The organism is Streptomyces sp. NPDC029014 (assembly GCF_055564695.1).
Map to the genome: position 1 here is coordinate 26,943 of NZ_JBVHVT010000002.1, position 110,146 is coordinate 137,088.

At 75.0% G+C, this 110,146-nt stretch carries 101 protein-coding genes and 2 pseudogenes (1 of these 103 running past the window's edge); 50 read left to right on the forward strand and 53 right to left on the reverse strand.

Annotated elements, in window-relative coordinates:
• The first annotated feature begins 318 nt into the window (after nt 1-318).
• A complete protein-coding gene (locus ACZ4VL_RS01655; protein ID WP_468194295.1) occupies nt 319-1,353 on the forward strand; it encodes an NUDIX domain-containing protein in 1,035 nt (344 codons plus the stop codon).
• 367 nt (nt 1,354-1,720) lie between these two features.
• Here ACZ4VL_RS01655 and ACZ4VL_RS01660 read toward each other — a convergent pair whose 3' ends face one another.
• A complete protein-coding gene (locus ACZ4VL_RS01660; RefSeq protein ID WP_468194298.1) occupies nt 1,721-2,425 on the reverse strand; it encodes an MBL fold metallo-hydrolase in 705 nt (234 codons plus the stop codon).
• Nucleotides 2,426-2,533: 108 nt separating this feature from the next.
• Nucleotides 2,534-3,898, reverse strand: coding sequence for a M20/M25/M40 family metallo-hydrolase (locus ACZ4VL_RS01665; RefSeq protein ID WP_468194300.1), 1,365 nt, complete (start codon nt 3,896-3,898; stop codon nt 2,534-2,536).
• A gap of 266 nt (nt 3,899-4,164) precedes the next feature.
• Between ACZ4VL_RS01665 and ACZ4VL_RS01670 the strand changes: the two genes are divergently transcribed.
• Nucleotides 4,165-5,385 (forward strand): geranylgeranyl reductase family protein, encoded by a 1,221-nt coding sequence (locus ACZ4VL_RS01670; protein ID WP_468194741.1) that lies wholly within the window; start codon nt 4,165-4,167, stop codon nt 5,383-5,385.
• A gap of 258 nt (nt 5,386-5,643) precedes the next feature.
• Here ACZ4VL_RS01670 and ACZ4VL_RS01675 read toward each other — a convergent pair whose 3' ends face one another.
• Nucleotides 5,644-6,105, reverse strand: coding sequence for a nitroreductase/quinone reductase family protein (locus tag ACZ4VL_RS01675; RefSeq protein WP_468194302.1), 462 nt, complete (start codon nt 6,103-6,105; stop codon nt 5,644-5,646).
• Nucleotides 6,106-6,237: 132 nt separating this feature from the next.
• On the opposite strand from ACZ4VL_RS01675, the gene ACZ4VL_RS01680 reads away from it, so the two are divergent.
• Nucleotides 6,238-6,924: a TetR/AcrR family transcriptional regulator gene (locus ACZ4VL_RS01680; protein ID WP_468194305.1), complete on the forward strand. Its 687-nt coding sequence runs from the start codon at nt 6,238-6,240 to the stop codon at nt 6,922-6,924.
• A 21-nt stretch (nt 6,925-6,945) separates the two neighbouring features.
• On the opposite strand, the gene ACZ4VL_RS01685 is transcribed toward ACZ4VL_RS01680, so the two are convergent.
• Complete coding sequence (locus ACZ4VL_RS01685; protein ID WP_468194308.1) at nt 6,946-7,209, reverse strand: DUF6332 family protein; 264 nt, start codon at nt 7,207-7,209, stop codon at nt 6,946-6,948.
• A gap of 82 nt (nt 7,210-7,291) precedes the next feature.
• Complete coding sequence (locus tag ACZ4VL_RS01690) at nt 7,292-8,032, reverse strand: maleylpyruvate isomerase family mycothiol-dependent enzyme (RefSeq protein WP_468194311.1); 741 nt, start codon at nt 8,030-8,032, stop codon at nt 7,292-7,294.
• 37 nt (nt 8,033-8,069) lie between these two features.
• On the opposite strand from ACZ4VL_RS01690, the gene ACZ4VL_RS01695 reads away from it, so the two are divergent.
• Nucleotides 8,070-8,744, forward strand: a complete 675-nt coding sequence (locus ACZ4VL_RS01695; protein WP_468194314.1) for an alpha-ketoglutarate-dependent dioxygenase AlkB family protein — start codon at nt 8,070-8,072, stop codon at nt 8,742-8,744.
• Nucleotides 8,745-8,842: 98 nt separating this feature from the next.
• Nucleotides 8,843-10,114: an ROK family protein gene (locus ACZ4VL_RS01700; RefSeq protein ID WP_468194317.1), complete on the forward strand. Its 1,272-nt coding sequence runs from the start codon at nt 8,843-8,845 to the stop codon at nt 10,112-10,114.
• Between the two features lie 106 nt (nt 10,115-10,220).
• Here ACZ4VL_RS01700 and ACZ4VL_RS01705 read toward each other — a convergent pair whose 3' ends face one another.
• The gene (locus ACZ4VL_RS01705) at nt 10,221-10,346 is read right to left on the reverse strand and encodes a hypothetical protein (RefSeq protein ID WP_468194320.1); all 126 of its coding nucleotides are present in this window, start codon (nt 10,344-10,346) and stop codon (nt 10,221-10,223) included.
• Here ACZ4VL_RS01705 and ACZ4VL_RS01710 point away from each other — a divergent pair.
• Nucleotides 10,345-10,875, forward strand: coding sequence for an alcohol dehydrogenase catalytic domain-containing protein (locus ACZ4VL_RS01710; RefSeq protein ID WP_468194323.1), 531 nt, complete (start codon nt 10,345-10,347; stop codon nt 10,873-10,875). The genes ACZ4VL_RS01705 and ACZ4VL_RS01710 overlap by 2 nt on opposite strands.
• Nucleotides 10,854-11,057 carry a hypothetical protein gene (locus ACZ4VL_RS01715; RefSeq protein WP_468194326.1) on the forward strand — a complete coding sequence of 68 codons (204 nt, stop codon included), beginning with the start codon at nt 10,854-10,856 and terminating at the stop codon, nt 11,055-11,057. The genes ACZ4VL_RS01710 and ACZ4VL_RS01715 overlap by 22 nt, the downstream gene beginning before the upstream one ends.
• A gap of 316 nt (nt 11,058-11,373) precedes the next feature.
• Here the strand turns inward: ACZ4VL_RS01715 and ACZ4VL_RS01720 are convergent, their stop codons facing one another.
• Nucleotides 11,374-11,979: an ATP-binding protein gene (locus tag ACZ4VL_RS01720; protein ID WP_468194329.1), complete on the reverse strand. Its 606-nt coding sequence runs from the start codon at nt 11,977-11,979 to the stop codon at nt 11,374-11,376.
• A gap of 197 nt (nt 11,980-12,176) precedes the next feature.
• Between ACZ4VL_RS01720 and cds1 the strand changes: the two genes are divergently transcribed.
• The gene (cds1, locus tag ACZ4VL_RS01725) at nt 12,177-13,313 is read left to right on the forward strand and encodes an L-cysteine desulfhydrase Cds1 (protein WP_468194331.1); all 1,137 of its coding nucleotides are present in this window, start codon (nt 12,177-12,179) and stop codon (nt 13,311-13,313) included.
• A gap of 66 nt (nt 13,314-13,379) precedes the next feature.
• Here the strand turns inward: cds1 and ACZ4VL_RS01730 are convergent, their stop codons facing one another.
• The gene (locus ACZ4VL_RS01730; RefSeq protein ID WP_468194334.1) at nt 13,380-13,877 is read right to left on the reverse strand and encodes an SRPBCC family protein; all 498 of its coding nucleotides are present in this window, start codon (nt 13,875-13,877) and stop codon (nt 13,380-13,382) included.
• 296 nt (nt 13,878-14,173) lie between these two features.
• Here ACZ4VL_RS01730 and ACZ4VL_RS01735 point away from each other — a divergent pair, with 296 nt between their 5' ends.
• Nucleotides 14,174-16,765 (forward strand): hypothetical protein, encoded by a 2,592-nt coding sequence (locus tag ACZ4VL_RS01735; RefSeq protein ID WP_468194337.1) that lies wholly within the window; start codon nt 14,174-14,176, stop codon nt 16,763-16,765.
• On the opposite strand, the gene ACZ4VL_RS01740 is transcribed toward ACZ4VL_RS01735, so the two are convergent.
• The 5 genes from ACZ4VL_RS01740 to ACZ4VL_RS01760 form a co-directional block, all read right to left on the reverse strand.
• The gene (locus ACZ4VL_RS01740) at nt 16,716-19,196 is read right to left on the reverse strand and encodes a right-handed parallel beta-helix repeat-containing protein (protein WP_468194339.1); all 2,481 of its coding nucleotides are present in this window, start codon (nt 19,194-19,196) and stop codon (nt 16,716-16,718) included. The two genes, ACZ4VL_RS01735 and ACZ4VL_RS01740, sit on opposite strands and share 50 nt — an antisense overlap.
• Nucleotides 19,197-19,352: 156 nt before the next feature.
• A complete protein-coding gene (locus tag ACZ4VL_RS01745; RefSeq protein WP_468194341.1) occupies nt 19,353-19,967 on the reverse strand; it encodes an Rv1733c family protein in 615 nt (204 codons plus the stop codon).
• 130 nt (nt 19,968-20,097) lie between these two features.
• Complete coding sequence (locus ACZ4VL_RS01750; protein WP_468194343.1) at nt 20,098-20,922, reverse strand: MOSC domain-containing protein; 825 nt, start codon at nt 20,920-20,922, stop codon at nt 20,098-20,100.
• 163 nt (nt 20,923-21,085) lie between these two features.
• A complete protein-coding gene (locus tag ACZ4VL_RS01755) occupies nt 21,086-21,622 on the reverse strand; it encodes a DUF6643 family protein (RefSeq protein ID WP_468194346.1) in 537 nt (178 codons plus the stop codon).
• 246 nt (nt 21,623-21,868) lie between these two features.
• Nucleotides 21,869-23,038, reverse strand: a complete 1,170-nt coding sequence (locus ACZ4VL_RS01760) for a glycosyltransferase (RefSeq protein ID WP_468194349.1) — start codon at nt 23,036-23,038, stop codon at nt 21,869-21,871.
• Nucleotides 23,039-23,339: 301 nt separating this feature from the next.
• Here ACZ4VL_RS01760 and ACZ4VL_RS01765 point away from each other — a divergent pair, with 301 nt between their 5' ends.
• Nucleotides 23,340-24,134 carry a glutamate racemase gene (locus ACZ4VL_RS01765; RefSeq protein ID WP_468194351.1) on the forward strand — a complete coding sequence of 265 codons (795 nt, stop codon included), beginning with the start codon at nt 23,340-23,342 and terminating at the stop codon, nt 24,132-24,134.
• Between the two features lie 74 nt (nt 24,135-24,208).
• Here ACZ4VL_RS01765 and ACZ4VL_RS01770 read toward each other — a convergent pair whose 3' ends face one another.
• Together ACZ4VL_RS01770 and ACZ4VL_RS01775 are read right to left on the reverse strand one after the other, a co-directional pair.
• Nucleotides 24,209-25,153, reverse strand: coding sequence for an ADP-ribosylglycohydrolase family protein (locus ACZ4VL_RS01770; protein WP_468194744.1), 945 nt, complete (start codon nt 25,151-25,153; stop codon nt 24,209-24,211).
• Nucleotides 25,154-25,238: 85 nt separating this feature from the next.
• Nucleotides 25,239-25,844, reverse strand: a complete 606-nt coding sequence (locus ACZ4VL_RS01775) for a TetR/AcrR family transcriptional regulator (protein WP_468194354.1) — start codon at nt 25,842-25,844, stop codon at nt 25,239-25,241.
• 142 nt (nt 25,845-25,986) lie between these two features.
• On the opposite strand from ACZ4VL_RS01775, the gene ACZ4VL_RS01780 reads away from it, so the two are divergent.
• The 4 genes and pseudogenes from ACZ4VL_RS01780 to ACZ4VL_RS01795 all read left to right on the forward strand — a co-directional run.
• Nucleotides 25,987-27,033: an FAD-dependent oxidoreductase gene (locus ACZ4VL_RS01780; RefSeq protein ID WP_468194747.1), complete on the forward strand. Its 1,047-nt coding sequence runs from the start codon at nt 25,987-25,989 to the stop codon at nt 27,031-27,033.
• A 173-nt stretch (nt 27,034-27,206) separates the two neighbouring features.
• Complete coding sequence (locus ACZ4VL_RS01785; RefSeq protein ID WP_468194356.1) at nt 27,207-27,722, forward strand: hypothetical protein; 516 nt, start codon at nt 27,207-27,209, stop codon at nt 27,720-27,722.
• An 85-nt stretch (nt 27,723-27,807) separates the two neighbouring features.
• On the forward strand, nt 27,808-29,424 hold the full coding sequence (gene lnt, locus ACZ4VL_RS01790) for an apolipoprotein N-acyltransferase (RefSeq protein ID WP_468194359.1): 1,617 nt from the start codon (nt 27,808-27,810) through the stop codon (nt 29,422-29,424).
• Nucleotides 29,425-29,459: 35 nt separating this feature from the next.
• Nucleotides 29,460-29,924, forward strand: a pseudogene (locus ACZ4VL_RS01795) (NUDIX hydrolase); the annotation flags it as partial.
• Nucleotides 29,925-30,068: 144 nt separating this feature from the next.
• Here ACZ4VL_RS01795 and ACZ4VL_RS01800 read toward each other — a convergent pair.
• Nucleotides 30,069-30,833 carry a trypsin-like serine peptidase gene (locus ACZ4VL_RS01800; RefSeq protein ID WP_468194361.1) on the reverse strand — a complete coding sequence of 255 codons (765 nt, stop codon included), beginning with the start codon at nt 30,831-30,833 and terminating at the stop codon, nt 30,069-30,071.
• Nucleotides 30,834-30,973: 140 nt separating this feature from the next.
• Entirely contained in the window at nt 30,974-32,491 is a 1,518-nt protein-coding gene (locus ACZ4VL_RS01805; RefSeq protein ID WP_468194364.1) for a glycosyltransferase family 39 protein, read from the reverse strand.
• Nucleotides 32,492-32,656: 165 nt separating this feature from the next.
• Between ACZ4VL_RS01805 and ACZ4VL_RS01810 the strand changes: the two genes are divergently transcribed.
• Both ACZ4VL_RS01810 and ACZ4VL_RS01815 read left to right on the forward strand, forming a co-directional pair.
• A complete protein-coding gene (locus ACZ4VL_RS01810) occupies nt 32,657-33,946 on the forward strand; it encodes an ATP-binding protein (RefSeq protein WP_468194366.1) in 1,290 nt (429 codons plus the stop codon).
• A 64-nt stretch (nt 33,947-34,010) separates the two neighbouring features.
• Complete coding sequence (locus ACZ4VL_RS01815) at nt 34,011-34,346, forward strand: DUF6191 domain-containing protein (protein ID WP_468194369.1); 336 nt, start codon at nt 34,011-34,013, stop codon at nt 34,344-34,346.
• Here the strand turns inward: ACZ4VL_RS01815 and ACZ4VL_RS01820 are convergent.
• The 5 genes from ACZ4VL_RS01820 to ACZ4VL_RS01840 all read right to left on the reverse strand — a co-directional run bounded on the left by ACZ4VL_RS01820 (nt 34,324) and on the right by ACZ4VL_RS01840 (nt 39,470).
• Nucleotides 34,324-34,896 carry a hypothetical protein gene (locus ACZ4VL_RS01820; protein WP_468194372.1) on the reverse strand — a complete coding sequence of 191 codons (573 nt, stop codon included), beginning with the start codon at nt 34,894-34,896 and terminating at the stop codon, nt 34,324-34,326. The two genes, ACZ4VL_RS01815 and ACZ4VL_RS01820, sit on opposite strands and share 23 nt — an antisense overlap.
• Nucleotides 34,893-36,563 (reverse strand): serine/threonine-protein kinase, encoded by a 1,671-nt coding sequence (locus tag ACZ4VL_RS01825; RefSeq protein ID WP_468194374.1) that lies wholly within the window; start codon nt 36,561-36,563, stop codon nt 34,893-34,895. Before ACZ4VL_RS01825 ends, ACZ4VL_RS01820 begins: the two co-directional genes overlap by 4 nt.
• A gap of 112 nt (nt 36,564-36,675) precedes the next feature.
• Nucleotides 36,676-37,932 carry a Tm-1-like ATP-binding domain-containing protein gene (locus ACZ4VL_RS01830; RefSeq protein WP_468194377.1) on the reverse strand — a complete coding sequence of 419 codons (1,257 nt, stop codon included), beginning with the start codon at nt 37,930-37,932 and terminating at the stop codon, nt 36,676-36,678.
• 48 nt (nt 37,933-37,980) lie between these two features.
• Nucleotides 37,981-38,472: an NUDIX hydrolase gene (locus ACZ4VL_RS01835; protein WP_468194380.1), complete on the reverse strand. Its 492-nt coding sequence runs from the start codon at nt 38,470-38,472 to the stop codon at nt 37,981-37,983.
• A 53-nt stretch (nt 38,473-38,525) separates the two neighbouring features.
• Nucleotides 38,526-39,470, reverse strand: coding sequence for a cation diffusion facilitator family transporter (locus ACZ4VL_RS01840; RefSeq protein ID WP_468194384.1), 945 nt, complete (start codon nt 39,468-39,470; stop codon nt 38,526-38,528).
• 18 nt (nt 39,471-39,488) lie between these two features.
• Between ACZ4VL_RS01840 and ACZ4VL_RS01845 the strand changes: the two genes are divergently transcribed.
• The 3 genes from ACZ4VL_RS01845 to ACZ4VL_RS01855 all read left to right on the forward strand — a co-directional run bounded on the left by ACZ4VL_RS01845 (nt 39,489) and on the right by ACZ4VL_RS01855 (nt 42,902).
• Nucleotides 39,489-39,614 carry a hypothetical protein gene (locus ACZ4VL_RS01845; RefSeq protein ID WP_468194386.1) on the forward strand — a complete coding sequence of 42 codons (126 nt, stop codon included), beginning with the start codon at nt 39,489-39,491 and terminating at the stop codon, nt 39,612-39,614.
• A gap of 118 nt (nt 39,615-39,732) precedes the next feature.
• Nucleotides 39,733-42,174, forward strand: coding sequence for an ABC transporter ATP-binding protein/permease (locus tag ACZ4VL_RS01850; RefSeq protein WP_468194389.1), 2,442 nt, complete (start codon nt 39,733-39,735; stop codon nt 42,172-42,174).
• A gap of 14 nt (nt 42,175-42,188) precedes the next feature.
• Nucleotides 42,189-42,902 (forward strand): hypothetical protein, encoded by a 714-nt coding sequence (locus tag ACZ4VL_RS01855; protein WP_468194392.1) that lies wholly within the window; start codon nt 42,189-42,191, stop codon nt 42,900-42,902.
• A 120-nt stretch (nt 42,903-43,022) separates the two neighbouring features.
• On the opposite strand, the gene ACZ4VL_RS01860 is transcribed toward ACZ4VL_RS01855, so the two are convergent.
• Nucleotides 43,023-44,315 carry a streptophobe family protein gene (locus tag ACZ4VL_RS01860; RefSeq protein ID WP_468194394.1) on the reverse strand — a complete coding sequence of 431 codons (1,293 nt, stop codon included), beginning with the start codon at nt 44,313-44,315 and terminating at the stop codon, nt 43,023-43,025.
• 456 nt (nt 44,316-44,771) lie between these two features.
• Between ACZ4VL_RS01860 and ACZ4VL_RS01865 the strand changes: the two genes are divergently transcribed.
• Nucleotides 44,772-45,944, forward strand: coding sequence for a DUF6777 domain-containing protein (locus ACZ4VL_RS01865; RefSeq protein WP_468194396.1), 1,173 nt, complete (start codon nt 44,772-44,774; stop codon nt 45,942-45,944).
• Nucleotides 45,945-46,041: 97 nt separating this feature from the next.
• Here ACZ4VL_RS01865 and ACZ4VL_RS01870 read toward each other — a convergent pair whose 3' ends face one another.
• Nucleotides 46,042-46,584, reverse strand: coding sequence for an SRPBCC family protein (locus ACZ4VL_RS01870; protein ID WP_468194399.1), 543 nt, complete (start codon nt 46,582-46,584; stop codon nt 46,042-46,044).
• Nucleotides 46,585-46,647: 63 nt separating this feature from the next.
• On the opposite strand from ACZ4VL_RS01870, the gene ACZ4VL_RS01875 reads away from it, so the two are divergent.
• From ACZ4VL_RS01875 to ACZ4VL_RS01885, 3 genes are all read left to right on the forward strand, one after another.
• On the forward strand, nt 46,648-48,777 hold the full coding sequence (locus ACZ4VL_RS01875) for a SpoIIE family protein phosphatase (RefSeq protein WP_468194401.1): 2,130 nt from the start codon (nt 46,648-46,650) through the stop codon (nt 48,775-48,777).
• 486 nt (nt 48,778-49,263) lie between these two features.
• The gene (locus tag ACZ4VL_RS01880) at nt 49,264-53,037 is read left to right on the forward strand and encodes a phosphodiester glycosidase family protein (protein ID WP_468194403.1); all 3,774 of its coding nucleotides are present in this window, start codon (nt 49,264-49,266) and stop codon (nt 53,035-53,037) included.
• 34 nt (nt 53,038-53,071) lie between these two features.
• Entirely contained in the window at nt 53,072-53,611 is a 540-nt protein-coding gene (locus ACZ4VL_RS01885) for an FBP domain-containing protein (RefSeq protein ID WP_468194406.1), read from the forward strand.
• A gap of 59 nt (nt 53,612-53,670) precedes the next feature.
• On the opposite strand, the gene ACZ4VL_RS01890 is transcribed toward ACZ4VL_RS01885, so the two are convergent.
• From ACZ4VL_RS01890 to ACZ4VL_RS01900, 3 genes are all read right to left on the reverse strand, one after another.
• On the reverse strand, nt 53,671-55,755 hold the full coding sequence (locus ACZ4VL_RS01890; RefSeq protein ID WP_468194409.1) for an ABC transporter permease: 2,085 nt from the start codon (nt 55,753-55,755) through the stop codon (nt 53,671-53,673).
• A 310-nt stretch (nt 55,756-56,065) separates the two neighbouring features.
• Nucleotides 56,066-56,887, reverse strand: coding sequence for a molybdate ABC transporter substrate-binding protein (gene modA, locus ACZ4VL_RS01895; protein ID WP_468194412.1), 822 nt, complete (start codon nt 56,885-56,887; stop codon nt 56,066-56,068).
• A gap of 181 nt (nt 56,888-57,068) precedes the next feature.
• Nucleotides 57,069-57,464, reverse strand: coding sequence for a TOBE domain-containing protein (locus tag ACZ4VL_RS01900; RefSeq protein WP_468194414.1), 396 nt, complete (start codon nt 57,462-57,464; stop codon nt 57,069-57,071).
• Between the two features lie 134 nt (nt 57,465-57,598).
• On the opposite strand from ACZ4VL_RS01900, the gene ACZ4VL_RS01905 reads away from it, so the two are divergent.
• Nucleotides 57,599-57,982 carry an RNA-binding S4 domain-containing protein gene (locus ACZ4VL_RS01905; RefSeq protein ID WP_385834860.1) on the forward strand — a complete coding sequence of 128 codons (384 nt, stop codon included), beginning with the start codon at nt 57,599-57,601 and terminating at the stop codon, nt 57,980-57,982.
• A gap of 177 nt (nt 57,983-58,159) precedes the next feature.
• Here the strand turns inward: ACZ4VL_RS01905 and ACZ4VL_RS01910 are convergent, their stop codons facing one another.
• The 3 genes from ACZ4VL_RS01910 to dhaK all read right to left on the reverse strand — a co-directional run bounded on the left by ACZ4VL_RS01910 (nt 58,160) and on the right by dhaK (nt 60,254).
• On the reverse strand, nt 58,160-58,564 hold the full coding sequence (locus ACZ4VL_RS01910) for a PTS-dependent dihydroxyacetone kinase phosphotransferase subunit DhaM (RefSeq protein WP_468194418.1): 405 nt from the start codon (nt 58,562-58,564) through the stop codon (nt 58,160-58,162).
• Nucleotides 58,561-59,157: a dihydroxyacetone kinase subunit DhaL gene (gene dhaL / locus ACZ4VL_RS01915; protein WP_468194421.1), complete on the reverse strand. Its 597-nt coding sequence runs from the start codon at nt 59,155-59,157 to the stop codon at nt 58,561-58,563. The genes ACZ4VL_RS01910 and dhaL overlap by 4 nt, the downstream gene beginning before the upstream one ends.
• A gap of 98 nt (nt 59,158-59,255) precedes the next feature.
• The gene (dhaK, locus tag ACZ4VL_RS01920) at nt 59,256-60,254 is read right to left on the reverse strand and encodes a dihydroxyacetone kinase subunit DhaK (protein ID WP_468194424.1); all 999 of its coding nucleotides are present in this window, start codon (nt 60,252-60,254) and stop codon (nt 59,256-59,258) included.
• Nucleotides 60,255-60,417: 163 nt separating this feature from the next.
• Between dhaK and ACZ4VL_RS01925 the strand changes: the two genes are divergently transcribed.
• Nucleotides 60,418-61,062 carry an alpha-ketoglutarate-dependent dioxygenase AlkB gene (locus ACZ4VL_RS01925; protein ID WP_468194427.1) on the forward strand — a complete coding sequence of 215 codons (645 nt, stop codon included), beginning with the start codon at nt 60,418-60,420 and terminating at the stop codon, nt 61,060-61,062.
• Nucleotides 61,063-61,103: 41 nt separating this feature from the next.
• Here the strand turns inward: ACZ4VL_RS01925 and ACZ4VL_RS01930 are convergent, their stop codons facing one another.
• From ACZ4VL_RS01930 to ACZ4VL_RS01940, 3 genes are all read right to left on the reverse strand, one after another.
• Nucleotides 61,104-62,354 (reverse strand): SUKH-4 family immunity protein, encoded by a 1,251-nt coding sequence (locus ACZ4VL_RS01930; RefSeq protein WP_468194430.1) that lies wholly within the window; start codon nt 62,352-62,354, stop codon nt 61,104-61,106.
• 117 nt (nt 62,355-62,471) lie between these two features.
• On the reverse strand, nt 62,472-62,771 hold the full coding sequence (locus tag ACZ4VL_RS01935) for a YkvA family protein (RefSeq protein ID WP_468194432.1): 300 nt from the start codon (nt 62,769-62,771) through the stop codon (nt 62,472-62,474).
• 55 nt (nt 62,772-62,826) lie between these two features.
• Nucleotides 62,827-63,288: a MarR family winged helix-turn-helix transcriptional regulator gene (locus ACZ4VL_RS01940; protein ID WP_468194435.1), complete on the reverse strand. Its 462-nt coding sequence runs from the start codon at nt 63,286-63,288 to the stop codon at nt 62,827-62,829.
• Nucleotides 63,289-63,409: 121 nt separating this feature from the next.
• Here ACZ4VL_RS01940 and ACZ4VL_RS01945 point away from each other — a divergent pair, with 121 nt between their 5' ends.
• Both ACZ4VL_RS01945 and ACZ4VL_RS01950 read left to right on the forward strand, forming a co-directional pair.
• The gene (locus tag ACZ4VL_RS01945; RefSeq protein WP_468194437.1) at nt 63,410-63,967 is read left to right on the forward strand and encodes a DoxX family protein; all 558 of its coding nucleotides are present in this window, start codon (nt 63,410-63,412) and stop codon (nt 63,965-63,967) included.
• 132 nt (nt 63,968-64,099) lie between these two features.
• The gene (locus tag ACZ4VL_RS01950) at nt 64,100-65,911 is read left to right on the forward strand and encodes a glycoside hydrolase family 15 protein (RefSeq protein ID WP_468194440.1); all 1,812 of its coding nucleotides are present in this window, start codon (nt 64,100-64,102) and stop codon (nt 65,909-65,911) included.
• Nucleotides 65,912-66,008: 97 nt separating this feature from the next.
• On the opposite strand, the gene ACZ4VL_RS01955 is transcribed toward ACZ4VL_RS01950, so the two are convergent.
• A complete protein-coding gene (locus ACZ4VL_RS01955) occupies nt 66,009-68,219 on the reverse strand; it encodes a SpoIIE family protein phosphatase (RefSeq protein WP_468194442.1) in 2,211 nt (736 codons plus the stop codon).
• A gap of 571 nt (nt 68,220-68,790) precedes the next feature.
• On the opposite strand from ACZ4VL_RS01955, the gene ACZ4VL_RS01960 reads away from it, so the two are divergent.
• Nucleotides 68,791-69,516 carry a class I SAM-dependent methyltransferase gene (locus ACZ4VL_RS01960; RefSeq protein WP_468194445.1) on the forward strand — a complete coding sequence of 242 codons (726 nt, stop codon included), beginning with the start codon at nt 68,791-68,793 and terminating at the stop codon, nt 69,514-69,516.
• A gap of 127 nt (nt 69,517-69,643) precedes the next feature.
• Here the strand turns inward: ACZ4VL_RS01960 and ACZ4VL_RS01965 are convergent, their stop codons facing one another.
• Nucleotides 69,644-70,555: an alpha/beta hydrolase fold domain-containing protein gene (locus tag ACZ4VL_RS01965; RefSeq protein ID WP_468194449.1), complete on the reverse strand. Its 912-nt coding sequence runs from the start codon at nt 70,553-70,555 to the stop codon at nt 69,644-69,646.
• 226 nt (nt 70,556-70,781) lie between these two features.
• On the opposite strand from ACZ4VL_RS01965, the gene tdh reads away from it, so the two are divergent.
• The 3 genes from tdh to ACZ4VL_RS01980 all read left to right on the forward strand — a co-directional run bounded on the left by tdh (nt 70,782) and on the right by ACZ4VL_RS01980 (nt 74,302).
• Nucleotides 70,782-71,810 carry an L-threonine 3-dehydrogenase gene (gene tdh, locus ACZ4VL_RS01970; protein ID WP_468194750.1) on the forward strand — a complete coding sequence of 343 codons (1,029 nt, stop codon included), beginning with the start codon at nt 70,782-70,784 and terminating at the stop codon, nt 71,808-71,810.
• 356 nt (nt 71,811-72,166) lie between these two features.
• A complete protein-coding gene (locus ACZ4VL_RS01975; protein ID WP_468194452.1) occupies nt 72,167-73,375 on the forward strand; it encodes a glycine C-acetyltransferase in 1,209 nt (402 codons plus the stop codon).
• A gap of 12 nt (nt 73,376-73,387) precedes the next feature.
• The gene (locus ACZ4VL_RS01980) at nt 73,388-74,302 is read left to right on the forward strand and encodes a LysR family transcriptional regulator (RefSeq protein WP_404232966.1); all 915 of its coding nucleotides are present in this window, start codon (nt 73,388-73,390) and stop codon (nt 74,300-74,302) included.
• Nucleotides 74,303-75,185: 883 nt separating this feature from the next.
• On the opposite strand, the gene ACZ4VL_RS01985 is transcribed toward ACZ4VL_RS01980, so the two are convergent.
• Both ACZ4VL_RS01985 and ACZ4VL_RS01990 read right to left on the reverse strand, forming a co-directional pair.
• A complete protein-coding gene (locus tag ACZ4VL_RS01985) occupies nt 75,186-75,755 on the reverse strand; it encodes a GNAT family N-acetyltransferase (RefSeq protein ID WP_468194456.1) in 570 nt (189 codons plus the stop codon).
• 853 nt (nt 75,756-76,608) lie between these two features.
• Entirely contained in the window at nt 76,609-77,400 is a 792-nt protein-coding gene (locus ACZ4VL_RS01990; RefSeq protein ID WP_468194459.1) for a DeoR/GlpR family DNA-binding transcription regulator, read from the reverse strand.
• Nucleotides 77,401-77,545: 145 nt separating this feature from the next.
• On the opposite strand from ACZ4VL_RS01990, the gene ACZ4VL_RS01995 reads away from it, so the two are divergent.
• Both ACZ4VL_RS01995 and ACZ4VL_RS02000 read left to right on the forward strand, forming a co-directional pair.
• Nucleotides 77,546-78,457, forward strand: a complete 912-nt coding sequence (locus tag ACZ4VL_RS01995) for an SIS domain-containing protein (protein ID WP_468194462.1) — start codon at nt 77,546-77,548, stop codon at nt 78,455-78,457.
• Entirely contained in the window at nt 78,454-79,308 is an 855-nt protein-coding gene (locus ACZ4VL_RS02000) for a class II fructose-bisphosphate aldolase (RefSeq protein ID WP_468194465.1), read from the forward strand. Before ACZ4VL_RS01995 ends, ACZ4VL_RS02000 begins: the two co-directional genes overlap by 4 nt.
• A gap of 26 nt (nt 79,309-79,334) precedes the next feature.
• Here ACZ4VL_RS02000 and ACZ4VL_RS02005 read toward each other — a convergent pair whose 3' ends face one another.
• Entirely contained in the window at nt 79,335-80,156 is an 822-nt protein-coding gene (locus tag ACZ4VL_RS02005; RefSeq protein ID WP_468194467.1) for a hypothetical protein, read from the reverse strand.
• A 243-nt stretch (nt 80,157-80,399) separates the two neighbouring features.
• On the opposite strand from ACZ4VL_RS02005, the gene ACZ4VL_RS02010 reads away from it, so the two are divergent.
• Complete coding sequence (locus tag ACZ4VL_RS02010; RefSeq protein WP_468194470.1) at nt 80,400-81,590, forward strand: acyl-CoA dehydrogenase family protein; 1,191 nt, start codon at nt 80,400-80,402, stop codon at nt 81,588-81,590.
• Between the two features lie 51 nt (nt 81,591-81,641).
• Here the strand turns inward: ACZ4VL_RS02010 and ACZ4VL_RS02015 are convergent, their stop codons facing one another.
• The 6 genes from ACZ4VL_RS02015 to ACZ4VL_RS02040 form a co-directional block, all read right to left on the reverse strand.
• Nucleotides 81,642-82,433: an ABC transporter permease gene (locus ACZ4VL_RS02015; RefSeq protein ID WP_468194473.1), complete on the reverse strand. Its 792-nt coding sequence runs from the start codon at nt 82,431-82,433 to the stop codon at nt 81,642-81,644.
• Nucleotides 82,430-83,443 (reverse strand): ATP-binding cassette domain-containing protein, encoded by a 1,014-nt coding sequence (locus ACZ4VL_RS02020; protein ID WP_468194476.1) that lies wholly within the window; start codon nt 83,441-83,443, stop codon nt 82,430-82,432. The genes ACZ4VL_RS02015 and ACZ4VL_RS02020 overlap by 4 nt, the downstream gene beginning before the upstream one ends.
• A 145-nt stretch (nt 83,444-83,588) precedes the next feature.
• Nucleotides 83,589-84,425 (reverse strand): DUF4097 family beta strand repeat-containing protein, encoded by an 837-nt coding sequence (locus ACZ4VL_RS02025; RefSeq protein ID WP_468194478.1) that lies wholly within the window; start codon nt 84,423-84,425, stop codon nt 83,589-83,591.
• Between the two features lie 85 nt (nt 84,426-84,510).
• Nucleotides 84,511-85,071, reverse strand: a complete 561-nt coding sequence (locus ACZ4VL_RS02030) for a hypothetical protein (protein WP_468194480.1) — start codon at nt 85,069-85,071, stop codon at nt 84,511-84,513.
• A gap of 145 nt (nt 85,072-85,216) precedes the next feature.
• Nucleotides 85,217-85,870 carry a CBS domain-containing protein gene (locus ACZ4VL_RS02035; RefSeq protein WP_468194482.1) on the reverse strand — a complete coding sequence of 218 codons (654 nt, stop codon included), beginning with the start codon at nt 85,868-85,870 and terminating at the stop codon, nt 85,217-85,219.
• Complete coding sequence (locus ACZ4VL_RS02040) at nt 85,867-86,124, reverse strand: hypothetical protein (RefSeq protein ID WP_468194486.1); 258 nt, start codon at nt 86,122-86,124, stop codon at nt 85,867-85,869. Before ACZ4VL_RS02040 ends, ACZ4VL_RS02035 begins: the two co-directional genes overlap by 4 nt.
• A gap of 184 nt (nt 86,125-86,308) precedes the next feature.
• On the opposite strand from ACZ4VL_RS02040, the gene ACZ4VL_RS02045 reads away from it, so the two are divergent.
• The 5 genes and pseudogenes from ACZ4VL_RS02045 to ACZ4VL_RS02065 all read left to right on the forward strand — a co-directional run bounded on the left by ACZ4VL_RS02045 (nt 86,309) and on the right by ACZ4VL_RS02065 (nt 89,919).
• On the forward strand, nt 86,309-87,385 hold the full coding sequence (locus tag ACZ4VL_RS02045) for a zinc-dependent alcohol dehydrogenase family protein (RefSeq protein WP_468194488.1): 1,077 nt from the start codon (nt 86,309-86,311) through the stop codon (nt 87,383-87,385).
• Nucleotides 87,382-88,074: a helix-turn-helix domain-containing protein gene (locus ACZ4VL_RS02050; protein ID WP_468194490.1), complete on the forward strand. Its 693-nt coding sequence runs from the start codon at nt 87,382-87,384 to the stop codon at nt 88,072-88,074. The genes ACZ4VL_RS02045 and ACZ4VL_RS02050 overlap by 4 nt, the downstream gene beginning before the upstream one ends.
• A complete protein-coding gene (locus ACZ4VL_RS02055; protein WP_468194492.1) occupies nt 88,074-88,832 on the forward strand; it encodes an HAD family hydrolase in 759 nt (252 codons plus the stop codon). The genes ACZ4VL_RS02050 and ACZ4VL_RS02055 overlap by 1 nt, the downstream gene beginning before the upstream one ends.
• Nucleotides 88,829-89,275 (forward strand): annotated as a pseudogene (locus tag ACZ4VL_RS02060) (glycoside hydrolase family 65 protein); the annotation flags it as partial. The gene ACZ4VL_RS02055 and the pseudogene ACZ4VL_RS02060, both read left to right, overlap by 4 nt.
• Nucleotides 89,276-89,469: 194 nt before the next feature.
• Nucleotides 89,470-89,919, forward strand: coding sequence for a universal stress protein (locus ACZ4VL_RS02065; protein ID WP_468194500.1), 450 nt, complete (start codon nt 89,470-89,472; stop codon nt 89,917-89,919).
• Nucleotides 89,920-89,985: 66 nt separating this feature from the next.
• On the opposite strand, the gene ACZ4VL_RS02070 is transcribed toward ACZ4VL_RS02065, so the two are convergent.
• From ACZ4VL_RS02070 to ACZ4VL_RS02080, 3 genes are all read right to left on the reverse strand, one after another.
• Complete coding sequence (locus ACZ4VL_RS02070; RefSeq protein WP_468194503.1) at nt 89,986-90,873, reverse strand: universal stress protein; 888 nt, start codon at nt 90,871-90,873, stop codon at nt 89,986-89,988.
• Nucleotides 90,874-90,906: 33 nt separating this feature from the next.
• Nucleotides 90,907-91,572 carry a CBS domain-containing protein gene (locus tag ACZ4VL_RS02075; RefSeq protein WP_468194506.1) on the reverse strand — a complete coding sequence of 222 codons (666 nt, stop codon included), beginning with the start codon at nt 91,570-91,572 and terminating at the stop codon, nt 90,907-90,909.
• 144 nt (nt 91,573-91,716) lie between these two features.
• Nucleotides 91,717-92,370, reverse strand: a complete 654-nt coding sequence (locus ACZ4VL_RS02080) for a CBS domain-containing protein (protein WP_468194509.1) — start codon at nt 92,368-92,370, stop codon at nt 91,717-91,719.
• A 245-nt stretch (nt 92,371-92,615) separates the two neighbouring features.
• Here ACZ4VL_RS02080 and ACZ4VL_RS02085 point away from each other — a divergent pair, with 245 nt between their 5' ends.
• From ACZ4VL_RS02085 to ACZ4VL_RS02095, 3 genes are all read left to right on the forward strand, one after another.
• Entirely contained in the window at nt 92,616-92,879 is a 264-nt protein-coding gene (locus tag ACZ4VL_RS02085; protein WP_468194512.1) for an SHOCT domain-containing protein, read from the forward strand.
• Between the two features lie 149 nt (nt 92,880-93,028).
• Nucleotides 93,029-94,726, forward strand: a complete 1,698-nt coding sequence (locus tag ACZ4VL_RS02090; protein ID WP_468194514.1) for a SulP family inorganic anion transporter — start codon at nt 93,029-93,031, stop codon at nt 94,724-94,726.
• A 178-nt stretch (nt 94,727-94,904) separates the two neighbouring features.
• Nucleotides 94,905-95,516, forward strand: a complete 612-nt coding sequence (locus ACZ4VL_RS02095; RefSeq protein ID WP_468194517.1) for an Rv1733c family protein — start codon at nt 94,905-94,907, stop codon at nt 95,514-95,516.
• A gap of 47 nt (nt 95,517-95,563) precedes the next feature.
• On the opposite strand, the gene ACZ4VL_RS02100 is transcribed toward ACZ4VL_RS02095, so the two are convergent.
• A complete protein-coding gene (locus tag ACZ4VL_RS02100) occupies nt 95,564-96,076 on the reverse strand; it encodes a CBS domain-containing protein (protein WP_468194519.1) in 513 nt (170 codons plus the stop codon).
• Nucleotides 96,077-96,300: 224 nt separating this feature from the next.
• Between ACZ4VL_RS02100 and ACZ4VL_RS02105 the strand changes: the two genes are divergently transcribed.
• Together ACZ4VL_RS02105 and ACZ4VL_RS02110 are read left to right on the forward strand one after the other, a co-directional pair.
• Nucleotides 96,301-96,594, forward strand: a complete 294-nt coding sequence (locus ACZ4VL_RS02105) for a hypothetical protein (protein ID WP_468194522.1) — start codon at nt 96,301-96,303, stop codon at nt 96,592-96,594.
• A 182-nt stretch (nt 96,595-96,776) separates the two neighbouring features.
• The gene (locus tag ACZ4VL_RS02110) at nt 96,777-97,673 is read left to right on the forward strand and encodes a universal stress protein (protein ID WP_468194524.1); all 897 of its coding nucleotides are present in this window, start codon (nt 96,777-96,779) and stop codon (nt 97,671-97,673) included.
• 43 nt (nt 97,674-97,716) lie between these two features.
• Here ACZ4VL_RS02110 and ACZ4VL_RS02115 read toward each other — a convergent pair whose 3' ends face one another.
• Nucleotides 97,717-98,421 (reverse strand): response regulator transcription factor, encoded by a 705-nt coding sequence (locus ACZ4VL_RS02115; RefSeq protein WP_361090203.1) that lies wholly within the window; start codon nt 98,419-98,421, stop codon nt 97,717-97,719.
• 271 nt (nt 98,422-98,692) lie between these two features.
• On the opposite strand from ACZ4VL_RS02115, the gene ACZ4VL_RS02120 reads away from it, so the two are divergent.
• Entirely contained in the window at nt 98,693-99,013 is a 321-nt protein-coding gene (locus ACZ4VL_RS02120) for an STAS domain-containing protein (RefSeq protein ID WP_361090206.1), read from the forward strand.
• A 116-nt stretch (nt 99,014-99,129) separates the two neighbouring features.
• Nucleotides 99,130-99,654, forward strand: a complete 525-nt coding sequence (locus ACZ4VL_RS02125) for a pyridoxamine 5'-phosphate oxidase family protein (RefSeq protein WP_468194529.1) — start codon at nt 99,130-99,132, stop codon at nt 99,652-99,654.
• Here ACZ4VL_RS02125 and ACZ4VL_RS02130 read toward each other — a convergent pair whose 3' ends face one another.
• From ACZ4VL_RS02130 to ACZ4VL_RS02140, 3 genes are all read right to left on the reverse strand, one after another.
• Nucleotides 99,655-101,361 (reverse strand): GAF domain-containing sensor histidine kinase, encoded by a 1,707-nt coding sequence (locus tag ACZ4VL_RS02130; RefSeq protein WP_468194532.1) that lies wholly within the window; start codon nt 101,359-101,361, stop codon nt 99,655-99,657. It abuts the gene before it with no gap.
• A gap of 135 nt (nt 101,362-101,496) precedes the next feature.
• Nucleotides 101,497-102,543: an Acg family FMN-binding oxidoreductase gene (locus ACZ4VL_RS02135; protein ID WP_468194534.1), complete on the reverse strand. Its 1,047-nt coding sequence runs from the start codon at nt 102,541-102,543 to the stop codon at nt 101,497-101,499.
• 283 nt (nt 102,544-102,826) lie between these two features.
• Nucleotides 102,827-103,468, reverse strand: coding sequence for a CBS domain-containing protein (locus tag ACZ4VL_RS02140; protein WP_468194537.1), 642 nt, complete (start codon nt 103,466-103,468; stop codon nt 102,827-102,829).
• A gap of 217 nt (nt 103,469-103,685) precedes the next feature.
• Here ACZ4VL_RS02140 and ACZ4VL_RS02145 point away from each other — a divergent pair, with 217 nt between their 5' ends.
• The gene (locus ACZ4VL_RS02145) at nt 103,686-105,467 is read left to right on the forward strand and encodes a sensor histidine kinase (protein WP_468194540.1); all 1,782 of its coding nucleotides are present in this window, start codon (nt 103,686-103,688) and stop codon (nt 105,465-105,467) included.
• Between the two features lie 66 nt (nt 105,468-105,533).
• On the opposite strand, the gene ACZ4VL_RS02150 is transcribed toward ACZ4VL_RS02145, so the two are convergent.
• Nucleotides 105,534-106,220: a response regulator gene (locus ACZ4VL_RS02150; RefSeq protein WP_468194543.1), complete on the reverse strand. Its 687-nt coding sequence runs from the start codon at nt 106,218-106,220 to the stop codon at nt 105,534-105,536.
• Between the two features lie 190 nt (nt 106,221-106,410).
• On the opposite strand from ACZ4VL_RS02150, the gene ACZ4VL_RS02155 reads away from it, so the two are divergent.
• The 3 genes in view from ACZ4VL_RS02155 to ACZ4VL_RS02165 are tightly spaced (at most 33 nt apart) and all read left to right on the forward strand, a layout consistent with a single transcriptional unit that may run on beyond the window.
• Nucleotides 106,411-107,295, forward strand: a complete 885-nt coding sequence (locus ACZ4VL_RS02155; protein ID WP_468194546.1) for an oxygenase MpaB family protein — start codon at nt 106,411-106,413, stop codon at nt 107,293-107,295.
• 33 nt (nt 107,296-107,328) lie between these two features.
• Complete coding sequence (locus tag ACZ4VL_RS02160) at nt 107,329-109,506, forward strand: serine/threonine-protein kinase (RefSeq protein ID WP_468194548.1); 2,178 nt, start codon at nt 107,329-107,331, stop codon at nt 109,504-109,506.
• Nucleotides 109,503-110,146, forward strand: partial view of a phytoene desaturase family protein gene (locus ACZ4VL_RS02165; RefSeq protein WP_468194551.1) — the start only. Its footprint extends 1,015 nt past the window's final position; only the first 644 of its 1,659 coding nucleotides appear in the window; the start codon lies at nt 109,503-109,505; its stop codon lies off the right edge, out of view. Before ACZ4VL_RS02160 ends, ACZ4VL_RS02165 begins: the two co-directional genes overlap by 4 nt.

Here is a 110,146-nt window from a genome sequence, read left to right on the forward strand (position 1 = left end):
GTGTGGGTTGGGTGGGTGCCGGTTGGTGGTGGGTGCGGTCGGGTGGGTGCCGCTTGGGTGGGTGCCGGTTGGTGGTGGGTGCGGTCGGGTGGGTGTGGGTTGGGTGGGTGCCGGTTGGTGGTGGGTGCGGTCGGGTGGGTGCCGCTTGGGTGGGTGCCGGTTGGTGGTGGGTGCGGTCGGGTGGGTGCCGGTGGGGTGGGTGTCGGTGGGGGTGTGCCAGCCGAGGATATGCACTGCGTCGGTGCGCGGGTTTCCGTGGCAGGGTGGTCGGGGCAAGCCACAGAGGGCTTCGGACGAGCCGTGGGGAGAGGGATAGACGTGATTGTCTGGATCAACGGCACATTCGGCGCCGGGAAGACCAGCACGGCCCGTGAACTGACCGGCATCCTGGCGGACAGCACCCTGTACGACCCGGAGCTCGTCGGCGACGCGTTGCGCAGGCTGCTGCCGCGCAAACGGCTCGCGGAGGTGAGTGACTACCAGGACCTGCCGAGTTGGCGGCGCCTGGTGGTGGACACGGCCGCCGCGATGCTCGCCGAGATGGGCGGGGTGCTCGTCGTACCGATGACGCTGCTGCGCCAGGAGTACCGGGACGAGATCTTCGGCGGGCTGGCGGCGCGGCGGATCCCGGTGCGGCATGTGCTGCTGGCGCCTGCGGAAACGATCCTGCGGGGGCGGATCGCGAACCGGCGGGAGGTGGGAACGCCTGAAGCCGATCTGCGGGTGAAGGAATGGTGTTACGACCACATACCGGTCTATCGGCAGGCGCTGGGCTGGCTCACGACCGATGCGCACGTCATCGACAACGGCGGGCTGACCGCACGGGAGACGGCGGAGCGGATCGCCGAGGCCGTACGGACGGACGCGGCCGGGATCTGCGACATCGTGCAGACTCCGGAGCCGACGCGGGAGACGGTGGCCGCCGGGGTGCTGCTGTTCGACGCGGACGACCGGGTGTTGCTGGTCGACCCGACGTACAAGGCGGGTTGGGAGTTCCCGGGCGGCGTCGTCGAGGCGGGAGAGGCGCCGGCGCGGGCGGGGGTGCGCGAGGTCGCCGAGGAAGTCGGCCTTGAGCTGGGTGGTGTACCCGAGTTGCTGGTCATCGACTGGGAACCGCCTGTGCGACCTGCGTACGGGGGCCTGCGGCTGCTCTTCGACGGGGGCCGGCTGGATGCGGAGGCCGTGGCCCGACTGAGGCTCCCGGGGCCTGAGTTGCGGGCCTGGCGGTTCGTGACCGAGGCGGAGGCCGCGGACCTGCTCCCGCCGGTGCGGTACGAGCGGCTGCGGGCGGCGCTGCGGGCCCGGGAGCGGGGCCGGGCCCTGTACTTGGAGGCGGGGCGGGCCGTGGGGTAGGCGGTGTCCCGCTGGTCCGGGGTGCCGGAGCCGCGGGGGGTTTCCCGGCCGCCCATTGTCCTTCCGGGGCGGGCCGGTCCCTCAAGGGCGCTCCTGCGTCGCGTCGCTTCGCGATGGCCTTCGGCCCCCTTGACCGACCGGCCCGCCCCGGAATGCCAAAGAGCTGCCGGGAAGCCCCGGAGGAACGGGCCGGAGGGTGGCGTTCGGGTGCGGCTCCCGTCCGAGACGCGGCGGGCGGGCTGCGGCCGGCAGGGGCGTTGAGCAGCCGGGGCCATCCAGGCCCCGGCGGGGTTCCCTCGGCGGCGCATCGGATCGCTACGTGCTTCTCGTGCATCGGCGGCCGACTGCCGTCCGGGGCGGCGCGCGGTCAGGGCAGGGCGGGTGAGGAGGTCGCGGCGGTGCGGAGGACGGACGCCGTGTCCTCGGTCAGGGGGTCTCCGTGGCCGAAGCAGGCGATCGAGGGGGACAGTGCTGCGAGGCGGCGGAAGGTTGCCCGGGCCTGTTCGCGGTCCACGTTGAAAACGCCGAGCATGACCTGGCCCACGCCGGCGACGCAGTCGCCCGTGAACAGTACGCCGTGGCGGGGGAGGTGGATGCCGATGCTGCCCGGGGTGTGGCCCGGGGAGTGGACGACCACTGCTCCGTCACCGAACGGGAGGACGTCGCCGTCCTGTACCTCGATGTCGACCCGCGTCGGTGGTGCTTCGGGGACCGTCAGACCGTGCTCGTACAGCGGGATCTCCCAGTCGAGGAGCACCGGGTCCGGTACGGGCTGTTCGCCCCGGATGACCGGTGCCTCCAGGTGGTGGGCCAGCACGCGTGCGCCCCAGCGGCCGGCGAGTTCGTCCGCCGCGCCGATGTGGTCGCGGTGGCAGTGTGTCAGGACGATCCGGTCCAGTTGGTTCGGGTCGTGGCCGAGGGAGCGGATCGCCTGCTCGATCGCCGGCGCTGATCCGCTGTGGCCTGCGTCGATGAGGGTGAGGGAACGGTCGCCGTCCCGCCAGAGGTAGGCCTGGCCGATCGGGAAGCGGAGCATGTGGAGTCGTTCGGGCAGTATCTCGACAAGATCCATGCTTCGAACGTACGACCGTCGTGGGTGGGGTGGAACGGCTTTCACCCGGAGCGGAGTTCGCTCGTGGCGCAGGGCGGCCCGGCCCGGAAGCCGGACCGCCCGGGTGGGTCAGGCGCGCTTGGAGGCGGCGTAGTTGACCAGGAAGTGGGCCTCGGCGACGGAGAGGCGCTCCAGCTCCTCGGGGGAGACGCTCTCGTTGACCGCGTGGATCTGGGCCTCCGGCTCGCTCAGGCCGATCAGCAGCATCTCCGCCTGGGGGTAGAGCGTCGTCAGCGTGTTGCACAGGGGGATCGAGCCGCCCATGCCGCTGACCTGCATTTCCTGACCCGGGTAGGCGATCTCCATCGCGGCGGCCATGGAGGCGTAGGCCGGGCTGGTCGTGTCCGCCTGGAAGGGCTGGCCCTGGCCCACCACCTCGATCTCCAGGCGGGCGTTCCACGGGGTGTGCGCCCTCAGGTGCGCCTCCAGGAGCTTGATGGCCTCGGCGGTGTCCACGCCCGGCGGCACGCGCAGGCTGATCACGGCGGCCGCGCTCGCGTGCACCGACGGGGTGGCACCCACCACCGGCGGGCAGTCGATGCCGAGTACCGTGACGGCCGGGCGGGCCCACAGGCGGTCCGCGACGGTGCCCTCGCCGATCAGCTCCACCCCGTCGAGGACCTTCGCGTCGGCCCGGAAGTCCGCCTCCGGGTACTGCAGGCCCTCCCACACCGCGTCCGACGCGAGGCCGTCCACGGTCGTGGAACCGTCCGCGGCGCGCAGCGAGTCCAGCAGGCGGATCAGGGCGGCCAGGGCGTCCGGGGCCACGCCGCCGAAAATGCCCGAGTGCAGGTTGCCGCCCAGCGTGTCGATCTTCACCTTGACGAGGCACATGCCGCGCAGGGTCGCCGTCACCGTCGGAAGGCCCAGGCGGAAGTTGCCCGCGTCGCCGATGACGATGGTGTCGGCGACCAGCAGCTCCGGGTTCGCCTCCGCGTACTGCTGGAGGCCGCCGGTGCCCTGCTCCTCCGAGCCCTCGGCGATCACCTTCACGCTGACGGGGACGCCGCCGTTGGCCTTCAGCGCGCGCAGCGCCAGCAGGTGCATGATGAAGCCGCCCTTGCAGTCCGCGGTGCCGCGGCCGTACCAGCGCCCGTCCCGCTCGGTCAGCTCGAAGGCCGGGGAGATCCAGGCGTCCTCGTCCAGCGGGGGCTGCACGTCGTAGTGCGCGTAGAGGAGGACCGTGGGCGCACCCTCGGGGCCGGGCAGGAAGCCGTACACCGACTGCGTGCCGTCGGGGGTGTCGAGGAGGGCCACGTCCTGGAAGCCCTCGGCGCGCAGGGCGTCGGCCACCCAGTTCGCCGCGCCCTCGCTCTCGCTCCGGGGGAACTGGGCCCAGTCCGCCACCGACTGGAAGGCCACCAGCTCCGTCAGCTCCTGCTTGGCGCGGGGCATCAGCGAGGCAATGGTCTCGGCGATCGGATTCTGGGACATGGGCACGCTCCTCCTGGGTGCGACGTTGTGTCACGTGTACGCCTACCGGCATCCGCCTGGTGGGCGTGTGCCGGATCCGGTCCCCCGGGTACGGCGGCCGGGCGCGGCGCAGGTCAGTCCGATCCTCGCACAGCAGGGCGGGCCGGACACGCACCGTAGGATTTCCCCGGCATCGGAGCAACCATGATCAGGAGCAGCAGCACATCGTGAGCAGCGACGACGACGTACGCGACGCAGCAGGGCAGGCCGCTGAGGGGGCGGGGGACATGGTGGCCGGGGGGACCGGCGAGGTGTGGGACGTGGTCGTGGTCGGCGCCGGCCCGGCCGGCGCTTCGGCGGCCCGTGCGGCGGCGAGCGCGGGGCGGCGGGTCCTGCTGCTGGAGAAGGCGGAGCTGCCCCGGTACAAGACGTGCGGCGGCGGCATCATCGGGCCGTCGCGCGACGCGCTTCCGCCCGGCTTCCAGCTGCCGCTGCAGGACCGGATCCACGCGGTCACCTTCTCCCTGAACGGCAGGCTGACCCGCACCCGCCGGTCCAAGCACATGCTGTTCGGGCTGATCAACCGGCCGGAGTTCGACGCCGGGCTGGTGGCGGAGGCGGAGAAGGCGGGCGCGACGGTGCGTACGGGCACCGCCGTCGCCCGCGTCGAGCAGCACGGGGCGGCGGTGCCGGACCGGCGCACGGTCGCCGTGGTGCTCGCGGACGGCGAGACGGTCCTGGCCCGGGCGGTCGTCGGCGCCGACGGCAGCGCCAGCCGGATCGGCGCGCACGTCGGGGTCGAGATGGACCAGGTCGACCTCGGTCTGGAGGCGGAGATCCCCGTCCCGCCGACGGTGGCCGAGGACTGGAAGGGGCGCGTCCTGATCGACTGGGGGCCGCTGCCCGGCAGTTACGGCTGGGTCTTCCCCAAGGGCGACACCCTCACGGTCGGGGTCATCTCGGCGAAGGGCGAAGGCGCCGCCACCAAGCGGTACCTGGAGGACTTCATCGCCCGCCTGGGACTCGCCGGCTTCGAGCCGTCCGTGTCCTCCGGGCACCTGACGCGCTGCCGCACGCCGGACTCGCCGCTGTCGCGGGGCCGGGTGCTGGTGGCGGGCGACGCGGCCGGGCTCCTCGAGCCGTGGACCCGCGAGGGCATCTCGTACGCGCTGCGGTCCGGCCGGCTCGCCGGGGAATGGGCGGTGAAGATCGCCGAGGCGCAGGACGCGGTGGACGCGCGGCGGCAGGCCCTGAACTACGCCTTCGCCATCAAGGCCGGGCTGGGCGTGGAGATGGCCGTCGGCAAGCGGATGCTGACCGCCTTCGAGGCGAAGCCGGGGCTGCTGCACGCGGCGATCACGGGCTTCCGCCCGGCGTGGCGCGCGTTCGCCCGGATCACGCGGGGCGCGACGACGCTGCCCGGCCTGGTCCGCACGTACCCGCTGGCCCGCAGGGCCCTCCACGCCCTCGACAACCGCACCTCCCGCCCGACACGACCGTCCCGCTGACCCCGCTGACCCCGCTGACCCCGCTGACCCCGCTGGTTGGCGCTGGCCGCCAGCCCGGCGCGGCTTCGGGCGGCCTCTGTGGTACCGCCCGGTCGGGTTCGGCTGGGCGGCCCACTGCGGGCCGGGCCGTTGCCGGCTGCAGACGGCACTCGTCGTTCCACCTGACCGTCGCCGTACGGTCAGGGCGGTGCGGTCGAGCTCATGGGGCATGACGGCGCCGGGTGGCGGGAGCGGGCTTCGCCCGTCGGTGCCGGCGGGTCAGGGGGACAGGGTGAGGCGGAAGACGGGGTGGTCGGCCGAGGCCGTTCGGAGGGTGGCCTCGGGGGAGTCCGCGGTGACGCCGTCGAAGAACGCGTTGACCTCCCAGCCCCACCGCTTCAGGTAGGCGCGCAGGATGCGGGCCTTTTCCGCCGGGTCGGTGAGTTCCGTGGCCGTGAACGTGCGGACCTTGCGGCCCACGCGCAGCTCACCGCCGCCCGCCACCCGCATGTTGCGGACCCACTGGGAGTGGCCGCGCGCCGACACCAGGTACTGCTCGCCCTCGTACGCGTGCGGGTTGACCGGGATGCGCTGCATCCGGCCGGAGGTGCGGCCGCGGACCGAGAGCTCGACGGTGCCCGCCAGGCTGATGCCGACGCGGGCGAGCTTGCCCATCAGGGAGTTGAAGCGGGCGGCGACGGGGCCCGCCTGGACGTAGTACGGGGTGTTCGGGGCGGGCATGGCGGCCTCCGGGAGAGCTCGTGAGAGAGCGGCGCTCTCGTTTGGGAGCAGTGTGCATGGATCGGTGCGCTGAAGCAAGAGCAGTGCTCTCGATTTGGTGCGGTGATCTCGCCCTGTGGCAGACTGGCCGCCATGACTACCGTGCGCGGGGCCCGGGAGCGGGCCCGTATCGAGGTCACCGCGGCCATCAAGGACGAGGCGCGCCGCATGCTCGCGGCCGAGGGCGCCGCCAAGCTGTCCCTGCGGGCCGTCGCCCGCGAGCTGGGCATGGTCTCCTCGGCCCTCTACCGCTACTTCCCGAGCCGCGACGACCTGCTCACCGCGCTCATCGTCGACGCGTACGACAGCGTGGGCGCGGCGGTCGAAGGTGCTGACGACGCCGGCGAGCCGCCCCGCGCGCGGTGGCTCGCCGCCTGCCGGGCGTTCCGCGGGTGGGCGCTCCGGCACCCGCACGAGTACGCCCTCATCTACGGCTCGCCGGTACCCGGGTACAGCGCTCCCATGGACACCGTCGGCCCGGCCGCCCGGGTCGGCAACGTCTTCATCGGCATTGCGCGCGCCGCGTACGAGGGCCGCGGGCTCTCTCTTCCGCCGCTGCCCGACGAGCTTCGGCCGGAGGCCGTGCGGATGACCGCGGACTTCGCGCAGGGTCTGCCGCCGGAGGTCACCGCCGCCCTGGTCGCCGCGTGGGCACAGGTGGCCGGGCTGGTGTCCTTCGAGGTGTTCGGCCAGTTCAACCGGGTCGTCGAGGACCGCGACGCCTTCTACGGGCATGCGGTCGACCAGCTCGCCCAGGGGATCGGGTTGCCCGCTGCGTGAGCGCGGCGGCCCGTGGGCGGGTCAGCGGCCGTCGTTCTCCGGGCGGCGGGCGAACCGCCACAGCAGGTGGGTGACGCGGAGTACGAACACCACCGCGGCCAGCAGCCCGCCCGCCACCGTCAGGACGCCCTCGACGGCGGGGGAGAGGTCGAAGGCCAGGGCGGGCCCGTACACCGCGCCGAACACCAGGGCGGCGGCGAAGCACGCGCTGACGAAGGCGTAGCCGATCTCGATGGTGACCGCGTCGCGGTCCGCCTGCGTGCGCCGCCCGCTGTGCTGATCCATACGTGCAGTGTCGTGTGGGGTGCGCACCGTCACAAGGGCGTCTTTGCGTCGCCGCGCCCGCGGCCGGCCCGTGGGCGGCGGGTCAGATGCCCGCCGTCTCGATCCAGAGGCGGGCCAGCGAGTCGTCGCCCGTCACACCGGGGCCGGTCAGCGGGAGGCGGTTCCACAGGGCCGCGTACAGCCAGGCCGCTTCTCCCGCGACCTCGCAGTCCGCCGGGCCCACGTCGCCGAGGACCGCACGGGGCGGTTCCTGCGACAGGTGCACGCTCCACACCGCGCCCGTGTCGGCGGCCCGGACCCGCATGACCCGCGGCCGGTCGGTCCGCACCCGGCTGCGCGGCCGCGCGTGGAAGCCGGTCAGCAGCTCGTGCACCCCGTCCTCCGCGAACTCCGGCGAGAGCGGGGCGAAGGCCGTGCCGAGCGCCGCCTCCGCGTCCATGCGGTGCACGGTCGTCTCGTGCGCCTGCCGCCGCGCCCAGAACGCGAGCGGCGACGGCGGGGCCGTCGGCAGGAACGTCCAGCACTGCACGTCGGCCGGCGCCGCGGTCAGCGTCCGGACCAGCTCCGTGTGCCCCTCCCGGAACCAGGCCAGCAGCTCGGCGCCGACCAGCTCGGGCCCGTCCGGGATCGGGGTCGGCTCCACGACCGCGTCCTGGACGAACGAGGCCGCCCACCGGTGCACCGCGCCCGTGTGCCGCAGCAGATCGGTGACGCGCCAGGTGGGGCAGGTGGGGACGACGGTGTCCAGGCCGGCCCGCTCGGCCGTCTCGGCGAGCAACTCGCCTTCCCGCTCCAGGGCCTCGACGTATTCGATGATCTTCATGCGGGCAGTGTCCCAGCAGAGCCGGGACAATGGGGCCATGAACGGGGAACTCTTCCCGCGCGAGCGGGCCGAGATCGCCCCCGGCGCGGTGCACGTGCCCGACTGGCTCGCTCCGGAGCGCCAGCGCGAGCTATTCGCCGCCTGCCGGGTGTGGGCGCGCCCGCCCGCCGGGCTGCGCACGGTCCGCACGCCGGGTGGCGGGACGATGACCGCCCGCCAGGTGTGCCTCGGCCTGCACTGGTATCCGTACGGGTACGCCCGCACCGCCGTCGACGGCGACGGCGCCCCGGTCAAGCCGATGCCCGTCTGGCTGGCCGAGCTGGGGCGGGAGGCGGTGGCCGCCGCGTACGGCGCCGGCTACGGCGGGCTACCGCCGGGCGCCGCCTACGACATCGCGTTGATCAACTTCTACGGCGGGGACGCGCGCATGGGCATGCACCGCGACGCCGAGGAGAAGTCCCCGGCGCCCGTCGTCTCCCTCAGCCTCGGCGACACCTGCGTCTTCCGTTTCGGCACCACGGAGTCGCGGGGCCGGCCCTACCAGGACGTCCGGCTGTGCAGCGGGGACCTGTTCGTCTTCGGCGGCCCGGCCAGGCAGGCCTACCACGGGGTGCCGAAGGTGCTGCCCGGGACCTCCCCGCCGTGGCTGGGACTGACCGGCCGGTTGAACATCACGCTGCGGGTCGGCGGGCTGGAGCCGCCCCCCGACTGACGGGTGGCGCACGGGGCGCCGGTCGGCCCGTGGCCGAGACCGAGCGGTGATCGACCGCGGGCGCCGCGCAGCCGGCGGATCATGCGAGGATCGCTGTCATGAACGGCAACGGGGCCCCGCGGCGGGTGGGAGATGCGACGACGGCGTCCACGGCATCCGCGGCATCGGCGAAGACCAAGCTGGAGCGGGGCCGCGGAGCCCTCGGCCCGGCGCTGGAGCTCGTCCACACGGGCCGGGCCCCGACCCGCGCGGTCCTGACGGCCGAGCTCGGCGTCACCCGCGCCACCGCCGGGGCCGTCGCCGCCGAGCTGGAGGCGCTCGGGCTGATCCGCGTCGACTCCAGCCCCGGCCGGGCGGGCGGCGCCCAGGGCCGCCCCTCGCACCGGCTCGCCATCGACGAGAACGGCCCCGTGGCCCTGGCCGCACAGGTGCACCCGGACGGCTTCCGCGCCGCCCTCGTCGGGCTCGGCGGCCGGATCGTGGCCACCGCACCCGGCAAGATCACGGTCTCGGAGGACCCCGCGCAGGTGCTGGGCGCGGTCGTGGAGGCCGGCGCCGCACTGCTCGCCGGGACCGGGCGACGCTGCATCGGCGCCGGACTCGCGGTCCCGTCCGCCGTCGCCGAGCCGGATGGTACGGCGCTCAACCCGCTGCACCTGGCCTGGCCGGCCGGTTCCCCGGTACGGGCCATCTTCGAGCAGTGCGTGAAGGCGGCCGGCATCGACGGCCCGGCCCTGGCCGGCAACGACGTCAACCTCGCCGCGCTCGCCGAGCACCGGCACGGCGCGGGCCGCAGCGCCCAGCACCTGCTGTGCGTGGCGACCGGGCACCGCGGCGTGGGCGGGGCGCTCGTCCTGGACGGCCGTCTGCACAGCGGGAGTTCGGGCCTGGCGCTGGAAGTCGGCCACCTCACCGTCAACCCGGAGGGGCGTGCCTGCCACTGCGGCGGCCGCGGCTGCCTGGACGTGGAGGCGGACCCGCTGGCGTTCCTGACGGCGGCCGGCCGCACGCCGGGGCCGGAGGTGTCCCTGCTGCAGCAGGCCCGCGACCTGCTGCGCGAGGAGTACGCGCAGCCCGCGGTGCGGGCGGCCGCGGAGGAGCTCATCGACCGGCTCGGCCTGGGCCTCGCGGGCCTGGTGAACATCCTGAACCCGGACCGGATCATCCTGGGCGGGCTGCACCGCGAGCTGCTCCACGCCGACCCGGAGCGGCTGCGGGCCGTGGTCGCCGACCGGAGCCTGTGGGGGCGCAGCGGGGGAGTGCCGATCCTGCCGTGCACGCTGGACCACAACAGCCTGGTGGGGGCGGCGGAGCTGGCCTGGCAGCCGGTGCTGGACGACCCGCTGGGGGCGTTGGGGGCCGCCGCTTAGGAGCTGTCCGGGCGATCGTGTGCGGGGCTCCCGGCACCGGGGCCGGACACTTGCTCCTCTCCGGCCGTCGTGGAATCGCCAGAGCTCGGGAGCCGCTCAGGCCGGTTCAGTCGGTGTCCGGTCGCTGCTCCGCCGCGGTGTCGTAGGCGGCGCGGGCCTCGGCGATGGCGGACCGGTGGCGCTCAGCCCAGCCCACCGGTCCGGTCAGCGAGGCGTGGAGTTCTCGGGCCATGGGCGTGAGGCGGTACTCGACCTCTCTCGTCGTCGATCCGTCCGCACCCGCCGCCGTCCGCCTCGTCGAGGTCCCCGACCCCGTGCCCGGACCGGGCCAGGTCCTCGTGGACGTCTCCCACGTCTCCTTGAACCACGGCGACCTCAACGACGCTCGCTCCGGTCGGGTGCCCGCGGGTGCGGTGCTCGGTTCGGACGCCGCCGGGGTGGTGGTTCAGGCTGCCGCCGACGGAACCGGCCCGGCGGTGGGCACCCGGGTGGTGGCCCTGACCTCGGGGGCGTTCGCCGAGCGTGTCGCGATCGATGTGGGTGCGCTCGCCGAGGTGCCGGGGGGCTTGGAGCCGGCGAAGGCGGTCGCCCTGCCGGTCGCCGGAGTGGCCGCACTGCGCTCGCTGCGGGCCGCCGGGCTCGGGCCGGACAAGAGGGTGTTGTCACCGGCGCCTCCGGCGGGGTCGGCCGGTTCGCCGTCCAGTTGGCGGCGCGGGCCGGTGCCCACGTGCTCGCGCCCGTGGGCTCGACCAGGTCGCTGACGTCCTTCGTCATCGAAGGCGATGCCGGCCCGGACCTGACCGTCCTCACCGAGCTGACCGCTGAGGGGGCCCTCACGGTCGAGATCGGCTGGCAGGGATCCTGGGACCGCTTTGCCGAGGCCGCCGTGGCCCTCCGCGGGCGCCGTGTCTCCGGAAAAGCAGTCCTGCAGGTCACGCAGTGATCGGCGTCGCGACCCCTTTGGACACCACCACCAGAGCCGGAGGCGGAACGGTGCGGGCGCCGGCCGCGTGCTGAGGCGCCCGCACGACGTGATCCCGCCACAGACCACGACGGCCGTTTGATCGGCCGGACACGTCCTGGTCGGGGTCGTGCTCCTCGGCGGAGGCGGGGCCCGGCGGGGCGGGGGCGGAGGCTGCTGCCTCGCCCCGGGGCCCCTGTGCCCCTGTACCCCCTTTGCCGGCCGGTGCCGCCCGTCGCCGCCGTTCGCTCCGGTCGTCGCTGTCGGGTGCCGGGTCAGGGGGTCGGGTGGCGGGGCCTCAGCCGGGCCTGATCGAGGCGGTGGCGGCCACCGACACGCCCACCGGCTCGGGGTCGGGGTCCGCGGCGAGGGACATGGCCGGGGCGGGCTCCCGTACCGGAGTGGAACGGCTGCGCACGGGGCGCGGGCGGGCCGGCGCCGCGGGGGCGGCGCGGAGCGAGAACCACACCACCTTGCCCGAGCTGTCCTCCTGGGGCCGGGCCCCCCAGGCCTCGCTGACCGCCTCGACGAGGGCGAGGCCGCGCCCGCAGGTCTCCAGGGAGTCCAGCAGGCCGGGGCCGGGCGTGGGGCTGGGGCTGGGGCCGGGGACGGGCGGGGCGTCCCCGAACGCCGTCCGGCGGACCGGGAGGCGTGGATCGCTGTCGTACACCGAGACCGTGAGCCGCCCCAGCCGCAGCTCGATCTCGACCGTGCATCTCTTGTCCGGCTGCGCGTGCCGGTGGACGTTGCTGAGCAGCTCCGTCACCCCGAGCGCAGCCCGGTCTATGAGCGGATCCAGCTGCCAGTGGCGCAGTTGCGCGGAAACGATCCTCCGGATCTGGCCGATCCGGGACGGCAAGGCCTGCAGTTCGACGACGCAGTGCCTGCGTGAATGACTGATCACGGCTGCGACTCCCCGACATGAGTGTTACGGGTGCTGCACCCTCGGTAATGCCACACCAGGGTCACCCACGGTGCCCGCGGATGCAACCGAACGCGATCGAAAGCGATCCGCATAGATACCCAAAGTGACTGTTTGTGCAGGTGAGAGAGGTACATTGCGAAAGCAGGGGGCCAGGAACGCACGAAGGAGCAAGGCGCATGAGCACCACCCGTACCTCCGGTACGACGGCTACGACGATTGACGTCGACCGCAGCGACGCGGAGTACCGCGCCTGGCTGAAAGAAGCCGTCCGCAAGGTGCAGGCAGACGCGAACCGCTCCGCCGACACCCACCTGCTGCGCTTCCCGCTGCCCGAGGAATGGGGCATCGACCTCTACCTCAAGGACGAGTCCACGCACCCGACGGGCTCCCTCAAGCACCGCCTCGCGCGCTCGCTGTTCCTGTACGCCCTCTGCAACGGCTGGATCCGCCCCGGCCGCCCCGTCATCGAGGCCTCGTCCGGCTCGACGGCCGTCTCCGAGGCGTACTTCGCCAAGTTGATCGGCGTCCCGTTCATCGCGGTCATGCCGCGCACGACCAGCCGGGAGAAGTGCCGGCTGATCGAATTCCACGGCGGCGAATGCCACTTCGTGGACGACCCGATGAAGATGTACGAGGAGTCGGCGGACCTCGCGGCCCGCACCGGCGGCCACTACATGGACCAGTTCACGTACGCGGAGCGGGCCACGGACTGGCGGGGCAACAACAACATCGCGGAGTCGATCTACCAGCAGCTGCGCCTGGAGCGGTACCCGGAGCCCGCGTGGATCGTGGCGACCGCCGGCACCGGCGGCACCTCGGCCACCATCGCCCGCTACGTGCGCTACATGCAGTACGACACCAGCGTCTGCGTCCCGGACCCGGAGAACTCCTGCTTCTTCGACGGCTGGACCACCGGCGACCCGCACGCGAGCAGCGATTGCGGCTCGCGCATCGAGGGCATCGGGCGGCCGCGGATGGAGCCGAGCTTCGTACCGGGCGCCGTCGACCGGATGATGAAGGTGCCGGACGCGGCGAGCATCGCCGCCTGCCGCGCCCTGGAGCAGGCCATCGGGCGCAAGGCGGGCGGTTCCACCGGCACGGGCGTGTGGAGCGCCCTGAAGATCATCGCGGAGATGGTGGCCGAGGGGCGCACGGGCAGCGTCGTCACCCTGTTCTGCGACCCGGGCGACCGCTACCTGGACAAGTACTACTCGGACGAATGGGTCGCCGGGCAGGGCCTGGACCTCGCCCCGTACGCCGAGACCATCGAGACGATGCTGGCGACGGGCGTCTGGCGCGAGCCCGGCGCCTGAGGCCCCTGCGGGCAGGGCGCCGGGCCGGTCGGGGGTGCCGCGGGCGGTCGGGGTGCCCCCGGGCGGTCAGGGCGCCCAGCGCCGCGCCGCCAGGCGGGCGTCCAGGGCGCGGACCGCACCGCGAAACGAGCGGCCCAGCCCCGGACGGGCCCCGGCGAGCAGCAGCCGGAACGCGGCCGGGCCGTCCGCGGCGAACGTCCACCGGACCCGGGTGCCCGGGCCCGGTCCGGCGGGGGCGAGCCGCCACTCCTCCAACAGGGCCCGGACGCCGGGGGCGTTGGTCTCGTCGACCCGGTAGGCGTAGCGCAGCTGCCCGGCGTCCGCCGCCATGATCGTCTCCTGGAGGCGGACGCCGCCCCGCAGCCGGACCTCCCGACCGGCGCCGCCGCGCGTCGGCCGGGCAAGGGTCACCGCCCCGAACCAGCCCGGCCAGCCCTCGACGTCCTCGGCCAGCGCCCGGTAGACCGCCTCGGGCGGCGCCGCGGCGATCAGGGCCTCGAAGGCGAGGCGTACCGGGGCGGTCTCGGTGAAGTCCAGCCCCACCGGGCGGAGTCGGCGAGCCATGGGGATACCTCCTGGGGTGCCGGGCGGTGGTGCGGTGTGGTGAGGCGCGGTGAGGCGTGCGGTGCGGTCGGGCGTGGAAGAGCGCGTGCGGCCGAAGGGTAGTTGATAAACCGTCAGATTTCTTGCGTACGCCCGTACGCCCGTACGCCCGTACGCCCGTACGCCCGTACGCCCGTGCGGACGGCTGCGGTGCGCCCGTGCGCGCATCGCCCGTACAGGGGCTATGCGTGCGCTGCGGTGCGCGGGATGCTGGATGCAGGACCTGCGCTGATCCCGCCCCGCGAGCGGAGGCCGCCGTGCCGGACGTCCCCCAGCCCCCGCATCCCCCACACTCCCCACATCCCCCGCACCCCCTCGCCCTCGAACTCCTCACCCCGCCGCGGCCCCCGGCCCTCGAACTCCGCGTCCACGGAGTCCACGGCGCATCCCCCGAGGAACTGCTCGACGACCCCCGCACCGTCAGGGTCACCGGTGACGCGACCGCCGCCGTGTTCCGCCGTGCCGCCGACGCCGATGCCGAGTCGCACCCCGAGCGGTACGCCGGCCGGCCCGTCGTCGAGGCCTACTGCTGGTCCCGACTCACCTCCGGCAACAGCTCGCGCGCCCTGTGGCTGCTCCTGCTGCCCTTCATGGTGGTCAACCTCGCCCACTGGGCCCGGCCTGCCGCGCCGGCCGCTCCCGACGGCACGCCGCCGCGGGCGGTCCGCGCGTACGGGCTGCTCGTCCGGCTCCTCGCCCTCAGCCTCACCCTGCTGCTGATCGCGGCTGCCTGCGAGGTCGCCCTCGACCTCCTCGCCTGGCAGTGCCCGGGCACGGCCTCCTGCACCGCCTCCCGTTCCTGGCTGCGGTTCGCGGAGCCCGGCGGCTGGTGGGGCCAGCCCGGGCGGAGGCTCGCCCTCGGCGCTCTCGTCCCGGCCGCGCTGACCGGGCTGCTGTGGTTCCTGTCGAACCGGACGTGGAGCGCCTACGAGTCCCAGACCCCGCCCCAGGAGGCGGCCGGAGCAGCCGTCCCCGCGCCCGCTCCCGCCCCGGCTCCCGGCTCCGCCTCCGAGTCCGCCGCCCTCGCTGCCGGTTCGGCCACCGCGGTCGAGGGGCCCGGCGACGCGCCCGCCCTCGGCCGGCCCGGATTCTGGTTCGGGCGGCGGATCGTGGCCCGGCTGCGGGCCGCGCACACCGCCGCCGGGCTGCTCACCGTCGCCGCCGCCGTCGCCGCGCCCGCCGCCCGCTACGACCGCCGCGCCGGCACCCCCGCCCTCGAAGCCCTCGGCTGGGCCCTGGAGGTGCTGCTCGCCGCCGGGGCGGCCGCGGTCGCCTGGGTCGTCTGCCGGCGCGGCCGCAGCGAGGTCCGGGCCGACCACCGCCTCGACCGGGCCGCCGTCACCCTGCTGCCAGGCGCCGCCCTCGCCCTGCTCGCCGCCGTGCTGCTCCACGCCTCCTGGTCCCGCCCGGGCTGGACCTCCTCCGGCCGGTTGCCCGGCGACTTCGCGTTCGGGTTGCTGACGCTCGCCCAGGGTGTGCTGGTCCTCGCCCTCGCCACCGTCGCCGCCCGCCTGCACCGGCGCGCCCCCGACGGGGCGACCGCGCTGCGCGGCCTCGGCGGGCCCGCCGTCGCCACGCTCGGCTGCGCGCTCGGCGGCGTGATGTCCGGCGGGGTCGCCCAGTGGGTCGCCGGCCGCCTCGACGGCGGCGCCGGCCCGCCCGTACCGCCCGTGCTGCTGTCCTGGCAGGCCGCCGTCCTGCCGCCGCTGCTCCTCGTACTGGCGCTGCTCGCCGCCGTGTTCGCGGTGCGCGGCGCCCTCCACCGGCGCCGCCTCGCCGCCCGGATCGCCGCCGAATACCCGGGCGAGACCCCGGACGCCGACCGCAGCCGCCGCATCGCCGGAGCCCGGGCCGCCGCCGCGCTCACCGACTCCGCACCCTGGTTCCTCGCCGCCGTCTCCGGGGTCACCCTGCTGCTCGGGGCGGCCGCCCTGGCCGGGGCCTGGCTGAGCGGGGCGGTCCCCGGCGAAGCCGCCCGCGGAGGCCACCCGCTCCTCGAAGCCGCCGCCCGCGCCGCACAGGACGCCGGCTCCTGGCTGGTCGGCTTCGGTTTCCTGCTCTTCGTGACCTGGGGCCGCCGCGCCTACCGGGACCAGGCCGCCCGCCGCACCATCGGCGTGCTGTGGGACGTCGGCACCTTCTGGCCGCGGGCCGCCCACCCGTTCGCCCCGCCCTGCTACGCCGAGCGCGCCGTACCCGACCTGACCTGGCGGATGACGGCCTGGACCGGCCGCACGGGCGGCCGGCTGGTGATCTCCGGGCACTCCCAGGGCAGCGTGCTCGCGGCGGCCGCCGTCTGGCAGCTGCCGCCGTACGCGCGCCGCCGCATCGCCCTCCTCACGTACGGGTCGCCGCTGCGCCGGCTCTACGGGCGCTGGTTCCCGGCCTACTTCGGGCCCGGCCCCCTCACGGCCCTGCACCGGCAGGTCGACTGTTGGCGCAACCTGTGGCGGGCCACCGACCCGATCGGCGGCCCGGTCGCCGCGGACCCCGCCGGGGACGTGGACCGCGGCCCGCTCGCCGACCCGCTCGCCTACGGGCGCAGCGCACTCCACCCGCTGCCCGCGCCCGTCCTGGGCCACTACGACTACCCGTCCGACCCTGCCTTCGCGGCCGAACGCGACGCCCTCCTCACCCGCCTGGCCGGCCCATCCCGCCCGGACCTGCGCAAGGCCCCCGACCCCGACCCCGACCGGCCGGCCGTTCCGGGGCAGCCCACCTCCCGGGACGGTGCGACCGCCCCGGACCGGCCCGCCGTCCCGCCCGAGCGGTCGGCGTCCGGTGTGCCGGGGCCGAGGGTCAGCAGGGAGCCGGCAGCGCCGGAAGATCCTCCGGAAACAGCAGCGTGAGCTCGTCCGTCCCCGCGTCCGCCAGCTGCGCCACCCGGCCCGCGTGCCGCTCGACCATCGCCTCGAACGTCTGCCGGGCGGTACGGCCGTTGCCGAACGCCGGGCCCTTCGGCAGCTCCGTGAAGTACGCCAGCAGTGCCTCGGCCGTGCCCTCGCCGAGCCGGTACTCGTGCTCCTCCGCCTGCTGCTCCACGATCCGCAGCAGCTCCCCGGGCCCGTAGTCGCCGAAGGTGATGGTCCGCGAGAAGCGGGAGGCCACGCCCGGGTTGACGGTCAGGAAGCGGTCCATCTCCTCCGTGTACCCGGCGACGATCACCACGACGGCGTCGCGGTGGTCCTCCATCAGCTTGACCAGTGTGTCGATCGCCTCGCGCCCGAAGTCCCGGCCCGAGTCCTCGGGGGCCAGCGCGTACGCCTCGTCGATGAACAGCACCCCGCCGCGGGCCCGTTCGAACGCCTCCTGGGTGCGGATCGCCGTCGACCCGATGTGTTCGCCGACCAGGTCCACGCGCGACACCTCGACCAGGTGGCCGCGCTCCAGGACGCCGAGCGAGGCGAGGATCTCCCCGTAGAGCCGGGCCACCGTGGTCTTGCCGGTGCCGGGGGAACCGGTGAAGACCAGGTGGCGGCGGACCGAGGCGGCCTTCAGACCGGCCTGCTGCCGGCGCCGCCCCACCTCGATCATGTCGGTGAGCGCGCGCACCTCGCGCTTGACGCTCTCCAACCCGACCAGCGCCTCAAGTCGTTCCAGCACCTCACCGGAGCCGCGCGGCGCCGGCGCGCGGCGGTCGGCCGCCCCGCCCGCCGCCCGGGCCCCGGACGCTGCCGCCGCCGCTGCTGCCGTGACCGGTGCGGCCTGGCCGGCCGGCACGGACCCGGCCGTCCGCTGCCCGGTGAGCGTACGGACGCCAGGGCGCTCCCCGGCGGGCGCGCCGCCGGGGGCCGGCCGGACGGCGTGCCGGGGCGCAGGCTCGTCCGAGGTGCAGCCCTCGGCGACCGGGCCGTCCTCGGCGAACTCGTAGCCGCCGCGCGCACAGCGCTCGGTGTGGCAGCGGGTCAGGGTGGCCCGGCACCCGTCGAGGACGTGGAAGCCGAAGCCCGAGCTGCCGGTCACCCGGCAGGAGTCGAAGCTTCCGCGGCCGCCTGCCGACACGTAGAACCCGGCCTCGGCCGGCGAGGTGACCGTGCAGCCCCGGACCGTGGGGTCGGCCCCCTTGGTGACGATCACCCCGGTCTGGGCGGTGTCGATCGTGCAGTCGGTCAGGCTGCCGCCGCTGCCGTGGTCGCGGAACCAGGCACCGGTGCCCGCCTCCCGGATCCGGCAGTCCTCGACCTGCGCGGTCGCGCCGTCGCTCACCGACACGGCCGTGTTGCGGACCTGGAACAGGTCGCTGTCGACCACGTCCGCCCGCGACCCCCGGTCCAGGACGAACACCGCGTCGGGCACGTCGTGCACCCGGCACCCGTTCAGCGAGACGCCGGCCCCGTCGCTGATCCACACCGCGGGGTAGTCGCCCGTGCTGTCGTGGATCTCGCAGGCCTCGGCCTCGACCCGGGTGCCCGGATCCCACACGGACAGCCCGTTGCGGCCGAAGCGGCGCACGGTGGTGCGGGCGAGGGTGAGGACCGAACGGGCCCGCAGGTCCACGGCGTTCTCCGGAACGTCGTGGATGTCGCACCCGGAGAGGTCGAGGACGGCGTCCGTGTCGAGGGTGACCCCGTCGGCCGTGGTGCGGTGCACCGTGCAGTCGGTGAGGCGGGCCGCCGCACGGGCGGCGATCTGCACGCCCGTCCCCTTGATCTCGTACACCTCGCAGCCGAGCGCCTCCAACCCCGAGCCCTCACCGGTGACGGCGATGCCCGCGCCCGAGGCGTGGTGGATCCGGCACCGCTCCAGGCGCGGATGCCCGCCGCCGCGGACGGAGACCCCCGCCTGCCCGGCGGAGACGACCTCGCACTCCTCGAACACCCCGCCGCCGCCGTCCAGTACGGCGATCCCGACACCCGTCGGGTTCTCCACCGTGCACCGCCGCACCAGTGGCCGGGCGCCGCCGCGCACCTCGATCCCGGCGGCCGAACGCGTGCTCACCCGCAGCCCGGCCAGCTCCGGGGAGCCCGCCTCGACGAGCAGGGCGGGAGCCGCCCGGTCCTGGCCCTCCACGTGCAGGTCCTGGAGCACGGCCGAGGCCCGCAGGGTGAGTGCCACCCCGTCCGCCGGGGCGATCCGCACGGACCCCGGCGCGCCCTCGGGCCCGCGCAGCGTCACGGCGTGCTGGACCAGCAGGTTCTCCCGGTAGGTGCCGGGGGCGAGGGTCAGCACGTCCCCGTCGCCCGCGGCGGCGAGCGCGGCGGCCAGCGTCGGATACTCATCGGAGCGGCGCCGCCACCGTGAAGACCCGCCGTGCGTCAGCTGGACCGTGCCCTGTGCCATGGTGCTGTCGTGCCCCCGCCCTCGTTCTCGTCCTCGCCCTGCCGAACCGGCAGAACCGGCGAAACCGGCTGAACCCGCCGGATCCGCCCGCAGCGGCTGACGGCAACCGCTCCGGGGGCTCCACCGTAGCGCGCGGAAAGCCGTCGGGAGGCCAGGTCAGCTGCCTGCACCCGCCCGTCCCCAGTCCGGTCCCACCGCCGCCCAGGCCCGGTCCAGCAGCACGTACCTGCGGTGCACGAGCCGGCGTACGACGAGCCTGCGGGCGGTTTCCGCCAGCGCCGCGGCGCCCACCGCGACGGCGAGGCCCAGAACCGCCGCGTGTGCGCTGGCGGAGCCGGGGTCGAGCGGCCGGGTCACGAGCCGGCCGCGCAGATCGGTCCATATCCGGAACCGGTCGCCGGCCCTCGGCGGTTCCTCGGCCGCCGGAACCGTCCCCTGGTGGCTGCTGCCGTCCGGCGCCGTCCAGGCCGCCACGATCTGCGTACGCTGCGGGGCCTGCCGCTGCGGCTCCGGCTGGCCGCCCGCGCCCTCCGGCGGTTCGGCCGCGGCCGGTCGGACCACCACCGCCGGGACGAGGTACCGCTCCTGCCGCTGTTCGCGCGCGGCCCGCTGCAGCGCGCCGTCCACCCGCAGGCCCGTCACACAGCCGACGGCCGGTGCCACCAGCAGGACGCACACCACGGCGGCGAACGCCACCCACGCCTCGAAGAGATCCGTCGGCCGGCGCAGCGGATTGCGCCGCCAGCGCCACACACCCATTGCTGCCCACACGGTCCGGCACCCCCTTGCCTCCGTCTGACTCAGGCACGTTCCGGATGATCCAACGGCCGTCCCTCGACGGTTGGTTCCTGGGATCCGCCAGAGCCCCCCGAAGGTGTCATTCCAGGGGGCGTTCCAGGGGTCATTCCAGGACGCGGACCTCGTCGCCGACGCGCACGGTGCCCGTCCGCACCGGCACCAGCAGCCGCCCGAACGCCAGCGACTTGCCGATCCGCCGGTGCCGGGCCAGCGTCTTCAGCGGCTCCTTGCCGCGCTCCGCCGTCCGCTGGTCGGTCGTGGTCACGATGCACCGCCCGCACTCCCGCGCCCCGCGGAAGACGGCGTCGCCGATCGCGATGCGCCGCCACCCGTCCTCCGCCCAGGCCTCGGCCCCGGCAACCACCACATTGGGTCGGAACCGGTCCATCGGCAGCGGACCCTCCTCGGGATGGTCCCCCTGCGCGATCAGCGAGTTGAGCGCGTCCAGCGACGCCAGCGTGGTGAGCAGCACCGGGTAGCCGTCGGCGAGGCTCACGGTCTCGCCGGGCAGTGCGTAGTCGGGGTCCACCGGACGCCGTACGGCCGGGTCGTCCATGTGCACCAGGTGAACCGGAATCCCGAGGTAGGTGCTGAACCAGTCGCCCCCGGCGCGCGCCGCGACCACCGTCTCGACCTTCTTGCCGAACAGCGTCACCGGCTCCAGCGGCCCCGGCTCCGGGACCTCCACGACCAGGCCGGGCATGCCCGGCGCCGCCACCGCGACGCCGCCTCCCTCCAGCGGACGCGCCGAAGCCAACGCCAGCCGCGGCTGTTCGCGTTGCGTGATGACCTTGCCCGCGGGGTCGACCAGCGCCCAGCGCCGGTCCGCGGACAGGCCCCAGGGCTCCACGGCCACCTCGTCGGGAGCTGCCCCCGCCACCGACTTGACGGGGTGGACGTGCAAGGACCGGACATACAAATTCGCCATGGCAGCATCCTGCCAGGCGCCCCTCGGCCGCCCCAGCGGGTATCGGCGGCCGGATCCGGGTCGGTCAGGACCGGGGCCGGCCGCAGCCGCGCGGCTGCCCGTCGGCACGCGTGCCCCGCTCCCGGGGGGAGGGCCCGCACGCGTGCCGCGTACGCGCGTCGCGTCAGTAGGCGCGCCCCTGGTACTGGCGGCCGTACGGGTCCTCGTACGAGGGGCCCGCGGCCGGGGCCGCCACCTGCATCGGACGCGGCGCCGCCGGACGCATCGCCTCGTACCCGGTGCCCGCGGCGACCGGGCGGGGCGGCTGCGGCTGCGCCTGCTGCATGTACCCGGCGCGGGCCGCGACCGGCTGCTGCTGCTGCGGGATGTACGGCGCCGGCGCGTTCTGCAGCGGCATGGGGGAGGGCGCGCCCTGCCCCTGGTACGGATACCCGTACCCGCCGGTCTGCTGCGGCTGCGGCTGCGGAGGCATCGGTGCCGGGGGCAGCGCGGCCGGGAGCGCGGGCAGCGCGGAGGCGAGGGCCGGCAGGTACCCACCGCTCGAGTAGCCGGAGCTCGGCGAATCGTAGGCGGCCGGAACACGGATCGGGGCGATCTGCGGAGTGCCGCGTTCCGCCACGAGCGAGTCGTAGATGGGAGTGTCCGGGAAAGAAGGCGCGGAGTAGTAACCGCCGCCATAAGTGGAGCGGGGGGAGGTCATGGGACCTAAGTTAAGCCCACGGCTTCACCGGGTCCATAGCGAGGTGTGACGAAGGCCGCGCTGACCTGCATATTCGCAGGTCAGCGCCACACCTTTCACTTCACGTTCACGTGCACGATACGTCACTTGCGTACCCGCTTGTCCCGACTCGTGCTTGACCGTTGGGTGTTGCACCGACTTGCCGCTGACGCAGCGTCACAATGCGGTGACCAGGGATGACATCGAATCCGGCGGCAATTCGCCGTTTCAGACATCACTCGGACGGGCATAGGTCCGGCCCTTCCAGGCCGCCCCCCGACCCCGGTAGTGCTGCACGGCCGAATCGACGGTCATCAGCAGGTACAGGAGTGCCGTGAGCGGAAGCAGGGGCGCCAGTGCCGCCGGCTGCCGGTAGTAGCGCAGCATCGGAAGGTACGTTCCGGTCATCAGCAGCCAGGCGAGGCCGCCCGCCCAAGCCGTCCCGGCGTGCCCCGCGGCGAGCCCCGCGAAGAGGGCGGCCGGGGGGAGGAGGTAGACCAGGACGAGCCCGGCCACCGTCCCCGCCAGCAGCAGCGGCTGGTGCCGCAGTTGGGCGTACGCGCTGCGCGCGACCATCCGCCACAGGTCCCCGAGGGCCGGGTACGGGCGCACGCTGTCCACCCGCTCCGCGAGCCCCAGCCAGATCCGCCCCCCGGAGTCCCGGACGGCGCGGGCGAGGCAGACGTCGTCGATGACCGCCTGCCGGATCGAGTCCGGCACGCCGGCCCGGACCGCCGCCTCCGTGCGCAGCAGGACGCAGCCGCCGGCCGCGGCGGCCGTCCGGCCGGTGGGGCGGTTGATCCGGCGGAACGGGTAGAGCTGGGCGAAGAAGTAGACGAACGCCGGCACGACGAGCCGCTCCCAGAAGCCGGCGACCCGCAGCCGCGCCATCAGCGAGACCAGGTCGAGGCCGGCGGAGGTCGCGGCCGCGACCAGCTCGCGCAGGCTGTCCGGTTCGTGTGCGATGTCGGCATCGGTGAGGAGGAGGTACTCCGGCTCGGCCTCGTGCGCCGTGCGGGCGAACGCGATGCCGTGGCGCAGCGCCCACAGCTTCCCGGTCCAGCCCGGCTCCGGCTCGCCGGGGGAGACCACGGTGAGCGGCAGTCCGGGCTGCACGCCGGCCAGGCGGCGCGCCAGTGCGCCCGTGCCGTCCGTACTGCCGTCGTCGACCAGGATGATCTCGGCCCGGCCGGGATAGTCCTGGGCGAGGAGGGAGGGGAGGCTGCACGGGAGCACCTCCGCCTCGTCCCGGGCCGGGACCACGACGGCGACGGAGGGCCACCGGGCGGGGGCGGTGCGAGGGGGGAGGCGGACGTCGGTCCGCCAGAACATGCCCTGGGCGAGCGTCAGCCAGATCCAGGCGGCGAGGGAGGCGCACGCGGCGCCGAAAAGGCCCATGCGGGCAGTCTGCCGAACGCGGAGCCCGCTGTCCCCCACCCGAACGAGCCGCGTCCCGCGAACCCGCCACCCCCTGTCCCGGACCCGTACGAGCCGCGTCCCGTTCCGCCCGCGGGGTACGGTCCCGCACTGCTCGGACTACTCGGACCGCCGCGCGGACCACCCGGCCGGCGAGCCGCGCGGGGCGGTGGCGGAAGACGTCGCCGGGGCCCGGCGGCGGGCGGCCGACGGGGGTGTGTGTCGGGGCACAGCCGGGGGTCGTCGGGGGTGGCGGAGGGGGCGGGTCGATTAAGGTGACCGGGTGATGATCGCGCTCATGGACTCCGGAATCGGCCTCCTCGCGGCTGCCGCCGCGATGCGGCGGCTGCGGCCGGACGTCGACCTGGTCCTGTCCTCCGACCCCGTCGGCATGCCCTGGGGTCCGCGTACCCCCGAGGACCTCACCGGGCGCGCGCTCGGTGTCGCCCGTGCCGCCGCCGCGCTCCGCCCGGAGGCGCTGATCATCGCCTGCAACACCGCCACCGTCCACGCCCTGCCCACGATCCGGGCAGAGCTGGAGCCCGCCATCCCGGTGATCGGCACCGTGCCGGCGATCAAGCCAGCCGCGGCCGCCGGGGGGCGGGTGGCGATCTGGGCCACCCCCGCCACCACCGGCAGCCCCTACCAGCGCGGGCTCATCCGCGACTTCGCCTCCGGGGCGCGCGTCACCGAGGTCCCCTGCCCGGGGCTGGCCGACGCCGTCGAGGCGGCGGACGAGGCGGCCATCGCCGACGCCGTCGCGGCCGCCGCCGAACTGACCCCGGCCGACGTCACCGACGTCGTCCTCGGCTGCACCCACTACGAGCTCGTCGAGGCGCCCATCCGGGCCGCCCTCGCCGCCCGCACCGGCGGGGTCGAGCCGACCTACCACGGTTCCGCCGAAGCCGTCGCCCTCCAGGCGCTGCGCCGCATCGGCGCCGCCCCCGATCCTGCCCTGCCCGCCACCGGCGGACTGACCGTGCTGCTCAGCGGCGACGAGGGCGCCCTGCCTGCCGCCGCGCTCGGCTATGCCGAGGGCCAGCTGCTGGCCGGGCAGGGCGCCGCCGTCGGGCGCTGACCCCCCCCGGCGTCGCTGACCGCCGTCGGCGCTACCGCCCGGCCCCCGGCGCTACCGCCGCCAGCCCTTCGGTGCTACCGCCCCGCCGGCCCCGCCGCCAGTCGGCGGGCCAGGGTGCACAGGTCCTCCGCGTCCAGGACGCGGTCCCCGAAGCCGGGCAGCGGTACGTGCAGCGGGGCCGTCCACTCCGCGGGGATCGCCGCCCGGCCGTAGCGGACGCCGGCCAGCGTGCCCGTGACCGCCGCGACCGTGTCGGTGTCCCCGCCCAGGTCCACCGCGGCCCGGACGGCCTGCGCGAAGCCGGTCGTGGTCCGCACCGCCCACACCGCCGAGCCCAGGCAGGGCCACACCGCGCCGTTGAACTCGGTGGCCAGGCCCGGGTGCCAATCCGGGTCGAGGACCCGCGCGTACCGGTCGCGCTGCTCCGGGTCCACCGCCGCGAGCGCCTCCGGAACGCCGTCCAGCGGATCGCCGCCGGCCAGTGCGACCCGTACGAGCTCGTGCAGGACGGCCGTGCCCTCCCAGGCCGCCGGGTCGCCGTGGGTGAGCGCCGCGATCCGCCGGGCCGCGGCCATCGTCGCCTCCCGCCCCCCGGCGGCGAAGTACACCGCGGACGTCGACGCCCGCATCAGGGAACCGTTGCCGGCTGCCCGCGCGTTCCCTTGGAAGTGCAGCGCCGCGGCCAGGTCCCACGGGTCGCCGCCGGTCAGCACGGCCTCGGTCTGGAGCCCGATGTCCTTCGGCTCGGCTGCCGCCCAGCGCCGGAACCGGTCGAAGACGTCGGGGAGTTCGAGGCCGCCGTACTCCAGCAGCGATTCGCCGACGAGCACGGCCATCTGCGTGTCGTCCGTCGCCTCGCCCGGCTCCCAGCCGCCGCCCCCGCGCATCTCCGCGCCGCGCGCGCTCAGTTCCCCCACGGGCCCGAACTCGTAGGGCGCGCCCAGGGCGTCGCCCACGGCGGAGCCGAGTACGGCACCGACGGCGCGGTCCGTCCGCTCCGTCTGCTCCGTCCCATCTATCCGGTCGTTTCGGTTGTTTCGACTGTTCGGGTCCTTTCGGTCGATCGGGTCGTTGCGGTCGATCGGGCTGAACTGGTCGGTCACGTCAGCTTTCCTCCCCTGATGGGCCGGGGCATACGCCGGCCAGCACGTCCCTCGCGAAGGCGTCCAGGTCGTCGAGCCCGGCCGCGGACAGCGTGTCCGGCGCCCCGGTCAGCAGGTGCCAGACCGCCCCGTGCAGGGCGAGCGTGAGGGTGCGGGCCTGTGCGGACCCGTCCGGGAGCCCGGCCGCGCCGAGCAGCCGGCGGTGCGCCGCGAAGTCCGCCGCCCCGATCGGGTCCAGCAGTGCGGCCAGCCACGGCCGCCGCGCCGCCTCCGTCTGCAACTCCAGATAGGCCAGGACACGCGGCCGCCCCGCCCCGGCCACGTCGCGCAGCAGCCCGGCGAGCAGGGCCGCCAGCCCGGCCCGGTCCGTGGGGCCCGGGCCGGGGTCCGGGCCGGCCAGGGCGGCCGCCACGGCCCGGTACTGCTCCGCGCAGCGCTCCGCCACTGCCCGCAGCAGGGCGTCGCGGGTCGGGAAGTAGTTCTTGGTGGTGCCCAGGGGCACGCCGGCCGCGCCGTCGACGGCCCGGTGCGTGAGGCCCCGGCCGCCCGCCTCCGCCAGCACCGCCATGGCCGCGTCACGCAGCCGGTCCCTCCGGTCCTGATTCACCCTGGCAGCTTAACCACATCCGTGGTACCACAGATGTGGTACCACGGATGTGGTAGTCGGGAGTGAGGAGCGCGCCATGCACGGCAGACACCACCCCATCAGCCCTATCAGCCCCACCAGCACCACCGACCCCGCCAACGCCATGCCCGGGACCGCCGGCACCGCCGTCGTCGTCGGAGCCGGTGTCGGCGGGCTCGCCACCGCCATCGGGCTCCGCCGCGCCGGCTGGACCGTGACCGTGCTGGAACGGCGCACCGCCCCGGAGCGCTACGGAACCGCCTTCGGCATCCACCCGACCGCCCAGGCCGCCCTCGACCGGCTCGGCCTCGGCGGGGCCCTGCGGACGCGCGCCGTCCCGTACCGCGACGCGCGGATCCGCCGGCCCGACGGGACCGTGCTCGCCGCCCTCCCGCTCGACCGGATCGAACGCAGGGCGGGCCGCCCCGAGCTGCTCATCTCCCGCCCGCACCTGATCGACGCCCTCCTCGACGCGCTCGACCGGCTCGGCGGAACCCCGATCGCGTACGGGCAGCGGCTGACCGACCCGGCAGGGATCGACGCCGACCTCGTCATCGGCGCCGACGGCATCCACAGCGCCGTCCGCACCGCCCGCTTCGGCACCCGCAGCGCCGTCCGCACCCTCGGCACCGTCGCCTGGATCGGCATCGCCGGCTTCGAGACCGGCGTCCACGGCGAGACCTGGGGCCCGGGCCGGTTCTTCGGCATGACCCCGGTCGAGCCCGGACGCACCAACTGGTACGCCACCGTCCCCGGCGCCACCACCGCCGACGAGCTGCGCGCCGCGTTCGCCGACTGGCACGACCCCGTCCCGCGGGTCCTCGCCGACACCGACCCGGCGACCTGGATCCGGTACGAGATGCGCCACCTCCACCCGGCGCTCCCCGCCTTCACCGACGGCCGTCGCACCGCCCTGGTCGGCGACGCCGCCCACGCCATGACCCCCAACCTGGGCCAGGGCGCCTGCACCGCCCTGCTCGACGCCGAGGCACTCACCCGTGCGGTCGCCGCCCACGGTCGGGCCGGGCTGCCCGCCGCCCTGCGCGCGTACGACGCGGAACGCCGCCGGCCCGCCCAGCGCGTCGCCCTCGCCTCGCGGAGCCTGCACCGCTTCATGACGGTCCGCCGCCCGGCCCTGCGGGACGCACTCGTCCGCTTGCTGCCCGGCTGAACCGGAACCGGGCCGCCGCCCGTTGCCGGACCGGCCTGCAGGCCAGCCGGGTTTGCCCGGGGCCGCGCGCGGACAGGTGCGGGGCAGAGCGGCCGGCCCGACGATCGGGCCCTCGGGCCGGCCGCCGGCGCGAGGCGGTGGCGCACATGCGGAACGTGAGTACGCTGCTACTCATGACGGGTCACCCTCCGGGTCCGCTGTGGACGGGCCGGGCAACCAACCGCGTGCAGTGGGTGCTGGCCGCGGCCGGCGCGGCCGCCCTGGCCCTCGGCATCGACCTCGCCGTCGACTCCCCCTGGAGCTCCGGCATCGTGCCCCTGCTGATGTCGGTGATCGGCTGCCTGGCCGTCGGCGTCCTGATCCTCTACGGCACCCTCGCCTTCGTGCAGGTCGCCGTCACCATCGACGCAGAGGCGCTGGAGGTGCGCTGCGGCCACATCGGCCTGCCCCGCCGCAGGGTCCCGCTCGCGGAGGTGATCTCCGCCGAGTACGTGCCCCACATCACCCCGCACCAGTGGGGCGGCTGGGGCCACCGCTGGCGCCCCGACAAGGGCACCGCCATCATCGTCCGCCGCGGCGAGGGCCTCGCCCTCCATCTCGGGGGCGGCAAGCTGTTCACGGTCACCGTCGACGACGCCGAGAACGCGGTCCGTGTCATCCGCGCCCATCTGCGTGCCCTGGCCGGCTGAGCCGCCCCGGCCGACCGCCCCCGCGGAGCCGCCGCCCGGCCGGCGCGTGCGGGCCCTCCCGCCCCGGCCACGTACACTCCGCCAGATGAGCAGCAGTGTCACCGAAGAGCCCCGCGCCACCGGAGCGGAACCCGCCACCGGAGCCGAAGCCGCCACGACCCCTTCCGCCCGGGCGCCCCGGTGGAAGACCGCCGCTGCCGTCCGCGCGGCCCTCGCCACCGCCTCCGGCGTGCTGCTCTACCTCAGCTTCCCGCCCCGCCCCCTGTGGTGGCTGGCCCCCGTCGCCCTCGCCGTGCTCGCCGGCTGCCTCCACGGCCGCCGAGCCCGCGCCGGCTTCGGCCTGGGCGTCCTGCACGGGTTGGGCTTCCTGCTGCCGCTGCTCGTGTGGACCAGCGAGGGCGTCGGCCCGGTCCCGTGGCTCGCCCTGGCCACCCTCGAAGCCCTCCTCATCGGCCTCACCACCCTCGGCGTCTCCCTCGTCAGCCGGCTCCCCGCCTGGCCGCTGTGGGGGGCCGCCGTGTGGACCGCCGGCGAGGCGCTGCGCGCCCGCGCCCCCTTCGGCGGCTTCCCGTGGGGCAAACTCGCCTTCGGGCAGGCCGACGGGTTCTTCCTCCCCCTCGCCGCACTCGGCGGCACCCCGCTGCTCTCCTTCGGCGTCGCCCTGTGCGGTTTCGGGCTGTACGGCGCCCTGCGCGCCGCCCGCCACCACCCCCGCCGCAGCGTCGCCGCCCTGGCCGCCCTCGCCGTTGCCGCTCCCGTTGCTACGGCCCTGGCCGCCCGCCCGCTGGTCTCCGACGCGGCCGAGGACGGCACCGCCGTCGCCGCGGTGGTCCAGGGCAACGTGCCGCGCGCGGGCTTCGACTTCAACGCCCAGCGCCGGGCCGTCCTCGACAACCACGCCAAGCGCACGGTGCAGCTCGCCGAGGACGTCCGGGCCGGCCGCGTCCCCCGGCCCGATTTCGTGGTCTGGCCGGAGAACTCCTCCGACATCGACCCGTTCACCCAGGCCGACGCGTACCGGATCATCGACGAAGCGGTCAAGGCCATCGGCGTGCCCGTCGCCATCGGCTCCGTACTGGCCCCGGAGACCGGGCCGCTGCGCAACACGATGATCCTGTGGGACCCTGCCAAGGGCCCCACGGACACCTACGACAAGCGCAAGATCCAGCCCTTCGGCGAGCGCATCCCGATGCGGTCCTTCGTCAGGCTCTTCAGCGCTGACGTGGACCGGGTGCAGCGCGACTTCGGCCCCGGCAAGGAGCCGGGCGTCTTCGACATGGCGGGCAGCGGCATCGGCATGGTCACCTGCTACGAGGCGGCCTTCGACGACGCCGTCCGCTCCACCGTCCGCGCGGGCGCCCAGGTGATCGCCGTACCGAGCAACAACGCCACCTTCGGCCGGACCGAGATGACCTACCAGCAGCTCGCCATGGACCGGGTCCGCGCCGTCGAGCACAGCCGCACCGTCCTCGTGCCCGTCACCAGCGGCGTCAGCGCCGTCATCCGTCCCGACGGCAAGGTCGTGCAGCAGACCGAGATGTTCACCGCGGACGCGCTCGTCGCCGAGATCCCGCTGCGCTCCACCGAGACCCCCGCCACCCGCCTCGGCCCGCTGCCCGAGTACGTGCTGCTCGCGCTGGCCGCCGGCGGTTTCGGCTGGGTCCTCGCGCTCCGGATCCGTGCCCGCCGCAGTGCCGCCTGAGCGGTGCGGCGGGATCGGCCTCGTATGGTCGGGGCATGACCACTCCTGAATTCATCCGCGAAATCCGGGCCCATGCCGGGAACCGGCTGCTCCTGCTGCCCGCCGTGACCGCGATCGTCGTCGACGACCGCGGTCACGTGTTGCTCGGACGGCGCTCCGACAGCGGCCGGTGGGCGGTGGTCGGCGGGATCGCGGAACCGGGCGAGCAGCCCGCCGACACCGCCGTGCGCGAGGTGTACGAGGAAACGGCCGTGCGGTGCGTTCCGGAGCGCGTGGTGATGGTCGAGATGCTGCAGCCGATCACCTACCCCAACGGCGACGTCTGCCAGTTCCAGGACATCACCTTCCGCTGCCGGGCGATCGGCGGTGAGGCGCGGGCCAACGACGACGAGTCGCTGGAGGTGGCCTGGTTCGCGCCCGACGCCCTGCCCCCGCTGGACCGGTTCGGCCTGGACCGCGTCCGCCGGGCCCTGGACGACGAGCCGACCTGGTTCGCGCCCGCCGCCGAGCTCCCGGAGGAGGTCCCGGCCGGACGGGGCGCGCAGATCCCGGCCGACCGGCGGGTCGGCGCCCCGGCATGGGTGCCGGAGGGCATCCCGGAGTAGCCCCGGCGCCCGGCCGCCCGCGGGCCGGCCGCCCGTGGCTCAGCCCTCGTCGGCCGCGTCGCGGTACAGCTCCTCCGCCTGGTCGCCCATCACCGCGCTGTACGAGACGTCCGGGTCGGTGCCCCCGCCCTCGTGGCCGCCGAGCACCCCGGCCACGGCCCCGTCCACCAGCCACGGACTGCCGCTCGTGCCGCTGCTGAGGTCGGGGCAGTCGATGCGGCGCTGGGTCCCGGAGTACAGGGCGGTGGTGTTCGCGCAGCGCAGCGGGGCGTCCTCGGTGCTCGGGTAGCCGACGATCGTCACCGCCGCGTCGCCCGGCTGTTCGGCGGCCACGGGGAACCCGCCCACCGCGTCCTCGACGTACGGGCCCTGCCCGCCGTCGACCGGGACCACCGTGGCGAAGGCCAGGTCGGCGTCCGGGTCCTGGCCGTCCGTCCAGCCCGGTGCCACGAACGCTCCGGTGAGCCGCCACAGCCCGTGCGGGGCCCTGCCGTCGCGGTAGCCCGGTGCGAAGAACGTGTTCTGCGGGTCGCCCACGCAGTGCGCGGCCGTGGCGATCACGTCGCGGCCGTCGCTGCGGACCACGGCCGCGGTGCAGAAGTGGCCCCCGCCGAGGCCGCCGGCGAACAGCGGGCCGACCCGGTCCGCCGTCGCGTCGGGTATCGCCCGCGCCGTCACGCCCAGCGGTGGGACCGCACCCGCGTCCGGCATGTTCAGGCTGAGCAGGATGGCCATCGCGGCCAGCGCCGCAAGCGTCCGGGAGGTCCGGCGGACGGCGGAGCGGCGGGCCGGTCGGAGGGGCATGCGCTGGATCATGTTCCGAGCCTCCCCGTCGAAACTATGACCGGAGCCCGTTATTCCATATGAATCTGCTGTGAATCCTGGCGGGCCGCGGCCCGCGGCCCGCGGTCCGGGATCCACGGCGCTCGGCCCGCGGCCCCGCGCTAGCGGCGCTCGTACACCGTCACCCGGCGGCCCCGGACCTGCCGGTCCTCCACCACCCTGAAGTGCTCCTTCAGCACCGCAGCCTTCGCCGCGTCCCGCGCCGCCCCCGACGGCTTGGCCACCTTCGCCGCGTCCGTGACCAGCAGCACCCGGCGCCGGCGGAGCAGCTCCGCCCTGATCCGCGCCGGCTCCGCCTCCTCGCCCTTGAGCGTCGCCGAAGCGACCGGGTCCCGCTCCAGGGCCAGGTCCGACAGCCCCGCGAAGGCGCCCGGGGAGACCATTGCCGTGTCCCGGCGGGCCGCCGGAACGAACAGCACCGCGTCCCCCGGCCGCTTCAGCCGGTCCACCTCGCCGGCCACCGCCAGCACGTCGTCGACCCGGCTCGCCGGAGCCCGCTTGGCCAGCTCCACCGGCAGCAGCGCCACCACCGCGATCCCGACCACGGCCGGCACCAGCAGCCGCGCCGCCCGGGGGAAGCGCGGCGCGGCGGCCCGTACGGCGGCGCCCAGCGCGGCTCCGATCAGCAGCGCGAGGCCGACCATGCTGAACAGCACGTACCGGTCCAGGAACAGCGGCTGGGCCAGCGAGATCCCGATCAGCGCCAGCTGCGGCACCGCCAGCAGCGGCAGACCCACCGCCGCCAGCGACAGCCGGCCCGCCCGCGGCCGGTCCAGCCAGGCACCCAGGCCGCCGACGGCCAGCAGGATGGCCGGGCCGATCATCATGTGCCAGGTCAGCGGCGGTATCCACGAGACCTGGTCGGACTGGCTCCGACTGAACAGGACCAGCGGCAGCGCCCCTGCCACCGCGCCGGCCGCGGCGGCCGCCCAGCGCCCCACCACGCCCCGGCCCGCGCCCGCCCACCACAGCGTCGCCGCATGGGCGGGCAGGGCGAGCAGCGACAGCCAGTTCAGCAGCGCGCACACCAGCACGGTCAGCCCGTACGCGGTCCAGCGCGGCCAGACCCGCCGCCCGGACCCGCCGGGAGCACCGGGGCCGGCCGTCCCGCCCGTCCCGCCCGTCACGCCGGCCACGCTCCCGCCGTCCGGCACGAGGGACACGAGCAGCAGCGTCGACAACCCCACCCCCGCCGCGACCAGCGCGTACGGCCGGCCCTCCTGGAGGTAGAACTGCACCGCCGGCAGCAGCGGCAGCGCCAGACCGCCGCCCAGCCCCGCCCAGAACCCGGCCAGCCGCCGGCCGATCAGCGCCGTGCACGCCGCGGCGCCCGCGATCGCCAGCACGGACGGCAGCCGAAGCGTCGTCGTGCCCGCCCCGAACACCTCGAAGAGGCCGTGCATCAGCAGGTAGTACAGGCCGTGGACGGCGTCGACGTTGCCGAGCATCGCCCATATCTCGCCCGCCGAGCGCCCGGCCGCCACCTGCCACGTCGCCGCCTCGTCGCGCCACACGCTGTCCTGCCGGGACAACCCCCACAGGCCGAGGCCCAGGGTCCACAGGACCGGTACCAGCCACACGAGGGTCCGCCGTCGGCCTGCGGTGATGTCAGAAGTCATGAAACGGATCGGATCCTCGCTGGGCACCTCGGGCGGAAAGCACCAGTCTATGGACGACACGGACGGTTTCCCGACCCGCTGTTGTGCACCGCGGAGCGAGAGCGGGCGCCCCACCCGCCCCTAGCCTCACCCCAGCAACGACAAGGCAACGAGGGGCGGTAACGGGTGCACTGGCTCATCCACGACTACCGCGAGAGCGATCTCGCCGCGGTCGTCCACCTGATCGACAGCACGGCAGAACTCGGCCAGGAGTCCGTCTTCTCGCTCGCCGAGTGCATCGGCGCCCTGACCGACCGGCAGCCCTGCGTCGTCGCCGTCCACCAGGGCGTCCCCATCGGCGCGGCCCTCGCCACCGTCACCGGCGAACGGGCCTGGGTCATGCGGATCGCGATCGCCGCCGGCTGGCGCGGCCGGGGACTGGCCAGCGCGCTCCTCGTCGAGCTGGAGCGCAGGCTCGTCGCGGCCCGGGTCGGCCGCATCGCGTACGTCCTGCCGGAGGAGGACCTGCTCGGGGAGGGGCTGCTCAACGCCGGCTACACCCGGCAGCCCGCCGTCGCCTACTTCGAGAAGAGCGAACCGCTCCACGGGCCCGCCGCCGGCCTCCTCGCCGACCTCGGCGGCCGGTTCCTGCCCAGCGGCCTGTGGGCCGGGGTCGCCGGCATGGAACGGGAGAAGGACCTCATCGAGCGGCGCGTCGTCCTCCCGCTGGCCGAGCCCGAGCGGGCCGCCGCGCACGGCGTGCGGCCGCCGCGCGCCCTCGCCCTCTTCGGCCCGCCCGGCACCGGCAAGACCACCTTCGCCCGCGCCATCGCCTCCCGCCTCGGCTGGCCCTTCGTGGAACTGCTGCCCTCCCGGCTCGCCGACGAGGGCAACCTCGCCGCCGCACTGCGCGACGCCTTCGCCCGGATCGCCGAGCTGGAGCAGGTCCTCGTCTTCATCGACGAGGTCGAGGAGATCGCCCCCGTGCGCACCGAGCCCGCGCACCCCGGCGGCACCCACGGGGTCACCAACGAACTGCTCAAGCTGATACCCGGATTCCGGGAGGGCGACGAGCGGCTGCTGGTGTGCGCCACCAACTCCGTCCGCTCGCTGGACCCGGCGTTCCTGCGGCCCGGCCGCTTCGACTACCTCATCCCGATCGGCACCCCGGACGCCGCGGCGCGCGCCGCGATCTGGTCCCGGTACACGGCGGGGCGTGCGGACGTGGACGTGGCCGCCCTGGTGGGGGCCAGCGAGCTGTTCACCCCGGCGGACATCGAGCACGCGGCGCGGATCGCGGCGCAGGTGTCCTTCGAACGGGACCTGGAGGCCGTCGGCGCGCACCGCGCGGCGGGGGACCGGCCGGGCGCCACCACCGAGGACTACCTGGCGGCGGTCGCCCAGTGCCGGCCCACCGTCACCCCGGCCATGACCGGCGAGTTCGAGGCCGACATCACGGCCCACGCCCGCTTCTGACGCGCCGGGCCCCGCCGCCGGCCCGCCCCTTGGGCGGCGCGAGCGGGTCGGCTACGGTCCTGCCATGGCGTTCGTCGTCTTCATGACCCTGCCGGGGCTGGCACTGCTGCTCACCGCCATGGCCTTCCTCGACCTGGCGCTGGTGCGCGCGGGCCGGGCCGGGCTGCTGCCCTGGCGGTGGAACGGCCGCCAGGGCCAGGTCTCGGCGACGGGCTTCGAGCAGCTGCACGCGTCGTTCTCGCCGGGCAAGCAGAACGAGCTGAAGGAGCGGCAGAGCGCCCTCGTCATGCGCGACGACGAGGAGGACGGCGCCCCACCCCGCTCCCGCATCGACCTGAGCTCAGGCCGCGCCGTCATCCACCTGCCCCCGGACGGCGTCAGCGGGGGCAGTGGTAGGTGAAGTGGATCGTGGCGGTGCGGCGGGTGGGGGAGAGGAGCTGTATCTCGGCCGTGGCCGGGTAGGTGCCCTGGCCGCGGAAGGTCCACAGCAGGTGCAGGCGGGCCTCGTCGCGGCCCTTCGGCACCTGTTCGGTGAGCTGGTCCGAGTGGGTTCCGTCGCTGCGGATCCAGCGGTACGCGACCGTCCCCGGGCGCCCGTTGGTCCGTACGACGGCCACCACGTCGGCCGTGGCCCCGCAGCCCGGGTTCTCGCCCGTGGAGGTGCCCACCGCCAGCCCCCGTACCTCCAGTCCCGGCCCGAACCGCTGCCAGGCCAGGTACGCCAGCACGGCGAGCAGCACGGCGCCGGCGAGGGTGTAGCGGCGCCATTCGCGGCGGCGCCGCCGCGGTGGGACCACCACCGGGAACGGGGCGGGCACGGCCGCCGTCACGCCCGGCCCGAACCGCATCACCGAGCCCTCGACCCGGTCCGGGGCGGCGTCCTGCGGTGGCGGCGGCCCGCTGATCCAGTGGCTGCCGAGGACGGTTGCGCTGTACTCGTCGTCGCTCATGCGGGATTGCACCTCCTCGGCCGCAGGCTGTCGGTCGCCGGGCCCCCGCCGGCTGCGGGGGACGTCGTGACCCGGACGCCCCAGGCACAGCCGCCGCCCTTGAAGTCGTGCGTCACGGGTGCCGCGGCCGCCAAGGCCGTCAGCGTCCCCGTGCCCACGGCGTAGTCGTACTGCGTGGTGCCGTCGGGCTCGGAGAACGGGTCGTTGTCGTCGCCGGTGAACCACTGCACGGTGACCTTCACCGTGCCCGAGCCGGCGGCCTTGATCGTGATCTCCGCCGCCCCGGTCTCGTCGCCGGTCTGCGCCAGGCTCACCCCGACCGCGTACACGACCGGCGCGGGGGCCGGGGTCGGCGGCGTGGTCGGCGGCTTCTGCGGGGGAGTGGTCCGCGGCGGAGGCACCGTCACCGAGCGGCTCGGACTCGGCCCGGGTCGCGTGGAACGCGTCGGCGAGGGCGATGCGGCTGCCGACGCCGACGCCGACGCCGATGCCGATGCCGATGCCGATGCCGACGCCGAGGGAGACGGGGAAGGAGACGGGGAGGGCGACGGGGGCGTGAAGGTCGGGCTCGCGGTGCCGGAGCGGGAGCCGGAGGGGGCGGGGCTCGACGTGGCGAACGAGTCGGCCGCACGGGCACCGCCCGGCTCGCCACCCGAGGCGCTCGCCGTCAGCCCGGCCACCACCCCCAGCACCAGCGCCGCACCCGCCGCGATGGTGCCCCGCCGTCCAGGCGCCCAGCCGGATCCCCGCCCCAGCGAGGTCGTCGCCACCGCCGTGGTCCCGGAGGCCGCGCCGCCCGCCGACGGGAACAGCAGGGGTAACAAGGCCGCCAGCGCCGCCAGTTTGCGCTGGCCGCGCTCCTCCCAGTCCGGCCCGTACCCGGCCAGCGCCGCCCGCTCCAGCTCCGTGACGAACGCCTCCGCGTTCTCCGGGCGCTGCTCCGGGGCCTTGGCCATGCCCCGCCGGATCAGCGGGCGGACCGGCTCGGGGGCCTCGTCCTGCGGTACGGGCGCCTCCACGTGCTGGACGGCGAGCTCCGCGAGGTTCTGCCCGGGGAACGGCTTGCGCCCGGTCAGGCACTCGAAGAAGGTGGCCGTCGCCGCGTACACGTCGGCCGCGGGCGTGGCCGGCCGGCCCTGCCACTGCTCGGGCGCCATGTACGCCGGGGTGCCCGCGACGCCGGGCGTGGTGTCGCGGCGCACCGCGATCCCGAAGTCCACCAGCTTGGACAGGCCGTCCGCCGCGACCAGCACGTTCTCCGGTTTGTAGTCGCGGTGGACGACGCCCGCCCGGTGTGCCGCCGCCAGACCCAGCAGCGACCCCTTCAGCACGACGAGGGCGGCCTCGGGATCGGCCCGCCCGGACTGCTTGAGCACGGCGCGCAGCGAGATCCCGTCGACGAGCTCCATCACGATGGCGGCGCCGCCGGGCGCCTCCACGTACTCGTACAGCCGGACCACGTACGGTGAGTCCAGCCCGCCGAGCAGCCGCGCCTCCCCGCGGAACTCGGCGACGAACGCCGGGTCCCGGCGCAGCCGGTCGGCGAGGTACTTCACCGCCACCGGCGTGCCGGTCGCTTCGTGGACGGCGAGGACCACCCGTCCGCTGGCGCCGGATCCGAGCTCCCGGACGTGCACGTACCCGGGCACCGTCCAGCTGTTCGTCATCGTCCGCCCCCTGTCCGCCCGTTCCGCCGGGCCCGGGGCCCGGCGGCGGCGCGATCGGCCACCCCCAGGGACACGGTTTCCGCTGGGGCCGGTTCCCAATCCGGCCCGGGACTCAGGCCGCGGCCCGCTCCGCCCTGATGACGGCGTGCAGCCGGTCGGCGGCCGCCCGCCCGAAGGCCGGGTCGTTGATGTGGGTGTCGTAGTCGCGGACGGCGGCCGCGCTGCCCCGCAGCCCCTCCCGCAGCGCCGAGAACAGGGCCCGGTCCGCGGCCGGGTCGTGGTACGGGCCGCCCGGCGCGCCGAGCGTGGACAGGCCCTGGAGCGGGACGCAGACCTCGGTCGGCCCGATGGCCGTGCGGAGCTTCGCCGCGATCCGGCGGCCGAGCTCCGCGCACTCCGCCTCGGTCGTGCGGATCACGGTGATGGACGGGTTGTGCACGCGGACCCGCCGGTAGCGCGCCCGCTCGGGCAGCGATTCCAGCGGCCCGAACTTGACCATGTCCAGCGCCCCGAGGCTGACCACCTGGGGGACCCCGGCCCGGCCGGCCGCGGTGAGCCGGTCGGGGCCGGCGGTCAGGACGCCGCCGCACAGGTCGTCCGCTATCTCGCTGAGCGTGAGGTCGAGGACGCCCGCGAAGACGCCCTGCCCGGCGAGGGTCTCCAGGGTGCGGCCCCCCGTGCCGCTGACGTGGAAGACCAGGACCTCGTAGCCGAGTTCGGCCAGCCGCTCCCGGGCCGCGTCCACGCCGGTCGTGGTCACGCCCGCCATGCTCGCCGCGACCAGCGGGCGCGAGCCGGAGCCCAGCCGGGCCGGTCGGCGCAGCTCCAGGCCGGCCCGCTCGTGGGCCCGGGCCATGCCGGCGGCGGCCGCCACGGCGTTCGCCAGCACCGGCTCGGAGATGCTGTTGAGCCCCGCGATGTCCACCACGCTGTACATCATCGTGATGTCCGAGGATCCGACGTACGGGGCCACGTCCCCGGACGCCATGGACGACACCATCACCTTCGGCACGCCCAGCGGAAGTGCGCGCATCGCCCGGGTGGCGATGGAGGTGCCGCCGCTGCCGCCGATGGCGAGCACCGCGTGCAGCCGGCCCTCGGCGTGCAGGCGCAACAGGGTTGCCTCCGCACCCCGGGCCATCGTCGTCACGGCCGCACCCCGGTCGGCGGCCGCCCGTAACTCCGCCAGGTCCGCCCCGGCCGCCCGGGCCACCTCGCAGCGCGGTACGTCGGCGGGCACGCGCGGCTCGCCCATGACGCCCGTGTCCACCATGACCACTTCGATGCCGGCGCGCCGCAGCCCCTCGCGCAGCCAGCCGTACTCGACACCCTTGGTGTCCAGGGTTCCCACCAGCACGACGTTCGTCATACGTGCAATGTCCGCTCGGGTGGGGTTTGTTGGCAAGCCAAGGTCAAGTCAACCTTGCAGCAACGTGAACAGCCGCTCCAGGAAAGTGACTTGGGAGGGGATCAGCTTCACCCGGGCCGTCTCCGGGGCGAACCAGGCCACCCGGTCCAGCTCGGGGAACTGCTCCACCCGGCCCGAGTGCGGCGGCCACTCCATGGTGAACGTCCCCGGCACCATCAGCGCCGGGTCGAGGTCCGCCCGCACGGCCCAGATCACCACCTGCTTCCCGCCCGGCATCCGGGCCTCGCCCAGCGGAAGGTACGGGCCCTCGGGCGGCGGCAGCCCGATCTCCTCGGTGAACTCCCGCCGGGCCGCGTCCAGCGGTGCCTCGTCCTCCCCGTACTCCCCCTTGGGGATCGCCCAGCCGCCGTCGTCCCGGTGCGCCCAGTACGGGCCGCCCATGTGCCCGAGGAGCACCTCGACCCCGATCTCCGCCCCGGGGGCCGCGGGTCCGGCCGCCTCACGGAAGACGAGCAGTCCGGCGCTTCGTTTGTTCGTCATGGCCGGATGTATGCCCAGCGGGACGGCCGGTCACGGGCCCCTACGCCGGCGCATCAGTGGTCGTGCGGGCCCTCCCGGTGCACCGGGCCGTGGGACTCCGCGCAGTGCGGGTCGGCCGCGTCCTCGCCCGCGCGGCCGACCGTGAGCAGGGCCTCCTGCGCGTGGTCCACCTGCAGGGTGGTGTGGGTGATCGCGTACTCCTTCGCCAGCAGCCGCTCCAGGTCCCGGCGCACGGCGTGGCAGTCGCCGGCCGGCTCGACCAGCACGTGCGCCGAGAGCGCCGCCTGGCCCGAGGTGATCGTCCAGATGTGCAGGTCGTGGACCTCGGTCACCGGGGGGTGCGCGACCAGCCGGTCGCCGACCGCGTCCGGGTCCACGTGCGCGGGGGCGGCCTCCAGGAAGATCCGACCGGACTCGCGGACCAGCCCGTAGCCCGCCTTCACCATCAGCACCACCACCACGAGCGTGGCGATCGCGTCGGCCCGTACGAAGCCGGTGGTCAGCACGATCAGGCCGGAGACGGCGGTCCCGATGAAGGCGAACAGGTCGTTCAGGATGTGCTGGTAGGCCCCCTCGACGGCGAGCGAGGAGCGGTTCGCCCGGGAGATGCACCAAGCCGCTGCCACGTTCACGACGATGCCCGCGAGGGCGGTGACCAGGACCAGCCCGCCCGCCACCGGCGGCGGGTCGATCAGCCGCTGGACCGCCTCGTACGCCAGCCACAGCGCGAGCAGCAGCAGCGTGAGCCCGTTGGCCTGGGCGGACAGTATCTCCGCGCGCTTGAGGCCGAAGGTGTAGCCGCCGCGCGCCGGGCGGGCGGCGAGCCGCATCGCGATCAGCGCGAGGACGATCGACACGGCGTCCGTCAGCATGTGGGCGGCGTCCGAGATCAGGGCCAGCGACTGCGCGATGACGCCGACGACGACCTCGACGGCCATGAAGGCGCCGATCAGTCCGAGCGCGATGGCCAGCCAGCGCCGGTCGGCGTCCGCGGACACGCCGTGGCCGTGCCCGGCGTGTCCGTGTCCGTGTCCGTGGTCGTGGCCAGGGTCGTGGCCGTGGTCGGGGCCGCCCGGCCCGTGATCGTGATCGTGGTCGTGCACGCCCATGGCGTCCCCCGTCTGTTCGGTTCCGACGCGTGAAGTGAAGCGCACTGCGAAGCAATGGGCAAAGGCTGCAACGGGGACCGTTGTCATTACCCATAACACCCCGCTGACCTGTGGTTATGCCGCCAGGTTCGGGCCGTGCCACAATCGGCTCATGGTCCAGCGCCCCGGTGTGCCGACCGCGCCCGAGCTCGTCCTGGAGACCGACTCGGGCTCCACCACGATGCGCCCGGGCCGGACGTACCACGTGGGCCGCGACCCCCTCTGCGACGTGTGGCTCCAGGACGCCCGGGTCTCCTGGCACCACGCGGTCCTGCGCACCGACGGGGACCACTGGACCGTCGAGGACGAGAACAGCACCAACGGCACCTGGGCGGACGGCCACCGCATCCGCGAGCGGACCATCGGCGCCGGCAGCGAACTCCGCTTCGGCAACGCCCACGACGGCCCCAGCGTCCGCATCGTCCGCATCATCGGCCGCGGCCGGCCCGCGCCGGCCGACCTGCCCACGGCGCCCCTGCCCGTCGTCCCCCCGCCCCCGCCTGCGCCCCCGGCTTCCGCGGACACCACCCGGCGGCCCGACTCCGTCTCCGAACCGTCCCTCACCAGCACCTTCCGCGAACCCGCCAGCATCCACCCGCTGCCCCCGCGCGCCGTCGTACGCATCGGCCGCGACCAGGACAACGACCTCGTCATCCAGGACCTGATCGTCTCCCGACGGCACGCCGAACTGCGCGCCCACGCCGACGGCACCCACGAGATCGCCGACCTCGGCAGCCACAACGGCACCTACCTCAACGGCGCCCGCATCACCGCCGCCCCCCTCGCCGAAGGCGACATCATCGGCATCGGCCACACCGCCCTCTGCCTCGTCGGCGACCGCCTCCAGGAGTACGTCGACACCGGCGAGGTCTCCCTCGACGTCCAGGACCTCACCGTCGCCGTCGACCGCGGCCGCAAGACCCTCCTCGACCAGGTCTCCTTCCCCGTCGGCGCCCGCTGCCTGCTCGCCGTCGTCGGCCCCAGCGGCGCCGGCAAGTCCACCCTCCTCGGCGCCCTCACCGGACTGCGCCCCGCCGACCGGGGCACCGTCCTCTACGACGGCCGCGACCTCTACCGCGACTACGCCGAACTGCGCAGCCGCATCGGCCTCGTCCCCCAGGACGACATCCTGCACACCCAGCTCACCGTCCGCCGCGCCCTCGCCTACGCCGCGGGACTGCGCTTCCCGCAGGACACCGCCCCGTCCGAACGCCAGGCCCGCGTCGACGAGGTCATCGGCGAGCTCGGCCTGCAGCAGCGCGCCGACCAGCCCATCCACAGCCTCTCCGGCGGCCAGCGCAAACGCGTCTCCGTCGCCCTGGAACTGCTGACCAAGCCCTCGCTGCTGTTCCTCGACGAACCCACCTCCGGCCTCGACCCGGGCATGGACCGCTCCGTGATGCACATGCTGCGCGGTCTCGCAGACGACGGCCGCACGGTCATCGTCGTCACCCACAGCGTCCTCAGCCTGGACGTCTGCGACCGGCTCCTCGTCCTCGCCCCCGGCGGCCGCATCGCCTACTACGGCCCCCCGCGCGAAACCCTCGCCTTCTTCGGCTTCCACGAGTGGCCCGAGGCCTTCGAGGCGTTCGAGACGCAACGCGGCCGGGACTGGGCGGGCGAGTACCGCGCCTCCGCCCACCACCAGCGCTACGTGCAGAACCCCGCCCACCGCCCCGGCGCCGACGCGCTGCACACCGCCGAGCCGCCGGCCGATTTCGCCGCCGCCCCGCCCAAGGCCCAGAGCTGGGGCGCCCAGCTGTCCATCCTGATGCGCCGCTACGCCGCCGCACTCAGCGCCGACCGCACCTTCCTCGTCATCATGATCGCGCTGCCGTTCGTGATGGGCGCCATGGCCCGCGCCCTGGCCGGCAGCTCCCTCACGGGGGAGACCGCGATCAACGCCCTGCTGATCCTCTGCGTCGGCGGAGTCCTCACCGGCGCCGCCAACGCCGTACGCGAACTCGTCAAGGAGCGAGTGATCTACCAGCGCGAACGGGCCGTCGGCCTGTCCAGATCCGCCTATCTGATGTCCAAGGTGCTGGTGCTCGGCGCCGTCACCGTCGCCCAGGCCGTGGTCCTCACGCTCGTCGGGCTGTACGGGGTGGACACCAACGCCCCCGGCGGCCGAGGCGTCCTGATGCCACCGCTCGTCGAGATCACCCTCGCCGTCGCCCTGCTGTCCTTCACCGCGATGATGCTCGGCCTGCTCGTCTCCGCCCTGGTCCGCAAGGAGGAGGTCACCATGCCGCTGCTGGTCCTCCTCGCCATCGTCCAGGTCGTCTTCTGCGGCGCCCTGCTCCGGCTGGACGGCGTCCCGGTGATCGGCCAGCTCGCCTGGCTGGTCCCCTCCCGCTGGGCCCTCGCCGCCATGGCGGGCACCATCGACCTCGGTGCGCTCGTCCCCGGCGACCTCACCGACGACCCGCTCTTCGCGCACCGAGCCGGCGTGTGGCTGCTCGACCTCGGCATGCTGGTCGCCCTGTCCGTGCTGTTCGGAGTCCTGGTCGCGCGGCTGCTGCGCCGCCACGAGCCCGCCATCATGCGGAAGTAGCGGCAGGTGGTGCCATGAGCAGCCCCTTCCCCGAGGAATACGCCCCCGTCGCCGGCTTCCGGCCCACCCACGTCGTGCCCCGGGACGGACTGCCCGCCTGGGAGACGCCCGACGTGTCCCGGCCCACCGCCTCCCTCGACGCCTTCCTCCCCGTACAACTGCTCGCCCGGCGCGGCGAGTGGGGGGAGGTCCTCTGCGCCAACGGCTGGTCGGCGTGGGTGGACGCCCGGCTGCTGGTCGCCGTACCGCAGCCGCCGCCGACCGGCGGGCAGCCGCGGGTCCGCACCGACGACCCGCGCCCGCTGATCGCGCGCAGCTCGGGCGTCCTGGACCGCTACCGGCGGGCGGTCGAGGAACTGGCCGCGGGCCGGCTGGACGGCGAGGGCTTCCGCAACGGGACCGAGGGGCTGCGGGCCGGGGTGGTGGTCGATGGGGAGTCCGTCTGGTTGTACGACGGGTCCACCGGGCACTGGATGTACGGCGACGGAAGCCGCCTGGCCACGTACGCGGCCACCGGCGACCCGGACGCCGAAGCGGACCCGGACGCAGACCCGGGCGCTGGTGGGGGTGCGGGTGCGGGTGCAGGCGGGAATGCGGCTGCGGGTGTCGGCCCGGGCGCAGGCGGGGCCGGGGGCGGCGGCGCACCGGCAGAGGCCGCGGCAGGGACCCCCCGGGACCCCGACCTCGACCCGACGCGGGTCATCCCGCCGCTGGACGGCGGGGGGTGACGGGCCGCCCGCAGCCCGGGTCGGCAGGGCGATCGGCAGGGCACGGGGGCGCCGGCGCGGCCGGCGGCTGCCGCACCCGCACCGGGCGGAAGGCGGCGGCGGGCAGGGACGAGCGGGAGGTCAGGGGTCCGAGGCGGCCGCCGGCCGCGGTTCGACGAGGCCGCGGCGGTGGACCGGGCGGGCCAGCAGGCCGCCGAGGAACCCCGCGAGCGCCCCCCAGAGCAGGGCGAGGCCGACCGTACGCCACAGCACGGCCCGCAGGTCCACGGTGCCGCCGAGCCCGGACACCTCGCCGAGACCCAGCAGGGACATCCCGAACCGCGCCTGCATCGGCACCAGCAGGCACACCGCCAGGACGGCGAGCCCGAGGGCGGCGCCCAGGCGGAGGGCGTGCTGCCAGGGTCGGACGTGCGCGGGGGAGCGCACGGCGGCCAGGAACCCCGTACCGAGCAGCATGACCGCGGCGACCGGTACCAGCCACCACACCCAGCCCTGGTGCTCGGCGAGCGCGGCCACGTCGACCGTGGAGGTGTCCGCGGAGGCGTCCGACCCGGAGGCGCGCAGCACGGCGTCCAGCACCTGCGGCACGGGCAGGCCGAACGGCCCCTCGACCCTGCCGTCCCAGGCCCCGCCGAAGCCCAGCGTGAGCGCGAGCCAGGCGAGGTTCGGCAGGCCGAGGAGCATCACGGCGAACGTGCGGTCGGCGTGGCCGCGTGTGGCGGCCACGACCAGGCCGACCACCACGCCCAGGGCGACGTACGCGAGCAGCAGCGCCACGGTGGCGAAGGCGGCGGGCCGCACCGCCGAGTGGAAGCGGACGAGCCCGGCCGGGAGCGGCGCCCGCCGCGAGACCAGCAGGGCGACCAGCAGCAGACCCAGGATCCACAGCAGTCCGAAGAAGAGGGTTGCGGGCACGGCGGCCCGGAAGCCGACCGTCGGGGCCGAGTCGAAGATCTCGGCGAGGTCCCCGATCGGGGAGTCCCCGGTGGAGACGGCGAAGGTCTGCCGGGCCAGGAGCGCCGTGCCGGTGAGGGCGAGCAGCCACAACAGGATCAGCGGGACGGCGTGGGCGAGGAGCTCGCGCGGCCGGGCCACCGCCCGGTTGTGCAGGGGGTGCAGGAAGAGCGAGCCGGCCGTGAGCGCTCCGGCCAGGCTCACCGAGAGGGGGAGCACGGTCAGGCTCGCGTCGGCGTCGGCCAGGAAACCGGCCCCGCCGGTCACCTCGACGGAGCCGCCCGCCGCCAGCACCACCACGGCCGCCACCACGTGCGGGAACGCGCCGCCGGGCAGGTCCGCGGCACCGGCACACGCCAGGCCGGCGGCGGACACCGCGGCCATCGCCGCGAACCCCGCCACGACCGCGACGAGGGCGTCGCGCCAACTCCGCAGGGGACCCCGGGACGTACGGCTCACAGCGCCACCGTAGGCAGCCCCGGCTTGCGGGCACCACCGGGAGGCCGCACACAATGGTCCGCAGGAGTGACCGATATCCGGCTATTTCCTGATGAGGAAGCGGAACGTGGAACGCGGACCCGTGGAGGACCGGGCCCACCTCCCCTCCGCCTGGGACAGGGGACGCCCGTGACCACACAGCCTTCCGGCACACCGCCGCCAGAGCGCCCCACAGGACCTCCCGCCGGCCCGCTCGCGGAGCCGCGGGGCCGGGAGGGCCCGCCGACCGTGATCGACACCCCGGCCGGAACGGGGGCCGGCGGTACCGGGGCCGGCGGAACCGGTGGTGGCGGGCGCGGCGGCAGAGGCCCGTGGGGCGGTTCCGGAGGCGGCTCCGGCGGCGATGGTTCCGGGGGCGGTGAGCCGCCCCCGCCTCCGCAGGACCGCGGCGAACCCCCCAGGCCGTGGTGGCGGTCCGTGCCCAGGCTGGTCACCGCCGCGGTGGCGGTGGCAGCCGTGGTGGCGCTCGCCGTCGTGCTGACCCGCCCCCAGGGCTCGCCGCGGGCGGGCGGCGAGCTGTTCCTGGAGTCCACCGCGGCCCAGGGCCAGGACCCGTACACCGCGTCCACGGTCACCGAGCCGGCGCCACCGGCCACGACCGCGCCACCGCCCCCGCCTCCGCCCCGGGCCACCCCCACGGGGCCGTTGACCGCCCGTGCCGTCACCGGTTCGTCCCCGACCCTGTACGGCGGCTCCCGGAACGTCGCCAGCTGCGACATCGAGAAGCAGGTCCGGCTGCTGTCCGCCCAGCCGGACAGGAACCGGGCCTTCGCCGAGGCCCTCCAGATCGAGGCGTCGACCGTGCCCGCCTACCTGCGCTCGCTCACCCCGGTGACCCTGCGCAACGACACCCGGGTCACCAACCACGGCTACCGGGACGGCCGCCCGACCCCGTACCAGGCCGTGCTCCAGGCCGGCACCGCCGTCCTCGTGGACAGCCGCGGCGTGCCCCGGGTGCGCTGCGCCTGCGGCAACCCGCTGGGCGAGCCGGTGCCGATGGCGGCGGGCTCGACGCGGGAGGGGACGCCCTGGGCGGCGTACCGGCCGCAGGACGTGGTCGTGGTCAAGCCGACCGGCAAGATCATGAACGAGGTCACCATCTACGACCAGCACACCGGACGCTGGTACGAGCGGGGACCCGGCGTCCCGAAGGGGCCCGAGGACCGGGACCGGCCCGTCCCGCCCCCGCCGCTGCCCCCGACGCCCCCCGCGAGGCCGGAGGCCTCCCTGAGCCCCGCGCCCCCGGGCACCCCGACCGGCGCCCCCACGGGTACGCGTACGGGTGCGCCCACCGGTCCCGGCACTCCCAAGGAAACGGGCACGCCCAAGGGCATCACCACCCCGAAGGGCAACACCCCCAAGACCAACACCCCCAAGACCACCGCTCCCAAGGACACCGGCCGCCCCGCGGACACCGCGTCCCCGCCCGCCCCGCCCAAACCGACCCCGGCCCCGTCCAAGCCGGAACCGGCGGTCACCCTGCCGCCCCCGTCGCCGGTGGCCCCCACTCCGCCCCCGGTCGCCCCGACCCCCGCTCCGGTCGTCCCCTCGCCGCCGGCAGCCCCCTCGCCGGCCGCGTCGCCCCCGTGACCGCCGTGACGCGGTGATCTCCGTGATCTCCGTGACGCGGGAATCTCCGTGACCGCCGTGACGCCGTGACCGTCGAGCCGCGCGCCGCCGCCCCCGCTCAGCCCGCCGCCGCGGGTGGCGGCCCCGCCGGCCCCGACCCCGGCCGTCCCTGGCCCGGCGCGCCTCGGCCCCGGTCCGCATCCTGCTCGACCCAGGACGCCACGTCCGACAGGTCCTTCGTCACGGCCTTGGCCACGGCCTTCGCCCCCAGCCGGTTCAGCAGCCGCATGAAGAGGCCCGGGCGCTTCCCGCTCGCCGCCGGAGCCGCCGAGAACGTCATCCGTACCGCCGTCCGGCCCGGGGACCCCTCATCGAGCCGGAACTCCGACACGTAGTGCACGCCCGCGTTGTCGGCCTCGGCGACGTACCGCTCCGGCGCGTCGCACACCGTCACGTACATCTCCTCGGTGGCCTGCTTGCCGAACATCCGCCGGGTCTCCCGCCAGCGCGTGCCCACCTGGAACGGACCCGGCGTGAGCACCTCCACCGCGTCCACGCCCGACACCACGTACGGCATCGACTCCAGATCCGTCAGCGCCTGCCACACCCGCTCGACGGGGGCCGCCATCTCGCGCTCCACCACTACCCGGGGCTCACCCATAACCGGAATTGTCCCGCCCGTGCCGCCCCCGCGCGCGACGCCGTTTGGTGAGACCCTGGCTGCATGGCCGAAAGGGGAACGAGCCCCGAGGTCGACTGGCCCGCACAACCGGACATGAGCCTCGCGCTCAACCACATGGGCACCTTCGACTGGGATCTCGACAGCGGGCGGATGCACCTGGACTCCACCGCCCTCGGAGTGCTCGACCTGCGCCCGGACGAGTTCAGCGGCACCCCTGCCGGACTGCGCAGACGCATGGCACCGCCCGAGGAGGCCCGGCTCGACGCCCGCGTGGCCCAGGCCCTCAAGGACGGGCGGAGCCACTACGGGGCGTACGTGCGCATCCGGCGGCGCGACGGATCCCGGGCGTGGGCCCACATCCAGGGCCACATCCTGCGCAACCCGGCCGGCCGCCCGTACCGGATCATCGGCATCCTCCGCGACGCCGCCCACGACCCCGGTGACCCCGGCGCCGGCGGGGAGCGGGCCGAGGGGCGGCGCCGGATGACGGGCGTCGTCGAACGCACCACCGCCATCCTGGCCCACGCCCGCACCGTCAACGACGTGACGGACGTCCTGAAGGACCCCGAGGCGCTCAGCCACCTCGGCGCCGTCAGCGTGATGCTCGGCATCGTCGACGGCGGCCGCATCCACCTCGTCGCCGAGGGGCGGTTGGGCACGCACGTACCGGAGCTGGAGTACACCCGCATCGACGCGCAGTTCCCGATGAGCGAGGCCGTCCGGAACCTCCAGCCGGTCTTCATCGCGTCGCGCGAGGAGTTCCGCGACCGCTACCCCGAACTGTGGCAGTACATCGAGCCGCTGGCCGTGCACAGCGGCGTCTACCTGCCGCTGATCGCCCAGGGCCGGGCCATCGGTGCCCTCGGGTTGCTGTACGAGCGGGACGGCGACTTCACCGACGAGGAGCACAACGTGCTCGTCGCGCTGGGCAGCGGCATCGCGCAGAGCCTCCAGCGCGCCATCCTCTTCGAACAGGAACACGACCTCGCGGAGGGCCTCCAGCGGGCCATGCTGCCGCGCCGGATCCCGGACGTGCCAGGGACGCTGATCGCCGTCCGCTACCGGGCCGCCCGGGCCGGACGCAAGGTCGGCGGCGACTGGTACGACGTGGTCCCGCTCGGCGACGGACGCGTCGGGGTCATGATCGGCGATGTCGAGGGGCACGACACCGATGCGGCCGTGATCATGGGCCAACTACGGATCGTCCTGCGCGCGTACGCCGCCGAGGGCCACACCCCCGGCGCCGCCATGGCGCGCGCCTCCGCCTTCCTCCGGGACCTGGCCACCGACCGCGTCGCAGCGTGCACCTACGCCGAGATGGACCTGGTCACGGGCATGCTGCAGTTGGTACGCGCCGGCCACCACGACCCGTTGGTGCGGCGCGGCGACGGCACCTGCCACCACGTCCCGGTGGCCGGAGGGGCCCCGCTCGGACTCCCGCTGGACGGACCGCCGCGCGGTGCGGGCGACGGGGGTGGCGGGAACGGCGCGCGAGGTGCGGGCGCCGGGGGCGGTGGTACCGGGTACCCCGTCACCAGCCTCGAACTGCACCCCGGCGACACGCTCGTGCTGTGCACGGACGGCCTGTTGGAACTGCCCGGCACCAAGGACCGCGAGGACGGCATGCGCGCCCTCATGGAAGCGGTCTGCGCCGGGCCGGTGGACGTGGAGGAACTCGCCGACACCCTGTGCAACCTCGGCAGCGGCCAGGGCGGCCGGGACGACATGGCCCTCCTCCTGCTCCGCCGCCGCGGCACCCCCACTCCGCGCGGTGGCGGCCCCCTGCGGCTGAGGCTCGCCCCCGGCGACCCCGACGGACCGGCGACGGCCCGGCACCTGATCCGGGCGGCCGTGGCCGCCTGGGGCGCGGCGGAACTGACGGACGAGATCGAGCTGGCGGCGGACGAGCTCATGACCAACGCCCTCGTGCACACGGAGGGCGGCGGCCACGTCAGCCTCCGCATGACCGCGGAGGGCCGCATCCGCGTCGAGGTCGAGGACTCCAGCAGCGCCCTCCCGCACCGGCGGGAAGCGGGCGACTGGGCGGTGTCGGGCCGCGGCCTGCTGCTGGTGGAACGCCTCGCCCGGGAATGGGGCGTGGAACCCCGGGGCGGCGGCAAGTGCGTCTGGTGCGAGTTCACCGTCCCGAACCCCCCACCGCCGACCCCGTAGCCGCACGTCCGGAGACCCCACAGGCCCGGGGCGGCCCGGCGGTCGTCCGGTGCGCCCAAGTCGTGGGGACCGGCCGGCCGACGGTCTGCAACCAGCAGACCGTGGACGGGTGCCCGGCCGGGCGGACGGGTGTCCGGCCGGGCCCGGTCCAGGGTCACGGGACCGGCACACCGCCCGGCGGACCGCGAGGCGCTAGGTCGGGGCGGCTCCGGCCTGCGGCCGGTTTCTCGATGAGGGCGGCGGCCGGCACGGCCTCGTTGCTCGTCGTCGGCGTCCGCATGCGCGGCCGCACCGGCCCGGGGGCACGTCAGATGCCGCAGCCGTGCGGCCGGTTGACGCCGTGACCCGTCCGCATGCGGAACCGCGAGCCGCAGGCAGTCGTACGCGCCGCCGGGCAGGCGAAGAGCGGCAGCGCGTACGGGTGGACTCCGCTGCGGGGACGGGGGGTTGGGCCGCGGGTGGGGCGGGGCGGGTGATGCTGCCTGCGTGTCGAACGCCGTTCGTTCGTGGGTGACCGTCGTAGGGGTTCTCACTCTCGCCTGGGGTGCTGCTGTCCCCGGCCGGGCCGCCGGTGCCGTCGTCGACGACGGGATCGAGACCGCGCGGGCCGTCCGTCAAGTCGCCCCCGGGGTCCGGCTGGAGTCCTACGACCGGCTCGAGGCCGACCGCTGGCTGCGGATCGACGAGCTGGTCGTCGAACTCGGCGCAGGCGCAGGCGCGAGCGGGAGCGCAGGTGGTAGCGGCGTGCGGGCCGAGTACCTCGGCGGGCGCGGGGTGGCCACCGTGGCGCAGGCCGCCGCCGCCCACCCCGCCGGCCCCGGGCGTCGTGTCGTCGCCGCCGTGAACGGCGACTTCTTCGACGCCCGCGGTACGGGTGCCCCCCTCGGCCCCGGGATCGCCGCGGGCCGGCTGCTGCACTCCGCCGGCCGCGGGGCCGGCCCCGCCCGGGCCGTGGCCTTCGCGGCCGACGCCACCGGCCGGATCCAGCGCATCGGCCTCGACGGGTCCGTCACCCTCCCCGGCGGCGCCGTACGCCCGCTGGCCGGGTACAACGCGGCCCGGCCGCCCACCCACGGTTTCGCCGCCTACACCGCCGACTGGCCCGGGGCCGTCCTGCCGACCACCGGCGTGGCCGTGCCCGTACGGGACGGCCGGGTCGTCCCCGACGCCCCCGCGCAGGCCCGGCACGCCGAACGCCCCGAGCGGCGCCGCCGACCGGCCCGCCCCGCCCCCGGCACCACCCTGCTCACCGCCACCGGCACCGCGGCCGTCGCCGAACTCGCCGCCCTGCGCACCGCGGACGCCGTCGCCGTGACCGCCCGCCCCCTGCCCAAGGCCGGGCCGACCCCGGTGACGGCCGTCGGCGGACGCGAACCCCTCGTCGTCGCCGGAGTCCCGCAGAGCCATCACGGCAAGGCGAACGACATCGCCGCCCCGCGCACCGCGATCGGCCTCTCGCGCGACGGCCGGCGGATGCGGATCCTCACCGTGGACGGCCGCCAGCGCGACAGCGGCGGCCTCACCCTGACCGCGCTCGCCCGGCTGATGCACCGCAAAGGGGCGTACGAGGCCCTGAACCTCGACGGCGGCGGCTCTTCGACCCTGCTCGCCGCCGAGGCCGGGGCGGCGGCCCCGACGCTGGAGAACGCCCCGTCGGACGGGTTCCCGCGCCCGGTCGCCAACGGCCTCGTCCTCACGGCCCCGACGGGCTCCGGCCGGCCCGCCGCCTACCGCGTAGAACCCGCCGGCGACAGCAGCGGGGACGGCGCCGAGGACCCCACCCTCACCCGGGTCTTCCCCGGACTGACGCGGACCCTGACCGCCACCGGGTACGACGCCGCGCTCGGCCCGGCCGCGGGCGAACCGGTCTGGTCCGCCGACGGCAACGGCACGGTCGGCCCCGCCGGGGTGTTCCGGGCGGCCACGCGCCCCGGCGGCGCGACGGTGCACGCCCGGCGCGCGGAGGCCAGGGGTTCGCTGCGCCTGGAGGTACTCGGCCCGCCGATCCGGATCCGGGCCGGCCGGACCCGTATCGGGCTCGCCGAACGAGGGGAGAGCACCGGGTTCCGCCTCCTCGGCCAGGACGCGCAGGGGATGTCCGCGGTGGTCGAACCCCGGGACGTGGTGCTGCAGTTCGACCGGTCGCAGTGGAGGGTGAAGGACGACGGTCGGGGCGGCTTCACGGTCACCGCCCTCGCCGCCCGAGCCACCGGCACCCTACGCGCCACGCTCCGCCCGCCCGCCGCCGAACCAGCCGGGCCCCGCTCGCACCTGACCGGTCCTGCCCCGACCGACTCTGCCTCGACCGGTCCTGCCCCGACCGTCCCCGCCCCGACCGGTCCGACCCCGGCCGTCCCCGCCCCAGCCGTCCAGACCTCCGCCGGACGGGGCTCGGCCGTCCCGGCCCGCACCGGACGGGCCTCCGCCGGCCCGGGTCCGGCCGCCCGAGGGTCCTGCGGGCCGGATCCCGGAGACCCTGGTTCTACCGGCTCGGGTGTTGTCGGGCGGGGTTCCGCTGGCATGGGTCCCATGGGCTGTCGCTTCGCCGGTATGGGCCGCGCCGGGCCGCCGGGGTCGATCGGGCCGGGCTCCACGGGGCGGGGGCCCGCCGGACCCGGTTCCGGCCGCCCGTGTGGCGCGGGGCGGGGTTCCGTCGGGGTGAGCCTCATGGGCTGCGGCTCTACGGGCGCGGGGCGCGCTGGACCGGACTCGACCGGCCCCGACCCTGGCTTCGGCTTCGGCCCCGGCCCTGGCTTCGGCTTCGGCTTCGGCTTCGGCTTCGGCCCTGGCTTCGGCTTCGGCCCCGGCCCTGGCTTCGGCTTCGGCCCCGGCTATGGCCTTGGCCTCGGCTTCGGACCCGGTGTCCGGTGCCCGAAGTCCGCCGGGCCGGCATGTGCCGGCCCGGGTGCCGTCGGCCCGGGCCGCACCAGCCGCGCTCTTGCCCGTACGGGTCCCGCCGGGGACGCTTCGGTCGGTCCGGGGGCGGAGGGAGGAGGGCCTGCTGGGGTGGGGGCCGCCGGTTGGGGGCTTGCTGCCCCGAATCCTGCCGGCAGGGGGCGTGCTGCCCCGGGCCCCGCAAGGACGGGGCTCGCTGCCCCAGGCTCCGCGGGCAGGGGGCCCGCCGCTGCGGCTTCCGCCGGCGTGGGGGGAAGCGGCCCGGGGCTCGTCGGACCCGAGGCTGCCTCCTCCACCGCCGCGGGGGTGCCGTCGGGCGCCCGCGCGGTCGTCGCGCTCGGTGCGGAAATCGGGCTCGGTGTCGGGCTGGTGACGCAGGCGCTGGCCGGGCTGGACGACGCCGCGTCGTGGACCGGTCCCGGCGCCGCCCCGGCCGACGGGCACCAGGGGCGGGGGCTCGCCCTGGCGCTGCCCCGGGCCGCGGCCCGGGGCTCCGCCACCCCGCCGCGGGGGCTCCGCGTCCCGGAGCTCGCCCGTTCCTTGGCGCTGTGGGTCGGCGGGGACGGCTCCGGGGCCCGACCGAGCGTGGAACTGACCGACGTTGACGGGGCCGCCGTCGCCGTTCCCGGGCCCGCCGTCGACTGGGTCGGCTGGCGGGAGGTGACCTTGCCGCTGCCCGTGACGGCGCAGCCCCCGCTCACCGTCACCCGCCTCTCCGCGGTCGCGGCTGCCCGCCCCGCCCGCCTGCTCCTGGACACGCTCGACGCCCGGACCACTCCCACCGGCCGGGTTACGGAGCCGGCCGTCCGGGATCCGATGCTGGCCGGCGAGGCCGCAGTCAGGGGCCGGCCCTGGCGGTTCGCGGTCGAGGCCGTCCCCCGAACCACCGAAGCCGCGGACGCCGAGGACGGCCTGCGGCCCGAACTCGTCCTCACCGGCGCCCCCCACGCCTCCTTCGTCCACCGCGGCGTCCGCTTCCTCCCCCTCGACACCGCCCGCCCCACCCTGGCCGGAGGCGGCCTCAGCCGGCTGCGCGCGCTGCGCACCGCCCTGGCGGCCGCCGCCGAGGAGCCGGACACCGGCGCGCTGGCCGTCGTACAGCGCCGTGCGCCGCAGCACGTCGACCGGAAGGAGGCAGCGCTGTCGGCGCGGCTGCTCGCCGAGTTCCGGCGCAGCAGCGGCAAGCGCGCCGCGCTCATCACCGTCGACGTCCCGGCCCCCGCCCCGGCCCCTGCCCCCGCCCCCGGCGTCGGCCGCTCGGAGGGGGTGGCCACGGTCGAGGTCCCGGCCGTCGGCCGCGTCCTCGTCGGGGTCGACGCGTTCGCCGCCGGGGACTGGCTCTCCGTCCGGGAGAAAACCGGATGAACCCGGTGCGTACCGCCACGTAGCGTTGTGCCCCATGGAACCACTGACCGAGAAGCAGATCCGTTCGTCGTTCGTGAACTGCACCAAGGGCGAGGCGGCCCGGCTGAAGCTGCCGCCGGACTTCGACGCACTCCCCTGGGAGGACCTCGACTTCCTCGGCTGGATCGACCCGGGCGCCCCGCTGCGCGCCCACCTCGTACGCCGGGCGGCCGACGGGTCCGTCATCGGCATCAGCCTGCGCGTCCCGGGCGCGAACCGCACGAGTGCCCTGAAGTCCAGCGTCTGCCAGATATGCCTGACCGGGCACGCCGCCTCGGGCGTGTCCCTCCTCGTCGCCCCGCTCGCCGGCCAGCGCGGCCGGGAGGGCAACAGCGTCGGCTTCTACGTGTGCGCGGACCTCGCCTGTTCCCTCTACCTGCGCGGCAAGCGGCAGCCGAAGCTGCGGGGCGGCCGGCCCGAGGAGACGCTCACCGTGGAGGAGCGCGTCGGGCGGGCCAAGGACAACCTCGACGCCCTCACCGCAAAGGTCACCGCCTCACAGGTCCCCACCGCCTCACAGGTCCCCACCGCCTGACGGGTCCCCACCGCCTGACGGGTCCCCACCGCCTGACGGTCCTCACCGTCCGACGGGCGTCACAGCCGGACCAGCGTCACCTCGGTGGCCTTCACGCTCGTCCACACCGCGGAGCCGTCGGCCAGGCCCAGTTCGGCGGCCGCCTCGGGGGTGATCTCCGCGACCAGGTCCGGCACCTCGGTGGAGCCCACCAGCACGCGCAGCCGGCTGCCGACCGAGGTGATCTCCCGTACGGTGCCCGGCCACACGTTGCGGGGGCTGCCGCCCGGGCGGTCCCGGTGCACGGACACCGCCTCCGGGCCGATGATCGCGAGGGCCTCGGCCCCCTCTGGCAGCGCCTCGGCCACCACCAGCCGACCCCCGGACGGCAGGGCGAGCCCCTCGGCGGACGCTGCGCCCGCCCATGCGTTGCGGCCCAGCATCCTGGCCACCCACGGGGACCGCGGATGGCGGGTCACCTCGGCGGGCGGCGCGTCCTGCAGGGCGCGCCCGTCGGCGAGGACGAGCACCCGGTCGGCCAGCGACACCGCCTCGACCGGATCGTGCGTGACGATCAGGCAGACCCCGCCGAAGCCGGCCAGGTGCGTGCGCAACATGTGCCGGACGTGGGCGCGGGTGGCCTGGTCGAGGGAGGCCAGCGGCTCGTCGAGCAGCAGCAGCCGCGGCCGGGCGGCGAGCGCCCGGGCCAGGGCGACCCGCTGGGCCTGGCCGCCGGAGAGCTGGCCGGGCTTGCGGTGGGCGAGGTGGCCGACGCCGAGCCGGTCCAGCCACAGCCGGGCGTCGCGGCGGGCCTCGGCCCGCGGCACCCGGCGCGCCCGTAGCCCGTACGCCGTGTTGGCCAGGGCGCTGAGGTGCGGGAACAGGGCGCCGTCCTGCGGAACCCAGGCCACCTGGCGTCGGTGCGGGGGCAGCGCGGTGACGTCGGCGTCGCCGAGCCGGAGCTGGGCGTCGGCGCGCGGGGTCAGGCCGAGCAGGGCGCGCAGCAGGGTGGTCTTGCCGGCGCCGTTCTCGCCGACGACGGCGATGGTGGTGCCGGGTGGGGCGTCGAGGGTGAGCTCGGTGAAGCCGGTGACGTCGGCGTGCAGGGGCCAGCGGCCCCCGCCGTGCGGATTCCCGGCACCTGCGCCCGCGCCCCTGTCCGCGCCCGCGCCCGTGTCCGCGCCCGTGTCCGCGCCCGTGTCCGCGCCCGCCTGCGCTGCCACAGCCCCGGCCGGCGCCGCACCCGACGGCGACACCGACGGACCCTCCCCAGCGGCCGCAGACTCCCCGGGCTCCGCAGGCTCGGCAGGTCCCGCCGCGCCGGCCGTGCGGGCGGCGGCCGGGGCGCCGGCCCAGCGCCCGCGCAGGGCGATCAGTACGGCCATGGCGATCGCGAGGAGCAACAGGGAGACGGAGGTCGCGGCCTCCGGGCTGTCCTGGAGCAGCAGGTAGACCTGGAGCGGCAGGGTCTGCGTGGTGCCGGGCAGGTTCCCGGCGAAGGTGATGGTCGCGCCGAACTCGCCCAGGGCCCGCGCCCAGGTCAGCGCGGCGCCGGCGAGCAGGCCGGGGCCGACCATGGGCATGGTCACGGTGAAGAACACCCGCACCGGCGAGGCGCCGAGCGAGGCGGCGGTGTCCTCGTAGCTCCGCTTCAGGCCGCCGAGCGCGCCCTCCAGACTGATGACGAGGAACGGCATCGCCACGAAGGTCGCCGCGAGGACGGCACCGGAGGTGTGGAAGGGGAGGGTGATCCCGAAGGTGTTCTCCAGCCACGGCCCGAGCAGGCCGCGCCGCCCGAAGCCCAGCAGCAGCGCGACACCGCCGACGGTCGGTGGGAGCACCATCGGCAGCAGCACCAGCGAGCGGACGAACGCCTTGCCCTCGAACTCGATGCGGGCCAGCAGCCAGGCGAGCGGCACTCCGAGGAGCAGCGAGAGCCCGAGGGCCCAGAACGACACCACGAGCGAGAGCCGCAGTGCCTCGACGACGCCGGGGCTGGTGAGGTGCGCACCGAGCTCGCTCCATTCGGTGCGGGCGAGGATGCCGACGAGGGGGAGCAGCAGGAAGGCGACGGCGACGAGCGCGGGCAGCGCGAGGGCGACGGGCGGCCGTGTGCGGGTACGGGTGCGGGTGCCGGCGCGGGCTCCGGTGCGGTGTCTGCTCATGCGGGTTCCTGGCTGAAGCGTACGGGGACGGGAGCGCGACAGCGCCCGGAACGGCACGGCGACGGAGCCGGACCGGTGAGCCCACGAGGTGAGTCCTAGAAGGTGAGCCCGAGAAGGGGAGCCGAGCCGAGCGGGAGGCAGTCGACGGGTCGCGACACGCGCGCGACGGACTGCCCGTCCCCCGCGGGCGGGGAGGGACTGCCCGCCCCTCCCGGGTCCGGGCAGTCCCTCCCGTTGCCCCGGTCTCGGCCGGCGCCCGGCGCGAGACCGGGGCGCGGGCCGGCGCGCGGCGCCCGGCGCGGGTACCGGCTCAGGCCTTCTGGAAGCCCGCGTCCTGGAGGATCTTCTGCGCCTCCGGGCTGCTCAGCCAGGCGACGAACGCGGCCGCGGCCTCGGCGTTCTTGGACTGCTTGAGCGTGGCGGCCGGGTACGAGGCGACCGCGTTCTGCTCGTCCGGGATCTCCACGGTCTCGACCTTGTCCGTGGACTTGGCGGAGTCGGTCTTGTAGACCAGGCCGGCGTCGGCCTCGCCGAGCTCGACCTTGCTCAGGACGGCGCGGACGTTCGGCTCCTGGGAGACGGGCTTCACCTCGATCTTCTGGGCGTCGAGGATCTGCTTGCTGTAGCGGCCGACCGGGACCTCGGGCGCGGCGAGCACAACTTTGATCTTGGTGTCGGCGAGGTCCTTGAGGGCGGCGATCTTGAACGGGTTGCCCTTGCCGGTCGCGATGACCAGGCGGTTCTTCGCGATGATCGACGGTTCGCCGGTCTCGCCCTTCAGGCCGTCCATGGTCTTGGTGTCGGCGGTCACGAGCGCGTCGGCCGGGGAACCCTGCTTGACCTGGGCGGCGAGCTCCTGCGAACCCGCGAACGAGAAGGTGATCTTCGTGCCGGGGTGGGCCTTCTCGTACGCGGCACCCGCGGTCCTGAACACGTCGGTGAGCGAGGAAGCGGCGAGGACGGTCAGGTTCGCGGCCTTCGGCGCGGCACCGGACGAGGCGGTGGCGGTCGCGCCGGAGCCGCCGTCGGCGGCCTTCGGCTCGCTGCTGCCGCAGGCGGCCAGGCCAGGGACGAGCAGGGCTGCGGCGAGGGCCGCGACCAGGGCGCTGCGGCGGTTCACGGGAAGGGACATGGCTGGTGCTCCTCGGTCGGGTCGGCAGCCGGACGGGGCTGGTTGCACGGGATGGCGACCCGCGCCGGTGACGGCGGAGCGGGCGACGGCAAAGGACGAAAGGCGGCGCGGCAGGGCAGGCGGGGAGGGCGGAACGGACTGGAACGGAACGGAACGGGCGCGCGGGGGACCGGGGCGCCGGTCAACCGCGGGCGATGTGGACGCTGGTCGACTTCACGCGGGCGATGGCCCGCATGCCGACCGCCAGCCCGAGCTCCTCGACGGCCTCGCGGGTGAGCAGGGAGACCAGGCGGTGCGGGCCCGCCTGGATCTCGACCTGGGCGGACACGTCGCCGAGCGTCACGGCGGTGACGATGCCCGGGAAGGCGTTGCGGGCCGAGGTGTACGGCGCGTCGTCCTCGGTGTGGGCGCCCTGGCCGACCTCGACGGAGAAGGCGGCCAGGTCACGGCCGCCGATCAGCCGCCGTCCGGCCTCGTCGCGATGGGTCGCGACCCGGCCGGCGTCGGCCCAGCGGCGTGCGGTGTCCGGGCTGACGCCCAGCAGACGCGCCGCCTGGCCGATGGTGTAGGACTGCATGTGCGACAAGGTAGGGGCACACGCCGCGCATGTGCAATTCTCTTGGGATGATCTCCATGGCAGATGCCTTTCGAGTTGGCGGTTCCGCCAAAATAGGACCCGCTTCCGGGGGGACGGATCGCTAGAGTCGAGGGATGGCAGCTGAAACAACCGAAACCGGAACCGCACGGGTGGACGCCTGGATCTGGTCGGTCCGCCTGACCAAGACCCGCTCGATCGCGGCGACCGCCTGCCGGGCGGGGCACGTGAAGGTCAACGGGGAGCGTGCGAAGCCGGCCCAGTCGGTGAAGGCGGGTGACGAGGTGCGGCTGTTCCACGCGGGGCGCGAGCGCGTCGTCGTGGTCAAGCGGCCGGTGACGAAGCGGGTGGGCGCGCCGGTGGCCGCCGAGTGCTTCGTCGACAACAGCCCGCCCGCCCCGACGGCCGTCGAGGCCGCCGCCGTCGGCATCCGCGACCGCGGCACGGGCCGCCCGACCAAGCGCGACCGCCGCGAGCTCCAGTCCCTCCGAGGCCGCTGACCAACCCCCCGCCCGGCCCGCAACCCCGGACCGGCCCGGGCAACGGTCCGCTCGCACCGGCCGGCCCGGGCCCGCAGGTGCACGGGCGCGCGGGCCGGCGAGGGCGGAGCCGGCGGGGCGGTCGGGCCGAGCTCGTGGGGGCGCGGGGTCGGCGACCGCGGTGCGGAGGTTCGGAGGTCAGGTTTTGCGGTACGTGTACGCCTCCGACGCGGCCAGCGCCACGGCGTCGATCGGCGCGCCCGCCGACGCGGCGACCACCGCCGCCACCGCACCCTCCACGAACGGCGCGTCCACCAGCCGTGCCCCCGACGGCAGTTCCTCGTCCGCCAGCAGGGCCTTCACCGTCAGCACCGCGCTGCCCAGGTCGGCGAGCAGCGCGACCCCCGCCCCCCGGTCCACCTCCCGCGCGGCCGCGGTGATCCGCTCCGCGCTCGTGCCGAGGCCGCCGTCCGGGGTGCCGCCCGCCGCGGCGATCGGAGCCACCGGCCCGCCCGCGGCCAGACCCGCCGCCAGCTCCGCCACGGACTCCGCGACCCGCGCGCTGTGCGACACCAGCACGATCCCCACCAGTCCCGCCGTCATCCGGCCGCCTCCGCCAGCGCCCCCAGCAGCAGCGCGGACGAGGTCGCCCCCGGGTCCTGGTGGCCGATGCTCCGCTCGCCGACGTACCGGGCCCGGCCCTTGCGGGCCAGCATCGGCACGGTGGCCCGTGCACCCTCCTCGGCCGCGGCCCCGGCCGCCCCGTAGGAGGTGCTCAGCGCAGCCACCCCCGGCACCAGCGCGTCCAGCATCGTCTTGTCTCCCGGCTCCGCCCCGCCCAGTTGGGCCACCGCGCCCACACCCGCGTCCAGCGCCGCGCGCAGGGCGTCGTCGGATACCTCGGCGGCCTCTCCGAGCTCCTTGCCGGTCCGCCGCAGCAGCGTCCCGTACAGCGGGCCGGACGCCCCGCCGACCGAGGAGATCAGGGTCCGGCCGGCGAGTTGGAGCACCGCCCCGGGCGTTCCCGGCTGCTCCGCCTCCAGTGCCTCCCGTACGGCGGTGAAACCGCGCAGCAGGTTGGCGCCGTGGTCGGCGTCCCCGATGGGGGAGTCGAGCTCGGTCAGCCGGTCCGCCTCCCGGTTCACCACCTCCGCGGTGGCGACCATCCAGCGCCGGAAGAAGTCTGCGTCACGCAACCCGGTTCTCCTCGCCTCGTCTTGCCGCATACGTCACACCCAACTCCCTACCCCCACACTTCCAAAACTCCCCACGCTCCTCTCTCGACACTCCCTCGTCAGCGGCCCCAACGCAGCGCCGGCGTCTGCACGGGCGCGTCCCACAGCCGCAGCAGCTCCTCGTCCGCCCGGCACAGCGTCACCGAACACCCGGCCATGTCCAGGGAGGTGACGTAGTTCCCGACCAGCGCACGCGCCACCGTCACCCCCCGCTCCGCCAGCACCCCGGCCACCTCCGCATGGAACCCGTACAGCTCCAGCAGCGGGGTGGCCCCCATGCCGTTGACGAGCGCGAGCACCGAACCGTCGGCCGGCCCCACCTCCGCCAGTTCCGCCAGGACGGCGTCCACCGTGACCCGTGCGATCTCCCGCGCCGGCATCATCGGCCGCCGCTCGCGGCCCGGCTCGCCGTGGATGCCGATCCCCAGTTCCAGCTCCCCGTCCGGGAGGTCGAACGTCGGACTGCCCTTCGCCGGTGTCGTGCACGCGCTGAGCGCCACCCCGAAGCTCCGCGAGGACTCGGCCACCCGCCGGGCGACCGAGGCGACCCGCTCCAGCGGGGCGCCCTCCTCCGCGGCCGCACCGGCGATCTTCTCGACGAACAGGGTGGCCCCGGTGCCGCGCCGTTCCGCCGGGTTCCCGGTGACGGCGACGTCGTCGTGGACCAGCACCCGCTCGATGCGCAGGCCGTCCTCCCCGGCGAGCTCGGCGGCCATCTCGAAGTTCAGCACGTCCCCGGTGTAGTTCTTCACGATGAACAGCACGCCCTGCCCGGCGTCCACGGCGGTGGCCGCCCGCAGCATCTGGTCGGGCACCGGGGAGGTGAACACCTCCCCGGGGCAGGCCGCCGACAGCATCCCGTGCCCGACGAAGCCCCCGTGCAGCGGCTCGTGCCCGGAGCCGCCGCCGGACACCAGGCCGACGCGGCCCCCGGCACGCGCGTCGCGCCGTACGACGATCCGCCGCTCCACGTCGACGTCCAGGTCGGGATGGGCGGCCGCCATACCGCGCAGGGCGTCGGCGACGACGGTCTCGGGACTGTTGATCAGCATCCTCATGGCGTCTCTCCGGTGTGGGAGTGGCAGAGCGGTCGGGACCGGAGGCGAGCCTATGCGCACGGACCGCACATCGTCACCGATCGGACACGACGCGTGACCGCGTTGGCCGTCTGCCCGCCTCGCCAATCGAGCGCGTGTTCGAGTGGCGCGGTACGCTGGATCCATGCGCACGATCCAGGGCCTCCCCGCACTCCAGGGCTCCCTCTTCGACCAGGGGGACGAGATCCGCCCGGGCTCCCTCGCGGGCCTGAAGCGCACCCCGCTCGGGGCCGGCGCGTGGGTCGACCACCTGCCCGGCTGGCTCTCCGGCGCCGACACCCTCTTCGAGCGGCTCGCCGAGTGCGTGCCCTGGCGGGCCGAGCGCCGGCAGATGTACGAGCGCGAGGTGGACGTGCCGCGCCTGCTCGCCTTCTACGACGAGGGCGAGCCCCTCCCGGACCCGGCGCTCACCGAGGCCCGCGACGTCCTGACCCGGCACTACGCCGCCGAACTCGGCGAACCCTTCACCACCGCCGGACTGTGCCTCTACCGCGACGGGCGGGACAGCGTCGCCTGGCACGGCGACCGCATCGGCCGCTCCGCCACCGAGGACACCATGGTGGCGATCGTCTCCGTCGGCGACCCCCGCGACCTGGCCTTTCGCCCGCGCGGCGGCGGGCCCACGCTCCTGCGGCTGCCGCTCGGGCACGGCGACCTCGTCGTGATGGGCGGCTCCTGCCAACGGACGATGGAGCACGCCGTGCCCAAGTCCACCCGCGCGGTGGGCCCCCGCATCAGCATCCAGTACCGGCCCCGCGGCGTGCGCTGACCGGGAACGGCCGGGCGCTGCTTCAGTAGCCCCGCATGGCTTCAGTAGCCCCACACGCTGAGCTCGGTGATGCCGGCGAAGAAGTGCTCCCAGGCCTCCCCGCCGGGAGTGTCGGTGTCCAGCGCGCCCGGTTCGAGGGCCGCCACCTCGCGCGCGAAGTCGGCGCGGGCGTCCTCCGCCGGGTGCGGGCTCCAGAACGCGCCGGCGAACCGGTACACGGCCTCCAGTAGGCGTATCAGCGTCTCGGTGTCCCGGGCCAAGGGGAACGGACCCTCGTCCTCGCGGACCGCCGAGACCGCGCCCGTCCGCGGATCCACCAGCACCGGGAAGGACCAGTACCCGATCTCGAAGGTGCCCAGGAGCAGCAGACCGCCGGCACCGGGCTCGGGCTCCTTCGCCCCCTCCCCGGTCCGGGCGAGTTTGAACGTCGCCGACCCGCAGGCCCACCACGCCGGCAGGCCCGCCGTGGCGATCAACTCCCGGGTGGGCCCGTGGGTGAGGGCCGCGGGCTGCCGGTCCAGCGGGGTGCGGAGGACCTGGTCCGCGCCGAACACGTCCGCCAGGCGGGCCGCGTCCAGCGGCAGCGCGCCGGCCGTCGGGCCCGCGAACCACGGCTCTCCCGTACCCCGGCGGGCGGGCTCGGCGCCGTCACCGGGGAAGTCGGCCGCCGCGGCGGGGTTCCGTTCGAGGACGACGATCCCGCGGTCCTCGTACAACAGGCAGCGGCCGCCGCCCAGCGGTACGGGATCCTCCCAGGCGGCGGGCCGGTACAGGTCCCACTGCTCGTCGTCCGGGTCGGCGAGGAACGGGCCGTCCTCTTCGGCCTCCTCCAGTCGTTCGGTGAACTCCCCGTCGGCCGGTGCCGGGCACCGCTCCCCGGTGGCCGGGTCCAGCCAGTGTTCCGGGGTCCACAGGGACCACACCTTCAGCAGGACCCGGCCGTCGGGCCCGTCCCACACCTCGACGGCGGCGTCCCCGCAGAGGTTCGGTTCGGCCCGGTAGGCGCCGAGCGGGCGCCACCAGGCCCACACGGTCCGCCAGGGCATGCCCGGCTCGGCCGCGGCGACCCGCTCGGCGTAGGCCTCGTGGCCCAGCGCCTTCGCCGCGAAGTGGAGCCACGAGGCGAACTCGGCCCGCGACACCTCCGCGTCGCCGAGTACCGCGGAGGCCTGGGTGAAGACCTCGCGGCCCGCGCCGCCGCCGGTGGCGGGCAGGTCCGTCAGGCGGCCGGGGTCGGCCTCCAGGAGTGCGGAGGGGGAGGCGAACAGCATGTCAAGATCGTCATGAGGCATGCGCTCATCGTGCCACCGCCCTCGGACAGCGCCCGGCCCCCGGCTCCCGGCCCCGGCTCCTCAGGCTCCGGCGGCCGGCGCTGGCCCCGGCGCCCGGACCCCAGGCCCGGCTGCCCCTCAGGCCTCCTTCGTCCCCGCCGGCCCGCCGCTCCGCACCGCGGACGCCGCGGCCTGGAGGGAGCGCAGGGCGAGGAGGAGGATGCCGATGTCGTCCAGGTACACCGGGTCCGGGACCAGGTCCACCGGTGAGACGGTGTAGACGACGGCGAGCCAGAACAGGGCCTTGTCCCGCAGCGGAATACCCGAGTCGAGCAGCAGGCGCCGCGTCCTGAAGACCCGTACGAGCAGCACGGCGGCCGCGGCGGCCAGCCCGAGGGCCAGCACCGCGGCGAGCATCAGCCAGACCGAACCGTCCATGACCCCTCTATACCCCGTACCCCGTCCCCGCGACCCTGTCCCGTCGGGGGCGGACTCAGCCCTGCGCCCGCAGCCGGCTGCCGACCTCGCCCAGGCCTGCGGCGATCGCGTCGAGCTGCTCAGGGGTGAGGACGTCGATGAGGGCCTCGCGGACCGCGGCCACGTGCCCGGGGGCGGCCTCCTCAAGGCGGGTGAGGCCCGCATCCGTGAGGACGGCGAAGACCCCGCGCACGTCCGAGGGGCAGCTGCGGCGCCGGACCAGTCCGGCCTTCTCCATCTGGGTGACCTGGTAGGTCAGCCCGCTCTTCGAATTGATCAGGCCATTGGCGAGTTCCGTCATCCGCAGCTCCCGGTCCGGCGCCGCGGCGAGCCGCACGAGGATCTCGTACTGCGGGTGCGAGAGCCCGGAGTCGTCCTTGAGCTGCTGGTCGAGATGTCGGTTCACCAGGGCCGACGCGGCCAGAAAGGCCCTCCAGGCGCGCATTTCGCGATCGTCCAGCCATCTCGTTTCAGCCATGGGTCCAGCTTACACGGGTTGTTCCAATTTGAATCAATGGTCTACTGTCGGCCACGTCCCACGTTCGAATTTGAACTACTCCCTCTCCGCCGAGGGCCGCCCGACCGGAAGGACCCCCCCCATGACCAGCCCCTCCGTCACCACGACGAAGCCGCAGGCCGCATCCCCGGCCGCCGCCCCGCTCGCCCTCTCCACCCCCGCGCACGACGCCGGCCTCCTGCTGCTGCGCCTCGTCCTCGGCCTCACCATGGCCGCGCACGGCAGCCAGAAGCTCTTCGGCTGGTTCGGCGGCGGCGGCATCAGCGGCACCGGGAAGTTCTTCACCGCCAGCGGCTACCCGGCCGGCGACGCCATGGCCGTCGTCGCCGGTCTGACCGAGACCCTCGGCGGGCTCGGCCTCGCCGTCGGCCTGCTCACCCCCCTCGCGGGCGCCGCCGTCGTCGGCACCATGATCAACGCGATCGTCGTGCACGGCACCGGCTCGTTCTTCGCCCCCGAGGGCATCGAGTACGAGCTCCTCCTGACCGCCGGCGCCGCCGCCCTCGCCCTCACCGGCCCGGGTCGGTACGCCGTCGACCGCATGCTGCCCGTGCTGCGCGCCCACCGCCTGGCCCACGGCGCCCTCGCCGTCGCCCTCGGTGTCGTCCTCGCGGTCGTGACGCTCCTCATCCGCAAGTAGCGCACCCGGCCGCGCGAACGGGCCGCCGGGACGACCACCCGGCGGCCCGCCCCCGCGGGCCCGCGGCGGCAGACGAGCGGCCCCCCGCCACCGCGCTGATTGGACCGGCGCGTCCGCGGGAAAAGCGCACAAATGACGCAACGCATCGAGGACTACGCCCTCATCGGCGACCTGATGACCTGCGGGCTCGTCGGCCGCGACGGGTCCGTCGACTGGCTGTGCCTACCGCGCTTCGACTCGGCGGCCTGCTTCGCCGCCCTCCTCGGAGACCGGGAGAACGGCCACTGGCGCATTGCCCCGGCCGACGCCGCAGAGGACGCCCAGTGCACCCGGCGCTCCTACGTCGACGGCACCCTCGTCCTGGAGAGCCACTGGGACACCGGCGACGGCGGGTCCGTCAAGGTCACCGACTTCATGCCGCAGCGCGACGCCGCCCCCGACCTGATGCGCATCGTCGAGGGCGTCTCCGGCGACGTCACCATGCGCAGCACCCTGCGCCTGCGCTTCGACTACGGGCACGTCGTCCCCTGGGTCCGCCGCTGGGGCGGCAACGAACGCGTCGCCGTCGCCGGGCCCGACTCCGCGTGGTTCCGCAGCGAGCCGCCCGTGCGCACCTGGGGCCAGGCCAAGAGCACCCGCTCCGAGTTCACCGTCGCCCCTGGCGAACGCGTCGCCTTCGTCCTCACCTGGCACCCCTCGCACCACCCCCGCCCCGAGGTCGTCGACCCGTACGAGGCCCTGGAGCAGACCCTGGCCGGCTGGCGCGAGTGGGCCGACCAGTGCCGGTACGCGGGCCCCTACCAGGAGGCGGTGACCCGCTCCCTGATCACCCTCAAAGCCCTCACCTACGCCCCCACCGGCGGCATCGCCGCGGCCGCCACCACCTCCCTCCCCGAGGAGATCGGCGGCGTCCGCAACTGGGACTACCGCTTCTGCTGGCTGCGCGACTCCACCCTCACCCTCGGCTCCCTCGTCGCCACCGGATTCCTCGACGAGGCCCGCTCCTGGCGCGAGTGGCTGCTGCGCGCGATCGCCGGCGACCCCGCCGACCTGCAGATCATGTACGGGATCGGCGGAGAGCGGCGGATCCCCGAGGCCGAGCTGCCCTGGCTGCGCGGCTACGCCGGCTCCGCCCCCGTCCGGGTCGGCAACGCGGCCGTCGACCAGCTCCAGCTCGACGTGTACGGGGAGGTCCTCGACAGCCTGTACCTGGCCCGTTCGGCCGGACTGCCCGCCGAGCGGCACGGCTGGCGGATCCAGCTCGCCCTGCTCGACTTCCTGGAGCAGAACTGGCGGCGGCCCGACGAGGGCCTGTGGGAGGTCCGCGGCCCGCGCCGCCACTTCGTCCACTCCAAGGTGATGGCGTGGGTCGCCGCCGACCGGGCCGTGCGCACCCTGGAGGGCGACCCCTCGCAACACGGCGACCTGGAGCGCTTCCGGGCCATGCGGGACGCCGTCCACGCCGACGTCTGCGAGAAGGGCTACGACCCGGAGCGCAACACCTTCACCCAGTACTACGGCTCCCGCGAACTGGACGCGGCCACCCTGCTCATCCCCCGGGTCGGCTTCCTGCCGCCCGACGACCCGCGGGTGATCGGCACCGTCGACGCCGTCCGCACCGAACTCGGCAGCAGCGGCATGGTCCGCCGCTACAGCACGGAAGGCCCGTCCGTGGACGGGCTGCCCGGCGCCGAGGGGACCTTCCTCGCCTGCTCGTTCTGGCTCGCCGACGCCCTGCACATGACCGGCCGGGAGAAGGAGGCCCGGGAGCTGTTCGAGCGGCTGCTGGCCGTCCGCAACGACGTCGGACTGCTCGCCGAGGAGTACGACCCCGCCGCCGGCCGCCAACTCGGCAACTTCCCCCAGGCCTTCAGCCACATCGGCCTGGTGAACACCGCCCTCACCCTGGGCTTCGACGGCGGACACCCCGCCGGCCCCCGGTGACGGGCGGCTCGCGGAGCCCCGCCGACCGGCGGGGGAGCCTGCATCGGACCGCGCAGGACCGCGCAGCCCCGGCACGGCCGCCGTCACCCGGCCGCCGTCACCCGGCGGGCGCCGTCCCGTTCCCGGCCGTCCGCGCGGCCAGCAGCAGGGCGATGTCGTCCGGCCGCTCGACGCTGCCCCGCGCCTCGGCCACCAACCGGTCCGCCGTCTCCGCCAGCGGGGACGGCCGGGCCGCCGCCAGCGCCGACCGCAGCCGGTCCACGCCGACGTCGAAGTCGGTGCCCGGCTTCTCCACCAGCCCGTCCGTGTACAGGGCGAACACCGCCCCCTCCTCCAGCCGCAGCTGCGTCACCGGGTACGTCTCGTCCGGGTCGACCCCCAGCACCACCCCGCCCGGCAGGTCCAGCACCTCGGTCCACCCGCCGGGATGGCGCAGCAGCGGCTGAGGATGCCCCGCCCGCACCGCCAGCGCACGGCCCGTATCCGGGTCGAGGGTCACGTAGCAGCAGCTCGCGAACTGCCCCGGGTCCAGGTCGATCAGCAGCCGGTTGGTGCCGGCCATCACGTCCTGCGGGGCGTTCCCGCTGAGCGCGAAGGCCCGTACCGCGCTGCGCAGCTGGCCCATGGTGGCCGCGGCCGCCACCCCGTGCCCCTGTACGTCCCCGATGACCAGGGCCAGCAGGCCCGTACCCGTCTCGATCACGTCGTACCAGTCGCCGCCCACGTCCATGCCGACCGTGCCCGGCAGGTAGCGGCCCACCGTCACCACGTTCTCCCGCACCGGCAGCCGGTGCGGCAGCAGCGCCGACTGCAGCCCCCGGGCCAGCGCCGCCTCGGAGTCGTAGCGCTGGGCCCGCTCCAGGGCCTGCGCGATCAGGCCCGCCAGCGCCGTCAGCACCGTGCGCTCCTGCGGGCTGAACCCGCGCGGCGCGTCGAAGCCGAGGATGCACGAGCCCACCGGCCGGCCCGAGGCGATCAGCGGCAGGAAGGCCCGCGCCCCGACGTGCGCGTCGAGCGGGATCCCCGGATAGGCGGCGGCCAGGTGCTCCATCGACTCGAAGAACATCGGCCGGCCCGTGGTCAGGGTCTCCACGCCGGGCAGCCGGACATCGAGCCCGACGCCGTCGAACCGGTCGAGGAAACCCTGCGGGAAGCCCGTCTCCCACGCCAGGTACAGGTGCCGCTCGCTCAGCAGGTAGATCGCCAGCTGGCGGCCGCCGAAGGCCGGCAGCAGCTCCTGCGTCACCACCGCCGACACCTGCCGGGCCGTCACCGCCTCCGTCAGCGCGATCGCCAGCGCCACGGGCCGGTACAGCGCGGGGGCCCGGTCGGCGGCGGGAACCGGGCCCGTACCCGGTCGGACGGCGGATCCGGACGCAGATCCGGGCGCGGACGCGGGCTGCTCGGCCGTGCCGATCACCACCGTCACCCCGTCGTCCGACGGGTACAGGTCCACCGACACCCACTCCTCGGACGCCTGCCGGCCCCGCCGGGCCACGAAGCGCACCGGGCCCCCGGACATGAACACCGCACGGAAGTTGTCCTCGTACGCGGGCAGCCCCAGCCACGGCAGCGCCTCCCACAGCACCCGCCCGCGCAGCTCCGGCCCGCCCGCGCCGAGCCGGGCGGCGGCCGCGTTGACGTGGCGGATCCTGCCGCCGCGGTCCACCGACAGCACCGCCTGCGTGAGCCGTTCCAGGGCCTCCCGGGCCCCGTGGGCCCGTCCCGGCGCCGGCACCAGCACCGGATCGCCGTACCAGGACACGGGCTCCCCGGCGGCTTCCAGCTCCGCGAGCTCCGCGGCCAGTCCGTCCGCGACCGCCTGGAGCCGCTTCCCCTCGCCGGTTCCCACGCCGGTCCCCGGCGTCGCGGGCCGCAGCACGAACAGCACCCCGTACCGCTCCGTACCCGCGCCCACAGGCTCGTACAGCGACCCGAACGGGAACGGCAACCCGGCCATCAGCTGCGGGAAGCGCCGCATGGCCGACTCGGCGTTCGGCAGGTGGACGGACCGGCCGCTGCGGTAGGCCTCGGCGACCGGGAACGGGCGGTTCACGTGCATCCGCCACCACGGCCGGTACAGCGGCCCTGGCAGCCCCGTCAGCGCGGCCAGCAACAGCAGCCCCGAGGTTCCCGAGCGCAGGTAGACCCCGCCCGCGAACCCGCCGACGGCCTGCACCGCCTCGCCCGCCGCTCGGACCAGCACCCGGGTCGTGGCGTCGCGGGCGGGGCCGTTGTCCGTCCTCGCCGTCACACAGTCAGCATGCCCCCGGCACGCGCGCAGGTGCATCCCGGCGGCGGGGGGCATGAGGGCAGGTGGAGAAGCCGCCGACCGGGCACCCCGGGGCCCGGGGGCCCGGGGGCCCGGGGGCCCGGGGGCCCGGGGCCGCCAACGGGGAGTGCCGGGGCCGCCGGGGATGGGCCCGCGCCCGTCGCCGGGGGTCAGTCCGCAGTCGTCGCCCGGGGTGCGTCGTGGTCGCCGGTGGCGGGCGGCACCGCGGCCGACGGGGGCGGCCCGACGCCGCCGCGGTCAGCCGCGGGCCCGGGCGGCCCGTCGCGCTGCTCCGGCTCCGGCCGCCCTCCCGGTAGGCGGCCACCACCGCGGCCGCGGTGGTGGCACCCCGGCCACCGTGCGCAGCGCGACCCCCGTCGCGTCCGTGAACGCGGCCACCTGCGCCGGATCCTGCGGGCTCCCGTGGAACCGCGACGCCAGCACCGTGCCCACCACCGCCACTCCGGCCGGGTCCGCGCAGCCCGGACGCCGTACGCACTGACCCGAACGCCGACCCGTCCGGGGGAGCGGAGGGCGTTCGCGCGGCTGCCCGGCGCGCGCCGGGGCACGATACGCACGCGTCCCATCCCGCCCCGGAAGGCAGACCATGCGGTTCCAGTACGACACCATCGGCGAGCGCTTCGTGGAGTCCAAGACCACGGCGGCGTTCTCGGCGGCCGACACCCACACCCTGCTCGGTGCGCTCGACGCGCTCGGCGGGGTCCGCGGGCTCGACACCCTCGACCTGGCCTGCGGATTCGGGCACAACACCCGGCTTCTGGCCCGCGGCGGAGCCCGCCGGACCGTCGGCGTCGACATCTCCGAGGAGATGATCCGCCTGGCCCGCACGCACGACACCGCCGCCATCGAGTACGTCGTCGCCGACGCCGCGGAGCTGCCGCAGATGGGCCCCTTCGACCTGGCCACGGCCGTGCACCTGTTCAACCACGCACCCGACCGGCACGCCCTGCACGCGATGTTCCGCTCCATCCGCGCCAACCTGCGCGAAGGCGGCCGCCTGCTGGCCATCGTCCTCAACGCGGGCGCGTACCCGCACGTCGACTGGTCGCCGTACGGCGTCAGGATCGTCGAGCGCCTGCCGGAAGGCGACGCACCGCTGCTGAAGGCACAGCTCCTCACCGAGCCGTCCACCGACTTCGAGTACCGGGAATGGGCCCACTCCGACTTCGCCGAAGCGGCCGTGGAGGCAGGGTTCCACACCGTCGCCTGGCAGCCCAACCGCACCCCGCCCGCGGACGCCGCCCGCGACGAGGCCTACTGGACCGGGTACCGGGCCTGGCCCATCAGCTCCCTCATGACCTGCACGGCATGACGGCACGAGGGGCAACGCCCGCCCGCAGGCCCGTCAAGGCCCGTCAAGGCCCGTCACACCCCGGGAAGCACCACGGGAGGCAGCACCGGAAGGCACCACCGGGCCGCCGCGCACCGGGCGCCGACGGTCACTCCTCCGTCGACGCCGCCCTGATCAGCTCCACGATCCGGTCCCGGGCGGCGCGCCCCTCCGGCACCGGGAGCAGCGGGTACACGTGCGGAAGCCCGGGCTCCTCGTGGAACTCCACCTCCGCGCCCGCCCCGCGCGCCCTGCGCAGCAGCTCACGGCTGTCCGGGCTCAGGACGTCCCGGGTGCCCGTGAACACCGTCATCGGCGCGAGCCCCGCGAAGGAGCCGTGCAGCGGGCTCACCCGCGGGTCGTCCGCCGCCAGGGTGCCCGCGTACAACCGGCCGGCCTCCAGCAGCCCCGGCCGGGCCAGCACCGGGTCGTCGGCCTCCAGGGCCGCCTGGTCCGGGTGGCTCATGGTCAGGTCCAGCCAGGGCGAGATCAGCACGATCCGGGACGGCTGGGCCCCCGTACGGTCGCGCAGCCGCTGCGCGGCCGCCAGCGCCAGCCCGGCCCCCGCGGAATCCCCGATGAGCACCGTGCCGCCGTCCCCGCCGCCCTCGATCAGGCCGCTGAGCAGGTCCGCGGCCACCGGAACCGTGCGGTCCGCGGTGCCCCGCGGAGCGAGTATGTACGCCGGCACGACCACCCGGGCCTGCGCCTGCGTCACCAGCGTCCGGATCATCGCCCAGTGCGGCCGGACCAGCTCGTGGATGTAGCCGCCGCCGTGCACGTACAGCACCCGGGCTGCCGGCTCCGCCCCGCGCGGCGACACGTCGTACACCGGCCACGCCCCGACGAAGGTGCGCGACACCTCCGCGACGCGACCCAGCGACCGCGGCGGCAGGTGCGACGCCGGCCGGCGGGCCGACTCGGCCACCCGTGCGTGCACCGCCTCCGCGCTCGCGAACCGTCTTCGCCGCCCCGCCGCGATCAGCGCGACCGACAGCGCCCTGCTGCGCAGACTCGGCACGCTCGGCACCTCCCCGTTCCCTTCCCCGACCGATGGCCCATGCCCAGGCCACAGCCCTGTACGGAAGGAGCATAGGCGGGAAGCCGGGCTCGTGAAGCTGGGCTGTCGACCCGCTTAAGAAATCCTCGATGGACCGATCACCGCCCGGTCGGCAGATTGGTCCCATCAACTCGCCGCACCAGTCACTGTGGTTGCGGTGCCCCCTGCACATGCCTGGAGCCACACCATGAAGGCGCTCGTCAAGCACAAAGCCGAACCCGGTCTGTGGCTGATGGACGTACCGGAGCCGGAGTACGGCGCCGGCGACGTGCTGATCAAGGTGCTGCGCACCGGCATCTGCGGCACCGACCTGCACATCCGCTCCTGGGACGGCTGGGCGCAGGGCGCCGTCAAGACCCCGCTCGTCCTCGGCCACGAGTTCGTGGGCGAGGTCGCCGCGGTCGGCGCCGACGTCCACGACATCGAGATCGGCGCGCTCGTCAGCGGCGAGGGCCACCTCGTCTGCGGCAAGTGCCGCAACTGCCTGGCCGGCCGCCGCCACCTGTGCCGCAGCACCGTCGGCCTCGGCGTCGGGCGCGACGGCGCCTTCGCCGAGTACGTGGTCCTGCCCGCGCAGAACGTGTGGGTGCACCGCACCACCGTCGACCTGGACGTCGCCGCGATCTTCGACCCGTTCGGCAACGCCGTCCACACGGCCCTGTCCTTCCCGCTGGTCGGCGAGGACGTGCTGATCACGGGCGCGGGCCCGATCGGCATCATGGCGGCGGCCGTCGCCCGGCACGCCGGCGCCCGCAGCGTCGTCATCACCGACGTCAGCCCGGAGCGCCTCGAGATCGCCCGCAAGGCGGGCGCCACCCTCGCGCTCGACGTCTCGAAGGCGACGATCGCCGACGCGCAGGCGCAGCTGGGGCTGCGCGAGGGCTTCGACGTCGGCCTGGAGATGTCGGGCCGCCCCGAGGCGATGCGCGACATGATCGACAACATGACGCACGGCGGCAAGATCGCCATGCTCGGTCTGCCCGCGCAGGAGTTCCCGGTCGACTGGGCGAAGATCGTCACCTCGATGATCACCATCAAGGGCATCTACGGCCGCGAGATGTTCGAGACCTGGTACGCCATGACGGTGCTGCTGGAGGGCGGGCTCGACCTCAGCCCGGTCATCACCGGCCGCTACTCGCACCGCGACTTCGAAGCCGCGTTCGACGAGGCGGCCACGGCCCGCAGTGGCAAGATCATCCTGGACTGGACGGCCTGACGGGCCTGACGGGCCTGACGGGGCCGATGAGGTTGACGGGCCGCGTGGGCCTGGTGGTCCTGACCGGCCTCATGGCCTGATGGGCCTCATGGCCTGATGGGCCTCATGGCCTGATGGGCCTCATGCCCTGACGGGCCTGGTCTGACGGCCTGACCGGCCGGACGGGTGTCCGGGTGGGCTCGGATTCGGGTGCGCCCGACTCCGTGGCCCGGGGCGAGCCGGATCCCGCAGACCGTCGTTCTTCCTTCGTAGACCATTTCCTCCGGCCGGGCCCCGCCCACCCTCCCCCTCCGCGGGGCCCGGCCCCCCTTTCTTCGTCTCCCTCCGCCGCACGAGGAGAAAGAGAGCACCGCAGCATGTTCGAGACCGTCCGCGACGACCTTCGCGCCACCCTCGACGAGATCCGCTCCGCCGGCCTGCACAAGCCCGAGCGCGTCATCGGCACCCCGCAGAGCGCGGCCGTCGCCGTGACCGCCGGCGGCACCCCCGGCGAGGTACTCAACTTCTGCGCCAACAACTACCTCGGCCTCGCCGACCACCCCGAGGTCGTCGCCGCCGCCAAGGACGCCCTCGACCGCTGGGGCTACGGCATGGCCTCCGTCCGCTTCATCTGCGGCACGCAGGAGGTGCACAAGGAGCTGGAGGCGCGCCTGTCCGCGTTCCTCGGCCAGGAGGACACGATCCTCTACTCCTCCTGCTTCGACGCCAACGGCGGCGTCTTCGAGACCCTCCTCGGCGCCGAGGACGCGGTCATCTCCGACGCCCTCAACCACGCCTCCATCATCGACGGCATCCGCCTCTCCAAGGCCCGCCGCTTCCGCTACGCCAACCGCGACATGGCCGAGCTCGAAGCGCGCCTGAAGGAGGCCACGGAGGGCGGCGCCCGCCGCAAGCTGATCGTCACCGACGGCGTCTTCTCCATGGACGGCTACGTCGCCCCCCTCAGCGAGATCTGCGACCTCGCCGACCGCTACGACGCCATGGTCATGGTCGACGACTCGCACGCGGTGGGCTTCGTCGGCCCCGGCGGCCGCGGCACCCCCGAGCTGCACGGCGTCATGGACCGCGTCGACATCATCACCGGCACCCTCGGCAAGGCCCTCGGCGGCGCGTCCGGCGGCTACGTCGCGGCCCGCACCGAGATCGTCGAGCTGCTGCGCCAGCGCTCCCGCCCGTACCTCTTCTCGAACTCCCTCGCCCCGGTCATCGCGGCCGCCTCCCTCAAGGTCCTCGACCTGCTGGAGTCGGCGGGCGACCTGCGCGAGCGCCTCGCCGCCAACACCGCCCTCTTCCGCACGAAGATGACCGAGGCCGGATTCGAGATCCTCCCCGGCGACCACGCCATCGCCCCCGTGATGATCGGCGACGCGGCGGAGGCGGGCCGCATGGCCGAGCTGCTCCTCGAACGCGGCGTGTACGTGATCGGCTTCTCGTACCCGGTCGTGCCCATGGGCCAGGCCCGGATCCGCGTCCAGCTGTCGGCCGCCCACTCCACGGCCGACGTGGAGCGCGCCATCGCAGCATTCGTCGACGCCCGGGCGGCACTCGCCGCTGACCAGGGCTGACATCATGGAGGGGTGATCGACCCCCGCCGGCTGCGCATCCTGCGAGCCGTGGCGGACCACCGTACGGTGACCGCCGCGGCCGCAGCCCTGTACCTCACCCCCTCCGCCGTCTCCCAGCAGCTCGCGGCGCTGGAACAGGAAACCGGGCACGCCCTCCTGACCCGCAGCGGGCGGGGCGTCCGGCTGACCGCGGCCGGCGAGATCCTGCTCGGGCACGCCCACGAGGTCCTGGCACAGCTGGAACGCGCCGAAGCCGAGCTCGCCGCCTACGCGGGAGGGACCGCCGGCGACGTCACCGTGGCCGCCTTCGCCACGGGCATCGCCGAGGTGCTCGCCCCCGCCATCGCCGGCCTCGCCCGCTCGCACCCCGGCATCCGGCTGCGCGTGCGGGACGCGGAGGGCGACGAGAGCCTGCCGATGCTGCTCGACGGCGAAGCCGACCTCGCGCTGGCCGTCGAGTACCGGGGCGCCCCGGGCGCCGACGACGGCCGCCTGTCCGTCCTGCCGCTGTACGCCGAACCCTTCGACGCGGTGCTCCCGTCGGGGCACCCCCTGGCCGACCTGCCCGAGGTGGCGCTGGCGGACCTGTCGGGCTCGGACTGGGTGGGGCAGTATCCGGGGAACCCGTGCCACGACGTGACCCTGCTGGCGTGCGAGCTGGCCGGGTTCCAGCCCCGGTTCCGGCACTCGTCCGACGACTTCCGCGCCGTGACGGCGCTGGTGGGCGCGGGCGTGGGGGTGGCCCTGGTCCCGCGTTCGGCGCTGCGGGGCATGGACCTCAAGGAGGTCCAGGTCCGCCCGGTCGCCGGCCCCGCGGCAACCCGCCGCGTCTTCGCCGCCACCCGCCGCGGAGCCGAAACCCACCCCCTGATCGCCCCGGTCCTGGCGGCCCTGTCACAGGAGGCGGAGCGGCTGCCGACGCACTAGGTGGCCGGAGGAGAGCCGGGGAAAGGCACGACGCCCGCACCTGGCGCCCGCCGGACGGCTGGGCGGGGGCTAAGGGGGGCGGGAGGCGATGCCCGGCGGAGGCGGCGGGCCAGGAGCCGCGGTGAGGGCGAGCGGGACACCCACACCCGGGGTCGGAGGAGCATCCGGGGGCTTCCCGGCAGCCCATTGTCCTTCCGGTGCGGGCCGGCCCGTCAAGGGCGCTCCTTCGTCGCGTCGCTTCGCGATGGCCTCCGGCCACCCTTGACAGACCGACCCACCCCGAAATGCCAAAGAGCTGCCGGGAAGCCCCCGAAGGATGGCCAGGGGGACCATTCCACACACGGCCCTCGCCAGAGCAGCCCGCCCCCGGCTCCGCCCCGCAGCATCCCAGGCACCCGGGACCGCCAGCTCCCCACCCCCGCCGGGCACGCGAGCACCAAAAGACGCCCCGAAGCCCGTATCCGAGCCCGGCGGGGGAGCGATGGGCACCCAACCGTCCGGAAATGTCGATGACAAGCCCATCCAGCCCCGACAAACGCCCCAGATCGCTACGCGCTTCTCGCGTCTCGGCGTCTGACGGCCGCCTGGGGCTGGTAGGCGCCCCAGATCGCTACGCGCTTCTCGCGTCTCGGCGGCTGGCGGCCGTCTGGGTTGGTGGGCGCGGCAGATCGCTACGCGCTTCTCGCGTTTCGGCGGCTGACGGCGGCCTGGGGCTGGTAGGCGCGGTAGATCGTTGCGTGCTCACCTTTTCACGGCGGCAGAGGGCCGTTGTGGGGGTGTGCGGTTGCTTTGGTTTGGCGGTCGACGGATCGTTGGGTGCCTCTTCGGGCGGTGGCGGTGATGTTGGCAGTGGGGACTGACGTGGTGGGTGGCGTCGGTACGGTCAGGACGGCGAGTGGCTGGGTGCGGCCTTCCACTCATCCGCCGTCATCCGCCAGACGACGTCAATTCCCACTTCGCCCGGGGTGACCGGCCCTTCGGGGAGCTGCACACGCTCGATTTCGGTGAATCCCAAGCGGCGGGCGATGGCTCCGCTGGCGGAGTTGGCGGCGTCGTGATGGATCTCGATGTGGTTGATGCCTGTCAGCTGGAAGCCCTGGCCGACGAGAGCGGCAGTCGCCTTGGTGGCGAGCCCACGTCCGGTCCACTGAGGATGAAGCCAGTAGCCGATGTCCAGGCCGTTCGTATGACGGCGCATCAGGCTACAGGCGCCGATGACCGCGTCATCCGACGTAATCGAATAACCGAAGGTCTGCCTGCTTGCCCACTCCTCCATGTTCCGGGTGAGAAAGCCGATCACGTGCGCCCGGTCCGCGTTGGCTGCCCAAGGCATCCACTGCGCCAAGTGGTCACGAGACTCATGGATCGCCCTTTCCAGGGTGTCCACATCGCTCATCCGCCACCGGCGCAGTCCAAATCCTTTGAAACCGAGGTCCTCGGCAGGTTCATCCATACACCGGATGCTCACCCAGCCAGTTCAGACCGACAACGCATTATCCGAGCGCGCCAGGTCCAACTCATTGTCAGTCTTCCATCGCACTGGACGACGTAATGACCTGACATGTCTCATCACCTCAGACGGCCGCCAGCCGCCGAGACGTGAGGAGCGTGTAGCGATCTGGGGCGCCTACCAGCCCCGGACGGCCGTCGGTCGCCGAGACGTGAGGAGCGTGTAGCGATCTGCCGCGCCTACCAGCCCCGGACGGCCGTCGGTCGCCGAGACGCGAGGAGCGTGTAGCGATCTGCCGCGCCTACCAGCCCCAGGCGGCCGTCAGACGCCGAGATGCGAGAAGCGCGTAGCGATCTGGGGCGTTGGCGGGGGCTGGATGGGCTTCTCCTCAACATTTTCGGAGGGTTGGGCGCCCATCGCCCCCGCGGGGCTCGAATACGGGCTTGGGGAGCTGCCTTTGGTGCTCGCGTGCCCGGCGGGGGTCGGGAGCTGGCGGTCCCGGGTGCCTGGGATGCTGTGGGGCGGAGCCGGGGGCGGGCTGCTCTGGCGGGGGCCGCTTCTGGTTGTCGTGCCCCCTGGCCATCCTTCGGGGGCTTCCCGGCAGCTCTTTGGCATTTCGGGGTGGGTCGGTCTGTCAAGGGTGGCCGGAGGCCATCGCGCAGCGACGCGACGAAGGAGCGCCCTTGACGGGCCGGCCCGCACCGGAAGGACAATGGGCTGCCGGGAAGCCCCCGGATGCTCCTCCGACCCTGGTCGGGCGTCATCCCGTCTTCCCCTACCCCGACCGGCAGTTCGAAGCCTCCGGTCCGCCGGTCCTCCGACCCCCCGCCCCCGCCCCCGCCCCCGCTCGACCCCCTCACACCCGCCGGACCTCCACTCCCGCCGCCTCGAAGGACCTCGCCACCGGGTCCGGGAGGCCCCTGTCCGTGACCAGGGTGTGGACCGATTCCGCGGGGCAGATGTGGGCGAAGGCGCGGGCTCCGAGTTTGCTGGAGTCGGCCGCGATGACCACGCGGCGGGCGCGTTCGCACAGGAGGCGGTTCATGGCCGCCTCGTCCTCGTGGCGGGTCGCCGCGCCGTCGGCCGGGTCGAAGGCGTCGACGCCGACGATCGCGGTGTCCACGGTGAGCTGGCCCAGCACCTGCTGGGCCAGCGGGCCGGTCAGCTCGTACGACTGGGCGCGAGCGACCCCGCCCGTCAGGACGATCTTGAACTGTGGTCTGATGACGAGCTCCCCCGCGATGTTCAGGGCGTTGGTCACCACCGTCAGGGCAGGACCTGGCGTCGACGCGCCCGACGCCAGGTCCTGCCGGCCCGCCAGGGCCCGGGCCACCTCCGTGGTGGTGGTGCCGCCGGTCAGGCCGATGACCTCGCCCGGCGTGACCAGGGCGGCCACCGCCTCGCTGATGCGGTGTTTCTCGGCGGCCCGGCGGGAGGTGCGGTAGCGGAGCGGGAGTTCGTACGAGACCCCGTGCACCACCGCTCCTCCGCGGGTCCGGACCAGCAGCTGTTGTTCGGCCAACTGGTCGAGGTCGCGGCGGATCGTCGCCGCGGAGACGGCGAGGGTCTGCGCCGCCGGCTCCACCTCCAGCTCGCCCCGCTCCACCAGCAGGTCCAGCAGTCTCTGCCAGCGTTCCTTGCGGGTCATGGCCCCCATGGCGTCCGCCCCCTCCGCTCTCAGCACACCGATCGGCCACGACACTAACCCACCCGATCACCCCCGAGATGCTTGAAGTTGCGCGAAAACGACCGCTACCTTGCAGAAATCCGCAATGCAAGGCCAGGGAGCCGTCATGAGCCAGAGCCACATCGCGTACGAGTTGGGCACACAGCCTGAGTGCTGGGAGCGGGCCGCCGAACTGGCCCCGGCCCGGCGGGCCGTGCTCCCGCAGCCGGGGGAGCGCACCGCGATCGTCGGGTGCGGGACCTCGTACTACATGGCGCAGGCGGCCGCCGTGCTGCGCGAGGAGGCCGGCGAGGGGGAGACCGACGCGTTCCCCGCCTCGGAGTTCCCGTCGCACCGCCGCTACGACCGCGTCGTCGCCCTGACCCGGTCCGGCACCACCACCGAGGTGCTGGACCTGCTCGCCGGGCTGCGGGACGCGGGCGTGCCGACGACCGCGGTGGTCGGGGATCCGGCGACCCCGGTGATGGGGCTCGCCGACGAGCTGGTCGTCCTGGACTTCGCGGACGAGCAGTCGGTCGTGCAGACCCGGTTCGCCACCACCGCCCTGACCCTCCTGCGCGCCCACGTCGGACGCCACACGCCCGCCGTGGTCGCCGACGTCCGGACCGCCCTCGCCGCACCGCTGCCCGAACAGCTGGCCGACCGCCGCCAGTTCACGTTCCTCGGTCGCGGCTGGAGCATCGGGCTGGCCCACGAGGCCGCACTGAAGATGCGCGAGGCGTCCCTCTCCTGGGCCGAGTCCTACCCGGCGATGGAGTACCGGCACGGCCCCATCAGCATCACCGGCCCCGACACCGTCACCTGGTGTCTGGGGGAGGCCCCCGACGGGCTCGCCGAGCAGGTCCGGGCCGCCGGGGGCGCGTGGGTGCCGGCCGGGCGGCTCGACCCGCTGGCCGAGCTGGTACGGGTCCACCGGCTGGCCCTGGCCGTCGCTGCCCACCGGGAGCTGGATCCGGACCGGCCGAGGAACCTCACCCGCTCGGTGGTCCTCACCGCGGGCGAGGAGGCGGTCCGATGAGCCTGGCCGCCGCCGGTGAGCTCGTCGTGGAGGCGGCAGCCGCCGGGCGGGCCGTCGCCGCGTTCAACATCATCACGCTGGAGCACGCCGAGGCCGTCGTCGCCGGCGCGGAACGGGCGGGCGTGCCCGTCATCCTCCAACTGAGCGAGAACGCGGTGAAGTTCCGCGGCGGCGCGCTGCTGCCGATCTCGCGGGCCGCCGCCGCCTGCGCGGAGGCGGCGGCGGTTCCGGTCGGGTTGCACCTGGACCACGTCAAGAGCCCCGACCTGCTCCGGCAGGCGGTCGACGCCGGCTTCAGCTCGGTGATGTACGACGCGGCGCAGCTGCCGTACGCGGAGAACCTGGAGGCGACCCGCTCGGCCACCGACTGGGCGCACGCCAACGGTCTGTGGGTGGAGGCCGAGTTGGGGGAGGTGGGCGGCAAGAACGGGGAGGCGCCGCCGGACCCGCACGCGCCGGGCGCCCGTACCGACCCGGACGAGGCGCGGCGGTTCGTCGCCGATTCCGGTGTGGACGCCCTCGCGGTGGCGATCGGCAGCACCCACGCCATGACCAGCCGTACCGCCTTCCTCGACCACGCACTGCTGGCCCGGCTGGCCAGGACGGTGGGCGTGCCGCTGGTGCTGCACGGCTCGTCGGGGCTGCCGGACGCGGAGCTGGCGGCCGCGGTGGCGGGCGGCATCCGGAAGGTCAACATCGGTACGGCGCTGAACGTGGCGATGACCGACGCCATCCGGACCCACCTCACGCCGGCGGACCCGCGCCCGTACCTGACGGCGGCCCGTACGGCGATGGCGGCGACGGCCGTGGTGATGATCGGCGCGCTGGGCCGCGGTCCCGCTGGTGCCTGAACGGTGCCGCCGCCCGCCAGCCCGGCTCAGCGCGGCCGTACCAGCCGGGCCCGGTGGCAGGTGATGGCGTGCCAGCGGGCCCGGTCCGGGGTGGTGCCCCGGGCGAGGGTCCGCCGGGCCTCGACGGCCGTGACGTGCCGGTCGTCGGCGAGGCACATGACGAGGAACAGGGTCGTGTCCTGCGGTCCGACGGTTTCGAGGTAGTACCAGTCGGCGCGGACGGTCCGCCCGCCGGAGAGGAACGGGCGCTGCAGGAAGTCCTGGACGTCCAGCGGGAAGTGGCCGAGGACGTGCTGGGCTTCCGCGGGGTCGAGCGCGAGCCGTTCCACCGGCGCCCCGGGCCGGCCGGGGGCGGCGGGGCCACCGGCCGCGGCGGGACCCTCGGCAGCCGCGGCCGTGTCCGGGCCCCCGCCGAAGGACCGGCTCCGCAGTGTCCCGGGCTCCAGCCGCACCCGCTCGCCCCGGAAGTCCCGGGCCGGCCCCTCTGACGGCGCCGGCCGGACCCGGCAGAGCCCCCGGTCGCCGAGCACCACGGCGAAGGGGGCGCCGTCCTCGGTGAGGTGGGCCCACCAGAGCAGGACCGTGCCGGCCTTCTCCAGGGTCCTGCCCCGTACGTCGGCCGGCAGCCGCTCCCAGCAGGCCTCCCGGTCGGGCAGGGTCGGGTCGACGGGCAGCGGCCCCGGCTCGTGGATCTGCGTCAGCCCTTCGGGCCGTTCGGCCCGGGCGGGGCTCCGGTCCTCCTGCGGCCGCCGTCCGGGCAACCGGTCCGCGCCGTCCGTGCGGCGCGGCTCCGGCATCCGGTCCCGTCCGGCGAACTCGCGCCGCCACGCCTCGACGTCCCTGTCCATGCCCCTGAGCCCTCCGGATGCGCGTCCCGACCCGACCGACCCGTCATTGTCCGCCAGGGCGGCCCGGCCTGTCAGGCGTTCAGTGCGGCGGGCCCGGCCAGGGGCGTGCTGGGCAGCCCCCCACGCACGGACCCTTCCGGATTCTTGGAACAGGTTCTACTCTGCCCACCGCCGCCCGGCCCGCCGCTCGCCCGGCCCGGCCGCCGTGCCGCACCACCCGACAGCAGAGCACCCGGAGGGGCCGTGCACCTCGAATACACGCCCGAGCAGCAGCAGTTGCGCAGTGAGCTGCGCGCCTACTTCGCCGAGCTGGTACCGCCTGACGTCCATGCCCGGTACGCGGACCCGGCGGCCCAGAAGCGGTTCTACCGGGAGACCATCCGCCGGCTCGGGGCGGACGGCTGGCTGGGGGCGGGCTGGCCCGTGGAGTACGGCGGGCGCGGGATGTCGGCCATGGACCAGTTCATCTTCTTCGACGAGGCCGCGCAGGCCGTCGTCCCGCTGCCGCTGATGGCCCTCAACACGGTCGGGCCGACCCTCATGCAGTTCGGCACCGACGAGCAGAAGGCGTACTTCCTGCCCCGGATCCTCTCCGGCGAGATCGACTTCGCGATCGGCTACAGCGAGCCCGACGCCGGCACCGACCTCGCCGCCCTCAAGTGCCGGGCCGTCCGTGAGGGCGACGAGGAGACCGGGACGTACGTCGTCAACGGCCAGAAGATCTGGACCACCAACGGGGACACCGCCGACTGGGTGTGGCTGGCCGTGCGCACCGACCCGGACGCCCCCGTGCACAAGGGCATCACCATGCTCCTCGTGCCGACCGCCGACCCCGGCTATTCGTGCACCCTCATCAACACCCTCGCCTCGCACGACACCACGGCCAGCTACTACGAGAACATCCGCGTCCCCGCCACCCGCCGCGTCGGGCGGGAGAACAAGGGATGGCGGCTGATCACCAACCAGCTCAACCACGAGCGGGTCACCCTCGCCGCCCACGGCACCATGGCGATCCGGGCCCTGCACGACGTCCAGCGCTGGGCGGCCGCGACCAGGCTCGCGGACGGGCGCCGGGTCATCGACCTCTCCTGGGTCCGCGGCCGCCTCGCCCGCACCCACACCCGGCTCGACGCGATGAAGCTGCTGAACTGGCAGATGGTGGGCGCGGTCCAGGACGGCACCCTCACCCCGCAGGACGCCTCCGCGGTCAAGGTGTACGGCTCCGAGGCGCGCCGGGACGCGTACGCCTGGCTGATGGAGGTGGTCGCCGCGGCCGGCCCCCTCAAGGACGGATCGGCGGGCGCGGTGCTGCACGGCGAGCTGGAGCGCGGCTACCGCAGCGCGGTCATCTTCACCTTCGGTGGCGGCAACAACGAGATCCAGCGCGAGATCATCTCCTGGATCGGTCTGGGCATGCCCCGCGTCCGCCGCTGACGACCGGTGCGCGGGCGCGCCGGTCGTCAGCGGCGGGGGCGGGGGCGGGTTCTAGCGCCGGGCGGTGCGGCCGAAGGTGCGGCGGGACCACAGGTAGCCGACGAGGCCGAGGCCGGTGCACCAGGCGAGGGCGAGGTAGGCGCTGTTGCCGATGGCGGTGCCCATGAGCAGGCCGCGCAGAGTTTCGATGACGGGGGTGAAGGGCTGGTACTCGGCGAACCAGCGCAGCCCGGTCGGCATCGAGTCGGTCGGCACGATGGCGCTGCCGAGGAAGGGCAGGAAGGTCAGGGGCAGCGGGGTGTTGCTCGCCGATTCGGGGGTCCTGGCCACCAGCCCGATGCCGGCCGCGAGCCAGGTCAGCCCGAGGGTGAGCAGGGCGAGGAGGCCGGCCGCGGCGACCCATTCGGCGGCGGAGGCGTCGGGGCGGAATCCGATGGCGAGCGCGACGCCGGTCACGAGGGTGACGGCGGCCAGGGTCTGGAGGACGCTGCCGACGACGTGCCCGGTGAGGAACGCGGCGCGGGAGATCGACATCGTGCGGAAGCGGTTGACGATGCCTTCGGTCATGTCGACGCAGACGCCGACGGCGGTGGCGACCGCCCCGGAGGTCGCGGCCATCAGGATGATGCCGGGGGCGACGTAGTCGATGTACTTCCCGCCGCCGGTCGGTGCGCCGGCGATGCCGCTGCCGAGGGCGCCTCCGAACGCGTAGTTGAACAGGAGGAGCATCATCACCGGCATGAGGACGGTGGAGAAGGTCATCGCCGGGTAGCGCACGGCGTGCTTGAGGTTGCGCCGCAGCATGGTCATCGAGTCGCCGGCGGCGTACGCGAGGGTGCTCATCGGGCCATCTCCACGGAGGTGTTCGGGGTGCCGTTGCCGGTCAGGGTGAGGAAGACGTCGTCGAGGTCGGGGGTGTGCAAGGTCAGGGACTCGGCGCGGATCGCCGCGTCGTCCAGGACGTCGAGGACGGCGCGCAGGGTCGGGATGCTCCCGTCGCCGGGGATGCGCAGGGTGAGTTCCTCGGCGTCGCGCGCGGCGGTCCCGAAGTGGCGGGCGGCGTGGTCGAGTTCGGTCGGGTCGGCGAAGCGCAGCCGGATGTGGCCGCCGGGGATGAGGCGCTTGAGTTCCTCCGCGGTGCCTTCGGCGACGATCCTGCCGCGGTCGAGGACGGCGATGCGGTCGGCGAGCTGGTCGGCTTCCTCCAGGTACTGCGTGGTGAGGAAGATGGTCACGCCGTCGTTGACGACCAGGTTGCGGATGATCTCCCAGAGGGTGCGGCGGCTGCGGGGGTCGAGCCCCGTGGTCGGCTCGTCGAGGAAGATGATCCGCGGGTCGCCGACCAGGGTCATCGCCAGGTCGAGCTTGCGCCGCATGCCGCCGGAGAGCGTGGACACGGGCTTGCGCGCGGCCTCCGTCAGCTCCAGCCGTTGCAGCAGCTCGGCGGCGCGGCGCCGGCCTTCGCGGCGGGGCAGGTGCCGCAGGTCGGCCATGACGAGCAGGTTCTCCTCGGCGGTGAGGAGGCCGTCGACGGCGGCGAACTGGCCGGTGACGCCGATGGCCCCGCGTACGTCGCCGGGCCGTTCGGCGAGGTCGTGGCCGGCGATCCGGGCCTGGCCGCCGTCGGGTTCGATCAGGGTGGACAGGATCTCGACGGTCGTGGTCTTGCCGGCGCCGTTGGGGCCGAGCAGGGCGAAGACCGTGCCTTCGGGGATGGTGAGGTCGATGCCGTTCAGGACGACCTTGTCGCCGTAGGACTTGCGCAGTCCCCGGGCGGAGATCGCCGGCGTGGCGGTGCCCCCGCCGGCGCCGGTCGCCGTGGTCGTGGTCGTGGTGGTGGACGGGGTGGCCATGAGGGCTCCTGTGAGGTGTGACATGGCACATGCGGATTCGGTCGGGCGCCCGTGGTGACGCCCGGTTCTCGTGCGTGGCCGCCCGACGCCGTCGGGCGCGGGGTGATCGGGTGCGGTGATCGGGTGCGGCGGTCCTGTACCGCCGTCAGGCGCGGCGGATCACGATGTCGCCGGCGGTCGTACGGGCATGGATCTCGACGGTGTCCTCACCGGCACCGGGGCCTTCGGCAGCGCTCAGGGAGTTGCGCACGACGCCGACCCGGGAGCTGACGTCGAGCCAGGCCGCACTGGACTCGCGGATGCCGATCTCGACGTCCCCGAGCGAGGTCTGGAGGTCGACCGTGCCGCGGGCCACCTCGTTCACGTGGACGGAGCCGTGCGAGGTCCTGACGTTGACCGAGGCCTCCGCGACGCCGACCGTGACGCGGCCCACGGAGGTGTTCGCCTTCAGGTCGCCGGTGATCGAGCCGATCGCGGTCTCGCCGACGCCGTTCTTGACGGTCGCCGCGCCCACGATCTCGCCGATGTCGATCCGGCCCGAACCGTGGATCTCGGCGTCGCCGACGATGCGGTCCACGCGGACGTCACCGTGGTCGGAGCGGAGGTCGACGACGCCCGTCTCGTCGAGCCGGATGTCGCCGAGCGAGGTCTTGACCCGGCACTCCCCGAGCGGCCCCTCGCCCAGGAAGTCGCCCATCGGGGACTTGGCCTGCAGGTGCGAGCCGGCCGGGAGCCCGAGGGTCACGTCGATGGAGCCCAGCTTGCCGAACAGGGAGCGCTTCTTGGGGCCCTTGAGCGTCAGGGTGCCGTTGGCGTACGTGACCTTGGTCTGCTGCGCCGCCTTGACGTCGTTGTCGTCGGCGCCGTTGCTCGGCAGCACCTCGACGACCGTGTCCGTGCGCTTGCCGGCGGTGAGCCTTACGTTGCCGAGGTCGAACTCGAGGATCGCGGTGATGGGGCCGGGCGTTTCGTAAGAAGGCATGGCTGTGCCGTCCTCTTGGCTGTGAAGGGTGAATGCGCAGGTGGTGGTGGGGCGGGCGAAGCGTGGTGGAGCGCGATCGTGGCCGCTAGCGGACCCAGCCCTGGTAGCTCTGGCCCCTGGCGGGACGCTGGGAGCGCGAGGTGGTGGCCGGGGGCCGTGCGGGCGTGCCCGGCTCCAGGGCGGTGGCCACCGCCCGGACGAGCCAGGCGTTGACGGACAGCCCCTCCTGGCTGGCCGCGTCCTCGACGCGGGCCTTGAGGGGGGCCGGGAGCCGGAAGTTGATGCGGGCCGTGGCGGCGTCGTCGCCGTCGGCCGTGGCGCCCGCGGATGGCGCCAACGGTGGCGCCATCGCCGACGGCATTGGCGCCATGTCGGCCGGACCGGCCTCGGGGAGCTCCGGCGCCGGCGGCGCCGTCACCACGAACTCGGGGTCGAGCCCCCGCAGCCGTACGTCCACCGAGCCGGGCGCGAGTTCGCGGGTGATCTCGTCCGAGGCCGCGGACAGCGCGTTCAGGAGGGTCAGCCGGGCGGCGGACTCCAGGGGTGCGGTCAGTCGGTCGGCCAGGGCGCGCGCCTCGTCCCCGCCCGCGTTCGCGGCGACCGCGAGTTCCCGGCGGAGGTGATCGACGTAGGGGGTCAGGTCCATGCGGACCATCATGGCGCCAAAATGGCGCCACGGCAAGCCTTTGTGGCGCCACGTGGCGTCAGGTGGCGCCGTTCCCGCGCCGTGCGGCGCCACCTGGCGCCAACTCGTGGTGCCGCAGACGCCACGCCCGCCGCCACGCGCGGCGTCAGGGGGCCGAGGGCGCCTCCAGCCGGCAACGGACGTCGACGACGCCCTCGACGGCGTGGGCGAGGCGTTCCGCCAGGGGGATCAGGTCCGCGTCCTGCACCCGGCCGGCAAGGGTGGCGATGCCCTGGGACACGGTCACGTCGACGGCCTCGTGGGAGAGCGGGAACACCCGCTCGACCACGTCCCGGCGGATCTCGGCGGTCAGCTCCTCGTCGGAGCGCAGGAACACCTTGAGGAGGTCGGCGCGGCTGACGATGCCCCTGAGCGTGCCGTCGGCATCGACGACCGGGAGCCGCTTGACGCGGCGTTCGGCCATCAGGCGGGCGGCGCGCGGGAGCGCGGCGTCGGGGCGGATCGTGACCGCGGGGGACGTCATGAGGTCCTCGGCGCGGGTGGAGCCGGCCTTGGCGGTGTCGCCGAGGCGGCGCATCTGCTCGATCAGGCCGGGGCGGTGTTCGTGGAACTCCTCCTTGGGCAGCAGGTCCGCCTCCGAGACCACGCCGACGACGCGGCCCTCGCCTTCGACGACGGGGAGGGCGGTCACCTTCCACCGTTCCATCGCGGCGACGACGTCCTTGAAGCCGGTGGCGGGGGTGACGGCGACGACCCGGGTGGTCATGACGTCGGCGACGGTGTACGGGGTGGAGGTCATGGCGGCTCCTCTACGTGCGGGGGGGCGAGCCCGCCCCGGCGGTCGGCGGCGGCGTACCCCAGCCCGGCCCGGTTGCGCAGGCGCAGGTCCGCGACACCCTGGAAGAGCCCGCAGTCGACGAGGATCCGGGCGTGGTCGCTCGCGACGACGGGGAGCGTGCTGTCGGTGACCGTCCGCACACCGCCGAGGAAGGACGGCAGGCGCGGGCGGGGCGCGGGGCCGGCTGACGCGGAGGACGCGGCCGAGCGGGACATCGCAGCAGCCCTCCTTCCGGGACGGACGCCGGCTTCCACCATCGCACCGGCGGGGACCGCCGGCAGGGACCCGACCGGTACCCGCCCGGGGGCCGACCGGCCCAAGCGGGGCGGCGGGACGCGGGCACAGCCTGGCGGTGGAAACGCTCCCGCACCGCACAGCAGACAGAGAGGAGGCCGCGCCATGAAGGCACTCGTCTTCCACGGGCCCGGACAGACCTCCTGGCAGGACGTCCCGGACCCCGCCGTGAAGGACGCCGCCGACGCGATCGTCCGGGTCGACGCCGTCACCATCTGCGGCACCGACCTGCACATCGTCAAGGGCGACGTGCCCGACGTGACCCCCGGCCGGATCCTGGGCCACGAGGCCGTCGGCACCGTCGTCGAGACCGGCGGCGACGTCCGCACCGTCCGCCCGGGCGACCGCGTCCTGATCTCCTGCATCTCGGCGTGCGGCCGCTGCCGGTTCTGCCGCGAGGCCCGCTACGGGCAGTGCCGCGGGGGCGGCGGCTGGGTCCTGGGCCACCTCATCGACGGCACCCAGGCCGAGTACGTGCGCGTCCCTTTCGCGGACCTCTCCGTCCACCCGCTGCCCAGCGCCCTGCCGAGCCACGAGGCGGTGCTGCTCGCGGACATCTTCCCGACCGCGTACGAGGTGGGCGTGCTCAACGGCGGCGTACGTCCCGGCGACACGGTGGTCGTGGTCGGCGCCGGCCCCATCGGCCTGGCCGCCATCGCGACCGCGGGCCTGTACAGCCCGTTCCGGATCATCGTCGTCGATCTCGCCACGTCCCGGCTGGAGGCCGCCCGCGGGCTCGGTGCCGATGCCACCGTGAGCGCCCGGGAGGAGCCGGAGCGGCTGGTCGAGGACCTCACCGAGGGGCTGGGCGCGGACGTCGTCATCGAGGCCGTCGGCGTGCCCGAGGCGTTCGAACTGTGCACCCGCATGGTCCGCCCCGGCGGCCGGGTCGCCAACATCGGCGTCCACGGCAAGCCCGCGACCCTCCACCTCGAAGACCTGTGGATCAAGGACGTCACCCTCACCACCGGTCTCGTGGACACCTACTCGACCCCCATGTTGCTGCGGATGGCGGCCGCGGGCCGGCTGCCCGGGGCGGCGATGGTCACCCACCGCTTCGAGCTCGACCGGATGGAGGAGGCGTACGACGTCTTCTCCCGCGCCGGCGACACCGCCGCCCTCAAGGTCGTGCTCGGCGGACCGCAGCACGACACCGTCGCCGTGCCGCCCGAGGAGCCGTGATCACCGTGAAGAGCAGCCCGCGAACCCCGTACCCGACGTCCGGTGGGAGGACCGGACGCACCGACCTGGGCCGCCGCCTGGCGGCCCACCGCGAAGCCCTCGGCCTCAGCCGCGAGGAACTCGGCCAGCAGTGCGGAGCGGACGCCAACTACATCGCCTACCTGGAGGAACACGCCGCCTCGCCGTCGATCGGCACCCTCGTCCGGGTCGCCGACGCCCTCGGCATCACCGTCGACGACCTGACCGGCGCGAGCGCCGAACGGGTCCCCGGCCGGTCCGCCGCCCGGCGCGACACCACGCTCGTGGAACTGGACGAGGCCGAATGCCGACACCTGCTGGGCACGCACGGCGTGGGCCGCATCGCCGTCTTCACCCCCGACGGCCCGGCCGTCCTCCCCGTCAACTACCTGGTCGCGGGGACCGGCATCGCCTTCCGCACCTCCGAGGAGGCCGTCGCCGCCCGTGCCTCGGGCACCGAGGCCGCCTTCGAGATCGACCACATCGACGAGGTGACCGCAGGCGGCTGGAGCGTCCTGGCCGTGGGCGAGCTCGCCGCGGTCACCGACCCCGACGAACTCCAGCACCTCGGTGCCACCGCCCGCTCCCAACCCTGGGCCGGCGGCGACCGCACCCACTGGATGAAGCTCACCCCCGTACGGCTCACCGGCCGCCGCGTCGTGCACGACTGATGGACGCCGTGCGCGCGGTCGTCTTCGACACCGACGGGGTCCTCCTGGCCACGGCCGCCCGCCACGCGGCCGCCTGGAAGGAGGCCTTCGACGGCTGCCTCGCCGCGTGGCAGCACCACGTGACCGGTGGCGGACCGCGCCCCTTCGACGCCGTGCGCGACTACCGGGACCTGGTGGACGGCCGTTCCCGGCTCGACGGCGTACGGGCCTTCCTCGCGGACCGCGGCGTCGACCTCCCCGGCGGAACCCCCGAGGACCCGCCGGGCTGCGGCACCGTGCACGCGGTCGCCGCCCGCAAGGAGCGGATCTTCTCCGAGACGGTGCGGACCGAAGGCGTGACGGTCTTCGACGACGTCCGGCCCGCGCTCCTGCGGCTGCGGCAGATGCAGGTCGCGTGCGCGGCCGTATCGGCCTCGCGGCACGCCCGCGCCCTCCTCGCATGCGCAGACCTCGTGGGCCTCTTCGGCGCCCTGGTCGACGGCGACGAGGCGGCCGCGCTGGCCCTCCCGGGCAAGCCCGCCCCCGCCCTGTTCCTGGAGGCGGCCGACCGGCTCGGAACCGGCCCCGGGCACACGGCCGTGGTGGAGGACGCGCTCGTCGGGGTCGAGGCGGGCCGCCGGGGCCGCTTCCGCCTGGTCGTCGGCATCGGCCGCGACGGCGACCCGTCCACGGCGGACGCCCTGCGCGCGCACGGCGCCGACCTCGTCCTCCCCGATCTGAGCGGGCTGCCGGCCCTCCTCGGAGACGGCCGGTCGTGAACACCTCCTGGCAGTGGGAGTACCCGCGCTACGACCCCGGGAACGAGCGGCTGGTCGAATCCCTGTGCACCCTCGGCAACGGCCGCTTCGCCACCCGCGGGTCGGCCCCCGAGACCACTGCCGACGCCGTCCACTACCCGGCCACCTACCTCGCCGGCTGCTACGACCGCCTCGCCTCCGCCGTCGCCGGACGGACCGTCTCCAACGAGGACATGGTCCGGCTGCCGGACTGGACCGGCCTGCGCTACCGCTGCCTGCCCGACGGCGCACCGCCCGGCGACTGGCTCACCCCGGCCCACCCGACCCTGCGCCACCACCGCGTCTCGCTGGACCTGCGCGCCGGCACGCTCACCCGCCACACCCTCTTCCACGACGCCGAAGGCCGCCGCCTCGCCGTCACCCACACCCGCCTCGTCCACATGGGCGACCCGCACCTCGCCGCACGCCTGGGTGCTCGCCCGACAGCAGGGCCCGGACGCCTGGACCGGTGCCCGTCGTGCTGCCCGGCGACCGGCACGAGAGGGTGGCCGCGGGCCGGGAACGCTGGTTCCGCCTGCCCGCCGGGGGAGCCCCTCGCATGGCGGTGCGCACGCGTCTCGCACACGCTGGAAGCAGAGCGCCGGAAGGGATGAACGGCATGAACACGCAGAACGAGACTCCGCGGATCGTGGTGGGCATCGACGGATCGTCCTCGTCCCAGGCCGCGCTGCGCTGGGCCGTGCGGTACGCCGGCCTCGTCGGCGGCACGGTGGAGGCGGTCACGGCGTGGGAGGTCCCCGGCAGCGCGTCGTGGTCGGCTCCGGCCGTGGACGTGACGTTCGACAAGGAGGAGGCCGAGCGGCAACTGGTCGACGAGGTCCGCACCGTCCTCGGTGAGGACGGATCCTCCCTGGTCACCGAACGCCTGGTGCACGGGCACCCGGCCGACGTCCTGGTCGACGCGTCCGAAGGCGCCGACATGCTGGTCGTGGGCAGCCGCGGCCGCGGCGGCTTCAGCCGGGCCCTGCTCGGTTCGGTGAGCCAGCAGGCGGCGCTCCACGCCGCGTGCCCGGTGACCATCGTCCGCCCGGAGGTGGCCGTCGAGTGAGCCGCGGCGTGCGTCCATGGCGTCAGGTGTCCGCCATGGCGTCAGCGGCCGCGCGCAGCCGCGTCTTCACGGGGCGTGGGCGATCACTGCGACCGGGGCGGCGCAGTGGTGCAGGACCGCGTGGGCTACCGGGCCCAGGTGCCCGCCGAGGGGCGAACGGCGCAGGTGACGCCCCACCACGACCAGTGCCGCACCTCGGCCGGCCCGGACGAGCCGGTCGCCCGCCGGGCCCCTGAACACCTTCGGGGAGACGTTCACTTCGGGGAACCCGCGCCGCCAGGGCGTGAGCAGATCGTCCATGGTGCGTGCGGCGCTCCGGCCGATGTCCCGCTCTTCGTCCGGGTCGAAGAGGGGGACGTACGCGTGGGCGGCGGGCGTCTTCCAGCCGTGCACGACCCGCAGCGGGCAGTCGCGCCGGGCCGCCTCCTCGAAGGCGAAGGCGAGGACCCGGTCGCACGCCTCGTGGACGTCGACACCCACGACGATCTCGCCCGACGGGAGTGCGTCCGGCGTTTCGGGGCCGTCGGTGGCGGCGGCGGTGGCACGGACGAGCACGACCGGGGTGACGGTCGCGACCACGGTCGACAGCGCCACCGAGCCGACCACGAAGCCGAGCAGTCCGCCCGGCCCCCGCGACCCCAGGACCAGCAGCCCCGCATCGGCGGCCTCCGCCGCGAGGGCGGCCGCTGGTCGGGCGGCGGGACACCATTGCGTGAAGTCCAGCTGCGGATGCAGCCGCCGCAGTTCCCGTGCCGTCCCGGTCAGCACCCGGTCCGCGGCCCGGCGGTCCGTGTCCTGGTGGCCCAGTCCGGGCAGCACCGGGTCCAGGGGCCAGTCGACGGCGTGGACGAGCCGCAGCGGCACCTGCCTCAGGGCGGCCTCCTGCGCCGCCCACCGTGCCGCCGCCCGGCTCGCGGCGGAGCCGTCGACTCCGACTGTCACGTGGTCCTTCATGACGGTGCGTTCCTCCGTACGGTCGACAGGGCGTCACCAGGGCATCGCCGGGCGGGAGGCGCCCGTGGGCGTGGTCGCCGTGTCGTCGGTGCGGGCCGTGACGCGTGACGCGGCGGCCACGACCCCGTCGAGGCGTTCGACGAGGCTGCGGAGCACGGGCAGCTGGCTCCGGCGCGGCACGACACCGTCCAGCGTGACGATGCCGTCCACGACGTGGACGTCGACGCCGCCGGCTGAACCTCCGAGGGCGTCGCCGAGGACGTCCTGGACGCGTCGGCGTATCTCGGCGTCGGGACGCAGGAACACGCGGAGCAGGTCCCGACGGGTGACGATGCCCACGAGCCGGTCCTCGACGTCCACGACGGGCAGCCGCTCGATGCCGCGGCGCGTCATCAGCCGTGCGGCGTCCGCGGCCGTCGCATCGGCGTGGACGGTGACCGCGGGGGCCGACATGAGCTCCCCCGCCGTGACGGGCCGGGCCGGATCCCCGTCCCGCGGGGAGGCGAGCGGATCCGGTGCGGCCTGCGCCAGCACGTCGGTCCGGGAGACGACGCCGACCACCCGGTCCTCGTCGTCCAGGACGGGGACCCCGCTGATGTCGTACTGGGCGAGCAGCTCCGCGACGTCCTTGAACGCGGTGCCGGGGGCCACGGAGACGACCTCGTCGGTCATCAGGTCCGCCACCTTGATCCGGTTCATGAGGCCCTCCTACTCCGCCATGCCGTGTCGTGGACGTGGCTGATTTCCGGTGCGTGGTGTGCCTCCCACCATCCGCCGGGCGGAAGGGCCGTTCGAGGGCCGAACGGTCCCGTCCGTGGCCCGGGGGGCCTCTTCGCGGTGCGGTCAGGCGGCGGCACCACCGGCACCACCGGCACCGTCCAGTTCCATCCGGACGTCCACGACCCCTTCCACGGCGCGTACCGCCCGTGCGAGCAGGGGCACGAGCGTGCGGTCCCGCAGTGGACCGCGCAGGGTGACGACGCCCTCCTCGACGGCGAAGTCCAAGGTCAGGCCGGGAACCAGCGCGGTGAGCACTTCCTGGCGGATCTCTTCCGCGAGTTCCTCGTCGGGCCGCAGGAAGACCTTCAGGAGGTCGCTGCGGCTGACCACCCCTTCGAGCATGCCGAGCTCGTCGACCACGGGAAGGCGCTTGAGGCGCCTGTGGGCCATGATCCGGGCGGCCTCGGCGACCGGTGCATCGGGGTGGACGGTGACGGCGGGGCTCGACATGAGTTCCTCGGCGAGGACCCCACCGGCCTTGGACGCCTCCTCCAGCTGGTCGGGGAGCACGGGCTCCGAACGCCGGAACTCCTCCTTCGGCAGGAGGTCCGCCTCGGAGACGACACCGACCACCCGGCCCTCGCCCTCCAGGACGGGGACCGCGCTGACCTGCCACTCGTGCATGAGCTCGACGATCTCCTTGTAGGACGCCTCGCGGCCGATGGCGACGGCCGTGTGCGTCATGACGTCACTGACGGTGTAGCGGGATGCGGGCATGGCCGGCTCCATCGGTCCGGGAACGGCACTCGGCGGGGGCAGCGCCGGGACGGCATCCTGTGTTCGCGTCCGACTTCAGTATCGGCCGACCGGACCGTCCGGGCCCGGGCCCTGCGGTCCCCTTCGTGCCCCGATCGGCCCACGTCCGGTGCCGGGGCTCCCGTGGATCCTGGCAGGAGACGACCGGAACGCGGCCGCCGACCCGTCGACCCGGTAGGTGTGAGATGTACTGGAACGGTCATGGCATGGGTGCCTGGGGCTGGTTCGCGATGTCCCTGACGACCCTGGTCGTCTGGGGCCTGATCGTCGTCGCCGCCGTCCTCCTGGTCCGCGCCTTCCAGCGGGAGGGCGCGTCCCGGCGCGCAGCACCGGCTCCGCCCGCCGCCCCCGCCGCGGGGGCCGAGACGCTGCTCGCGCAGCGGTACGCCAGGGGCGAGATCGACGACGTGGAGTACGCGCGGCGGCTCGCCGTCCTCCGCGGCCGTGCCGCGGGGAGCGGGCCGACGTGAGACCGCGGCGTGTGATGCCGCCGTGAGGTGCCGCAGGTGCCGCCAGGGACGCGACGCGGTCGCTGCCGTCCTCGCGCGCTTCACGCCCCCGTCTGCGGCCGCACGGCAGGATGGTGCGCCACGAGCCCGCAGGGAGTCCCGGAGGTGCCATGCCGGAGCACGGACCGATCGCTGTGCTTCCGCCCGCCTTCCGCAGCTACCGCAGGACGTGGCTGAGCGGCGACCTCCTCGCCGGGGTCACGGTCGCCGCCTATCTCGTACCCCAGGTCATGGCCTACGCCGGGGTGGCCGGACTGCCGCCGGTCACCGGGCTGTGGGCCGCGCTGCCGGCCATGGCCCTCTACACCCTCGTCGGGTCGTCCCGGCTGCTGTCCGTCGGGCCCGAGTCGACCACCGCCCTGATGACCGCCGTGGCCGTGGCACCGCTCGCCGCCGGCGACCCCGCACGGTACGCGGCGCTCGCGGCGGCCCTCGCCGTCGTCGTCGGCCTGCTCTGCACCGTCGCCTGGGCCGCCCGGCTCGGCTTCCTCGCCGACCTGCTGTCCCGGCCGGTGCTCGTCGGCTACATGGCCGGGGTCGCCTGCATCATGATCGTGGACCAGCTGCCCAAGCTCACCGGGGTCAGCAGCAGCGGGTCGGGGTTCTTCCCCCAGCTGCTCTCGTTCCTGGGCCACCTCGGCGACGTCAACGGGGCCACCGCCGTTGTGGCCGCCGGATGCCTCGTGCTGCTGTTCACCCTGCCGCGGCTCGGGCGGTCCGTGCCCGGCCCCCTCGTCGTCCTCGCCCTCTCCACGGCCGTGGTCGCCGGGTTCGGCCTCGACGACCGCCACGGCATCGACGTCATCGGCGCCGTCCCGACCGGCCTGCCCGGCTTCGCCCTGCCCCGCCCGGCGGACTGCGCCGACCTGCTCCTACCGGCCCTCGGCGTGCTCCTCGTCGGATACTCGGACGTCGTCCTGACCGCCCGCGCCTTCGCCCGCCGCGACGACCCCCGCCCGCTGGACGCGGACCGCGAACTGCTCGGCCTCGGCGTCGCCAACATCGGCGCCGGCGTCCTGCAGGGCTTCCCCGTCAGCAGCAGCGCCAGCCGTACCGCCCTCGCGGACTCGGCCGGCGCCCGCACCCAGGTGTACTCGCTCGTCGGTGCCGGCTGCGTCGCAGCCGTCCTGCTCTTCCTCGGCCCCCTGCTCGCCCACACCCCGTCCGCGGCCCTCGGCGCCATCGTCGTCTACGCCGCCCTGCGCCTGGTGGAGGTGGGCGAGTTCCGTCGGCTCGCCGCCTTCCGCCGCCGCGAGCTCCTCCTGGCCGTCGGCTGCACGCTCGGGGTCCTCGCCCTCGGCATCCTCTACGGCGTCCTGGTCGCCGTCGCCCTCTCCGTCGCCGAGCTCCTCACCCGGGTCGCCCGCCCGCACGACGCTGTCCAGGGCGTCGTCCCGGGCCTGGCCGGCATGCACGACGTCGACGACTACCCGACCGCCCGCACCATCCCCGGCCTGGTCGTCTACCGCTACGACTCGCCGCTCTTCTTCGCCAACGCGGACGACTTCCGGCGCCGGGCCCTGGCCGCCGTCGACGCCGAGGACGCCCCCGTCCGGTGGTTCGTCCTGAACACCGAGGCCAACGTCGAGGTCGACATCACCGCCCTCGACGCGGTCGAGGCCCTGCGCGCCGAACTCACCGACCGCGGCATCGTGTTCGCCCTCGCCCGGGTCAAGCAGGACCTCCGCGACCCGCTCGACGCCTACGGCCTCACGGCATCGGTCGGCGAGGACCGCATCTTCGCCACCCTCCCCACCGCCGTCGCCGCCTACCGCACCTGGCGGGGCGAGCCGGGCGCCGAGTCGTAGGTCCCCGCCGCCGAAACGACCGGGCCGCGGCCTCGCGCTCGGTCACCGGGCACGCGCCGACCGTGCCCGCCCGGGGGCGCGCGGCGCAGGTCCGCCACGGCGGGCCGCCGCCGCTGCGTGGCCCGGACGGCGGCGGCGGAGGACAGTGGGGGAGAGGGGAAGACCCCGGAGGTGCACGATGTCCTGCCGGACACCCGGCCGGGGCGCCGGTACGGGGGCCAACCCGCTGCGGCGGGGAGCCGACCGTGCCCGCACCCGCTGGCACGCCGTCTTCGCACTGGCCTGCGTGCTCGCGGTGGTCTGCGCCGTCGTCACCGGCCTCGCCGTGCAGGCCGCCGGCGAACGCGCCGCCGAGGCCCGGGCCCGCCTCCTGCACCGGGTGAAGGCCACCACGGTGGCCCAGCCGGTGGGGCCCGAGGGGGCCCGGACCGCCGCCGCGCCCGCGGCATCGGCGCACGCCACCTGGCGGTACCCGGACTCCCGTGTGCACACCGGGCCCGTTCCCGTCCCGCCCCGCACACCGCCCGGCAAGGCGGTCACCATATGGGTGGACGACGCCGGCGACGTGTCCCTCTCTCCGCCGCGCACCGCGGACGCCATCACCCTCGACGCGATCGCCGCCGCCTCCGGTGCCCTCGCGGCGGTCGTCCTGTGCACCGGAGCCCTGATCACCGTCCGCCTGCGCCGGATCGAGGCGGGCAGCCTGCGGCAGTGGGAGCGGGAGTGGGAGCGCGTCGAACCCCACTGGTCCGGACGCGCCCGCCCCGAACAGGGCGCGGACGACGACTGAGGGCACCGGGCACCCGGGCACGGGGGGCACCGGGCCGCGCGGGCCGGCTAGGCGCTCTCCGGTGGGCTCTGGGCGTCCGGCGGGTCCGGCGGGGCCGGGGGCTCCGCGAGGACGCTCCAGGCGACCGGCCCGAGCAGGTCCGCCACCCGCTGGAAGACGTCCATCAGCAGGTCGTCCACCGTCAGCACGCCCACCAGCCGCCCGCCGTCCAGCACGGGGAGCCGCCGCACGCCGGTGTTCCGGAAGACCCGGTACGCCGTGTGGACGTCGTCCGCGGCCTCCACGGTGACCACGGGGGAGGACATCACCGTCCGCACCGCCGCGGCCGGGTCGGCACCAGCGGCCACGACGCGCACGGCGAGGTCCCGGTCGGTGACGATGCCGCACACCTCCCCGCCCTCCGTCACCACGACGCATCCGACGCCGTGGACGTCCATGCGCCGGGCGACCTCGTCGACCGGGGTGCCGGTGGGAACGGCGACGGCAGGCGCCGACATGGACGCGGACACCTTCGCCGCGGACACTCGTGATGCGGACACCTTCGATGCGGAGACCCTCATGGTCCCGATCCTTCCGGGCGGCGCCCCCGCGGAAACCCACCGCGGGCGGAGCGGGCCGGGCCGGAGCAGGGCCGAGCGGACCCCCGCCCGGGGGCCGCACGGCCCTGTGCCGTCCGCCCGTGCTGCCGCAGCATGGAACCCAGGTAACCCCTACCGACACCCCCGTCCACCTCCCCATCCACAGCAACCAGACCAGTCCAGCCCCGTTTCCGAGGTGATCTGACATGGCATCCGCAGAATGGACCACTCCCGGGGTGTACGCCGGCCCGGGCGGCGTGCTCACCGACGCAGCCGGCACCCTCACCGGTGAACTGACGGTGCACACCACATGGGAGCAGGAGCGGGCGCACATCGCCGTGCAGTACTCGGGTGCGTCCGAGTGGTACTTCCTGGCCGGCAGCCCCGTGGCCTGCCCCAGCTCCGAGGCCAGCCGGGCGCTGCACCAGAGCGCGGTCGAGGCCGTGCGCAGCGGCGGCGCCGTTCCCTTCACCCCCTGGCCGACCACCCCCGTGGCCTGAGCCCCGGCCCCACGCCCGCGTGACGGCACCGGGGGCCGGGTACGGGTCGCCGCAGCCGACCGGCCCCGGGTGAGGGCCGGTCGGCCCCTCGGCGGGCGGGGGACGGCCCGGCAGGGTGGGGAAGGGGGGCGGCCCCGGTGCCGCATCCCGAACCGCAGCCGAGCAGCTTGGAGGGCAGAGCCGTGTCACCTGTCATCGCCGTCGGAGTGGACGGATCCACGGAGAGCCGGGCCGCCGCGCGCTGGGCGGCGGCCGAGGCGGTCCGGCGGGGGCGGGGCCTGCGCCTGGTCCACGCCTGGCTGTGGCAGCCCGTTCCTCTGCCGATGGCCCGGGACCGGGACGAGGAGGCCCGCCGGGCCGACGCCCTGCTGCACGCCGCGGCCGACGAGGTGGCCGCGCACCACCCGGAGCTGGGCATCGTCACGGAGGTCGTCCAGGACGCGCCCGTGCCCGCGCTGCTGCGGGAGGCACAGCAGGCGGAGCTGCTGGCGCTGGGGACCCGGGGCCGCGGCCCGCTGCTCGGTTTCCTGCTGGGCTCGTACGGGCAGCAGGTCGTCGGCGAGGCGGCCTGCCCGGTGGTGTCCGTGCGCGCGGCCGACGGGGACCGCCCGGACGGCACCGAGGAGCGGTCGGACGGTGGGGCGGGCGAGGTCGTGGTCGGCCAGTACGGCTATCCCGAGGACAGTCACGACGTGCTGGGCTTCGCGTTCGAGGCCGCCGCCGTGCGCGGGGCGGCCGTCCGGGCGGTGCGCGCCTGGGACCTGCCGTCGATCTACGCGTACAGCCCCGGCACGATGTGGATCTCCGAGCAGGACGGCGGGCTCGTGCAGTACGAGCAGGCGGCGCTGCGCCGGGCGCTGGAGCCGTGGCGCGCGAAGTATCCCGAGGTGCCCGTGGTGGAGCACGTCGAGCTGGGCAGTGCCGGGCAGGTGCTGCTGTCCGCGGCGGAGGGGTCCGCGTCGCTGCTGGTCGTGGGCCGGCGCACGCGCAAGGGGCCCATCGGTAGCAGGATCGGTTCTGCGGCCCATGCGGTCCTGCACCACGCGCGGTGTCCCGTGGCCGTGGTCCCGGAGTCCTGAGCCGTCCCAGCCGCTGGCGCGCGGGCCGCGCGGCCCGCAGCCGTCAGGCGGGGCGGCCCGGCTGACGGCTGGACGGTACGAGGGTGTGGCTGGCGATCACGGCGGCCTGGACGCGCCGGTCGACGCCGAGCTTGATGAACAGGCGCGAGACGATGTTCTTGACCGTCTTCTCGGCGAGGTAGAGCCGCTTGCCGATCTCACGGTTCGTCAGGCCCTCGCTGACCAGCACCAGGATCTCCTTCTCCCGGTCCGTGAACCCGGGCAGTCCCGGCACCTGCTCCTCCTGCGGGACCTCGCCCCGCATCCGGGCCATGACCCGGGCGGTGGCGCCGGGGTCGAGCATCGACTTGCCCGAGGCCACCGTGCGGACGGCGGTCACCAGGTCGGTGCCGCTGATCTGCTTGAGGACGTAGCCGGAGGCGCCGGCCATGATGGCGTCGAGCAGCGCCTCCTCGTCGTCGAACGACGTCAGCATCAGGCAGGCCAGCTCCGGCATCCGGGAGCGCAGTTCGCGGCAGACGGAGACGCCGTCGCCGTCCTGGAGCCGTACGTCGAGCACCGCCACCCGCGGGCGCAGCGCCGGCACCCGGACCAGCGCCTGCTCCGCTGTGGACGCCTCGCCCACCACGCGGATGTCCGGCTCCGCCTCCAGCAGGTCGTGCACGCCCCGGCGGACGACCTCGTGGTCGTCGAGGAGGAAGACGCTGATCGGCTCCTCCGCCGGGTGGGTGACACCGCTGTCGGTCATCTGCTGCTCCTCGGTCGGGCGTGTACCGGACGTACCCGCGTCCTCGCATCCTGCCCCGGCGGTGGGTTGTCCGACAGGGCCGATCGGCCCTTCCGTTAGCGCGGTACGGACCGCAATGCGACCGGAATCCCGGACTTCGGGACCTTCGGCCCTTGGTGCGGGGCATGCGGACCTTACGCCTCCGTCCGCGCGACTGATGGGGTGGAGGCGACCGGACCGCCGCCCCGAAGGGGCGCGGCCGGACGCGGTGACGCAGGAGGGGAGAGGACGCATGGGCAGGACGATGATCGCGCTCAGGACGGTCGTACGGGACGAGTACGGGGCGGGCGTCGCCGTCGTGGGCGAGCTGGACGTCCACACGGTCGCGGCCGTCGAACCGAGACTCGCGCGGGTCGCCGACGGGGGCGGGGAGGTGGTCCTGGACCTGTCCGGGCTCGCGTTCTGCGACACCTCGGGCATCGACATGTTCCTGCGCCTGCACCGGCGGTGCGCCCGTACCGGGGCGCGGCTCCTGCTCCAGGGCGTGCCGCCGCTGCTGGCCAAGTCGCTGCGGGTGGTCGGCGCGGACCGGGTGCTGTACTGCGGCTGGTGACGAGCCCGGAGAGGACCGTTCGGCCCTGGTGCGGCGCCCACGGTCCGGGTGACGCTGCTGGTTCACGTACGAGCACAGTACGCAGCAGATCGATCTCCTTCGGACCGCAGGTGCGCATGATGGAACACGAAGTGGACGGGGAGGGTGCGCGGCGCATGCGGCCCCTGGACCGCGGCGAGGCCCTGCGCCTGCTCGGGACGGTGCCCCTGGGACGGGTCGTCTTCACCCGGCACGCGCTCCCCGCGGTACGCCCCGTGAACCACCTGCTGGACGGCGAGGACATCGTCCTCAGGGTGCACGACGGCGGCGCGCTCGCCGCGCTGGCGGCGCCCTCCGACGGCGCGGGCGTCGTCGTCGCCTACGAGACCGACGACATCGACGCCCGCACCCGCCTCGGCTGGAGCGTCGTGGTCACCGGCTACGCCCGCCCGGTGACCGACCCCGCGCAGGCGGCCGCGTACGAGGACCGGCTGCGGCCCTGGGTGCTCGGCCCGGCGCCCTGCCGCGTCGTACGCATCCGGCCGGACCTGGTCACCGGCTTCCGGCTGGAGCACGCCGCGGCCCCGGAACCGGGCGCGGCCGGGCCGCCGTACGCGGCCCCGGTGGAGCCGGGCACGGCCCCGTGCGCCGGGGCCGGCTGATCAGGCGAGCCCCGCCGAGGCCGGATCCCGGTGCAACGGGGCCCGCCACACGAGCCGGCTGCCGCCCTCGGACGGCGATTCGATCAGGAACGCGCCGCCGACGCTGCGGGCCCGCTCGTCCAGGTTGGCCAGACCGCTGCGGCGGCCCTGCTCGGGGATGCCCACGCCGTTGTCCGACACGGAGAGCACGACCTCGCCCCCGCCCGCCCTCAGCGACACCCCGACCCGGCTGGCGTGCGCGTGCCGGGCCGCGTTGCTGAGCAGCTCCCCGAGCACGGCCACGACGTGGTCGGCCACGACGTGGGGCACGTCGGTGTCCAGCAGGCCCTCCATGCTCAGCCGCGGCGGGTGCCCGAGCACGGTCGCGGCCTCGCCGACGGCGCGCGCCGCCCGGGCGCGCAGGCCCGCACCGCCCGCACCGTCCCGGTCCTTCGTGCGCAGCCCGAAGATGGTCGACCGGATGATCTTGATGGTTTCGTCGAGGTCGTCCACGGCCCGGCCGAGCCGCTGCGCCGCCCCGCCGTGCTCCACCAGGCGCGCCGCGCTCTGCAAGGTCATTCCGGTGGCGAACAGCCGCTGGATGGCCAGGTCGTGGAGGTCCCGGGCGATACGGTCGCGCTCCTCCAGCAGGGCGATCTGCTCGGCGTCCCGCCGCCGGTCCGCCAGCTCCAGGCCGAGCGCCGCCTGCCCGGCGAACGCCAGCAGCGGCTCCAGTTCGCCGTCGCTGAACACGGGTTCCCCCGCCGCCCGGGCGAGGAACAGCACGCCCCGCGCGGGCGCGCCGCCCGTCCCCAGGGGCACCGCCACCGCCGGACCCTCGGCGCGGGCCTGCGCCGAATCCGCGTCGAACCGCCGGTCGGTGGCGGTCCGCGGGCTCGACACCGGGGCGCCCTCGGTGTGCGCGGCCCCCACCATCGTCCCCGCCAGGGGCAGGACCAGTCCCTGGCGGGCCCCGGCCCCGGCCCCCGTGGCCACCTCCACCAGCAGCCCGTCGGTCCCGGGCAGCGCGGTGGCGATCTCCGCGGCCTGCGCACCGGTGATGTCCTGCGCCCGGCGCGCGATGAGCTGGAGCACCTCGGTGCGCGAACTCCCGGACAGCAGGCTCCCGGTGATCTCGGCATTGGCCCGCAGCCAGTGCTGCTGGCGCTGGGAGCTCTCGTACAGGCGGGCGTTGTCGATGGCGACACCGGCGGCCACCGACAGCGTGGTGATGACCGACTCGTCCTCCGTGTCGAACTCCTGGCCGCCCCGCTTGTCGGTGAGGTACAGGTTCCCGAACACCTCCTCCCGCACCCGGATCGGCACCCCCAGGAAGGTGCGCATCGGCGGGTGGTGAGCCGGGAACCCGTGCGAGGACGGGTGCCCGCCGAGATCGGCCAACCGCAGCGGCTCCGGATGCCGGATCACCTCGCCCAGCAGGCCGTGGCCGGCCGGCAGCGGCCCGATCCGGGCGATCTCCTCGTCGGACAGGCCGACCGTCAGGAACTGCGAGAGCGTCCTGCCGTCCGGGCCGATGACGCCGAGGGCACCGTACTCGGCGTCCACGAGCAGGGCGCCGGCCTCCACGATGCGGCGCAGGACCTGGGAGAGTTCCAGCTCCCGCCCCACCGACACGACCGCTTCCAGGAGGCTGTGCACGCGGTCGCGCGTGCCACGGGCGGCGTCGATCCGCGCCTGGAGCTCGTCGAGCAGCTCGTCCAGACGCATCCTCGGCATCTGGGACAACGAATCCCCCACCATGAACCGGCTCTCCTTGTACTCAACCGGAGCAAAGCCTATCGGGAGCACACGGACACGGAAGGCCGAACTCCCGTCACGGCGCGGAGTCGAGGGGTATCTGCGTCACAGGACGTGCAGGACCTCCGCGACCGCGCGGCGGGGCGTGCCCGGGCCCTGCGGGCCGTAGCCCAGCCGGACGACCATCTGGACGTGGCCGGTACCGGCGACCGGGTTGCGGGCCGGCCAGCGCAGTTCGGGCCATTCCAGCGGCTGGGAGGTCATGGACGTGGCCAGGCCGTCGGCGGTCGCCTGCAACAGGACGCGTTCCAGGGCCTGTCCCGCGCGCAGCCAGTCGGCGGGCGCGTCCCCCGGCGTGGACAGCAGGACCAGCTGCGGGCGCTCCTCGAAGGCGGCCCGGCCGCGGCCGGCCACCGGCCTGTCCCGGCCGAAGTCCCGTACGGTCGCGGCCCCGCCCGTACTGCGCGGGCCGAAGGCGGCGGCCGGGATGCCGTCGCGGCGCGGCCGTCCGCCGGCAGGGCCCGTACGCGTACCCGTACCCGTGCCGGCGCCCGCGGCCGTGGTTGCGGGTTCGGCGGTGTCGTAGGTCCAGGCGGCCGTCTCGGCCCGCACCCCGGGCTCGATCTCCTCGCGCTGCTCCGCGTCGCGGACCAGCCCGAGCAGGGTGTCGACGTGCCACGGGTCCGGCACGTCCAGGCGGCAGCCCTCCAGCAGGGCGGCCGCCCGCAGCCCGTCCATCAGCGCGTCCGGGACCGGCTCGTCGCCGAACGGGAAGCGGCTCGTCCGGCGCCTGCGCAGCGCGGGGTACAGGGCGGCCAGGTCCTCGTCGTCGCCGGCGGGTCCGGTGAAGGCGACCTCGGCCAGCAGCCAGGGGTCGGAAGCGTCCGGCAGCAGCCGGACGACGGCCGGCCGGCCGTGGTGGGCGGCGGAGACGCGCAGGTTGAACAGGGCTGCGGCGCAGCCGAGGTGGAGGGCGCGGTGGTCCGGGTCCGCCCGGTGCATGGCCCGGCGGGGGTCCCCGTACAGCTCGATGGTGCCGGTGGCCCGGCGGAGGACGAACCGCCAGGGCTGGGCGTTGTGCATCGAGGGCGCGGTGACGGCGTCGCCGACGAACAGGGCGGCTTCTGCGGAGCCGATCAGTGGTGCGGTCACGGGACTGCTCCTGTCGTGTCGGGTACTGCGCTGTACCCAGGCTGCGTCGCGCGCCCGCGCCCGCGGGAGGGGCCGAGCGGCCCTTCCGGGGACCGGCCGGCCCTGGCGCGCCGGGCCCCGGAGTGCTTCCATGAAAGTGCGGAGAGAGCCCACATACTGAGGATGCGGAGAAGCGGCCTCGTGCCGTGCACCACACAATCGGGTTCCGCGAGAAGCGGGCGGGCTCTTTCCGCCCCTTCTCGTTTCCCTTCCCCTTCCGCGTCCCTTTCCCTGCCCGTACGGGTCACCAGGCCAGGGCGTTGCGGCCGGCCGTGTCGTCGCGGTGCGCCGTGACGTGCGAGACGACCGCCACGACCCCGTCGAGGCGTTCGACCAGGCCCCGCAGGAGCCGGAGCTGGCTCTGCCGCTCCACCCGGCCCTCCAGGGCGACGACCCCGTGGACGACGTGGACGTCGACGGCCGCGGACGGCACGCCCAGGGCCTCGTCCAGCACCTCCCTGACGACGCGGCGACGGATCTCGGCATCCGGCCGGAGGAACAGGCGCAGCAGGTCCCGGCGGGTGAGGATGCCGACGAGGCGGTCCTCCACGTCCACGACGAGCAACCGCTGCACCCCGCGGCGGGCCATCAGCCGGGCGGCGTCGGCCGCCGGCTCGTCCGCGCGGACCGTCACTGCGGGGACGGACATCACCTCGGCCGCGGTGGCCGGCCCGGCCGTCTCCCCGGGGACGTGCGGCTGCGGCGGGAGGTGCCCCGGCAGGTCCGTCCGGGCGACGACCCCGAGGACGCGGTCCTCGTCGTCGAGGACCGGGAGCCCGCTGAAGTCGTGCTCGTCGAGGAGCGTCACGACGTGCTCCAAGGCCGTGCCGGGAGCCGCGCAGACGACCTCGTCGGTCATCAGGTCCGCCACCGTGATCCGTCTCATCGGGCCCTCCAGCCTTCCTGCCCTCCGTCACTCGCCGCCTTCCGCGGGCACCCGGCCCACGATCCGGGAGGCGGACGGCACGATCGAGGGGCCGAACGGACCCCTTCGGGGCCCGGGCGGCCCCCTCCGGCGCCGCTGCCGCTGCCCGCGGGCCGGGCCGGGCTACGGTGAAGGAGCCGGTGCCCTTCCCGCCGGAGCCGGCGGCTGGAGGTGGGCCATGGGCGAGGCGGACGACCGGGCCGGCGCCCCCCGGAGCCGGGTTCCGGGGCTGCGGCTGGACGAACTGCTCGACGAGCTCCAGGCCCGCATCGACGAGGCCAGGGGGACCAGGGACCGGCTGCACGGGCTCCTGGAGGCCGTGATGTCGGTGGGCCGGCGGCTGGACCTGCCGCAGGTGCTGCGCGGCATCGTCGAGGCCGCCGTCGTCCTCGTCGACGCGGAGTACGGGGCCCTGGGCGTGATCGGCGGCGACAAGCGGCTCGCCGAGTTCCTCCCCGTCGGGGTCAGCGACGAACTGCGGACCCGCATCGGGGCCCTGCCGTCCGGCCACGGCATCCTCGGCGAGCTCATCCGCAACCCGGAGCCGCTGCGCCTGTCCGAGCTGTCCGAGCATCCCGCCTCGTACGGCTTCCCGCCCCACCACCCGCCGATGCACTCCTTCCTCGGCGTCCCGATCCGGGTCCGCGACGAGGTCTTCGGGAACCTGTACCTCACCGAGAAGCGCGGCGGGGCCGAGTTCGACGCGGAGGACGAGGCCGTGCTGTCCACGCTCGCCGTGGCGGCCGGCATCGCCATCGAGAACGCCCGCCTCTTCGAGGAGGTGAGGCTGCGCGAGCGCTGGCTGGAGGCCGGCACCGACATCACCAGTCGCCTGCTGTCCGGAGCCCCCGAGGACGAGGTCCTCGAAGGCATGCTGGCCCGGGCCAAGGACATCACCGGCGCCGACCTCGGCGTGTTCTACCTCCTCGGCGCCGCGGGGGAGCTGCGCGGTTCGCTCGCCCTCGGGGAGGGCGCCGGGGCGCACCGCGGGACCGTCCTGCCCGACACCGGCGGCACCCTCGCGGCGGCCGCGCTGGCCGGCGAGGGCCTCGTCGGCGTCGCGGACGCCGGGACGGACGGGCGGATCACCGTGCGGCCGGAGCACTGGGCGGGCTTCGGCCCGGCCGTCGCCGTCACCGTCGGTACGGAGGAGAAGCGCAGCGGCGTCCTCGTCCTGGCCCGGTCGCGCGGGCGCCCGGGCTTCGCGGCCGCCGAGGTCGCCGCGCTCCCGGGGTTCGCCGGGCAGGCGGCCCTCGCCCTGGAGCTCGCCGGCCGGCGCCGGGACGCCGAGCAGCTGAGCCTGCTGGAGGACCACGACCGGATCGCCCGTGACCTGCACGACCTGGCGATCCAGCGGCTCTTCGCCACCGGCATGACCCTGCAGAGCGTCCAGCGGTTCGTCGACCACCCGCAGGCCGCCGAGCGGCTGGCGCGGGCCGTGGACGACCTCGACACCACCATCAAGATCATCCGGTCGACGATCTTCGGCCTGCGGGAGGGCGAGCCCCGCACCGCCGCGGGTGCGGGGTCCGGCTCCCCGGCCGGCCAGGGCGACCCCCGCAGGCTGCGGCAGGGACTGGTCACGGCCGTGGACGAGGCCGCGCGGGTCCTCGGCTTCGCACCGGCTCTGCTCATGGAGGGGCTCATCGACACCGACGTGCCGGCGGACGTGGCCCGGGACGTCCTGGCGGTGGTCGGAGAAGCCCTCGCCAACGTCGCCCGGCACGCCCGCGCCACGGCGGCGCAGGTCGCGGTCGCCCTGGCCGGAGGGGTCCTCACCGTCACGGTGACCGACGACGGCGTCGGCCTGCCGGACGCGGCCGGGCAGGGCCGCCGCAGCGGGCTGCGCAACCTCGCCGAACGCGCCGAGCGGCTCGGCGGCCACATGACGGCCGGCGCGCGCCCCGACGGGCAGCGCGGCACCCGACTGCACTGGCAGGTCCCCGTCTCCCCGCCCTGACCCCCGGGGCGCCGCGAGCCTGCGTCGCCCCCCGCCCCGCCCCGGTCCGATCCGGCCCCGGCGCCGTCAGTGCGCCGGGGGGCCGGCCTCGTGTTCCCGGACCTCGGCGGCGATCACGGCCGCCTGGACGCGGCGCTCGACACCCAGCTTGCCCAGCAGGCGGGAGATGTGGTTCTTCACCGTCTTCTCCGACAGGTACAGCCGCTTGGCGATCTGCCGGTTGGTGAGGCCCTCGCCGATCAGGTCCAGCACGGCCCGCTCCCGCTCCGACAGGCCCGCCAGCCGCGGGTCGGCGGGCTGCTCCGGCGGCTCCGGGCCGCGCAGCGCGCTCATCAGGCGCGCGGTGGTGGCCGGATCCAGCATGGACCGTCCGCCGGCCACCGTCCGCACCGCGGAGAGCAGGTCGGAGCCGTTGATCTGCTTGAGGACGTACCCGGCGGCCCCGGCCATGATGGCGTCCAGCAGCGCCTCCTCGTCGTCGAAGGAGGTCAGCATCAGGCAGGCGAGGCCCGGCACGCGCGAGCGCAGCTCCCGGCAGACGGTGATGCCGTCCCCGTCCGGAAGCCGTACGTCGAGCACGGCGACGTCGGGGCGCAGCGCCGGGCCGCGGGCCAGTGCCTGCGCGGCAGTGGCGGCGTCGCCCACGACGGTGATGTCCGGCTCGGCGTCGAGGAGGTCGTACAGCCCGCGCCGCACCAGCTCGTGGTCGTCGACGACGAACACCCTGACGGGTCCCTCGGATACCTCGGACATGTCCTCGCACCTGCCTTCTTCCGGCCGGTCCCCCGCTCCGTCCCCGTCATGGGTGAATTGTCGCAGCCCGCGGTCCCCGCGGCGGAGCGACGCCCCATGGCGCCCGGTACCCCCGCAGTGGCAGGCTCGTCACCGGCCGGTCCGTCGCCCGCGCGCACCGTGCGGGGCCGGGCCGACAGGGAGGCAGGGGATGAACGGCGCCGCCGATCCCGGGCTCTACGGGCCCCAGTCCGTCACCTGGCAGTGCCACGGCGATCCGGTCATGTGGATCGCCGGAGTCCGGGCGCTCTACCTCCAGGCCCTGCACCCGCGCGCCGTCCGCGCCGTCATGGCCAATTCGGACTTCCGCAACGACGCCTGGGGGCGGCTGCTGCGCACCGCCGACTTCGTCGGCACCGTCACCTACGGCACCACCGAGGCCGCCGAAGCCGCCGGGGCCCGGGTCCGCCGGATCCACCGGGCGCTGTCCGCCACCGACCCCGTCACCGGCGAGCGGTTCCCCGTCGACGACCCCGCCCTGCTGCTGTGGGTCCACTGCGCCCAGATCGACAGCTTCCTGCACGTCCTGCGCCGTTCCGGCGTGCCCCTGACCGCCGCCCAGGCCGACCGCTACGTCGACGAGAACCGGGTGAGCGCCCGCCTCGTCGGCCTCGACCCCGACACCGTCCCCGCCGACACGCGCGCCCTCGCCGCGTACTTCGAACGGGTGCGGCCGGTGCTCGCCGTCGGCGCCGACGCCCGCGCCGTGGACGACTTCCTGCGCGGCCCGCCCGTCCCCGCCCTGCTCCTGCCTGGCCGAAAACTGCTGTGGGGTCCGGTCGCCGCGCTCGCCTACGGAACCCTCCCCGGCCACGCGCACCGGCTGTACGGCCGGCCCGCGCCGCCACCGCGGACCGTCACCCGGCGCCTGCGCCTCACCGGTACCCTGCTGCGCAGCATTCCCGCAGGTCTGCGCTGGCAGCTGCCTCCAGGTCACATCTTGAACGCGATGCGGCGCATGGGCCCCGGGAGTCGTCCCTCTGCGTACACACTGCGTACATCAGCGGCCATACTTGACCGGCCGGGGAGGGCGTAGGACGTAGCACGACAACGGGGGCGGCTTTAAGACATGGCGGAGTCCAGACTGATCCAGGGCCGGTACCGGTCGCTCGATCTGATCGGGCGTGGCGGCATGGGCGAAGTGTGGCGCGCCCGGGACGAGTCCCTCGGCCGGCACGTCGCCGTCAAGTGTCTCAAACCGCTCGGTGCCGAACGGGACAACCACTTCACCCAGGTCCTGCGCGAGCGCTTCCGCCGCGAGGCCCGCGTCGCCGCCTCCCTCCAGCACCGCGGGGTCACCGTCATCCACGACTTCGGCGACGACAGCGCCGCCGGGGGACCGCTCTACCTGGTCATGGAGCTCCTCGACGGCCGCAACCTCAGCCAGCTGATGGAGGAGAACCAGGCGAGCCCGCTCCCCGTGGACGTGGTCGTCGACATCGCCGAGCAGCTCGCCGCCGCCCTCGGGTACACCCACGCCCAGGGCGTCGTCCACCGCGACCTCAAGCCCGCCAACATCATGCGGCTCACCGACGGCACGGTGAAGATCTGCGACTTCGGCATCGCCCGCCTCGCCCACGACATCGGCTTCACCGCCAAGCTCACCGGCGGCGGCATGGCCATGGGCACCCCGCACTACATGTCGCCCGAGCAGATCGCCGGCGGCGAGCTCGACCACCGCAGCGACCTGTACTCCCTCGGCTGCGTCCTGTACGAGATCGCCACCGGGGCCCCGCCCTTCGACCTCGGCGACTCCTGGTCGGTGCTGGTCGGACACCGCGACAACGTGCCCGTGCCGCCGCGCCGGCACCGCCCGGAGCTGCCCGAGTACTTCGACCGGGTCGTGCTGGAGCTGCTGGCCAAGTGCCCCGAGGACCGCCCCGGCGACGCCCGGGACCTGCACCGCAGGCTCGTGGAGGACCGGCTGCGCGCCGGCCTGCCCTCGGTCGGCCAGGCCCCGCCGCTGCCCGCCTGGGCGCAGGGCATGACCGCGGGCCGCAAGGCCGGCATCGAGGCGCGCCCGGCGAGCGGCGAATGGGCCGTGCTCACCGGCTCCTGGACGGCGGCGCGCACGAGCGGCGCGCACCGGATCCTGCGGCCCGCCGCCTCGGAGGACCCCCGGCTCACCGCCCCGTACGGGGTGCCCCGTGCCACCGGCCTCGACGTCGACGGCCCCGCCACGGTCGTGGGTACGGGTACGGGTACGGGTACGGTCACGGCCGGCATCGGCATCGGCACGGGCCTCGACGCGCTCGGCGCCGACGGCTTCGACGCCGACACCGGCTCCGCCGCCGCGCTCGCCGCCGGCCACGCCCGCGCCTTCGCCCTCAGCCGGGCCGGCCGCCCCGAGGAGGCGCTCGCCACGTACGAGGCCGTCGCCCACGGCCGTACCCGGCTCCTCGGCGCCGACCACCCCGACACCCTCGCCGCGCGCCAGGAGGCCGCGTACGAACTGGGCCGGCTCGGCCGCCACCGGGAGGCGTACGACGTGTACCGGGCGGTGCTCGTCGGCCGCGAGCGCAGCATGGGCCCGCTCCACCGCGACACCCTGCACTGCCGCCACAACCTGGCCTGCGCCCTCGGGGCGCTGGGCCGGCACGCCGAGGCCCACCACGCCGCCGCCGAGACCGCCGCCGACCGGGCGGTCGTCCTGGGCGCCGAGCACCCGGACACCCTGCTGACCCGGTACGAGGTGGCGTACGCGCTGGGCCGCCTCGAACGCTGGGAGGAGGCCCTCGAAGGCTTCCGCCAGGTGGCCGCCGCCCGGGAACGGGTGATCGGACGAGACCATCCCGACACCCTCGCCGCCCGCTACGAGGTCGGCATCGCGCTCGGCCGCACCGGCCGCGCCGCCCAGGCCCTGGACCTGTTCCGGGGCCTGGTCCGCGACCGCACCCGGGCCTACGGCGCCGTCGACCCGGAGACGCTGCGCGCCCGGCACGTCCTCGGCGTCAACCTGGGCCGGCTCGACCGCTGGGAGGAAGCGGTGGACGAGGCCCGGCAGGTGGCCGCGGCCCGGGCGCGGGCGCTCGGCGCCGAACACCCCGACACCCTCGTCAGCCTCCGGGAACTCGCCGGCGGTCTCGGCCGGCTGGGCCGCTGGGACGAGGCGCTGCCGCTCTACCGGGAGATCGCCGGCGTCCGCGAGCGCTCCCTCGGCGACGCCCACCCGGACACGGTCGCGGCCCACGCCGACGAGGCGCACTGTCTGGAGCGGCTCGCCCAGGTGTGCTACCAAGAGCCATGACGACCTTCGGGCGGGACGCACACGGCGACGGCGGCAGCGGCGACGGAGGCGGTTTCCGCCGGGACGTCTACGACGACGTGATCGTCGGCGGCGGGCACAACGGCCTGGTGGCCGCCGCGTACCTGGCCCGGGCCGGCCGCTCGGTGCTGGTCCTGGAGCGGCTCGGCCACACCGGCGGGGCCGCGGTCTCCACCCGCCCCTTCGCCGGCGTCGACGCCCGACTGTCGCGCTACTCCTACCTCGTCTCACTGCTCCCGGCGAAGATCGTCCGCGATCTCGGGCTGGACTTCGCGCTGCGCCGGCGCGCGGTGTCCTCGTACACCCCCGTCGAGCGCGGCGGCCGCCACGGCGGGCTGCTCGTCGGCGCCGACGAGGCCCGCACCCGGGAGTCCTTCGCCCGGCTGACCGGCTCGGACCGGGAGTACGACAACTGGCGGGCCTTCTACGGGACGACCCGGCAGGTCGCCGAGAGGGTCTTCCCCACCCTGACCGAGCTGCTGCCCACCCGGGCGGAGCTGCGGGCCCGGATCGGCGACGACGCGGCCTGGCGGATGCTGTTCGAGGAGCCCCTCGGGCAGGCCGTCGAGAAGTACTTCGCCGACGACCTGGTCCGGGGCGTGGTCCTCACCGACGGCCTCAT

Excerpts from the sequence above, each read along its gene's own strand:
- ACZ4VL_RS01960 (WP_468194445.1), top strand. The coding sequence starts at position 68,791 with ATGCGGTTCCAGTACGACACCATCGGCGAGCGCTTCGTGGAGTCCAAG.
- ACZ4VL_RS01675 (WP_468194302.1), bottom strand. The coding sequence starts at position 6,105 with ATGCCCGCCCCGAACACCCCGTACTACGTCCAGGCGGGCCCCGTCGCC.
- ACZ4VL_RS02120 (WP_361090206.1), top strand. The coding sequence starts at position 98,693 with ATGGGCAGGACGATGATCGCGCTCAGGACGGTCGTACGGGACGAGTAC.
- ACZ4VL_RS01995 (WP_468194462.1), top strand. The coding sequence starts at position 77,546 with ATGAGCCAGAGCCACATCGCGTACGAGTTGGGCACACAGCCTGAGTGC.
- ACZ4VL_RS01855 (WP_468194392.1), top strand. The coding sequence starts at position 42,189 with ATGAGCAGCCCCTTCCCCGAGGAATACGCCCCCGTCGCCGGCTTCCGG.
- ACZ4VL_RS02025 (WP_468194478.1), bottom strand. The coding sequence starts at position 84,425 with ATGCCTTCTTACGAAACGCCCGGCCCCATCACCGCGATCCTCGAGTTC.
- ACZ4VL_RS02115 (WP_361090203.1), bottom strand. The coding sequence starts at position 98,421 with ATGACCGACAGCGGTGTCACCCACCCGGCGGAGGAGCCGATCAGCGTC.
- ACZ4VL_RS01940 (WP_468194435.1), bottom strand. The coding sequence starts at position 63,288 with ATGGCTGAAACGAGATGGCTGGACGATCGCGAAATGCGCGCCTGGAGG.
- ACZ4VL_RS01870 (WP_468194399.1), bottom strand. The coding sequence starts at position 46,584 with ATGGGTGAGCCCCGGGTAGTGGTGGAGCGCGAGATGGCGGCCCCCGTC.
- ACZ4VL_RS01990 (WP_468194459.1), bottom strand. The coding sequence starts at position 77,400 with ATGACCCGCAAGGAACGCTGGCAGAGACTGCTGGACCTGCTGGTGGAG.
- ACZ4VL_RS01890 (WP_468194409.1), bottom strand. The coding sequence starts at position 55,755 with ATGAGCAGACACCGCACCGGAGCCCGCGCCGGCACCCGCACCCGTACC.
- ACZ4VL_RS01930 (WP_468194430.1), bottom strand. The coding sequence starts at position 62,354 with ATGCCTCATGACGATCTTGACATGCTGTTCGCCTCCCCCTCCGCACTC.
- ACZ4VL_RS02040 (WP_468194486.1), bottom strand. The coding sequence starts at position 86,124 with ATGTCCCGCTCGGCCGCGTCCTCCGCGTCAGCCGGCCCCGCGCCCCGC.
- ACZ4VL_RS01900 (WP_468194414.1), bottom strand. The coding sequence starts at position 57,464 with ATGCAGTCCTACACCATCGGCCAGGCGGCGCGTCTGCTGGGCGTCAGC.
- ACZ4VL_RS02090 (WP_468194514.1), top strand. The coding sequence starts at position 93,029 with ATGCCGGAGCACGGACCGATCGCTGTGCTTCCGCCCGCCTTCCGCAGC.
- ACZ4VL_RS01700 (WP_468194317.1), top strand. The coding sequence starts at position 8,843 with ATGAACGGCAACGGGGCCCCGCGGCGGGTGGGAGATGCGACGACGGCG.
- ACZ4VL_RS01685 (WP_468194308.1), bottom strand. The coding sequence starts at position 7,209 with ATGGATCAGCACAGCGGGCGGCGCACGCAGGCGGACCGCGACGCGGTC.
- ACZ4VL_RS02130 (WP_468194532.1), bottom strand. The coding sequence starts at position 101,361 with ATGCGTCTGGACGAGCTGCTCGACGAGCTCCAGGCGCGGATCGACGCC.
- ACZ4VL_RS02105 (WP_468194522.1), top strand. The coding sequence starts at position 96,301 with ATGGCATCCGCAGAATGGACCACTCCCGGGGTGTACGCCGGCCCGGGC.
- ACZ4VL_RS02155 (WP_468194546.1), top strand. The coding sequence starts at position 106,411 with ATGAACGGCGCCGCCGATCCCGGGCTCTACGGGCCCCAGTCCGTCACC.
- ACZ4VL_RS01835 (WP_468194380.1), bottom strand. The coding sequence starts at position 38,472 with ATGACGAACAAACGAAGCGCCGGACTGCTCGTCTTCCGTGAGGCGGCC.
- ACZ4VL_RS01760 (WP_468194349.1), bottom strand. The coding sequence starts at position 23,038 with ATGGGCCTTTTCGGCGCCGCGTGCGCCTCCCTCGCCGCCTGGATCTGG.
- ACZ4VL_RS02070 (WP_468194503.1), bottom strand. The coding sequence starts at position 90,873 with ATGAAGGACCACGTGACAGTCGGAGTCGACGGCTCCGCCGCGAGCCGG.
- ACZ4VL_RS01805 (WP_468194364.1), bottom strand. The coding sequence starts at position 32,491 with ATGACTTCTGACATCACCGCAGGCCGACGGCGGACCCTCGTGTGGCTG.
- ACZ4VL_RS01670 (WP_468194741.1), top strand. The coding sequence starts at position 4,165 with ATGGTGGCCGGGGGGACCGGCGAGGTGTGGGACGTGGTCGTGGTCGGC.
- ACZ4VL_RS02145 (WP_468194540.1), top strand. The coding sequence starts at position 103,686 with ATGGGCGAGGCGGACGACCGGGCCGGCGCCCCCCGGAGCCGGGTTCCG.
- ACZ4VL_RS02125 (WP_468194529.1), top strand. The coding sequence starts at position 99,130 with ATGATGGAACACGAAGTGGACGGGGAGGGTGCGCGGCGCATGCGGCCC.
- ACZ4VL_RS02030 (WP_468194480.1), bottom strand. The coding sequence starts at position 85,071 with ATGGACCTGACCCCCTACGTCGATCACCTCCGCCGGGAACTCGCGGTC.
- ACZ4VL_RS02065 (WP_468194500.1), top strand. The coding sequence starts at position 89,470 with ATGAACACGCAGAACGAGACTCCGCGGATCGTGGTGGGCATCGACGGA.
- ACZ4VL_RS01975 (WP_468194452.1), top strand. The coding sequence starts at position 72,167 with ATGTTCGAGACCGTCCGCGACGACCTTCGCGCCACCCTCGACGAGATC.
- ACZ4VL_RS01885 (WP_468194406.1), top strand. The coding sequence starts at position 53,072 with ATGGAACCACTGACCGAGAAGCAGATCCGTTCGTCGTTCGTGAACTGC.
- dhaK (WP_468194424.1), bottom strand. The coding sequence starts at position 60,254 with ATGAGGATGCTGATCAACAGTCCCGAGACCGTCGTCGCCGACGCCCTG.
- ACZ4VL_RS02035 (WP_468194482.1), bottom strand. The coding sequence starts at position 85,870 with ATGACCTCCACCCCGTACACCGTCGCCGACGTCATGACCACCCGGGTC.
- ACZ4VL_RS01730 (WP_468194334.1), bottom strand. The coding sequence starts at position 13,877 with ATGGCTCGCCGACTCCGCCCGGTGGGGCTGGACTTCACCGAGACCGCC.
- ACZ4VL_RS01925 (WP_468194427.1), top strand. The coding sequence starts at position 60,418 with ATGCGCACGATCCAGGGCCTCCCCGCACTCCAGGGCTCCCTCTTCGAC.
- ACZ4VL_RS01680 (WP_468194305.1), top strand. The coding sequence starts at position 6,238 with ATGACTACCGTGCGCGGGGCCCGGGAGCGGGCCCGTATCGAGGTCACC.
- ACZ4VL_RS01875 (WP_468194401.1), top strand. The coding sequence starts at position 46,648 with ATGGCCGAAAGGGGAACGAGCCCCGAGGTCGACTGGCCCGCACAACCG.
- ACZ4VL_RS02140 (WP_468194537.1), bottom strand. The coding sequence starts at position 103,468 with ATGAGACGGATCACGGTGGCGGACCTGATGACCGACGAGGTCGTCTGC.
- cds1 (WP_468194331.1), top strand. The coding sequence starts at position 12,177 with ATGAGCACCACCCGTACCTCCGGTACGACGGCTACGACGATTGACGTC.
- ACZ4VL_RS02085 (WP_468194512.1), top strand. The coding sequence starts at position 92,616 with ATGGGTGCCTGGGGCTGGTTCGCGATGTCCCTGACGACCCTGGTCGTC.
- ACZ4VL_RS02005 (WP_468194467.1), bottom strand. The coding sequence starts at position 80,156 with ATGGACAGGGACGTCGAGGCGTGGCGGCGCGAGTTCGCCGGACGGGAC.
- ACZ4VL_RS01755 (WP_468194346.1), bottom strand. The coding sequence starts at position 21,622 with ATGACCTCCCCCCGCTCCACTTATGGCGGCGGTTACTACTCCGCGCCT.
- ACZ4VL_RS01830 (WP_468194377.1), bottom strand. The coding sequence starts at position 37,932 with ATGACGAACGTCGTGCTGGTGGGAACCCTGGACACCAAGGGTGTCGAG.
- ACZ4VL_RS02015 (WP_468194473.1), bottom strand. The coding sequence starts at position 82,433 with ATGAGCACCCTCGCGTACGCCGCCGGCGACTCGATGACCATGCTGCGG.
- ACZ4VL_RS02075 (WP_468194506.1), bottom strand. The coding sequence starts at position 91,572 with ATGAACCGGATCAAGGTGGCGGACCTGATGACCGACGAGGTCGTCTCC.
- ACZ4VL_RS01950 (WP_468194440.1), top strand. The coding sequence starts at position 64,100 with ATGACGCAACGCATCGAGGACTACGCCCTCATCGGCGACCTGATGACC.
- ACZ4VL_RS01705 (WP_468194320.1), bottom strand. The coding sequence starts at position 10,346 with ATGGCCCGAGAACTCCACGCCTCGCTGACCGGACCGGTGGGCTGGGCT.
- ACZ4VL_RS01800 (WP_468194361.1), bottom strand. The coding sequence starts at position 30,833 with ATGCCCCTCCGACCGGCCCGCCGCTCCGCCGTCCGCCGGACCTCCCGG.
- ACZ4VL_RS01825 (WP_468194374.1), bottom strand. The coding sequence starts at position 36,563 with ATGACGAACAGCTGGACGGTGCCCGGGTACGTGCACGTCCGGGAGCTC.
- ACZ4VL_RS02150 (WP_468194543.1), bottom strand. The coding sequence starts at position 106,220 with ATGTCCGAGGTATCCGAGGGACCCGTCAGGGTGTTCGTCGTCGACGAC.
- ACZ4VL_RS02095 (WP_468194517.1), top strand. The coding sequence starts at position 94,905 with ATGTCCTGCCGGACACCCGGCCGGGGCGCCGGTACGGGGGCCAACCCG.
- ACZ4VL_RS02000 (WP_468194465.1), top strand. The coding sequence starts at position 78,454 with ATGAGCCTGGCCGCCGCCGGTGAGCTCGTCGTGGAGGCGGCAGCCGCC.
- ACZ4VL_RS01710 (WP_468194323.1), top strand. The coding sequence starts at position 10,345 with ATGGGCGTGAGGCGGTACTCGACCTCTCTCGTCGTCGATCCGTCCGCA.
- ACZ4VL_RS01910 (WP_468194418.1), bottom strand. The coding sequence starts at position 58,564 with ATGACGGCGGGACTGGTGGGGATCGTGCTGGTGTCGCACAGCGCGCGG.
- ACZ4VL_RS01695 (WP_468194314.1), top strand. The coding sequence starts at position 8,070 with ATGAACGGGGAACTCTTCCCGCGCGAGCGGGCCGAGATCGCCCCCGGC.
- lnt (WP_468194359.1), top strand. The coding sequence starts at position 27,808 with ATGAGCAGCAGTGTCACCGAAGAGCCCCGCGCCACCGGAGCGGAACCC.
- ACZ4VL_RS01780 (WP_468194747.1), top strand. The coding sequence starts at position 25,987 with ATGCCCGGGACCGCCGGCACCGCCGTCGTCGTCGGAGCCGGTGTCGGC.
- ACZ4VL_RS01665 (WP_468194300.1), bottom strand. The coding sequence starts at position 3,898 with ATGTCCCAGAATCCGATCGCCGAGACCATTGCCTCGCTGATGCCCCGC.
- ACZ4VL_RS02020 (WP_468194476.1), bottom strand. The coding sequence starts at position 83,443 with ATGGCCACCCCGTCCACCACCACGACCACGACCACGGCGACCGGCGCC.
- ACZ4VL_RS01820 (WP_468194372.1), bottom strand. The coding sequence starts at position 34,896 with ATGAGCGACGACGAGTACAGCGCAACCGTCCTCGGCAGCCACTGGATC.
- ACZ4VL_RS01945 (WP_468194437.1), top strand. The coding sequence starts at position 63,410 with ATGACCAGCCCCTCCGTCACCACGACGAAGCCGCAGGCCGCATCCCCG.
- ACZ4VL_RS01955 (WP_468194442.1), bottom strand. The coding sequence starts at position 68,219 with ATGCCCCCCGCCGCCGGGATGCACCTGCGCGCGTGCCGGGGGCATGCT.
- modA (WP_468194412.1), bottom strand. The coding sequence starts at position 56,887 with ATGTCCCTTCCCGTGAACCGCCGCAGCGCCCTGGTCGCGGCCCTCGCC.
- ACZ4VL_RS02080 (WP_468194509.1), bottom strand. The coding sequence starts at position 92,370 with ATGCCCGCATCCCGCTACACCGTCAGTGACGTCATGACGCACACGGCC.
- ACZ4VL_RS01740 (WP_468194339.1), bottom strand. The coding sequence starts at position 19,196 with ATGGCACAGGGCACGGTCCAGCTGACGCACGGCGGGTCTTCACGGTGG.
- ACZ4VL_RS01985 (WP_468194456.1), bottom strand. The coding sequence starts at position 75,755 with ATGGATGAACCTGCCGAGGACCTCGGTTTCAAAGGATTTGGACTGCGC.
- ACZ4VL_RS01690 (WP_468194311.1), bottom strand. The coding sequence starts at position 8,032 with ATGAAGATCATCGAATACGTCGAGGCCCTGGAGCGGGAAGGCGAGTTG.
- ACZ4VL_RS01905 (WP_385834860.1), top strand. The coding sequence starts at position 57,599 with ATGGCAGCTGAAACAACCGAAACCGGAACCGCACGGGTGGACGCCTGG.
- ACZ4VL_RS01935 (WP_468194432.1), bottom strand. The coding sequence starts at position 62,771 with ATGGACGGTTCGGTCTGGCTGATGCTCGCCGCGGTGCTGGCCCTCGGG.
- ACZ4VL_RS02045 (WP_468194488.1), top strand. The coding sequence starts at position 86,309 with ATGAAGGCACTCGTCTTCCACGGGCCCGGACAGACCTCCTGGCAGGAC.
- ACZ4VL_RS01785 (WP_468194356.1), top strand. The coding sequence starts at position 27,207 with ATGACGGGTCACCCTCCGGGTCCGCTGTGGACGGGCCGGGCAACCAAC.
- ACZ4VL_RS01850 (WP_468194389.1), top strand. The coding sequence starts at position 39,733 with ATGGTCCAGCGCCCCGGTGTGCCGACCGCGCCCGAGCTCGTCCTGGAG.
- ACZ4VL_RS02100 (WP_468194519.1), bottom strand. The coding sequence starts at position 96,076 with ATGAGGGTCTCCGCATCGAAGGTGTCCGCATCACGAGTGTCCGCGGCG.
- ACZ4VL_RS02160 (WP_468194548.1), top strand. The coding sequence starts at position 107,329 with ATGGCGGAGTCCAGACTGATCCAGGGCCGGTACCGGTCGCTCGATCTG.
- ACZ4VL_RS01815 (WP_468194369.1), top strand. The coding sequence starts at position 34,011 with ATGGCGTTCGTCGTCTTCATGACCCTGCCGGGGCTGGCACTGCTGCTC.
- ACZ4VL_RS02055 (WP_468194492.1), top strand. The coding sequence starts at position 88,074 with ATGGACGCCGTGCGCGCGGTCGTCTTCGACACCGACGGGGTCCTCCTG.
- ACZ4VL_RS01750 (WP_468194343.1), bottom strand. The coding sequence starts at position 20,922 with ATGGCGAATTTGTATGTCCGGTCCTTGCACGTCCACCCCGTCAAGTCG.
- tdh (WP_468194750.1), top strand. The coding sequence starts at position 70,782 with ATGAAGGCGCTCGTCAAGCACAAAGCCGAACCCGGTCTGTGGCTGATG.
- ACZ4VL_RS01660 (WP_468194298.1), bottom strand. The coding sequence starts at position 2,425 with ATGGATCTTGTCGAGATACTGCCCGAACGACTCCACATGCTCCGCTTC.